Source organism: Stenotrophomonas sp. TD3 (assembly GCF_001939825.1).
Classification (GTDB): Bacteria; Pseudomonadota; Gammaproteobacteria; order Xanthomonadales; family Xanthomonadaceae; genus Stenotrophomonas.
Window position 1 is genome coordinate 3293232 of sequence record NZ_MOYM01000001.1, and the last position, 114073, is coordinate 3407304.

Here is a 114073-nt window from a genome sequence, read left to right on the forward strand (position 1 = left end):
CGCAGCCGCCGAAGCCGGGCAGCCTGTCCGCGCGCTGGCTGGCCAAGCGCCAGCAGTGGGCCGACCGCTATCCGGCGCTGGCCAACCTGATCGCACCGCCGCAGCATGGGCACGACCACGATCCCTACCAGCGCCCGTTCTACCGCAGCTTCCGGCGCTTCCTCGACGCCTGCCTGCGCCGCCGCTGGTGGGTGATCGCCGCGACCATCGCGCTGTTCGTGTTCTCGCTGATGATGTTCCGCTTCGTGCCGCAGCAGTTCTTCCCGGACTCGACCCGGCCGGAACTGATGGTGGACATCGAGCTGGCCGAGGGGGCGTCGCTGCGCTCGACCCAGGCCCAGGCCGAGAAGCTGGAGAAGCTGCTGTCCAGCCGCGAGGGCATCGCCAACTACGTGTCCTACGTGGGCACCGGTTCGCCGCGCTTCTACCTGCCGCTGGACCAGCAGCTGCCGGCGACCAACTTCGCCCAGTTCGTGGTGCTGGCCAAGGACATCAAATCGCGCGAAAGCACCCGTGACTGGCTGCTGCACGAGGTGATCCCGAAGTTCCCGGACGTGCAGATGCGCGTGACCCGCCTGGAGAACGGCCCGCCGGTCGGTTATCCGGTGCAGATGCGCATCTCCGGCGAGCACATCGAGAAGGTGCAGGCGATCGCGCGCCAGGTCGAGGCCAAGGTGCGTGAGAACCCGCACGTGATGAACGTCAACCTGGACTGGAGCGAGCCGAGCAAGGTGGTGCGGCTGGTGATCGACCAGGAGCGTGCCCGCGCGCTGGGCGTGAGCAGTGCCCAGGTCAGCCAGTTCCTGGCCAGTTCGCTGGCCGGCCAGTCGGTGAGCGTGTATCGCGAAGGCAACCGCCAGATCGAGATGCTGCTGCGTGGACCGGCCGATGAACGCAACCAGCTGGAGCTGCTGTCCAGCCTGTCGATGCCGACCGCCAACGGCGGCAGCATCACGCTGTCGCAGGTGGCGACGATGGAGTACGGCTTCGAGGACGGCATCATCTGGCATCGCAACCGGTTGCCGACCGTGACCGTGCGCGCCGACATCAGCGATGGCATGCAGGCGCTGGACGTGGTGCACCAGATCGTGCCCACACTGGATGGCATCCGTGCCGAGCTGCCCAGCGGCTACCTGCTGGAAACCGGCGGCACCGTGGAGGATTCGGCGCGTGGCCAGAACTCGATCAAGGCCGGCATGCCGCTGTTCCTGGTGGTGGTGGCGACGCTGCTGATGCTGCAGCTGCGCAGCTTCTCGCGTGCAGCGATGGTGCTGGTGACCGCGCCGCTGGGCATCATCGGTGCGACCCTGTTCCTGCTGCTGTTCCGCGCGCCGTTCGGCTTCGTCGCGCTGCTGGGCACGATCGCACTGGCCGGCATGATCATGCGCAACTCGGTGATCCTGATCGACCAGATCCAGCAGGACATCGATGCCGGGCATGACCGCTGGCATTCGATCATCGATGCCACCGTGCGCCGTTTCCGCCCGATCGTGCTGACCGCGCTGGCGGCCGTGCTGGCGATGATTCCGCTGTCGCGCAGTGCGTTCTACGGCTCGATGGCGATCTCGATCATGGGTGGCCTGATCGTGGGCACGGTGCTGACCCTGGTGTTCCTGCCGGCGCTGTACGCGGCATGGTTCCGGGTCAAGCCGGATGAATCCGGGGCGTGATGTCCCGGGTTCTGCGGCCGGGGTCGGATCCCTTTCCCGCTGGGAAAGGGCTCTGACCCCATCCACGTTGTGCACATCCACGCATGGCGTGGATCTACCGCGGTGGGCCTGGTGGGTGCCAACCTTGGTTGGCACTGATGCGTGCATCCACGCATGGCGTGGATCTACTGATCTGCGCGGCGTGCATCCACGCATGGCGTGGATCTACTGCAGCTGCAGGCCGCTCCGCAGCACTGGCAGCAGCCATTCAATGAACACCTGCACGCGCTGTGCGCGGTGTTGCCGATGCGGCTGCAGCAGGGTCACCGGCAGCGGTTGCGCCACGTGCTGTGGCATCACTTCCACCAGCGCACCGGATTGCAGTTCGGCCTGCACGTCGTAGCGCGGAATCTGCAGCAGGCCGAGCCCCGCCACGCAGCACGCGATCGAGGCCTCGGCGCTGTTCACCCGTACCCAGCCGGGCATCGGCAGCGTGCGCAGCTGGCCACCGTCCTGCCATTCCCACGGTTCCACCCGCGCCGTGGTCGGCGATGCATAGTTCACCGCGCGGTGCTGCTGCAGGTCGGCAGGATGCTGCGGTACGCCGTGCTCGCGAAGGTAGGCCGGCGCGGCGACGTTGACGAAGTCGAGCTGTCCCAACATGCGGGCCACCAGGCTGGAATCACCCAGTTGGCCGACCCGCAGCACCGCATCACAGCCGTCTTCGATCAGGTTCACCGCACGGTCGGTCATGCCCAGGTCCACTTCAACCTGCGGATGGCGCGCGAAGAAGTCGGGCAGCGCCGGGGCGAGGACGCGGCGGCCGATGCGGCTGGGCACATCGATCTTCAGCAGGCCCACCGGCTGCGCGTCGTCCTGCCGGAACAACGACTCGGCGTCTTCAACTTCGGCGATCAGGCGTAGGCAGCGGGCATGGAACACGTCGCCGTCGTGGGTGGTGGAGACCCGCCGGGTCGAGCGCTGCAGCAGGCGGGTGCCGAGCCGCTGCTCCAGCTCGGCTACTGCCGCGGAAACGGTGGAGCGGGGCAGGCCGAGCTGGTCGGCGGCGCGGGTGAAGCTGGCGCATTCCACCACCCGGGTGAAGATGCGGAAGCGATCGATCCGGTCCATTGTTCGCCTGCTCTGGAAAGTTAAGTCAATGTGGCGGGCTTTATCCGCATTTTCTGCACGATATCGTCGTCAGGGCAGGGTTGCCACCCCGGGCAGCCCCCTCCTGAGACAGACGCCATGACCGACCATTCCCTCAAGGGCAAGACCGTGCTGATCGCCGGTGGCGCCAAGAACCTGGGCGGCCTGCTGGCCCGCGACTTCGCCAGCCAGGGCGCCAAAGCCATCGTCATCCACTACAACAGCGCCGCCACCCAGGCCGATGCAGAGGCGACCGTCGCCGCCGTGCAGGCCGCCGGCAGCACGGCCGTTGCCTTGCAGGGTGACCTGACCTCGGCCGCAGCGATGGAGCGTCTGTTCGCCGATGCCGTGGCAGCGGTCGGCCGTCCCGACATCGCCATCAACACGGTCGGCAAGGTACTGAAGAAGCCGCTGCTGGACATCAGCGAAGCGGAGTACGACGAAATGAGTGCGGTCAACGCCAAGGCTGCCTTCTTCTTCCTGAAGGAGGCCGGCCACCACGTCAACGACGGTGGCCGCATCTGCACCCTGGTCACCTCATTGCTGGGCGCGTTCACGCCGTTCTATTCCAGCTACGCCGGCACCAAGGCCCCGGTCGAGCACTTCACCCGCGCGGCGTCGAAGGAGTTCGGTGAGCGTGGCATCTCGGTGAACGCGATCGGCCCGGGTCCGATGGACACGCCGTTCTTCTATCCGGCCGAGAGTGCTGATGCGCAGGCGTATCACAAGACCGCGGCGGCGCTATCGGCGTTCACTCGCACTGGCCTGACCGACATCGCCGACATCGTGCCGTGGATCCGTTTCCTGGTCACCGATGGCTGGTGGATGACTGGCCAGACCATCCTGGTCAATGGTGGCTACACCACCAAGTAACGCAGCCACGCAGGGCGTGGCCGCGAGGTCCCTGTAGAGTCGAGCCATGCTCGACTCAGGCAACAGCAGTCGAGCATGGCTCGACTCTACAAGTGTTGCCGGATAGGTCAGCCCAGCTTCGCCAGCACCGCATCCGTGGCGGCGGCGGTACTCACCGCCTGGCCCTTGGCGGCCAGATCGGCAGTGAACACGCCATCGTCCAGCACGGCGTGCACCGCAGCTTCCACCGCAGCGGCTTCCGCTTCCAGCCCCAGCGAATGGCGCAGCAGCATCGCCGCGCTGAAGATCGTCGCGTACGGATTGGCGATGCCCTTGCCGGCGATGTCCGGGGCCGAACCATGGATCGGTTCGTAGATGCCGACCGCACCGGGTTCGCCCAGAGAGGCCGAGGGCAGCAGGCCCAGCGAGCCGGCCAGCATCGACGCCTCATCGGTGAGGATGTCGCCGAACATGTTCTCGGTGACGATCACGTCGTACTCACGCGGCTTGGCCAGCAGGTGCATCGCCATCGAATCGACCAGCTGGTGTTCCAGTGCTACCTCCGGGAACTCCTCGCGGCCGATGCGTGCCGCCACGTCACGCCACAGGCGCGAGGTTTCCAGCACGTTGGCCTTGTCCACCGAGGTGACCTTGCCGCGGCGCTGTTGCGCCAGCCGGAACGCACTGCGCAGCACGCGCTCGATCTCGGCCACGGTGTAGCGGCACAGGTCGCTGGCGCTGTCGGCATCGCGGGTCTTGTCGCCGAAGTAGATGCCGCCGGTCAGTTCACGCACCACTACGAAGTCCACCCCCTGCAGCAACTCGGCCTTGATCGGCGAGGCGTGCAGGGCGGCTTCATGGGTACGCACCGGGCGCAGGTTGGCATACAGGCCCAGCGCCTTGCGGATCGCCAGCAGGCCCTGCTCTGGGCGCACCTTGGCGTTCGGATCGGACCACTTCGGGCCGCCGACCGCGCCCAGCAGCACCGCATTTGCGGCCTGGCAGGCCGCCAGGGTCGACGCCGGCAGCGGTTCGCCGTGGCGGTCGATGGCGATGCCGCCGATATCGTGCTCGCTGAAGGTGAAGGTGTGGTTGAAGCGTTCGGCGACCGCCTTCAGGACGGCAACCGCGGCGGCGGCGACTTCCGGGCCGATGCCATCACCGGGCAGGACAACAATTTCAGCGTGCATGCTCACTCTCGTAGCGTTCGATTTCAGGGACACGGCCCAACAGATACCCCAACTGGTCGACACCTTCCAGCAGGCAGGTCTGCGAGAAGCCATCCAGCGGGAAGGAATAGACGCGGCCGTCAGGCGTGCGCAGTTCGCGCGTGGCCACGTCGATGGTCAGCTCGTCGTCCGGGAGCTGCATCAGCGCCTGCACGTCGGCCTCGTCCAGCACGATCGGCAGCAGGCCGTTCTTCAGCGCGTTGCCGCGGAAGATGTCGGCGATCTCGCTGCTGACGATGGCGCGCAGGCCCAGGTCGGTCAGCGCCCATGGGGCATGCTCGCGCGAGGAACCGCAGCCGAAGTTGCGGCCCGCCAGCAGGATGCTGCGGCCGGCGTTGTGGGGCTGGTTGAAGGCGAAGTCGGCCACCGGTGCGCCATCGGCCTGCCAGCGCCAGTCATTGAACGCGTTGCGGCCGAGGCCGGCGCGCTCGGTGGTGGAGAGGAACCGCGCCGGAATGATCTGGTCGGTGTCGATGTTGGTCTGGCGCAGCACCACGCTGGCCGAGGTCAGGGTACGAAAGCCGGCCATCACGCCACCTCCTGTGCGAACAGTTCGCGGGTATCGGCAACGTGCCCGTTCACCGCGGCCCACGCCGCGCTCATCGGCGAGGCCAGCAGCGTGCGTGAACCGGGGCCCTGGCGGCCCTCGAAGTTGCGGTTGCTGGTACTCACGGCCAGCTGGCCGGGCGCGACCAGATCGCCGTTCATGGCGATGCACATCGAGCAGCCCGGCTCGCGCCACTCGGCACCGGCCGCGCGCACGATCTCGTCGATGCCTTCGGCCTCCGCCTCGCGCTTGACGATCTCCGAGCCCGGCACCACCAGCATGCGTACCCGGTCAGCGACGCGACGGCCGCGCAGCACCTGCGCCACTTCGCGCATGTCGCTCAGGCGGCCATTGGTGCACGAACCGACGAACACCACGTCCACCGGCGTACCCGCCAGCGCCCTGCCGGCCTGGAAGTGCATGTAGTCCAGGCCCTTCTGTGCGGCGGCATCGTTGGCCGCCGGAATCGGCGCATCCACTGCGATGGCGGTGCCCGGATGGGTGCCCCAGGTCAGGGTCGGGCGGATATCAGCGGCGTCGATGTGCACTTCGCTGTCGAAGCGCGCGCCGTCATCGCTGCGCAGCTGCTGCCAGCGGGCCACGGCGGCGTCGAAGTCGGCGCCCTTGGGACCACGCGGGGTCGCGGCGACGAAATCGAAGGTGACCTGGTCCGGCGCCACCATGCCGGCGCGTGCGCCGGCCTCGATCGACATGTTGCACAGGGTCATGCGCTGTTCCATGTCCATCGCTTCGATGGTGCTGCCACGGAATTCGATCACGTGGCCGGTGCCACCGTTGACGCCGATCACGCCGATGATGTGCAGGACCACGTCCTTGGCGCCGACGCCCGGCGCCAGTGAGCCATCGACGGTGATGGCGAACGTCTTCGCCTTGCGCTGCAGCAGGCACTGCGTGGCCAGCACGTGGCCGACTTCGCTGGTGCCGATGCCGAACGCCAGCGAGCCGAACGCACCATGGGTGGAGGTGTGGCTGTCGCCACAGACGATGGTCATGCCGGGTTGGGTGAAGCCCTGTTCCGGCGCGATCACGTGGACGATGCCGCGGTTTTCCGAAGCCATGTCGAACAGCTCGATGCCGTGCTCGGCGCAGTTGCGTGCCAGCGTGGCGACCTGTGCCTCGGAGGCGGCGCTGGCATAGGGCAGCGTGCCGTCCGCGGCGGCCGGCAGGGTCGGCGTGGAGTGGTCCATCGTCGCCTTGGTGCGGTCCGGCCGGCGCGGCGACAGGCCGCGTTCGCGCAGTTCGGTGAACGCCTGCGGCGAGGTCACCTCGTGGATCAGGTGCAGGTCGATGTACAGCACGGCGGGCGCGCTGTCGGATTCAGGGACAACCACGTGGGCGTCCCACAGTTTGTCGTACAGGGTGCGGGGTGCGGAGGTCATGCGTGTGCCTGGCAGAAGTACGAAGTTGCGGACATCAGGAAAGATAACGAATGGATCATGTCAGCGGCGACGGGCAAGTACCCGCAGCCGCACGTAGTCGGCCAGCGGCTGGCCAGCAGCATTGCGCGGCAGATCGGCCAGCAGTGCGGTGGCGGCCTCGCGCACCGTGGCGCGTGCCTCGGCCGGCAGGTCGTCCAGCAGCGGTGCGGCGAACACCCGCAGCCAGCCGGCCACACCGGTCGGCAGTGCAGTCGGGCGCGGCGTGCACTCGATCAGCTGCACCTGGAAGCCATGCTGGCGCAGGCGGTCGGCGTAGGCATCGGCAGTGGGGAAGTACCACTGGAAGGCGCTGGCACCATGGCCGTGGGCCACGCGCGCGGCCTGCACCGCCGCGATGATCGTGGCCACGTTGCCGTGGCCGCCGAACTCGGCGACGAAGCGGCCGCCGGGACGCAGGGCGCGGCGCACGCCTTCCAGCACGCGGTCCGGGGTGGCCATCCAATGCAGTGCCGCGTTGCTGAACACCGCATCGAACTCAGCGTTGAAGGTCAGCGCGTGGCCATCCATCACCTGCGCATCGACACCGCGCGCACGCGCGGCGATCACCAGTTCCGGCGACGCATCCACGCCGTGGATGCGTGCGCCGCTGAGCGCCAGCTCGGTGCTGAGCACGCCATCGCCACAGCCAAGGTCGAGGATGCGTTCACCGGCGCGCGGGTCGAGCAGGCGCGAGACCGCGCCGCCGAGCAGCGGCACGAAGCCGGCGTCGATCGCATAGTCCTGGGCGTTCCACTGCTGGCCAGCGGCGCTGGCCGGGGTGGGGGTGTCGAAGGCGCTCATGTCGGGTTCCTCAGGCGGTGGCAGGGGTGGGAACGTCGGTGCTGCTGTGGGTGGTGGCCTGGCGCTGGCGCAGCAGGCGGTTGGCCACATCCAGCCAGGCCAGCGCGGAGGCTTCGATGATGTCCTTGCTGGTGCCGGTGCCGTCGTACTCCACGCCCTCGTGGCGCACGCTCAGATTGGCTTCGCCGCGCGCATCGGCGCCGATGCCGACGCTGTGCACGTGGTAGCTGTCCAGCATCAGCTGCACGCCGGTGGCAGCCGACAGTGCGCCGAACAGCGCATCGACCGGGCCGTCGCCTTGCGCGGTCTCGGCCACGCGGTTGCCGTCCGGGTCGGACAGTTCGACCAGTGCATTGGCGCGGCTGCCGACGTCGCTGATGGTCATCGAGGCCAGGCGATAGCCCTGCGCGTTGGAGCCGCCCTGCATCAAGGTTTGCAGGTCGGCATCGGTGACCACGCGCTGCTGTTCGCACAGGCCCTTGAACTGCTCGAACACCAGCTTCAGTTCGTCTTCGTCCAGCCAGAAGCCCAGTGCGCGCAGGCGTGCTTCGACGGCGGCGCGGCCACTGTGGCGGCCCAACACCATCTGCGAATCTTCCCAGCCCACGTCTTCCGGACGCATGATTTCGTAGGTGCCGCGATGGCGCAGCATGCCGTGCTGGTGGATGCCCGATTCGTGGGCGAAGGCATTGGCACCGACGATGGCCTTGTTGCGCTGTACCGGCATGCCGACCAGGCGCTGCAGCAGCTGCGAGGTGCCGACGATGCGCGGGGTGTTGATCGAGCTGTCCTGCTCGTAGAAGGCCTGGCGCACCTTCAGCACCATCGCGATCTCTTCCAGCGAACAGTTGCCGGCGCGCTCGCCGATGCCGTTGACGGTGCACTCGACCTGGCGTGCACCGCCTTCGATGGCGGCCAGCGAGTTGGCCACCGCCAGGCCCAGGTCGTTGTGGCAGTGCGCGCTGAAGATCACATTGGCGGCATTCGGCACGTCGGCGACGCCGGCGATGACCTGCTGGAACATCGCGCGGATCTCTTCCGGCGTGGTGAAGCCGACGGTGTCGGGCAGGTTGATGGTGGTGGCGCCGGCAGCGATGGCCACGCGCGAAACTTCAATCAGGTAATCCAGCTCGGTGCGGGTGGCGTCCTCGGCCGAGAACTCGACATCGTCGATGTAGGAGCGGGCCAGCGAGACGTGCTTGCGTACCGACTCCAGTACCTGCTCGCGGGTCATCCGCAGCTTGTGCTCGCGGTGCAGCGGGCTGGTCGACAGGAACACGTGCAGGCGCGGGTTGGCTGCGGCCTCCAGGGCACGTGCGGAGGTCTCGATGTCGGTCTGCAGGCAGCGCGACAGCACCGCCAGGCTCAGGCTCGGGCGGCGCAGTTCGCGGCCGATCAGTGCCATCGCCTCACGGTCGGACTGCGAGCTGGCCGGGAAGCCGGTCTCGATGATGTCCACGCCCAGTTCGTCCAGCGCACGCGCCATCACCAGCTTCTGCGGCGGGCTCATGCTGCAGCCGGGGGACTGCTCGCCGTCACGCAGGGTGGTGTCGAAGATGCGGATGCGCGGGGTGGTAATTCGTTCGATGGTGGTCACAGGGAAATCTCCTCGACAGCGGGTGCGACGGCTTGCAGGGGGGAAGGGGAAGACGTGGGGGATGCGGGAGCGCTGGCCTTGGCCGGCGAGCGCGGGGTTTCACTGCGCCGTCGCCGCGGTTTGCGTGGCGGGCGCGGACGGATGTCGGTGAGCAGGCCGGCCAGGACACCGGCATCGATGTTGCCGCCGGAGACCACCGCGCACTTGCGGCGGCCGGCGACGCGGCGGCCGGCCGCCAGCGCCAACGCACCCGCGCCCTCGGCGATGATGTGTTCCTCCAGCGCCAGCCGGACCAGGGTTTCGCGCAGTTCTGCCTCGCGCACGATCACCACATCGTCCAGCAGCGAGGTGCACAGGCGGCGGGTCAGGAAGCCGGGAATCTTCACCCGGACGCCATCGGCCAGCGAGGCGATGGGGGCGATCTCGCGCACGTCGCCACGGATCGCACGCGCCATCGAATCCACGCCCTCCACCTGCGCGCCGACCACGCGCACGCCCTGTGATTTCAGTGCCAATGCAACGCCGGAGGCCAGACCGCCGCCGCCGATCGGCACGATCACCACGTCCGGCGCGTGTGCGGCCAGCTCGATGCCGACCGTGCCCTGGCCGGCGATCACATCGGCATCGTCGAACGCGGACAGGAAGCGGTAGCCGTGGCGTTGTGCCAGTTCAACCGCGAAGGCGTAGGCCTCGTCATAGCTGGTGCCGTGCTGGCGCACGGTCGCGCCCCAGTGGGCGACGCCGGCGATCTTGGTGGCGGGCGCGCCATGCGGCATCACGGTGATGGCCGGCACGTCCAGGCGGTAGGCCGCCCACGCCACGCCCTGGGCATGGTTGCCGGCCGAGGCGCAGATCACCGGCCGCGTATCGCCGCGCTCGCGGCCGGCCAGCAGCGCGTTCAACGCGCCGCGCACTTTGTAGGACCCGGTGCGCTGCAGGTTCTCCAGCTTCAGCCAGGTGCCGAAGCGCTCGGCATGGTGCAGCGGGGTAGGCGGCAGGAAGCGGCGCAGTCGGGCCTGCGCCGCCAGTACGTCGGCGACGCTTACGTCGCCGACATCGCTTTCCTGGCTGGTGTCAGCGGCCGGCATGGGCCACCAGCGGGGTGCAGGCGACCGCCGCATGCGGGCACGGGCGGCGAAGAAGACGCCCCCGTACCGGCACCGTGGTCACTACGGTACGGGTGTTCATACGGATGCTCCTTCCACGGCGGTGACCTGCACGGACACGCAGTCGTAGATCTTCTCGATCTGCCGGCACAGCGTTTCCGCCGGGCGCTGGCCATCCACCACCAGCTGCAGGTGCCAGCGGCCATCGTCGGCGGCCACCGGCGCACCGCTGATCGCACGCGGTGCGAAGCCACGGCGTTCGGCCATGCCGATCACGCGCAGCAGCGCGCCTTCGGCCGGGTGCAGCACCAGGTCAAGCCGGTATTGCATTGGGGGTCTCCTGGCGGGCATGGGCAGGGTTGCTTTCCAGCATCGTGCTGTTGGCGGTGTTCGGCGGCACCAGCGGCCACACGTTGGCGCGTGCATCGATGGCCACGTGCAGCAGCGCGGGACCGGGCTCGGCCAGCAGCGCGGCCAGCCCACCCTCGACGTCATCGCGTGCATCGATGCGGGTCGCGGCAATGCCGAACACCTGCGCCAGCGCCACGAAGTCCGGGTTGTCGGACAGGTCGATCTCGCTGTAACGCTCGGCGAAGAACAGCTCCTGCCACTGCCGCACCATGCCCAGCGAACTGTTGTCCAGCAGCACGATCTTCACCGGCAGGCGGCAACGCGCGATGGTCGCCAGCTCCTGCACGTTCATCATGAAGCTGCCGTCGCCGGACACCAGCACCACGGTGCGATCGGGGCAGGCGAACTGCGCACCCATCGCTGCCGGCAGGCCGAAGCCCATGGTGCCCAGCGCGCCACTGGTCAGGTGGTTGCGCGGGTGGTTGAAGCGGCAGTGCTGCGCCACCCACATCTGGTGCTGGCCGACATCGCAGGCGATCACCGCATCGGCCGGTGCCAGCTCGCTCAGGCGCTTCAGCAGCGCCGGGGCGTAGATGTGCTGGCCCGGTGCGTCGTAGCGCGCTGCGAAACGATCGCGATGCTGTGCACAGCGCTTGCGCCATGCGTCCTGGTGGGCCTTGGGGGAGGGGAAGGCCGCACGCAGGGCGCGGATGGCGTGGCCGACATTGCCGGGTACGGCGACATCGGCGCTGCGCAGCTTGGAGATCTCGTAAGCGTCGGCATCGATGTGGACGACACGGGCGAACGGTGCGAACTCGGCCAGCTTGCCGGTGGCGCGGTCGTCGAAGCGAGCACCCAGCACCAGCAGCAGGTCGCTTTCCTGCACCGCCATGTTGGCCGCGCGGGTGCCGTGCATGCCCAGCATGCCCAGCGACTGCGGGTGGTTGGCCGGCAGCGCGCCCAGCCCGCGCAGGGTCATCACGGTGGGGATGGCGCTGGCCTCGACGAAATCGCGCAGGTCCTGCACCGCATCGCCCAGCGCGATGCCGCCACCGGCGTAGACCACCGGCTTTTCGGCGGCCGCCAGTGCGGCGATGGCCTCGGTGATGGCGGCCTCGGCCGGCGACGGCGGCGGTTCGACGCTGCTCGGCACGTGCGCCGGCAGATGACTGGCATCGGCCAGCTGCACGTCCTTGGGCAGGTCGATCAGCACTGGGCCGGGCCGGCCCTCGCGGGCGATGCGGAACGCATCGGCAACCACGCGCGGCAGGTCGTCGACGCTGCGCACCAGCCAGCTGTGCTTGACGATCGGCAGGGTCAGGCCGAACACATCCAGTTCCTGGAAGGCGTCAGTGCCCAGCAGCGGCGTGGCGACCTGGCCGGTGATGCAGACCATCGGCACCGAATCCAGCATCGCGTCGGCGATGCCGGTGACCAGGTTGGAGGCGCCCGGGCCGGAGGTGGCCACGCAGACGCCCACCTGGTTGCTGGCGCGGGCAAAGCCATTGGCGGCCAGTGCCGCGCCCTGCTCATGGCGCACCAGGACGTGCTTCAGCGACGAATCCACCAGCGCGTCGTAGAACGGCATGATGGTGCCGCCGGGATAGCCGAACAGCGTGTGGACGCCCTCGGCCTCCAGCGCCTGGGTCAGCCAGCGCGCGCCGTTGGGCGGCGCGCTGCGATGTGTGGAAGAGTTCATGGGGGAACCTTGCAAAGCGGGTGGGGGAGGCCGCGCGGTTACGCGGCCTGTCCTTGCAACCAGACCATCTTGGCGCGCAGTTCCTTGCCCACCTTTTCGATCGGGTGCTCCAGGTCGGCCTGCTTGAACCTGTTGTAGTTCGGCAGGCCCGCTTCGTACTCGGCCACCCAGTTCTTGGTGAAGGTGCCGTCCTGGATGTCCTTCAGCACTTCCTTCATGCGCGCCTTGGTGCCGGCGTCGATCACGCGCGGGCCGCTGACGTAGTCGCCGTACTGCGCGGTCTCGGAGATGAACTCCAACATGCGCGAGATGCCGCCTTCATAGAACAGGTCGACGATCAGCTTCAGTTCGTGCAGCACTTCGTAATAGGCGATCTCCGGCTGGTAGCCAGCTTCGACCAGGGTCTCGAAACCGGCCTGCACCAGCGCCGAGGCACCGCCGCACAGCACCGCCTGCTCGCCGAACAGATCGGTCTCGGTCTCTTCCTTGAAGGTGGTCTGGATCAGGTTGGCGCGGGCGCCGCCGAGGCCGGCCGCATAGGCTAGGGCGTACTCGGCCGCCTTGCCGCTCTTGTCCTGGTAGACCGCCCAGATGCAGGGCACGCCACGGCCGATTTCATACTCGCGGCGCACCAGCGCGCCGGGGCCCTTGGGTGCGACCAGCACGACATCCAGGTCCTCGCGCGGCTTGATCATGTCGAAGTGCACGTTCAGGCCGTGCGCGAACAACAGCACCGCACCCTGTTTCATGTTCGCGGCCAGCACGTCGTCGTAGAGCTTCTTCTGCACCATGTCCGGGGTCAGCACGGCGACCAGGTCGGCATCCTTCACCGCGTCGGCCGGTGCTTTCACGGTGAAGCCATCGGCCTGTGCCTTGACCTCGGTCGGGCCACCCGGACGCAGGCCTACCACCACGTCGAAGCCGGATTCGCGCAGGTTCAGTGCGTGGGCGCGGCCCTGGCTGCCGTAGCCGATGACGGCGATCTTGGTCTGGGGCAGGTCGTTGGTGCTCATGGGGGAGGTTCCTTGCGGTGGGAAGAAAAAAGAACGGCCGGTCGTCGAGGTGACGTGCCGGCCGGTCAGGGGAAGGCGGTGGAGGAGGCGCCGCGCATCGCACAGGCACAGCCACCACGAGGCATCGTGGTGGTGTGGGTCCGGGTTTTGCGTTGGGCGATGTGCATGGTGGTTGCGTCTGAAACCAGGTCCTGAAATGAAAAAACCCGCACCGGGGCGGGTGCGGGTTTTTGAAGAGTTCCGGTGTGTTTGTTGCTTACACGCTGGCTCGTCCCGCACCTGTTGGTTGGGTAATAAGTACGAGCACAAGAATCGAACGCAGCGAGGCGGCGCCGGTGTCGGCGGCTTCGATGTGGGTTCGCGGTGGCGTGTTGTGATGCAACATGTGATCGAGAGAAACACAGCCGTTTTGGTGATGTCAACCCTCGCGACGGAATTTTTATAGGTTTCCGCTGCATCCAGCGCAATCGCTTGTGGCACAAGGATGGTTGCCGCTGAAAGTGTTTCGGTGAACCCGAATTCACTCCTTTCAGCGCGTTTTTTGCGCGGAATCCGGCGGGTTTTCGCCTTGGCGGGTGCGGACCTTCCGCACCCACCCCAGGATCAACGTCCATGACCTCTGCCCGATACCGCATGAAGGCCGCAGCGGCGAAGATCGAGGGACCACCCTTCCATCGGAACCCGACCGTGTCCCGACGCCTTGCCCGTTCCCTGCTGGCCGCTGCACTACTGGCCGCTGTGCCTGCACTGTCTTCTGCCGCCGACCGCATCACCGGCCACACCTTTGCCACCCGTTCGGAGGTGATCGCCCCGCATGCGATGGCCGCCACCTCGCAGCCGCTGGCCACCCAGATCGCGCTGGACGTGATGAAGGGCGGGGGCTCGGCGGTGGACGCGGCGATTGCCGCCAATGCCGCGCTTGGCCTGATGGAGCCCACCGGCAACGGCATCGGCGGCGACCTGTTCGCCATCGTCTGGGACCCGAAGACGCAGAAGCTCTATGGCTACAACGGTTCGGGCCGTTCGCCGAAGTCGTTGACCCTGGCCGAGTTCCAGCGCCGTGGCCTGAAGGACATCCCGGCGACCGGCCCGCTGCCGGTCTCCGTGCCCGGCGCAGTCGACGGCTGGTTCGCGCTGCACGAACGCTTCGGCCGCAAGCCGATGGCCGACAACCTGGCGCCGGCCATCCGTTACGCCCGCGAGGGCCATCCGGTAGCCGAGGTGATCGCCTACTACTGGGACCGCTCGGTGCCCAAGCTGTCGCAGTACCCGGGTTTCAAGGAACAGTTCACGATCAACGGCCACGCCCCGCGCAAGGGCGAGATGTGGAAGAACCCGAACCTGGCCAGCACGCTGCAGAAGATCGCCGATGGCGGGCGCGACGCCTTCTACAAGGGCGACATCGCCCGCACCATCGGCGACTACTTCAAGGCCAACGGTGGCTACCTGAGCTACCAGGACATGGCCGACCACCACGGTGAGTGGGTCGAGCCGGTCAGCAGCAACTACCGTGGCTACGACGTGTGGGAACTGCCGCCGAACAGCCAGGGCATCGCCGCGCTGCAGATCCTCAACGTGCTGGAAGGCTACGACTTCTCGAAGATCCCGTTTGGTTCACCGGAGCATGTGCACCTGTTCGTTGAAGCGAAGAAGCTGGCCTTCGCCGACCGTGCGCGCTTCTATGCCGACATGGCATTCCAGCCGGCGCCGGTGCAGAAACTGATCTCCAAGGAGTACGCCGCGCAGCGCCGCGCGCTGATCTCGATGGACAAGGCGTTGAAGGAAGTGCAGCCGGGCACGCCGAAGCAACTGGAAGAGGGCGACACCATCTACATGACCGTGGCCGACGCCGACGGCATGATGGTGTCGCTGATCCAGTCCAATTACCGCGGCATGGGCAGCGGCATGGCGCCTCCGGGGCTGGGCTTCATCCTGCAGGATCGTGGCGAGATGTTCGTGCTGCAGAAGAATCATCCCAACGGCTATGCACCGGGCAAGCGCCCGTTCCAGACGATCATCCCGGCGTTCATCACCAAGGGCGGCAAGCCGTACGCCAGCTTCGGCGTGATGGGCGGCGCGATGCAGCCGCAGGGCCACGCGCAGATCGTGATGAACCTGGTGGATTTCGGGATGAACCTGCAGGAAGCCGGAGATGCACCGCGCATCCAGCACGAAGGCTCGACCGAACCGACCGGGCAGGCCACGGCGATGACCGATGGCGGCGAAGTGAATCTGGAAACCGGGTTCCCGTACGAGACGGTGCGTGCGCTGATGCGCAAGGGGCATCGCATCGTGTTCGCCGATGGCCCGTATGGCGGGTACCAGGCGATCATGCGTGATCCCGAGACCGGGGTTTACTACGGCGCTTCGGAGAGCCGCAAGGATGGGCAGGCGGCGGGCTACTGAGGTTTCCCGGCCACCGGGCTGAGCCCCCTCTGCGGTGGGGGTCAGAAGCCGGCTTGCGTGATTGGACCGGGCGGGTGGGCTGGTCGGGGGACGCCGCAAGTACGTCCCTGTAGGCTTGGCCGCGGCATCCATGCCGCGGACACCCCCGCCCAGCCCACCCGCCCGGCCCCTGACAGTTTCCTGCGGCCGCCACCGCAGGAAGAAAAAAAAGAAGATCAAGAGCAAAGGCAACGGCAACAGCCGCGCGCTTTGGGTTGGGGTCGGATCCGTTTTCGAAGGAAAACGGATCCGACCCCTTCGTGTTTTCCGATACACCTCATCCACGCATGGCGTGAAAAACCCACCGTCACCGGGAAACTGTCGGGGGTGGGTCGATGTGGGCTGGCAGGACCGTTGGCGCCATGGATGGCGCCATCGAGCCCCCATGGACGGGTTTACGGCGTGTCCTGCCAACCCACACCGCCCCGCCCAACCAGCAGAAACCCAGAGCCGCTTTGGCTCCTGCACTTGCACTTGCACTTGCCTGAAAAAACACTTGCACTTGCCTGAAAAAAGCGGTGCAGCCGCAGGCTGCAAAACACCCTCAATCCTGATCGTGCGTGCGTGCGGCCTCCGCCTGGGTCTCTTCCTGTGCCGCCATCTCGCGCGCGATCCACGCATCGATCATGTGCCGCTGGCGCTGCGCCTGCCGCCGCTCGCGGGTGTACTCCTGGTCCAGCACCCGGTACAGCGACACCATCACCAGCACCATCAGCAGCGCGAATGGCAACGCCGCAATCGTGATCATGCCTTGCAGTGCATCCAGACCACCGGCCAGCAGCAACGCCGCTGCGATCAACGCCACCGCGATGCCCCAGGCCAGCTTGCGCTTCAACGGAGGATCGCCTGCTTCGTCAGTGGACATGCTGGCCAGCACCAGCACAGCCGAGTCGGCCGAGGTCACGAAGAAGATCATCAGCAGTACCAGTGCGATGCACGACAGCAGCAGTGGCAGCGGCATGCCGTCGAACAGCGTGAACAGCACCGTCTCGTAGCCATTGCCCAGCGCCTGCACCAGGTCGGCATGGCCGAAGATCTGCGCCCACAGCGCGGTGCCGCCGAATACCGCGAACCAGAAGAAGCCCAGCAGTGTTGGCGCGAGCACTACGCCGATAACGAACTCGCGCACGCTGCGGCCGCGCGAGATGCGTGCGATGAACGACCCCACGAACGGTGCCCACGAGATCCACCAGGCCCAGTAGAAGATCGTCCAGTCCGCCACCCAGGTGCTGCCGGAGAACGGTGACATGCGCAGGCTCATCGTCACCAGCTGGTTGAGGTAGGACCCCAGCGTGGTGGTGAACGTATCGAAGATGAAGCCGGTCGGCCCCAGCACCAGCAGGATGGCTGCCAGCAGGGCAGCCAATGCCAGGTTGAAGTTGGACAGCCACTTCACACCTCGCTCCACGCCACTGGCGGTGGATGCCATGTACAGCACGAAGGCGACCGCAATGATGGTCATCTGCACTGCGACGGTCGCCTGCACGCCGAACACGCGCTCGATGCCGGCGGCGATCTGGATGGTGCCGAAGCCCAGCGTAGTCGCGACACCGATCGCGGTGGCGACCACTGCAGCGATGTTGACCACCCGACCGATCCAGCCGCGATGGTGGCGGCCGATGATCGGCTGCAGCATGTCGCTGACCAGGCCGCGGCCGTTGCGGTTGAATTGGAACCAGGCCATCGCCAGGCCGATCAGCGCATAGATGGCCCATGGGTGCAGGCCCCAGTGGAAGAATGCATAGCGCATCGAGGCGCGTGCCGCATCCAGGCTCTGCGGAGCAAGCCCTTCCGGTGGCTTGCTGAAGTGCGAGATGGGCTCGGCGGCGCCCCAGAACACCAGGCCGATACCCATGCCGGCGGCGAACAGCATCGACATCCAGCTGGCCCGCGAGAACTCGGGCTCGGCGTCTTCGCCACCGATGCGCAGGTTGCCGAAGCGGCCGAAGGCCAGGTACATCAGGAACACCAGGGCCAGGAACACCACCAGCAGGTACAGCCAGCCGACGCTGCGGATGACTTCTGCCAGCATCGACTGCACCACGGCATTGAAGGGGCCCGGTGCAATACCGGCAAGCAGCACCAGCAGCAGAACCAGTGCGATGGAAACGCGAAACACCATGAAGGAGCTTCTCCGATCAAGGGATTGAGGGGAGCGAGCAGAGCTTGCAGCGAAGGGCCGGTGGCATGCAGCGCGAACCGGGCAGAGGCCGCGAAGGCGGCGAAGGACGCATCGGTCGCTGGAACGCGACGGATGTGCACGTTACTGAACGCGATGTCACGGTTCTGTTAATACAGAAACCGCGGATCCACGCGATGCGCGGCTGCAACCGCCATGAGCTGCAGTGCTTTCTATGCTCTAATGCACGCCAAGAAGCGGGGGTACCGCGGCCATGTGGCCACGGTTGAGACAGTCCCTTGGAACCTGATCCGGCTCATACCGGCGTAGGGAAGCTTTGCAGTGCAGCCGTGCCCGGACTCCGCCCAAGGACCGTCCGCGCGCGGGCGCAGTGCGCCGCCGCTTCGTCCCTGACCTTCCTGGACGATGCCCGATGAACGCACAGCTCTCCGCCCTGCAGCAACAGGCCCAGCAACTCTCCGAATCCGTGACCCGGCCGATTCCCGGTTCGCGCAAGATCCACGTACCCGGTTCGCGTCCGGATCTGCAGGTGCCGATGCGCGAGATCGCATTGACCCGCACGCCGACGTTGTTCGGCGGCGAAGAGAATGCACCGGTCACGGTCTACGACACGTCGGGCCCCTACACCGATCCGGATGTGCGTATCGATCTCTCGGCAGGCCTGCTGGCGCTGCGTCGTGGCTGGGTGGAAGAGCGCGGCGATATCGAGCAGCTCGACGGCCTGAGTTCATCGTTCGGCCGCGACCGCGAGCATGATCCGAAACTCGATGCCGTGCGTTTCCCTGCGCGCAGCCTGCCGCGCCGTGCACGTGCAGGCGCCAACGTCACCCAGATGCACTACGCGCGCCGCGGCATCATCACGCCGGAAATGGAATTCGTCGCCATCCGCGAGAACCAGCGGCTGGAAGCGATCCGCGATGCCGGCCTGCTGCAGCAGCACCCGGGCGAGGCGTTCGGGGCTTCGATCCAGAAGATCATCACGCCCGAGTTCGTGCGCGAGGAAATCGCGCGCGGCCGCGCGGTGTTGCCCAACAACATCAACCATCCGGAAAGCGAGCCGATGATCATCGGCCGCAATTTCCTGACCAAGATCAATGCCAACATCGGCAACAGCGCCGTGTCCTCGGGCATTGCCGAGGAAGTGGAGAAGCTGGTGTGGGCGATCCGCTGGGGCGGTGACACGGTGATGGACCTGTCCACCGGCAAGCACATCCACGAAACCCGCGAATGGATCATCCGCAATTCGCCAGTGGCGATCGGTACCGTCCCGATCTACCAGGCGCTGGAGAAGGTCGATGGCCGTGCCGAAGCACTCACCTGGGAGATCTTCCGCGACACGCTGATCGAGCAGGCCGAACAGGGCGTGGACTACTTCACCATTCACGCCGGCGTGCTGCTGCGCTATGTGCCGCTCACCGCCAAGCGGGTCACCGGCATCGTCAGCCGCGGTGGCTCGATCATGGCCAAGTGGTGCCTGGCGCACCACAAGGAGAACTTCCTCTACACGCACTTCGAAGAGATCTGCGAGATCATGAAGGCCTACGACGTGACCTTCTCGCTGGGTGACGGCCTGCGCCCGGGCTGCATCGCCGATGCCAACGACGCGGCGCAGTTCGGTGAGCTGGAGACGCTGGGTGAGCTGACGAAGATCGCCTGGAAGCATGATGTGCAGACCATGATCGAAGGTCCCGGCCACGTGCCGATGCAGCTGATCAAGGAGAACATGGACAAGCAGCTGCGCGAATGCGGCGAAGCGCCGTTCTATACGCTGGGGCCGCTGACCACCGATATCGCACCGGGCTACGACCACATCACCAGCGCGATCGGTGCGGCGATGATCGGTTGGTTCGGCACGGCGATGCTCTGCTACGTGACGCCGAAGGAGCACCTCGGCCTGCCCAATCGCCAGGACGTGCGCGACGGCATCATGGCCTACCGCATCGCCGCGCATGCGGCCGACCTGGCCAAGGGCCATCCGGGTGCGCAGGTGCGCGACAACGCGCTGAGCAAGGCGCGCTTCGAGTTCCGCTGGGAAGACCAGTTCCACCTTGGCCTGGATCCGGAGAAGGCCAAGGAGTTCCATGACGAGACGCTGCCGAAGGATGCGCACAAGCTGGCGCACTTCTGCTCGATGTGCGGCCCGCACTTCTGTTCGATGAAGATCACCCAGGACGTGCGTGACTACGCCGAGGCTGGCATGAAGGAGAAGTCGGAAGAGTTCCGCGCCGCCGGCGCCGAGGTCTACCGCCAGGGCTGATGCGGAAACGGGAGTGCCGGCCAACGGCCGGCACGACCGTTCATCACGCCGTGCCCGGCTATGCTGCGTCCATCGCCCAGGGGAAAGGACGCCATGCCCGTTGCCATGACCACCCGTTGGCTGGCCATCGCCCGCCGTCATCCTTCGGCCTGGTTGCTGGGCGCGCAGCTGCTGGCGGTGCTGCTGTATCCCGCGCTGGATGACACCGCTGCGGGCCGCGCCGCACTGGGCATGTTCGGCATGGCGGTACTCGGCCTGGCGCTGTGGGTGGTCCAGCGCAGCCCGCTGGGCACCTGGCTGGCGCTGTTGCTGGCCATTCCTTCGGTGGTGTTCTCGTTGGCAGGCGCATTGCTCGACCGCACCGCATTGTTGACCACCGCGCAATTGCTGGAGAGCCTGCTGTACTTCTATACGGCCGGCGCCCTGATCGCCTACATGCTCCAGGACCACAAGGTCACCCGCGACGAACTGTTCGCCGCAGGCGCAACCTTCACCCTGCTGGCGTGGGCTTTCGCCTTCGCGTTCGCGGTGTGCCAGCAGTGGTATCCGGGCAGTTTCCAGGGCACCGGCGGGGGTGCTCAGCGCAGTTGGATGGAGCTGCTTTATCTCAGCTTCAGCTTGCTGTCTGGAGTAGGCTTGAGTGACGTCGTACCCCTGCATCCACAGGCACGCGCATTGGTCATGCTGGAGCAGTTTTCCGGCGTGATGTACGTGGCTTTGGTGGTTTCGCGACTGGTCGGATTGACCATGCTGCGGCGCATGTGAAAATGAACGCCAGATAAAAATTTCGCGCCCAAGAGGGCGCGAATGGTGTCGCGAATTATGTGAATGCGTCGGCGAGAGAGAGCCTGATGTCGACCACGCGATAGGCGAGGTAACTTGCATAGGCTAGTATTCGCGCGCTCGATTGTTTTTGCGGTATGCGCCGATGCTTTGTGCGGAGTCTGGCTTTTCGCTGTTCCCAGGACGGGACCGTAACGAAGGCAAACACTGCCCGGGACCTGTCTCTACTGTGTAGCAGAAAATGAACAGCAGCGAAATCCAGCCCCCCGTATCCGATCGGATACGGATAGGAGAGTGCATCGTCACTCTGTCCTCGCGCGAGGTCGAGGTCGTCGGTGCGCGTCGCCCGCGCCGGCTGACGCCGAAGGCGTTGGGCGTGCTGCGCGTGCTGCTGCGGCAGCCGGGCCGCGTTGTCACCCGCGACGAGTTGTTCGCCGAGGTGTGGCCGGACACGCTGCCGACCAACGATGTGCTGACCCAGGCCGTCACCCAGTTGCGCAAGGCGTTCAGCAACGACGACGACAACGGCCAGGCCTACATCGAAACCATCGCCAAGACCGGCTATCGGCTTCTGGTCCCGGTACAGGCGCTGGACGATGCGGAGCCATCGGCTGCGGGCTTGCCTGACGACGAAGGCGTGGAAGTGCAGCCGGTACCCGCCGACGCCGCGGTGCTGCCCGCGCGCGCGCAGGAATCGCGCCGCCGCTGGCGCCATGTCCGCCGCCGCGTGCTGCTGGCGCTGGGCGTGTTGATGCTGGCCACGCTGCTGGTGATGACCACGCTGCTGCTGCGCCGCGCGCCGACCAGCAGCTCGCCGGTGGAGGCCGCCGTGGAGAACGGCACGCGGGTGATCGGCAGCCCACAGCGTCCCTATCGGTTGATCACCGCGACCAGCGGCTTTGAAACCTATCCCACGCTGTCACCGGATGGTTCGCTGGTGGCCTATGAAGGCGCCAACGAAGACGGCAACGGCGGTGGTGCGATCAAGGTGCAGACCTCCGGCAACGCGCCGGCACGCCAGTTGCTGGTGCCGCCGGCCGGTGCCGTCGATCGATTCCCGAACTGGTCGCCGGATGGTCGTGAGATCGCCTTCGCACGGTTCTCTGCTGACGGTGGCTGCCAGGTGCTGATCGCCAGCGCTACCGGTGGCGCACTGCGCCAGGCCACGCGCTGCGATGGCACCGAGCTGCTCAGCTTCGACTGGACACCCGATGGTCGTGGCCTGGTGTTCGGCAGCATGGTCGGGCGCTACGCCCACCGTGGCATCCGCGTGCTGGACCTGGCCAGTGGCGAATGGCGCGCGCTGGCCTACGGCGTCGACCAGGATGACTTCGACTACGCACCGCGTTATTCGCCCGACGGGCAATGGCTGGTGTTCGTGCGCAACCCGCAGCTGGGCGATCTGTGGCGGGTGCCGGCCGCGGGCGGTACGCCCGAGCAGTTGACCAACGAGGCGGCAGAGCTGCGCGGCTGGGCCTGGCTGGACGATGGCCGCACCATCGTGTTCGGCCGCCGCGTCGACAGCGAGGCGCGGCTCTATTACCTGGACGTCGAGCGGCACACGCTGCGCGATGCCGGCCTGGATGATGCGCAGTGGCCCGCCGTGTCGCGACGTGGTGGCATGCTGGCCTTCGTCCACCGGCGCGCGCAGTTCGGCGTGTTCAAGGTGCCGATGCAGGGCAACGGCGCGCCCGAGCGCCTGTTTGCCTCCAGTGGCCGCGATGGGCAGCCGATGGCAGCGCCGGATGGCCGCCAGCTGGTCTTCACCTCGGATCGCTCCGGCAGCTTCGCCCTGTGGTGGGCGGACATGCAGCGGCCGGATTCGCTGCGCCCCATCGAAGGGCTGCGGCCGGAAGCGCGACAGGCACCGGACTGGTCCGCCGACAGCCGTCAGCTGCTCGTGGTCGGCCGCGACGCGCACGGGCGCACGGTGGTCTACGAGATCGCGCCACGCGATGAACGCCTGCAACCTTTGCCGATCCCGGCCGAACAGCCGCTGCAGGCGCTGTATGGCGCGTCGCCGGAGCAGTTGTTTGTGGTCGAACGCGATGCCGACCAGCGCACCCGGTTGAGCCTGTTCGACCGCAGCACCCAGCCCTGGCGCCGGTTGGCCAGCATCGATGGGGTGTCGCAGGCGCGCTTCGACCGCAGCAGTGGCCGCGTGTTGTTCACCCGCCTGGCCGCCGGTGGCCTGTGGTCGGCCGATGCCGCGTTGTCGTCGGGCAGCGTGCAGCAGATCAGCGACGACCGGCCCAGCCGCTGGCGATACCGGGCCTGGACCGTGGCCGGCAACAGCGGCATCGGTTACCTCGGCACCTCGACCACGTGTGGCACCACCTTGGTGCGCATCCTGCCCGGCCGCGAGGAGCCGGAACGCTGCCTGGACGCCGAACGGCTCAGCGCCGGCAACGGACTCAGCGCCAGCGCTGACGGACATGACCTGTTCGTGGCGATGGCGGTCAGCGATGGTGCCGACATCGGCGTGATGCGGTTGCCCGAACGCCCACCCGCGCTGTTCCCGGCGTTCTCCAAGTTGTTGTTGTTCAAGGGAAATGGGCCTTCGTAATTTCTTCGTCGGGATCTCGTCGCGAATTCGTGGCGATCTCGTCGGACTTTCCTGACGCGGTACCGCCTGATTAGGCAAAACGGAGTCCTGTACTAGGCAAATCCGTGGTGCCCCCATGCGTCAACTCTCGCTGGCCGATCGCGGCCAAACCGTCTCCCTGGACCGGTCGCTCGACGATGTCGCGCCGACCTGCCTGGGCGTGGCCCGACTGGGCAGCCTGCAGACCGCCGGCTCCAGCTTCACCGTCTGGATGCAGGTGCGTGGCAGTTCGTGGGTGGAGGCCAAGGAAGGGCGCTTCCGCCTGCGCCAGGGCGAGTGGATCGCCTTCGAGAAGGAATCGCGGCCGCTGGTGCAGGCCGGTCGCAACGGGCTGTGCGTCGGCCTGAACCTGAACGTCGAAGCGCTTCGCGTGCTGACCGAGATGGCCGACTGCGGCCTGTATGCCGGTCGTGGCCGCATGAACCGCAGTGACGCCCGCGTGGCGCTGCGCCTGTGGCGCGATGCGCTGGCCAGCGGCCAGCCGGCACAGGCCCTGCGTCCGCTGCTGCTGCACCTGGCTGGCCTGCAGCGTGGCCTGGCCGACAACGTGCAGCGCTGCCCGGGCCGTTCGCGCAGCCGCAAGCGCCAGGTGTTCGGCCGCATGCAGCGTGCGCGCCTCTATCTGGAAGGCAACAGTCACCGTGTGGTCCGCATCGGCGAACTGGCCGAGCTGACCAACTTCTCCAGCTGGTACCTCTCCAAGACCTTCCAGAGCCTGTACGAGGAAAGCCCGCAGTCGCTTTCGGCACGACTGCGCCTCGAACGCGCTGCTGACCTGCTGCGCGACACCGACATGATGGTGGGCGAAGTCGCCGCCGCCAGTGGCTTCGACAACTGCTGCAGCTTCGCGCGTGCGTTCCGCGCCCGCTACGGCCAGTCCGCATCGCGCTTCAGGGAGAACGGCGGCTTGCTCCCGCCACAATCCGCAAAGTCTCCGGTTGGTTCGCGCAAATACAGCGCTGCAACGCAATCGTAACGTGCTGGGGTGTTTTAACACGCTGCTAACACGTACCTTGGAGAGATAGATGAACGTTCGTAATCCCGCAGTGCGGTTCGGCTTGCTGCCGGCCGGCATTGCGCTGGCGCTGGCGCCGGCCTTTGCTTCGGCTCAGGAAGCAAAGGGCACCACCGACCTGGACCGCATTTCGGTCACCGGCTCGCGCATCCGCGGCGCCTCGGTGGAGACCCAGCAGCCGATCCTGACGATGACCCGCGAATCCCTGGAAAAGCAGGGCTTCTCGAGCGTCGCCGACGTGCTGAACAACCTGACCTCGGCCGGCTCCCCGGCCATCTCGCGCTCGGAATCGCTGGCTTCGGGCGAGAACGTGGGCGGCTACTACGTCGACATCCGCAACCTGGGCGCCCAGCGCACCCTGGTGCTGATGAACGGCAAGCGCCTGGGCGCAACCACCGCCGGTTACCAGGATCTCAGCCAGATCCCGATGTCGGCCGTTGAGCGCATCGAGATCCTGAAGGACGGCGCGTCCTCGATCTACGGTTCCGACGCCATCGCCGGCGTGGTCAACGTGATCACCCGCAAGAACTTCGACGGCGGCGAAGCCAATGTCTACGTCGGCCAGTACGGCAAGGGCGACGGCGACACCGAAACCTATTCGATGACCCTCGGTGCCCGCGGCGAGCGCGGCAGCCTGACCCTGTCGGCCGAGTACTCGAAGCAGGATCCGGTGTGGGCCAAGGACCGCTGGTACAGCCGTGACGGCTCGCTGGGTCCGAACTCGACCTCGGCCACCTGGAGCCCGATCAGCCAGAACGGCAGCTGGTGCAACCCGACCCAGGTCGATTGCAGCGACTCCAAGAAGGCTGTCTGGAAGACCCTGAACGCCGGCGGCAACCCGAAGAACCCGAATGACTACCACGTCATTACGGCGGACGAGTTCGCCAACTCCAACGAGCAGATGACCCTGCTCACCGGTGTGAAGCGCAAGTCGGTCTACATCAACGGCACCTACGACTTCACCGACTCGATCAGCCTGAACACCGACGTGCTCTACAACGAGCGCCAGACGTTCCAGCAGATCGCCGGCTATCCGTTCCAGTCGAACTCCTTCGGCACCCCGCTGGAGGGCTCGAGCGCCTTCAACCCGGTCGGCCAGGACGTCAACTTCCGCCGTCGCCTGTGGGAAGTGCCGCGTACCACTGACAGCCAGCTGAAGACCCTGCGCTTCGCTCCGACCCTGACCGGCTTCTTCGAGCTGGGCGGCAAGACCTTCGACTGGGATGTCGGCGCGCTGTGGAACCGCAACGAGTCGATCAAGACCAACCGCGGTGACATGAGCCTGATCGCTGCAGGCCAGGCCCTGGGCCCGTCGTTCATCGATGCCGGCGGCGTTGCCCGCTGCGGTACCGCTGCCAAGCCGATCCTGGGCGATTGCCGCCCGTGGAACCCGCTGCTGCCGTACGGCGTTGATGGCCAGGGTTCGCTGGCGAACCAGGAGCTGCAGGACTTCCTGTTCCCGACCTTCACCACCCGTGGCGTCACCAAGACCACCAGCTTCACCGCCAACCTGTCGGGCGCCATCGTGACCCTGCCGGCCGGCGACCTGGGCTTCGCCCTGGGTGTCGAGCACCGCAAGGAAGAAGGCAGCTATGTGCCGGACGCCTTCGCGCAGTCGGGCCAGTCCACCGGTCTGGGCCAGAAGCCGACCCGCGGCCAGTACGATCTGAACGAGGTCTACCTCGAACTGAACGTGCCGCTGCTGGCCGACATGGCCTTCGCCAAGGAACTGACCCTGAACGTTGCCAGCCGTTACTCGGACTACAGCAACTTCGGTGGCACCACCAACAGCAAGTTCGGCCTGACCTGGCGTCCGCTGGATGAACTGCTGGTCCGCGGCACCTACGCCCAGGGCTTCCGTGCTCCGACCATCAGCGACCTGTACGGTGGCCTGAGCTCGAGCTTCGAGTCGTACATCGATCCGTGCGGCGTGAAGGCTCCGGGCAGTGTTGCCGGCAATGCCGCGTGCACCGCCGGTGGCGCTCCGGCCAACTACGTGCAGCTGGGCCAGGGCAACCTGCCCTGCTCGACCCTGCCGTGCCAGTCGGGTGACCAGTTCGTCTCGGGTGCCAACCCGAACCTGAAGCCGGAAACCTCCAAGAGCACCACCTTCGGTCTGGTGTGGAGCCCGCGTTGGGTGCAGGGCCTGGACCTGTCGCTGGATTGGTACAAGTACGAAATCAGCGACATGATCATCGCTGACAGCGTCGACCGCATCCTGCGTGACTGCTACGTGCTGGGTAATGCCGCGCGTTGCTCGAGCGTGACCCGTGCGGCTGACGGCCACGTCAGTGCGATCACCTACGGCACCGCCAACCTCGGCAAGATGAAGACCGAAGGTTACGACCTGGGCGTCAAGTACCGCCTGCCGGAACTGGCCATCGGTCAGTTCAGCATCGACTGGCAGACCAGCTACACCGCCAAGTACGACGAAGCCGGCCAGAACAGCGCGGGTGACAACATCATGATCGGCCGCGTCGGCGAGCCGGGCCTGTTCCGCGTGCGTTCGAACCTGGGTGTCAACTGGCAGTACGGCGATTTCGGTGTGAACTACACCGCGCGCTACTACTCGGGCATGAAGGAAAGCTGCATCTCGCTGGCTGACGGCTGGTGCGATGCTCCGAACCACATGGCCAACGGTGAGACCGATCCGCTGCGTCACACCGGTTCCAACACCTTCCACGACCTGCAGGTCAGCTGGAAGGCACCGTGGGATGCGACGATCGCCCTGGGCGCGAACAACGTGTTCGACCACAAGGGTCCGCTGCAGTACTCGGCTCCGAACTCGGCGTTCGCCTACTACGGCGGCTTCGACGTGGGTCGCTTCCTGTACATGAAGTACACCCAGCGCTTCTGATCCATCGAAGTGCGGTAGCAACAGAAGGGGGCGGACCGAAAGGTCCGCCCTCTTTTTTTGTAGGGGAATTCCGGAAACTGTTGGAAGGTGAGCGCAGTCACGGTCCCGTCGTGTCGTAATCAACACAGTCAGGAGGTCCACTACCGGACGCTTGCATGTGGAGAGGGATATGAAGAACACGTTGTTGCGCCAGGCATCTGCCGCTGCATTGATCTATGCAACGCTGGTGGGCGCGGTGTTCGCGCAGGGTCTCGGGGTCTGTGGTGGGGGACTCTATTGCGAAGAGTTCCGCCAGCAGTGCCTGGCCAGTGGCAAGTCAGCGGTCATCTGCGAGTCGCAGTACCGTCGTTGCGTGCAGGACGCCTGCGGTACCCGCTGACGTAGAAAGGGCGCACCTTGCGGGTGCGCCCCCTGTCATCCGGACATCATGCAACGCGCTCAGGCGTCGCTGGGCACCAGACCCATCAGTGCATTGGCGTGCTCGCGCCATTGCGGCAGTTTGTTCAGCACGCCTGCGCGCTGCAGGTAGTCCTCGTCCACCGGATCGCCATTGACCAGCGCCAGCGCCACGTGCACCGCGCCGGTCACCCAGAAGCTGCGGGTGTTGGCGCGCTGTGGCTGCAGGTGGAATGCCACCGCTTCGATGATCGGCATCGGCAGGCCCCACAGGCCCAGCAGGTAGGCGCCGGCCTCGGCATGGCCGGGGCGGGTGTCACCTACCAGCGAAGGCTCGCTGCGCTCGTTGCGCACACCTGGCAGCAGCAGGCCGATGTCGGCCAGCAGCGCAGCGGTCGCTCCCAGTTCGGCACTGGATTCGGGCAGCAGGCGTGCGGCCAGCCGCGATGCCAGCAGTGCGCGCTGTTGCAGCGAGTTGCGCTCGGCGGCCGACAGCGTCGGTGCGGAGAACACTTCGCTGGCCAGCACCAGGTCACGCAGCGTGGCCAGGCCCAGCCGGGTCACTGCGGTGCGCAGGTCCGCAATGGTGCGGCCCTGGCTGAAGAAGGCCGAGTTCGACAGTTGCAGTACCTTGGCCGCGATCGCCGGATCGGCGGCGACCAGCTTGGCTACGTCGGCACTGTCGGCGTCGTCGTCATGTTCCAGGGCCTGGGTCAGGCTCAGGTACAGGTGCGGCGGCGAGGGGAGTTTCTCGATCCGGCCGATGGCATCGCGCAGACGCGGGCTGTCCAGCACTTCGCGCAGTTCTTCCAGGCTGGTCAGCGCCTCCAGCAGCACTTCCGGTGCCAGCGGCAGCGGCAGGAAGCGGTGGGCGACACCGATCAGGCGCGCCGGCGGCGGCCGGTTGCCATGCTGTGCATCGACCAGCGCGATGCGGATGGTCTCCGGGCGCAAGGTCCGGATCTGCCCCAGCAGCGTGGTGGCATTGAGATCTGGCAATTGCGGGCAGACGATCACCGCGTCCACGCCCTGCGTGGCCACCGCGGTCATCGCGGCCTGGCCATCGGTGGCGGTCAACGGCTGCCAGTCTTCCCCAAGATCGGCAATGAATTCGGTCAGCTCGGCCGGCAGGCTGGCTGCATCCCCAACAAGCAGAATACGCACGACACATTCCCCTGGCTGTCTCGACGATGGATGTCGATGACGTGTGAAGTGACGCAATTTACCTAATACGGCAGCAAGAGTGATGTGCCGTCGTCATGAAACGTGACCCGCATCGCTCCGGCAGGGTACCGCCGGAGCGATGCGGTTCAGGCTCAGGCCTTGCTGTCGAGATGGCGCTGGTGCGCCTCGATCAGGATCTGCTTGGCCTCAGCGGCGCCGCCCCAACCGTCCAGCTTGACCCACTTGCCCTTCTCCAGGTCCTTGTAGTGCTCGAAGAAGTGGCCGATGCGCTCCAGCCAGTGGCTCGAGACCTGGGCGATGTCTTCGACGTGGGCGTAGCCGCTGAAGATCTTCGAGACCGGCACGGCCAGGATCTTCTCGTCGCTGCCCGCCTCATCGCTCATCTTCAGCACGCCGACCGGGCGGCAGCGCACGACCGAGCCCGGCACCAGCGGCAGCGGCAGCACCACCAGCACGTCGGCCGGATCGCCGTCGCCACACAGGGTGCTCGGCACGTAGCCGTAGTTGCACGGGTAGCGCATCGGGGTGGAGAGGATGCGGTCGACGAAGATCGCGCCGGTTTCCTTGTCCACTTCGTACTTCACCGGCTCCGAGTCCTTCGGGATCTCGATGATGACGTTGATTTCTTCCGGCGGGTTCTTGCCGGGCGAGACGAGTTCCAGACCCATGGTGTGCTCCAGGTGGGGGATGTAGACGGATAGCTCACCATTTTATGCCTTTGCCGGGCGCTGTGCAGGGTAGGGCAGGGCCGACCTGCGCGCTCGGCCCTGGCGGAGGGGCCAGGGCGGGGTTCCCCGATGGGTTCGACCGGGTCCCCTCGGCAGGCTGGAGATCCATACCAAGGAGCCTTGCCATGAACTGGAACCGCTTGGGCTGTTGTGCCCTGTTGCTGCTGGCACCCCTGCCCGCGCTCGCGCGCGGGGCGCATGTCAACCTGATCGACTACCCCAGCGACGAGACCGGATGGGAAAGGGCCTTTGCGCTGGAGGACGCGGTCGCCGGTGAATTCGCCGCGTTGTGTGCCGACACCTTCTGTGAAGGTGACTACAGCAATTACCGGGTGATGGAGTTCCGCTGTGCCGTGCTGACCCATCGGGGCACCGTGCAGCGCTGCGTCCTGGTGGTGGCGGCCAGCGAACTGGCAGTACAGCCCGATACGGGACAGGTGCAGGTCGACAACGGCAGCTGGGTCTGCCCGGTCGAATTGCAGCCCGGCGTGCCCGTCGAGGCGTTCTATGCCTCACTGGAAGCGCCGGGCGGCCTGGTCGCGCCTCTGCCCGGGCTTGACCACGGCATCTTTGATGGGCTGCCTGAATGCCTGCGCACGCAGGGGAGGGTGGGCTGATGGGCAGCTTCCGTAGATGCTGGCTGTTGTGCGGCGTGCTGTCTGTCGGCCTGCCGTACGCCGGTGCCGCGCAGGCTGCGCCTGCGTTCGTCGATGCGCGCGATTACTCCGGCCCGGGTGGCGGCCACGAGCGTTTCCTCGCTGCCGAGCGGCAACTGGTGCGTGGCTTCGATGAGGTGTGTGGCGATACCTTCTGCGAGGGGCAGTACATCAATCTGTGGGCCATGCGCCTGCGCTGTTCCGTGGAACAGGCCACGGGCGTGGTTGTTCAGTGTGTGTGGACCTTCGCCGGCAGCGACACCTGGGTAAAGCCCAGCGGCCTGATCACGGTCAACCGCGGACGCTATGCCTGCATGCTCCCGCTGGCAACCGGGACACGCCTGGAAACCCTGCTGCAGGTGTGGGAAATGGGGGATGGGTTCGACGCATTGCACGCGCCACTGCCCGGCACGACAGGCAATACCTACGATGCACTGGTTGATTGCCTGTAGGTCTGGTAATTAATGCAAACGTGACTGATTCGCATTAACGGAGTAGCATGCGCGGCGCCCCCGTCTGTCGTATCGGCTCCGCGCATGTCCTCCAATGCCGTCACCCTCACCGAACTGCTGATCCGCGAGCGGCCAGCGCTGCTGCGTCGGGTGCAACGGATACTGGGAGGCGACAACGGCGCCGAAGATGTGATCCAGGCGGTCTGGTTCAAGGCCCGTGGGGTCGATGACAGTCAGGCCATCGACAATCCGCGCGCCTATCTGTATCGGCTGGCCGCCAACCTGGCCACCGACCATGGCCGCGAGTCGACCCGCCGCAACCGGCTGCTGGCCGACCACTACCTGTGGGGGCCGGACGAGGTGATCTCCACCGAGGAGCAGGCCATGGCGCAGCACGAGCTGCAACGGGTACTCGACGCGGCCGGCCATCTGCCGGAGCCGACCCGCACCATCTTCCGGCTCAACCGCCTGCAGGGCCTGACCCAGGCCGAGATCGCACGTCGCCTCGGGGTATCGGTGACCACCGTCGAGAATCATGTGCGCTCCGCGCTGCAGCGCCTGGCCTGGGCGCGCAGCGGTCGATGATCGCGCCGCCTTGGGGATGGCCTTCGCGCAAACGTCTTGATCACTGGACCGTGGATGCGGTCTAGTTCCCCCGCCCGCGCTTGAATGCGCCTGTCCGCCAGCCGATGAGCCCGCCGAACATGCTGCCCGCCGCCAATGACGATGCCCTGGCCGAGCAGGCCCGGGGCTGGATCGCGTGGCTGGCCTCGGGCGACATCAGCGATGCGCGCATGCAGGCGTTCGAATTCTGGCTGCAACAGCCGGGGCACCGCCGGGCCTTCGAACACGAGCGCGCGCTGTGGCGCAGCGTCGGGCCGCGTGTACAGGCCGCGACCGTCGATCGCCGACGCCCGCGCCGACTGCGTTGGGCGATGGCTGCGGCGGCAACGCTGGCGATGCTGGTGGCATGGCCAGAGGCGTGGCTGCGCCTGCAGTCCGATCATCGCAGCACGCACCAGGTGCAGAACGTGCTGCTGCCTGATGGCAGTCGCGCGGTGCTGGATGCGGACAGTGCGATTGCCGTGCACTTCACTGCCAACGCCCGCGAGGTGGAGCTGCTGCGCGGGCGCGCCTGGTTCGAAGTCAGCCCGGATGCACAGCGGCGTTTCAGCGTGCGCGCCGGCAATGGCCTGGTCGAAGACATCTCGACGGCCTTCACCGTCGCACGTGGCGACGACAGGGTGGAAACCCAGGTCGGGCAGGGCAGGGTACGCGTGGCCAGCCCGGCCGATGGTGGCTGGACCTACCTGCAACAGGGGCAGCGTGCGGCCTACGCTGAACACAGCGGAGTCACCCGACTGGCTGACGTGGCGGCCGACAGCGTCGGCGCCTGGCGTCAGGGTGAACTACTGCTGGAGCAGGCCCGTGTGGCCGACGCGGTGCAGTGGGTGGGGCGCTATCGCGCGGGGCCGACCTTCGTGCGCGGCGATCTGTCACGGTTGCCAGCGGTCAGTGCGGCGTTGCGCATCGACCGCCCGGAACAGGCGCTGGATGCGCTGGCCGCGACGGCCGGATTGCAGGTGACCCGGCTGCCGCTCGGTGTCGCCATCGTCCATCGGTAGATCGACGCCATTCCCCCTGTGCCGACCAACGGTCGGCACCCACCACTGAAACCAGCCGAGCAACGGTCGGCACCCAGCACTGCAAGCAGCCGACCAACGTTCGGCACCCACCGCTACAACCGGCCGAGCAACCGTCGGCACCTGCCGCGGCTGCAAATTCCCTTGGGGTTGCCACGCTTTCATCCGTCTTACTCCGCGAACGTACCCGCCGCCGCCACGTACGTCGCCGTGTCCGCCCGTGTTGCGGATGACGCCGCGTTCGCGGCACCGATTACCTGACAGGTTCCCCCATGTTCGACTCCCATCGTCCGGGCCGCGCGCTGCGCCCGTCCCGCCTGTGCATCGCGTTGCTCGCGGCCGGCCTGGCCAGTGCTGCGCCGTCCGTACTGGCGCAGAGCGCCAGCGGCGACCACGCTGCCGTGCAACGCTTCGATATTCCGGCGCAACCGCTGGATGACGCGCTGCGCAGCTACATGCGCCAGTCCGGCGTGCAGGTGGTGTACCCCGCATCGCTGGCGCGTGGCGTAACCTCGCGCGCGGTCAGCGGCAGCCTGTCGGCCAACGAGGCGTTGCAGCACCTGCTGCAGGGCAGTGGCCTGGCCGTGCGCCGGGTGAGCGCCGATGCGGTCACTCTGGAGGCCGCAACACCGGTGCAGGCCGACAGCGGCGTGATCGTCACCGATACGCTGAGCGTGGCCGGAGATCGCGTCGACAGTGGTGCGACCAGTGATGAAGCGCGCCTGCTCGACAGCTACCGCAGCGTGGGCTCCACCACCACGCTCAACCGCACGCACCTGGAGCGTTTCCGTGGTACCTCCAACGGCGACATCGTCAAGGGCGTGGCCGGTGTCACCGCCGGTGATCCGCGCGTGGGCAACGGCTTCGACGTCAACATCCGTGGCATCCAGGGCCAGGGCCGCGTGCCGGTGATCATCGACGGTGGCCAGTCCAGCATGGACACCTACCGAGGCTACGCAGGCCAGTCACAGCGCACCTACCTCGACCCGGACCTGATCTCCAGCCTGACCATCACCAAGGGCCCGAGCCTGCAGGCCAATGCCTCCGGCGGCATCGGCGGCGTGGTCGAGATGGAAACGCTGAAGATCGGTGACGTGCTGCGCGAGGGCCGCGACTTCGGCGTGCGCGTGCGCGGTGGCCTGGCCAATGGCAGCGCCAACAACCTGCCGTCCTACAGTGCCGCGCCGCGTACCGATCGCGGTGCTACCGGCAGCCAGTTCTTCAACGTGGCCGCTGCGGGACACTGGGACCGCTTCGATCTGGTCGCCGCCTACGCCTACCGCGACAACGGCAACTATTTCTCCGGCCGCCATGGCTACGACGATTTCCCGCAGGACCGACGCACGCTGGCACCGCTGAATCCGCCGCGTACCGAGGTGTTCAATACCTCGTCGCGCTCGAAGTCGGCGCTGCTCAAGGGCACCTGGCGCATCGACGACGCGCAGACGCTGGAGGCCGGTTACCGTCGCTATGAAGGCACCGCCGGCGAGATCATGGCCTCGCAGATCATCCGCGTGGATCGTGACCGCATTCCGCAATGGGATCCGGGCCATGTCGACATGGACAGCTACAGCCTGCGCTACCGCTTCAACCCGGACAGCGAGCTGATCGACCTGCGCGTCAATGCCGCGTACACCGACACCGACAGCGTGATGTACAACAGCCTGACCGGCATCACGCCGTGGTATTTCGACCGCCGCACCGAGTGGTATGACGCGCCCAGCTTCAGCGGTGACCCCGGCTACAAGGATGCCTACCGCAATCCGCTGCGGCAGAAGCGCTTCGGCCTGGATGCCAGCAACACGTCCAGGTTCGATACCCGTGCCGGTGCGTTCACCCTCGACTACGGCCTGTCCTACAGCGACGAAGACATCGCGCCGGGTAGCTCGGGGCCGGTCATGCACGACGACCTGGTCAACAACCGTTTCCTGCGCAACGCCGAGCGCAAGGAATACAGCGCCGTGGCATCGCTGAAGTGGCAGCCCGACGAGCATTGGGAACTGCTGGCCGGTGGTCGCTGGAACCGCGTGGATGTGCATGACCGCAACCGCCTGGCCACGCCCGATGCCTATGAAGTGCAGGGCCAGTACCGCTACACCGAACTGCTCAACGGCAACCCGGCGCTGCCGTCGTGGCGGGCAAAGCGCATCGCGCTGCTGAACTGGTACCCGGATGCCAACGGCAACTTCACCCAGGCCTCGCTGCTGGCCTCGCCATACAAGAAGGGCACGGTGGGCGACATCGCCGGCTGGAACTTCTACGACGCCGGCAAGGCGCAGGACCTGGAAGTGCCGGTCAGCTGGAGCTGGTCGCAGCCGATCCGGCGCCGCGACAGCGCGTTCTCGCCGACCGCCAGCGTGGCCTACCGCTTCAACGAAGACACCATGGTCTACGTGAAGTACGCCGAAGGCACCAAGCTGCCGAGCCTGTTCGAGACCACGCTGGGCCTGTTCACCGCCGCCAAACCGGTGGGCGAGCTGAAGCCGGAGCGCGCGCGCAGCTGGGAAATCGGCGCCAGCACCATCCGCTATGACCTGTTCACTGCAGGCGACCGCCTGGCGCTGAAGCTGGCGTACTTCGATACCCGCATCGACGACCTGATCACCCGTGACTACCGCACGCTGTCGGCCGGCCTGATCCGCAACGTTGACCAGTTCAAGGTCTCGGGCATGGAGTTCCAGTCCAGCTATGACAGCGGCAAGGTGTTTGCCGATCTGTCCGCGCACTACTACTTCAAGGCCAAGACCTGCGCGCCGGACATCGCCGCCGAGCGCCGCGCCTATGGGGCGCAGCGCAAGAATGGCGAGCTGGCCAACACGCCCAACTGCGTGGACGGAGGCTTCGAGGGTTCGTACACCAATACCCAGAACCCGCCGCGCTACATGGTCAACCTGACCCTGGGCTCGCGCCTGTTCGACGAGCGCCTGACCTTCGGCACCCGCGTGGTCCACAACGCCGGTCCGATCAGCAAGCTGGACAAGGACTGGAACGTGGGCTTGTCGGCGATCCAGCAGCTGTACCGGTCGAACACACTGGTCGACCTGTTCGCCAGCTGGAGCTTCAACGACCAGCTGTCGGTGGAAGCGGGCGTGGACAACCTGACCGACCGTTACTACCTGGACCCGCTGGCCCTGGGCGTGATGCCGGCCCCGGGCCGCACCGCGCGGTTGGCGTTGACCTGGAAGTACTGATCGATCGCGGATGAGCGGTGGGGTCGGATCCCTTTCCTGCGGAAAGGGCTCTGACCCCAGCGAGCCTGCTTAGCCCGCTTACAGCCCGGTCGCCGCCTTCACCGCATCTTCGTGCAGCGACTCGTTCAGCTCATCAACCACTGTGCTCCACGCCGCATCGGCCTGCAGTGATTCGGACAGGAACTGGCGCTGGGCATCGTTCCAGTACGGTGCCTCGACTACTTCCACATCGGTGGCCAGCTGGTGCTCGCGGATGAAGCGGGCGATGCCCTCGGCGCTGGCGTCCAGGCCCAGCTGCAGGAACAGGTTGGTCATGCGCGGTTCGGTGGTGATCATCGTCGGTTCCTGCGGAAAGAAGGGATGCGCCATTATCGGTGCACACGGGCTTGGGGAAAGCCCCGTGGCGAACGTCTACAGCACGACGACCCCCTTGGCATCCCCCATGAACGCACACATCGCCCCTGAAGACAGCCGCAGCCTGCGGCTCAAGGCCGCCACCCGCGACAGCCATGGCGCGCTGGACAAGCGCATCATGGCCGGCGACATCTTCGCCGACCGCAGCAACTTCGCCCGTTTCCTGCGCGTGCAGTACCGCTTCCATCGCAGCATCGATGCGCTGTATGCCAACCCTGCGCTGGATGCACTGCTGCCGGACCTGGGCGAGCGCCGCCGCCTGACCCAGGTCGCGCGCGACCTGCAGGACCTGGAGCAGACCCTGCCGGGGGCCGACATCGAGGCGTTGCCGTCCGATCTGGAGTTGCCCGCTGCGTTGGGATGGCTGTATGTGGCTGAAGGCTCCAACCTGGGCGGCACCATTCTGTACAAGATGGCCGCCAAGCTCGGCCTGGATCGTGATTTCGGCGCCCGCCACCTGGCCGCGCACCCCGATGGCGCCGCGCGCCACTGGCGTGAGTTCACCGCCGCGCTGGACGCGGTACCGCTGAGTGCCGAGCAGGAGCAGCAGGTGATCGACGCGGCCGACGCCGCGTTCCGCAGCGTGCACGGCCACGTCGAAGTGGAATTCGCCTGATGCACGCCTCCCGCCTATCGGCGCAACGCTGATGCGCTGGCTCTGGTTCGTGCTGGGCTGGCTGATGGTCGGCCTCGGGGTGATCGGCGCGCTGCTGCCGGTGATGCCGACCACCATCTTCCTGATCCTGGCCGTGGGCTGCTTCGCGCGCAGTTCGCCGAAGTTCGAGCAGCGCCTGCTGGCGCACCCGCGCTATGGCCCGTCGCTGCGGCTGTGGCGCGAGCAGGGCGCGGTCTCGCGCAAGGGCAAGGCATTCGCCAGCGCAGGCATGGCGGTGGGCTTCGCGCTGTTCTGCTGGGGCGCGCACCCCTCGTGGCGCCTGCTGCTGGGCGTGGGCCTGTTCTTCGCGGTCAGCGCCGGCTACGTGCTCAGCCGCCCGGCACCGCGGCTGGAGCCCAATCCGGTCGTGGAAGTGGATGACGCCAATGATCCGCGCGCGGCCCGTCGTCGCGCCGCGACCCCTGATGCTGATGGAAACCGAGACGATGCTGCCTGCTGACCTGGCACCCGTGGCTGCTCCTGCACTGACCCCGTGGGGCATGTACCTGGCCGCCGACGTGGTGGTGAAGACGGTGATGATCGCGCTGGCACTTGCCTCGCTGGCCACCTGGACCGTGCTGCTGGCCAAGGGCTGGGAGCTGGCCCGGCAGAGCCGGCAGCTGCGTGCAGCGCGCGCGCTGTTGCTGCAGGCGCCGAGCCTGCCCGGCGGGAGCGTGGAGACCAGCCTGCAGCAGGGCACCGCACTCGCCATGCTGGACGCGGCGCGAACCGAGCTGCGCCTGTCGCAGGAGCTGGACAGCCGCGATGGCACCAAGGAACGCGTTGCCTCGCGCCTGGACCGCATCGAACTGGAAACCGCGCGCGTGCAGCGACGTGGTATCGGCGTGCTGGCCAGCATCGGCGCCGTGGCGCCGTTCGTCGGCCTGTTCGGCACGGTGTGGGGCATCATGAACAGTTTCATCGGCATCGCCCACAGCAACACCACCAACCTGGCGGTGGTCGCGCCCGGCATCGCCGAGGCCCTGCTGGCGACCGCGCTGGGCCTGGTCGCGGCGATTCCCGCGGTACTGGTCTACAACCACTTCAGCCGCGTGCTGGCTGGCCTGCGTGGGCTGCTCGGCGATCTGTCGGCGGCCGTGCAGCAGCTGGTCTCGCGTGATCTCGATCGCACCGCTCCGCGTACCGCGGCAACACCGCTGCGCGCGGTGCAGTGAGGCACGACGATGGCGATCAGGACCGCGTCCGACCGTGACGATGCACCGGAAGAAGCGCACGAGATCAACGTCACGCCCTTCATCGACGTGATGCTGGTACTGCTGATCATCTTCATGGTGGCCGCACCGCTGGCCACCGTGTCGGTGCCGGTCCAGCTGCCGGCCAGCAGTGCCAGCGCCACGCCGCCGGAACAGGCGCCGGTGTACGTGACCGTGCAGGCCGATCTGTCGGTGCGCGTTGGCGAGCAGCCGGTGGCGCGCGAGGGACTGGCTGCCGCATTGAAGGCCGCCACCCACGACGACACCGCACAACGCATTTTCCTGCGTGCCGATACCCGTGTGCCCTACGGCGAACTGATGGCCACGCTGGATGCGCTGCGTGCGGCGGGCTACCTGAAGGTGGCGTTGGTCGGCCTGGAGCAGGGCGCACGATGAGTGGACTGCGGCGCTGGGCGACCAGCCTGGTGATCGTGCTGCTGGTGCATGCGCTGTTGATCGGCGCGGCCTGCTGGTGGGCGGCCCGTGCGCCAGCACTGGCTGCAACGGCGCCGCCCGCGGCACTCATGCTGGAACTGGCGCCGATGGCACAGGCACCGCCGGTGCCGCCGCGCGAGGTCGCGACCGGGCCGCTGCAGCAGCAACAGCAGCGGCAGGCGCCGACGCCAGCCGTGCGTGAGCAACCCAAGGCGCCGGTGCAGCCGCAGGGTGACCTGCCACCGCCGCGTACACCGGAGCCGACGCCCTCGCCGGATACCGCCGAGGCCAATGTCGCGCAGACCAGCGCACCGCCGCAGGTCGCTGCTGACGCGGCCGCACGCTACACCGCACCGCAGACCACGGCCGGCGAGCGCAGTCGTGCCGAGGCGACCTGGGAAGGACGCCTGCTCGGGCACCTGCAGAAGCACCGGCGCTATCCGCGCCAGGCCGAGCGGCTGCGCCAGCAGGGCGTGGTCTACGTGCGCTTTGCCGTGGCCCGCGATGGCGCCGTCTCCGCACTGACGCTGGGCCGCAGCAGTGGCTTCGCGCTGCTCGACCAGGAGACGCTGGACACCGTGCAGCGGGCAAGCCCGGTACCGGCGCCGCCGGCCGAAGTGGCCGGCGACCCGGTGGAAGTGATGGTGCCGGTGTCGTTCTTCCTGCGTGGGCGTTGACCAGCCGTGGGGTCGGATCCCTTTCCGGAGGAAAGGGCTCTGACCCCATCGGGCATCTCATCCACGCATGGCGTGGATCTACAGCAGCGGCACCAGCAGCAGCGCCACGATGTTGATGATCTTGATCAGCGGATTGATCGCCGGACCGGCGGTGTCCTTGTAGGGGTCACCGACGGTATCGCCGGTCACTGCCGCCTTGTGTGCCTCGCTGCCCTTGCCGCCGAAGTGGCCATCCTCGATGTACTTCTTGGCGTTGTCCCAGGCACCGCCACCAGTGGTCATCGAGATGGCCACGAACAGGCCGGTCACAATGGTGCCGATCAGCAGCCCGCCCAGTGCCCGCGGCCCCAGCAGCAGGCCGACCACCACCGGCACCGCCACCGGCAGCAATGACGGCACGATCATTTCGCGGATCGCCGAGCGGGTCAGCATGTCCACCGCTCTGTCGTACTGCGGCTTGCCGGTGCCCTGCATGATGCCGGGGATCTCGCGGAACTGGCGGCGAACCTCTTCCACCACCGCACCGGCGGCGCGGCCGACCGCTTCCATCGCCATCGCACCGAACAGGTACGGAATCAGGCCGCCGATCAGCAGGCCGATGATCACCGTGTGGTCGCTGAGGTCGAAGCGGAATTCCTGCCCCGGATGTGCTGCCTGCAGGTTGTGGGTGTAGTCGGCGAACAGCACCAGTGCGGCCAGCGCCGCTGATCCGATCGCGTAACCCTTGGTCACCGCCTTGGTGGTGTTGCCCACCGCATCCAGCGGATCGGTGATGTCGCGGATCTCCGAGGGCAGCTCGGCCATCTCGGCGATGCCACCGGCGTTGTCAGTGATCGGTCCATAGGCATCGAGGGCGACGATCATGCCTGCCATCGACAGCATCGCGGTGGCGGCAATGGCGATGCCGTACAGGCCGCCGAGCGCAAACGCGCCCCAGATGGCCGCACACACCGCCACCACCGGCAGTGCGGTGGACTTCATCGAGATGCCGAGGCCGGCGATGATGTTGGTGCCGTGGCCGGTGGTCGAGGCCTGCGCCACGTGCTGCACCGGCTTGTACTGGGTGCCGGTGTAGTACTCGGTGATCCACACGATCAGGCCGGTCAGCACCAGCCCGATCAATGCGCAGCCATACAGCGCCATCGGCCCATGCACGTTGTCACTCATCAACCCGGTGGTGATCGGGTAGAACGCAATCGCGGCCAGCACGCCGGAGACGATCACGCCCTTGTACAGCGCGCCCATGATCGAACCGCCGGGCTTCACCTTGACGAACAGTGCGCCGATGATCGAAGCGATGATCGATACGCCGCCCAGCACCAGCGGATACAGCACTGCATTGGCGCCGGCCTCGGCCAGCATCAGGCTGCCCAGCAGCATGGTGGCGATCACGGTCACCGCATAGGTCTCGAACAGGTCGGCGGCCATGCCGGCGCAGTCGCCCACGTTGTCACCGACGTTGTCGGCGATCACCGCCGGGTTGCGCGGGTCGTCCTCGGGAATCCCGGCCTCGACCTTGCCGACCAGATCGGCACCGACGTCGGCACCCTTGGTGAAGATGCCGCCGCCCAGGCGCGCGAAGATCGAGATCAGCGACGAACCGAACGCCAACCCGACCAGCGCGTGCAGTGCCTGTTCCATTGGCAGCCCCATGCGCAGCAGCAGTGCGTAGTAGCCGGCCACGCCCAGCAGGCCCAGCCCGACCACCAGCATGCCGGTGATCGCACCGCCGCGGAACGCCACGTCCATTGCTGCGCTGATGCCGTTGCGCGCGGCCTCGGCAGTGCGCACGTTGGCGCGTACCGACACGTTCATGCCGATGTAGCCGGCGGCGCCGGACAGTACCGCGCCGACCGCGAAGCCGATCGCGGTGTACCAGCTGAGGAACACACCGACCAGCACGAACAGCACCACGCCGGCGATGCCGATGGTCAGGTACTGGCGGTTGAGGTAGGCGCGCGCACCTTCCTGGATCGCGGTGGCGATCGCAACCATGCGCTCATTGCCGGTGGGTTGGCGCAGGATCCAGCGCGCCGAGACGATTCCGAACAGGATCGCGAGAATGGCGCAGCCCAGCGCCAGTGACAGCCCGTGACGTTCCAGCATTAGACCCCTCCGCAGAATGGATGTAGGCATCCAGTGGCGATGAACGGCACCACGAGGGGGACGACGGGCTGCAGCCTGGAACCAACCCGTACCGACCTTGGTGGTCGTCCGACGTATGGCGGTGTTCAGCATTCCCTGGTGCCCGCAGTATGCGTGCACCTGCGCCCGGATGGTAGCGCCGGGCCGTGCCTGGCGAGCGCAGTGGCTGCTCGATGGATGCGCCTTTGCACCCCGTTAAGCCAGTCTCTGCAAGCCTGCGCGGAGTCCTGAAGGAGATCCTCCATGCGCCTGTCCCTGTTGATGCTCGCCGCCCTGGTCCCGGCCGTGCCGGCACTCGCCGCGGAAACCCCGGAGCTGCAGCGTGCCGTGGGCGCACCCCAGGCGGTGGGCGCGGTGCATACGCTGCGTCAGATCCCCGAGGCCTGCGCGCGCCTGGAAGGTGCGTTCACCGGCGATGCCGCCGCGCCGTACCGCTTCTCCGCCGTGCGTACCAGCGAGCAGTGCCAGCCACGTGCGCGCTTCGTCGACTACACCAAGGCACAGCCGAGTGCCGACAAGGGCTGGAAGCTCAACGATGTGATCCGCGTGCCCAACGCCGCGTGCCCGGCGCAGCAGGCGGTGGTGCGGGTGTGGCGCCTGCCGTCGAGCAACAAGGTCGAGCTGGATGGGCAGGGCCAATCGCGCATCTACCTGGAGGAGGCGAAGAAGCAGGCGGCGGCCGGCAAGATTCCGCAGGTGACGATGTTCGCCGCGCAGCTGCAGATGGAAGGCAAGGCCTGCAATTGAAGTCGCGTGGGCGGTGCACCCGCGCCGCCATCCTCGGGTAGTGCCGGCCGCTGGCCGGCAACCCCGCCATCATCACTCCGCCAGCATTGCCCCGCGCGCCACCAGCAGCTCGCGCAATGCCCTGCGATGGCAGTGCGCTTCATCCTCGCAGTAGCAGCCCACGCTGATGTCACTGTGCTTCGACATCGCGGCCAGAAGGTCCAGCGCGTGGGCGGCATCGGGCGCCTTCATCTCGGCCTTGTAGTGGCGGAAGAAGGCATTCCAGTCGGCGGCGGTCTTCGCTTCATGCGCCCGCTTCACCAGCTCCGCGCTGGGTGACAGGGTCGGAAACCAGACGTCGTACCAGTCCTGCCGGGCGAACTCGCTGCGTGGCACGCCGCGCGGCGGGCGCCGGACGGTGCCGATGCGTAGTCCCTCGCCGGGTTGGCGCGGCGTACCCAGTCGAACAACACGCAGAGCCATGATGATCTCCAGGCGGGGCATCCATCATCCTGTGATGCACGTGCGCCAGGCGTGAACCGCTGTGGAAACGAAAAGGCCCGGGCGCCTGCGCACCCGGGCCTTTTCCATGCCTGCAGCGATCAGTTGCCGCGGCAGTCCTTCAGCCACAACACACGACCGATCTGGTCGTAGCTGTTGACCACGCCGGTCAGCGTGACCTTCTCGCGCGGGCGCAGGGCCAGCGCATACGCGGCCTGGTTGGCTGCGAACGAGCAGGAAATGGCCACGCGCTCAAAGTCGATGCTGCCATCGCTGGGCAGGTCGAAGCTGGTGTTGTAGGTGCCGCCACTGCGCAGCACGGTGGTGACGCGACCGGTGATGGCGTAGGTCTTGCCCTTGTAGCGTGGCTCGATCGCGGCCGGGTTGTCCTTGTTCTGGTTGCGCAGCTGGAAGCCGAAACGGTCGGCGGCAATGGTCACCACCGACGCCTGCGGAGTAGCCTTGGCTGCCTGTTCGCCAGCCTTGCCCGGCTTGATCTGGTTGAGCAGCTTGCACATTTCTTCGCGCACGCCGTCGGCGGGGGCGATGGCGCCCTTGTTGACCTTCACCACCATGCCGACGGTGCCCTGGCCGCCTTCGGAGGTGGCGCTGATGATCATCGGAATCGGCTTGTGGGCCATGGATTCCGGTTCTTCGATCAGCATCGAGCCGCCTTCCACGTCCTCGCTGAGGACGTCCATGTTGGCGTTCTTGGCGATCACCCGCATCTGGCCGATGGCGCTGGCCACGGTCAGGTCCGGGTGGGTGACCGACGAGGTGAAGGTCGTGCCGACGAAGGGATTGCCCTTCTTCTGGAAGTTGCTTTCGCAGGTCGCAGCGAAGGCCGGCGCGGCAGCACCGCACAACAGCGCGGCGATCAGGATCGGGTGCTTCATGGTTACAGTCCTTGTGAAATGGCAGCACAAGCCCGGGCCTTATAGGCCGGGCGGCGTCGAATCTGGCTTGCGGCGGCCCCTTTGCCCCGGGCCGGAGCCCGATTGTGGGGTGCTTCGGCGGTCGCCGCAATGCGCCCTGTGCTCCACACAGGGCGCAGGTGCACCTCAGCCTTCGAAGGCCGGCAGCTTCTGCTTCACCGCCACGTTCTTCAGTGTCACGTACTTCGGCAGGCCATCGGCGCCATAGGGAAGCGGCGCCTCGCCCTTGATCAGCGGCGACAGGTAGGCGCGTGCCTTGGCGGTGATGCCGAAGCCATCGCGGCGGATGAAGCCGGCCGGCATCTTCTTCTCGTGGTTGGCGATCTTCGACAGTGGCGCAGCTTCGATCTTCCAGCGATACGGCGCATCGCTGCTGCGCACGATCACCGGCATCACGCCGTTCTGGCCTTTCAGCGCCAGCTGCACGGCGGCCTTGCCGACTGCCTGCGCCTGCTCCCAGTCAGTCTTGCTGGCCAGGTGGCGGGCCGAACGCTGCAGGTAGTCGGGCAGCGCCCAGTGCACCTTCAGGCCCAGCTGGTCCTTGACCCGTGCAGCAAGGTGCGCGGCCACGCCGCCCAGCTGCGAGTGACCGAACGAGTCCTTGCCGCCGCCTGCGTCGGCGACGAAGCGGCCATCGGCGGTGGCGATGCCTTCCGACGCCACCACCACGCAGTAGCCGACACGCTCGACCACCGCCTTTACCTTGGCCAGGAATGCGGCCTCGTCGTAGGCGCGCTCGGGCAGCAGGATGATGTGCGGCGCTTCGTCATCATCGTTGCCAGCCAGGCCGGCGGCCGCGGCCAGCCAGCCGGCGTGGCGGCCCATCGCCTCGTAGATGAAGACGCGGGTGGAGGTCTCGGCCATCGCCGCGACGTCCAGCGCCGCCTCGCGCACCGAGACCGCGGTGTATTTGGCCGCCGAGCCGAAGCCGGGGCAGGTGTCGGTCACCGCCAGGTCGTTGTCGATGGTCTTGGGCACGCCGATGCAGGTCAGGTCGTAGCCGGAGGCCTTGGCCAGCTGCGAGACCTTCAGCGCGGTATCGGCCGAGTCGTTGCCACCGTTGTAGAGGAACCAGCGCACGTCGTGTGCGCGCAGCACCTCCAGCAGGCGGTCGTAGCGGGCGCGGTCGGCGTCCAGTGATTTCAGCTTGACCCGGCACGAGCCGAAGGCACCGCCCGGGGTATGGGCGAGGGCGCGGATCGCGGCGGCGCTCTCCTTGCTGGTGTCGATCAGCTCTTCGCGCAGGGCGCCGAGGATGCCGTTGCGGGCGGCCAGGACCTTGATGCCCTTGGCCCGGGCCTGCTCGATCACCGCTGCCGCCGTGGCATTGATGACGGCGGTGACACCGCCGGACTGGGCATAAAGGAGAGTACCGTTGCGCATGCTTCTACCTGCTCGGGGGAGGGGACATTGCAGGGACATTACCCGGATGCGGTAAAGTGGCGCTATTGCGGTGCAGCGATACCGGACCGTCCGGGACGCGAACCTTCTTTGTTTTCAACACGTTGGAGTCAGGTCAATGCGATTGGTTCTGTTGGGACCGCCCGGTTCGGGCAAGGGGACACAGGCGACGCGCCTGAAGGAAAAGCTGGGGATCGCCCACATTTCGACCGGTGACATGCTGCGCGCGGAAATCGCCGCCGGCACGGAGCTGGGCAAGCAGGCCAAGACGGTGATGGATGCCGGCAACCTGGTGTCGGACGACATCCTGCTGGGCATGCTGGAGTCGCGCCTGACCCAGGCTGATGTCGCCAAGGGCTTCATCCTCGATGGCTACCCGCGCAATGTGGCCCAGGCCAATGCGATGGACGGCCTGCTGGCCAAGATCGGCCAACCGCTGGATGCCGTGGTGCAGCTGGACGTGGCCACCGAGCTGCTGGTCGACCGCATCGCCGGTCGTGCCAAGGAGCAGGGCCGCGCCGATGACAATCCGGAAGCGGTGCGCCAGCGCCTGCAGGTCTACAACGACCAGACCGCCCCGGTGGTCGATTTCTACGCCGGCCGTGGCACCCTGGCCCGCGTCGATGGCGTCGGTGAGCTGGACGAGATCGAAGCCCGCATCCTGGCGGCGATCAAGGCCTGATCCGGCTGGGCCGGAGCGAACTGCCGGCTCCTCGGGCGCAAAAAAACACAGGCCTGGTCCGCGAGGATCAGGCCTGTGTCGTTTGATAGGCGCCAGCGAAGGGCTTGCTCAGGGCCCCGCAGCATGAGCTCCCTTGGGGATGGCCTCTTGGGGAGTAGGACCGGTTCGGGTACTGCGGCTGGCAGTTCGAATTGTGTCCGGGTTCACAGAACATCGCTATCGGGAATTCCCTGACAGCTGATTGGAGTTTTCTCACATCCCGTGTAGGGGTTGTCTTACCCGGGATCGGACATTGGCCCTATACAGCCGTCATCGGTCACAATCCTCGGTCATGAGCAGCGTACATATCCTTGCAATCGCCGGTACCTTCATGGGCGGCGTGGCCGCCCTGGCGCGGGAACTGGGCCACTCGGTCAGCGGCAGCGACCAGGCCATCTACCCACCGATGTCGACCCAGCTCGAACAGCTGGGCATCACCCTGGACCAGGGCTACCGTGCCGACAGCGTGCCGGCCGGCACCGACGAGGTGGTGATCGGCAACGCGCTGTCGCGCGGCAATGCCGCGGTCGAGGCCGTGCTCGACGCCGGCCAGCGCTACATTTCCGGCGCCCAGTGGCTGTCCGAGCAGGTGCTGCCGGGCCGCGACACGCTGGCCGTGGCCGGCACCCACGGCAAGACCACCACCACCACCATCCTTACCTGGCTGCTGGAAAGCGCCGGGCGATCGCCGGGCTTCCTGATCGGCGGCGTCGCCGAGGATTTCGGTGTCTCCGCCCGCGTGGGCCAGGGCCGCGAGTTCGTGGTCGAGGCCGATGAGTACGACACTGCCTTCTTCGACAAGCGCAGCAAGTTCGTGCACTACCGGCCGCTGGTGGCCATCCTCAACAATCTTGAATACGACCACGCCGACATCTTCCCGGACGTGGCGGCGATCCAGCGCCAGTTCCATCACCTGGTGCGGACGGTGCCGGCGCGTGGCCGCCTGATCGTCAACGGCGAGGATCAGCATCTGGCCGAAGTGCTGGCGATGGGCTGCTGGACCCCGGTCGAGCGTTTCGGATTCGATCCGTCGCTGGAGTGGCATGCCGAGCTGCTGGCTGCCGATGGCAGTGCGTTCCGCGTGCACCATCGTGGGCAGGCGCTGGGCGACGTGCAGTGGTCGCTGCTGGGACGCCACAACGTGCTCAACGGCCTGGCTGCGCTGGCCGCTGCGCATGCCGTGGGCGTGGCGCCGGCCGAGGTGATCCCGGCGCTGGCGCGTTTCCGCAGCGTCAAGCGCCGCATGGAAGTGATCGGCAGCCATGACGGCATCACCGTCTACGACGATTTCGCCCATCACCCGACCGCAATTGCCACCACGCTGGAAGGCCTGCGTGCCAAGGTGGGCGATGCGCGCATCGTGGTCGCGATGGAACCGCGCAGCAACTCGATGCGGCTGGGCGCACATGCGCAGGCGCTGGCACCGTCGCTGGCGCTGGCCGATGAAGTGGTGTTCCTGCATCGTCCGGAACTGGCCTGGGATGCCGCTGCGGTGATCGCCGCGGTGCGCGGTGAGGCGCACGCGGTGCCGGACACCGATGCATTGCTGGCGCAACTGCAGACCAGCGCACGCCCTGGCGACCATGTGGTGTTCATGTCCAATGGTGGCTTCGACGGCGCGCCGCGCCGCTTCCTCGCCGCGCTGCAGGCCCGATGAGCGTCGACAGCCTGCTGCCGCTGTTTCCGCTGCACACCACCCTGGTACCGGGTGCGGCGGTGGGCCTGCGCGTATTCGAGCGGCGCTATCTGGACCTGGTCCGCGACAGCGGCCGCAGTGGTGAGGGGTTTGGTGTCTGCCTGATCCTCGATGGCGAGGAAGTCGGCGCACCGGCGACACCGGCGGCCTATGGCGTGCAGGTACGCATCGAAGACTTCGATGTCGGCGCTGATGGCGTGCTGCAGCTGCGCCTGCGCGGAACCCGCCGTTTCCACGTCGAGCGTACCCGCGTGCGCGACAACGGCCTGGTGGTGGCCGACGTGCGCTGGTGCGAGGAAGACCCCGACGACGAACTGCGGCCGCAGCACGCGCTGCTGGCCACGGTGCTGGGGCACATCATCGAACAGGCCGGCGAGGCCTATGCGCCGTCCAACCCGGCGTTGCTGGACCAGGCCAGCTGGGTCGGCTGGCGGCTGGCCGAGCTGTTGCCGCTGAGCGAGCAGCAGCGCCTGCAGCTGCTGCAGATGGACGACCCGCACCAGCGCCTGCAGCAGTTGCTGGGCTGGATGCCGTAGCAGCCTACCTTGGGTGGGTGTGCACCTTGGTGCACACGCTGGGGCATGCGTGGAATCCCATCCACGCATGGCGTGGATCTACTGTAGAGCCGAGCCTGTGCTCGGCTCTACAGTGAGTGATCGCGCACCGGTGCCGGTCAGGGCGTGGTGGTCTTCAACCGCAGCACCGGCAGCCCGGTTTCGCTGTGCACATCCTCGCGCTGCGGCAGGTCCTGCACGGCGTCCTTCACCGCGTTCAGCGCCGGGTCGACGCCACGCAGCGGGTGCCACATGCCGATCCATTCGAAATGACGCTCGTAGCGCAGGGTCTGCGCGCTGCCCAGCCATAGTGGCGTGCTGCCCGGTTGCAGCTGGGCCGGCGCCGGCCACAGGCGCAACACGTAGCGCTCATCCGGCTGCGCACCCTGGCGCACCATCAGCAGCGCTTCCACCCGTGTTTCCAGCGTGGCCGGTAGCACCGGCAGTTCGTCGGCACCGGTGTTCTTGTCCAGCATCAGCAGCGCCTCCTGCCAGCCGGCCTGTTCCTGCCGCTTCCAGCCGCGTGCTTCCAGCTGCGCCTGCAGCGGCGCCAGCGGGCCCGCCACCTGCACGTCCAGCGGCCAGCGCTGGTCGTCGTCGAACTCGTTGCGGCGCGCCGGCAGCTTCGCCCAGTCGTGCTGCCACCAGGCCTGCATGTCCATCGCCTGCGGGGCCGGCAGGGTCGGCTCGAAGCGTTCCAGCTTCACCGGAATATGGCGCGGTGCGTACCACATCGCGGCGACGGCGAAGACGCCGTAGAACAGCCAGGCCACCGGCTTCACCCAGAACGAGCGGTTGAAGCGGCGGCGGTAGGCGATGCCCAGCACCAGCAGCCAGAACGTGCCGAACAGCATGCCGCCGATCACATCGCTCAGCCAATGTGCGCCCAGGTACAGGCGCGAGAAGCCGATCAGGCTGACCACGATGCCCGATACCAGGTACGGCCAGACGCGGGTGCGGCCCGGCATCTCGCGGGCGATCAGCACTGCGAAGAAGCCGAAGGTGATGGTGGCCATGGTCACCGACACCGACGGGAAGCCGAAGCCACTGCTGGCATCGACCGGTCGCACCACATCCACGGTGGCGCCGAGCAGCATGGTCAATGCCAGGCCGAAGGCGAGGGCGGCCAGCCAGTGCGCGGCCGCCATCCAGCGCCGGCGCCAGATCAGGTAGCCCATCGCCGCCGCGGTGGCCGGCAGCAGTACCTGCCAGGCGCCCAGTGACGCCAGCGCGGCCATCGGGTAATCGGCCAGCGGGTTGCGCAGCGCAAGCATGGCCTGGTGCACCAGCAGGTCGATCGCCAGCGGTTCACCATGCGCGACCACCACGGTGAGCAGCGCGAACCAGCCCCAGCCCAGCACCAGCAGCATCAGCGCCAGCATCGCCAGCGGCACCGACTCACGTCGCTTCGGGTCCAGCACACCGACGGTATAGCGGCCCAGCGTCGGGTGGCGGTTGGACCAGTCGAGCAGGCGCGCCAGCCAGTTGTCCATGCGTGCGGCCGACCAGCGGTAGCCGTACAGCACGATCGCCCAGACCAGGCCGAGGATCACCGCCAGCAGGCCGACCACCACGACCAGTCGCCCGGCCACCGCAGCCACCGCGTCGTAGGCCTCGCCAAGCACCCAGCCCGGTGCCAGGAACAGCACCGCCCACGAAATGCTGGCGATACCACTGGCCTGCATGTAGCGGCTGGCGGGCATCTTCATCATGCCGGCGATGGCCGGCACGAACGGGCGGATGGCGCCCACGTAGCGTGCAATCAGGATGCTCTTGAAGGCATTGCGGCGGAACAGGTTCTCGCCGCGGTCGAGCAGCTGCGGGTAGCGGCTGAACGGCCACACGCCACGCAGGCGATCGCCCCAGCGGCGGCCGATCCAGTAGCTGATGCCATCACCGGCGAACGCACCCAGCGCCGCCGCCGCCACCGCATACGGCCCGGAGATCTGGCCCAGGCCGATGAACACGCCCACTGCGAACAACAGCGGCAGGGCCGGCACGATGGCACCGAGAATGATCACCGCATCGCAGAAGGCGATGAGGAAGATAACGGCACCCGCCAGCACGGGGTGAGCGGCAATCCACGCGAGGGTGGCGTCGATCCATGAAGAGTCCATTGCCCGATTATAGGGGCGTGAAGGTGACTGGTTCCCAGCCGCTTCGTGACCGTTTGCAACGGGCGCCATCGCCTAGAATGGGCACATGCCGCATTCGCCAGACACGCCCTCGCACGCCCTGAAGGCCGACAGCTTCGGTCGCATCCTCCTTGTGGAGGGGCCTGCCGGCCCCTTCGTACGCCGTGATCTGGGCGCCACGCCGCTGTGGTTGCGGCTGCCGGCCTGGTGGCTGGCCCGCCGCGAAGCACGCGCGCTGCGCCACATCCACGGCATGGCCGATGTGCCGCAGCTGCTGGCGTGGGATGGCCGTCATCTCGACCGCAGCTTCATGGCCGGCGATGCCATGTACCAGCGTCCGCCACGCGGCGACCTGGCCTGGTTCCGTTCGGCACGGCGGCTGCTGCAGCAGCTGCATCGCAATGGCGTGGCCCACAACGATCTGGCCAAGGAAGCCAACTGGCTGGTCACCGACGATGGCCGCCCGGCATTGATCGACTTCCAGCTGGCGGTGATCGGCAACCCGCGCTCGCGCTGGATGCGCCTGCTGGCCCGCGAGGACCTGCGCCATCTCCTCAAGCACAAGCGCATGTACTGCCGCGAGTCGCTCACCCCGGTGGAAAAGCGCGTGCTCAAGCGCACCTCGTGGGTGCGCGAACTGTGGTTCGCCACCGGCAAGCCGGTCTACCGCTTCGTCACCCGCCGCATCCTGCATTGGGAAGACAACGAAGGGCAGGGGCCGAAGCCGTGAGCCCTGCGCAGGTGGTGAGCGGCCCGCCGAGCGCGGGCAGCGTCCTGCGCCCACAGCTGGCCGGCGCCGACTTCGTGCACGCCTGCCAGGCGACGACCCGTCGCGATGGGCGCTCGGCCTTGCAGGCCTATCGCGACATGGCGGCGTCCATTCCCGGCTGGTTCGATGGGCTGATGGCGCTGCGCAATCGCGGCATGCGCCTGCTCGGCATGAAGCACCTGGGCTCGTTGCGTGCGGTGCAGGACATCGCGCAGCCGTGTCCGGGGCAACGGCTGGGCATCTTCACCCTGCAGTCGCTGGACGATGATGCCATCGTGCTGGAAGACGACGACCGCCACCTGCGTGTGCAGCTGGCCCTGCAGTGGCAGGGTGACGTGCTGGAAGTGGCGACGGTGGTGCATACGCACAACGCGTTCGGGTGCGTGTACATGCTGCCGGTTGCCCCCGTGCATCGGCTGATCGTGCCGCGTCTGCTGGAGAAGCAGGTGCAGGCGTACCGGTAGATCCACGCCATGCGTGGATGCATCAAGCAATTCAATGGTCGCGTGCAAGTGCCAGATGATTGCCGTTGAAGACCCCTTCCATCTGTTCGCAGCGCTCGCCTGGAATCGGGAACGAGAGAGTCGCATGGAAGCAACGTCGCGCCGTCCTGGCGCGGCTACGCATGCGGACGCGAGGGGGAAATTGTGAAGCGAGTTGCTGCTTGGCAGTGCCGTGTTGCTACGGCACTGGCGCTGTGCGTGGTCGCAGGTTCGGTCTCGGCAGTCGAGCCCTACCAGGAATACCGCAAGCTCATTGAGTCCGCTCAGAACCTGACGGCGCTGAAGGATGATCTTTTCGGCGAGAGCGTCAGCCTCTACAACGGCAAGACTGAGTTTGCCGTCACCGATGTCAGCCTGCCAGGCAACAACGCGGAGCTATGAGCGGCGGGGTCGGAGGGGCGTTGATCGGTGCCATTGGTCGAGGGACAGTTACAGTGGGTGGAGCTGTCGCGATTCAAGCGGTGACCAATGCCTTCACGGGAGCGGGCAGTGTTCTTGCTCAGAATGCCTATGAAGGAAAGCCCACGTCCGGTGCGGAGCTTGCGTCAGCGACGGCGGGTAGTGTCGGTGGCGGTCTAGTTGCGGGCGGAATTTGTGTGGCTGCTGGTGATTTTGCGGGAGCTGCGGCCAAAGGGAATCTACAAAGGATGGTCGCCTCCTCTGCACCCGGGGTGCCAAATATGGCCCATGCGACCGCGTCAACTGCAGCAGCTATTCCGAAGCAGAGCTTGGGGCAGGCCACCATGTCACAGACCGCCCAGGCATCAGCTCAGATGGCGACTGGGGCAGCACAAAAGGAACTGGAGAAAAAGAAGTGAAGACATCAACACGTTCTTTGTTGGTTTATGAGATAGGAGGGGGGCTGTTCTTTGCGCTGATCTACGTCATCCTTGACTACAGAGGAATTGGCAACGCGGCCCGAATTGCTCTTTACCCATTTCTTGTGTTTCAAGCCTTTCTACTGTTGTCATATTTTGTAGATGCCTGGAAGGGTGGATGGCGTCGCTGAGTTAGAATGCTGGCAAAATAACGGAAATGAGCAACCCAATGCGTACCGTTTCCAGCGTCGAACGAGCGTTGATTGAAGCTGTGGCAGTTCGTCTGCCTGCGGCCTCTGCTTCGCAGCTTCAAGTCGACCTGGCTTCCGCAACCGCCGTGGAAATGGGTCTTGGTGGAGCTCGGGTGGGATTCGTCATTTCCGGATATGAGCGTCCGCCGTACCAAGGCCAGCACGCGTATCCCGTCGAGCTGCAGATGCACGACGCAGATGGTGCTGAACTCACGCCGATTCTTCATGCGGACGCAAGTGGCCGCCTGCTGGAGCTGGAGATCATCCGTTGGGATGGTGCCGAGCTGATATCTCCGCAGATCGAGAGCCTGGTCTGCTATGCATGAGGTGGCGAAGAAGAATTCTGGTGACGACAAGGGCAATGTGCGGAATGCCTGCCTTGAAGAGCCACTGGACGTCGCGGAAGCGCTTGCGATGTACCAGCGCTTGAAGCTTGAACGAAGCGATGCGGCGTTCGTCGCCGACTTCATGGTGTTCTGTTGGCAGGCCGTTGATCCCGGGCGCGTCGCCGCATTGGACTTACCTGGGGACGTTGTGGATGCGTGCGCTGATCAGCTATCCCTGTTGATGCGGATGGTTGACCAGCAGGATCAGCAGTGCGGGGCACCAGCTTTCTGGAAGCGCTACATCGAGTGGGCGGACTACGCCATCGATTTCCCGCTCGATGAACGCAAGCGGTTCATTTGTGAGGCACCTGGCTACCTGGAGCCGGCATTTTCTGTATTCGTGGCCACTGGCGGCGCGGAGATGAGGTCTGAGGCGATGGAGCTCCTGGCCGAGTACTCCGGGTCTGGCAAAGCGCGGGCTGCCTATGTCAGATCGGTGATCGAGAGTCGGCTCAGCTCTGAAGGGTCATATGGTCATCAACCCGTCGGTGGCTGATGGGTGCCAAATGGGTCTGCCCATCACAAGGGAAAGTGGTCGATGTGCAACGGTCTGAATAGTGCAGGCGGTGTCGACCTGCTGTGTTCCCCGTTTCGTAGAAAGCTCGCGACATCCAGACCAGGGACAATCCGCAAGAGCATCATTGAGGTGATGTATGTGGTATTCTGCGCATGCCATTTTTTACTATGAATGCGAAGGGCAGGACTCGTTTCTTGTCCATGAAAACGTCTATCTCCTCAGTGCGGATAGCGAAGAGCAAGCTCTCGACAATGCGAAAGCGCTTGCCTCTGAGTATGAGGATCTGAGCGGCCGCCTGATGGGTGAAGACGGTAGACCGTCCCTCTATCGATTCGCAGGAATCCGCAAGCTGATATCAGTAGAGACTGATGAGGACACTGCCGAGGGACGCCTGCACTCCGGTGTGGAGGTCACGTACTCCGTCATGGCGGTGGATACGTTGGATCAGGTGAGACGTCTTGCCCGTGGTGATGGCGTGGAAGTGCTATACCAGGAGTAGAAACCTAGAGCCGAGCATGGCTCGGCTCTACAGACGCCGGTGACCTTAGGGAGTCGCCGGCACCACCTGCTGGCCGATGAAGTTGCGCTTGGCGTCGAAGTCGTAGGCGATCTGCAGTTGGCCCACATCCGGGCAGGCGTGGCAGTCGCGTAGCGGCGTGCGGTACAGCAGGCGGATGCCGCCGCCCTCCAACGGTGTAGCTCCGGCCGACTGCGCAGGCGCGAACGGCGTGGCCTGCGGGTTGGCCTTCAGCAGCTCCTGCACGGCCGGGTTTGCACGCAGGGTGTCGTCCAATTGCACGGCATCCACATCAATGCGCTTGCCGCTGGCGTCGACCAGGCGGGTGCCTTCGTTGGTGTTGGCGCGGAACGGGTATTCGACCGTGGCTACGCCAAGGCCTTCGTTCTCGTGCCAGGCGGTCACATAGGCCAGCTCGCCGCCGGTGGACAACTGTTCGGCGGCGGTGATCGCATCGGCGCTGGCGCCACCGGCGCGCATCGCATCGCGCAGGCACTCGCGGGTGGCCGCATTCTCGCCCTGGCGGCAGGCGTTGAGGTCGCCATCCCACACCACTGCCTCGCTCCAGCGCAGCTTGCCGTCGGCGGCGGCCTTCTCTGCGCTCGGCGCGTCACCGGCAGGCGGCTCCTTGCCGGGTTCCGGCGAACGGCCCTGGCAGGCGGTCAGCAGGGCAAGCCCCAGGGCAGGCAGCAGCAGGCGGGAACGGCGCATGGCGTGGACCTCGTGCGTTGACTGGAGGTCCGAGTATCGTCAAGGCCGGGTGAACTCCGCGTCGGCGCGGCATACTAGCGGCTCATTGCATACGCTGGAGTGTGGAACGTGGGCAGTCTGCAGGGCAAAACCCTTTTCATCACCGGTGCCTCGCGCGGCATCGGCCTGGCCATCGCACTGCGCGCTGCGCGCGACGGGGCCAACGTGGCGATCGCGGCCAAGTCGTCGGTGCCGAATCCGAAGCTGCCGGGCACCATCCACACCGCGGCCGAGGCCGTTACCGCCGCCGGTGGCCAAGGGCTGGCGCTGAAGTGCGACATCCGCGAGGAGGAGCAGGTACAGGCCGCAGTTGCGGCCACGGTCGATACCTTCGGTGGCATCGACATCCTGATCAACAACGCCAGCGCGATCTGGCTGCGCGGCACGCTGGACACGCCGATGAAGCGCTTCGACCTGATGCAGCAGGTCAATTCGCGTGGCAGCTTCCTGTGTGCGCAGGCCTGCCTGCCGTACCTGCTGCAGGCGCCGAACCCGCACATCCTCACCTTGGCGCCGCCGCCGAGCCTGGAGCCGAAGTGGTGGGGCGCGCATACCGGCTACACGCTGGCGAAGATGGGCATGAGCTTCGTCACCCTCGGCCTGGCCGCGGAATTCGGCCCGCAGGGGGTGGCGGTGAACGCGCTGTGGCCGCGCACGGTGATCGCCACGGATGCGATCAACATGATTCCGGGCGTGGATGCGGCTGGCTGCCGTACGCCGCAGATCATGGCCGACGCCGCGCACGCGGTGCTGGTGCGTGAAGCGGCCGGCTTCCACGGCCAGTTCCTGATCGACGATGAAGTGCTGGCGCAGGCGGGCGTCACCGATCTTTCGGGCTATGCGGTGGATCCGTCGCGACCGTTGCTGCCGGATCTGTTCCTGGATTGAGCCAGGGGATCCACGCAGGGTGTGGCTCTACTGAAACCGCACTGATTCTGTCGTAATCGGGCGCGCGGATTGCGACATGGCGTCTCCCCGGCCCCGGCCTGACAGGCTCTGGGGCCCAGGGAGTGCAGAGAATCTGGCACGGGGTGAGGATGGGGGCTTTTCTGCTACTGGAAGGATTCGTCTTGACCCTCACCGCACGCTCCGCCCCGATCGTCCTGCTTGCCGCGCTCGCAGGTCTCGCCGGTTGCAAGCCGTCGACCGCAGTGTCTGCTGCGGACCCAGGCTTGGAAAAGATCAACGCCTACATCGAGTGCTACAACGGCGTCGAACAGCCCATCCACGAAGGCTTCCAGACCTACACGGGCTGGATGAAGGACCCCAAGGCGGGGCCGACCGGCAAGGAAGCGCAGCCGCGCTCACCCGGCAAGGTGTTGTCGCACCGCGTCGAGTACTGCGGCCAGCCGCTGACCGATGCGCTGGCAAAGACGCCTGCTACCTCGCTGGATGCGCCCGCGCGGCAGTACCAGCAGGCGTTCCAGGCACTGAACACCCTGGTCGAGCGCGCTGATGGCTATTTCACCCGCGAAGATTATCGTCGCGATGGTGGTGAAGGGATGCGGAGCCAGCATGCCCCGCTGATGCAGGCCTATGCTGAGTTCTTCAAGGCCAGCGAAGCGATGGATGCGGCGCTGGAAAAGAACGAGAACGATCGTCGCGCCGCGCAGCTGAAGCAGATCGAGGAACGCGAGGGCCGCTCGCTGGCGTATTACCATCTGCGCCTTGTCGGTGACGGCAAGCAGCTGGCGATGGCGTTCCAGGGCGACGCACCGGATGTGGCGGCATTGCGCGGCCAGCTGGCCGACTATCAGGCGCTGGTGACGGAAATCCAGAATGGTGGTGTCGGCAAGGACGACCCGATGTGGGGCCATGTGCAGCGCTCGGCGGACAAGCTGGTACGCACGGCCGGGCGCGGTCTCGAGCGCCTGGAGCAGGGCAAGCCGATCACCGCCGATGCGCTGGCGGCCGAGCGCAAGGCATCGGGCAGCTGGCTCACCACCGATCCTGAGGGGGCGCAGTCGACGATTCTGGATGCCTACAACGACCTGGTGACCACCAGCAACCGCATGCGTTGAGGAGGATCCACGCATGGCGTGGATCTACCGAGGGGCGCGCCGGGCCATGCCCGGCGCGCACCCTGTTGTTTCGGTAGTGCCGGCCGCTGGCCGGCATGACCCTCAATCAATGGCTGAACGCATCCGGTAGCTCACCCCCGCACTTGCGGCAGTGGCGCGCATCCGGTTCATGCCCTTCCAGCCCGCAGTGCGGGCAGCCGCGGGCATCGCGGCGCGCGGCCAGCTCGGCTTCACGCATGGTGCTGGCCAGTTCGGCGGTGTAGATGCCGGTGGGCACGGCGATGATGCTGTAGCCGATCAGGATCAGCACCGACGTGACGAAGCGGCCGAGCACGGTCTGCGGCACGATGTCGCCGAAGCCGACCGTGGCCATGGTCACCACTGCCCAGTACATGCTGGCCGGGATGTTGGTGAAGCCGTGTTCGGGGCCCTCGATCACGTACATCAGCGCACCGGCGATGATGGTGATGGTGATCACCGTGAACAGGAACACCAGCACCTTGCGCCGGCTGCGCCACAGCGACGTCATCAACACGCCGCTTTCCTCGATGTAGCGGGTCAGCTTGAGGATGCGGAACACGCGCAGGATGCGCAGCGCGCGCACCACCAGCAGGCTCTGCGCGCCGGGGATGAACATCGACAGGTAGGCGGGCAGGATCGACAGCAGGTCGATGATGCCCCAGATGCTCACCGCGTAACGCAGCGGGCGCTTGACCACCGCCAGCCGCAGCAGGTACTCGGCGGTGAAGATGATCGTGAAGCCCCATTCCAGGATGTACAGGCCGGTGGACCATTCGGCATGCAGGTGCTGCACGCTGTCGATCATCACCACCAGGATGCTGGCGATGATCGCCACCACCAGGATCAGGTCGAAATTGCGCGAGGGCCGCGAGTCGTGGCGGTAGATGATGTCGAACCACCGGCGGCGCCAGCCGGTCTCGGTGGCGGGGTTCAGCTGGGGGGCAGAAAACGGTCGCATGGGCGCATTGTGCCGCAGGGGTTCCGGCGCGAGAATGGGGATTCCTGAACCCTGCCGACTGCCATGACCGCCGCTACCGATCCGCTGATCTCCCTTTCGCACTACTACCTGCCGGTCTACAAGCCCCGCCAGGTGGTACTGGAGCGAGGCCAGGGCGCCCGCGTGTGGGACAGCCAGGGCCGTGAGTTCATCGACCTGGCCGCCGGCATCGCCGTGTGTGGCCTGGGCCACAACGATCCGGACCTGGTGGCCGCACTGGTCGAGCAGGCCGGCAAGCTCTGGCACACCAGCAACGTGTTCTACAGCGCGCCGCCGCTTCACCTGGCCGAGGAGCTGGTGAAGGCCAGCCGCTTCGCCGAGCGCGTGTTCCTGTGCAATTCCGGCGCCGAAGCCAACGAAGTGGCGATCAAGATGGTCCGCAAGTGGGCCTCCAGCCAGGGTCGCCCGGCCGACAAGCGGGTGATCATCACCTTCCGTGGCAGCTTCCACGGCCGCACCATGGGCGCGGTGACCGCTACCGCCCAGCCGAAGTACCAGGAGGGCTACGAGCCGCTGCCCGGTGGCTTCCGCTACATCGATTTCAACGATGAGGTGCAGCTGGAAACCGCGATGGCCGCCGGCGACGTGGCGGCGGTGATGCTGGAGCCGATCCAGGGCGAGGGCGGGGTGATGCCGGCCAAGTCCGGCTTCCTCAAGCGCGTGCGCGAACTGTGCGACCAGCACAACGCACTGCTGGTGCTGGACGAGATCCAGGCCGGCATGGGCCGCACCGGCACGCTGTTCGCGCACTGGCAGGACGATGTGGTGCCGGACATGGTCACCCTGGCCAAGGCACTCGGTGGCGGCTTCCCGATCGGCGCGATGCTGGCCGGCCCGAAGGTGGCCGAGACCATGCAGTTCGGCGCGCACGGCACCACCTTCGGCGGCAACCCGCTGGCCGCTGCGGTGGCCCGCGTGGCACTGCGCAAGCTGGCCTCGGCGGAGATCGCCGCCAACGTCAGCCGCCAGTCGAAGGCGCTGCGCGATGGCTTCGCCCGCATCAATGACGAGTTCGGTGTGTTCAGCGACGTGCGTGGCCGCGGCCTGATGCTGGGCGCGGTGCTGAGCAAGGACTTCGCTGGCCAGGCCGGTGCGATCCTCGACCATGCCGCCGAGCAGGGCCTGCTGACCCTGCAGGCCGGCCCGGACGTGCTGCGCTTCGTGCCGTCGCTGAACATCACCGACGAAGAAGTGGCCGAAGGCCTGAAGCGCCTGCGCGTGGCAATTGCCGCGTTCATCGCCGCGCGCTGACACCGGCAGCGATAGCTGTAGAGCCGAGCCCATGCTCGGCTCATCGCAGTGTCAGGCAACAGCAGCCGAGCATGGGCTCGGCTCTACAGTGGTTCACGCAATCTGGTAACGCTTCAACACCTTGCCCAACCCCCGGCCATCGCGCACGGTTTCCGCGTGCAGGCCGGCAGCGCGCGCGCCACGCACATTGGCGAACAGATCATCGACGAACAGCGTGTGCGAAGGCGCCACGCCGAGTGCGTCGAGCGTGCGCTGGAAGACCTCCGGTGCGGGTTTGCGCAGGCCGAAATCGGCGCTGCAGAACACGCGACCCTGCAGGGCAGGGAACAGTTCCGGCAGCAGGGTGGGCAGCGCCTGCGCCATCAGCGCGCCATTGTTGGTCAGTACCGCCAGTGGCAGCTGCAGGGCCTGCAGTCGCTGCAGCATCGCGTACTGCGGATGGCTGGCGGCCTGGCGTGCGGCGATCCAGCTGGGTACATCGACGGTCCTGCCCAGCAACGCTCCCAGCCGCGCCAGGTAGGCCGGTCCGTCCAGCGTGCCGTTGTCATGCGCCGCTTCCAGTCCGCTGTCATACAGCGCCGCCTGCACCGCCGCAGCAGGAACCTCCAGCGCCTGCGCCAGGTGCAGCACGCGCTGCGCGCGCTGGTACTGCACCAGCACGCCATCCACATCCAGCAGCAACAGATCGATCCGCATCGGACGAGCATGCCATTGCAGTGAGTGCGCGGGAAACCCTGGAGTTGGCATGCGACAGACGGTCGCAGACGGCGCCACAGGGGCCTGCCTAGAATGGCGCTTGAATCCGCAGGAGATGCAACGATGAAGGCTTGGATGGTGGCAGTGGGACTGGGTGCGCTGATGCTGGCGCCGTCGGCGATGGCACGGGTGTGTGCGGTGAGCATCGACAGCACCGACCAGATGAGCTTCAGCAGCCGCGAGATCAAGGTCGCCGCCGATTGCAGTGCGGTGGACCTGACCCTGCGCCACACCGGCAAGCTGGCCGCCACCGCGATGGGCCACAACTGGGTGCTGACCCGCACCGCCGATTACCAGCCGGTGGCGATGGCGGGCATGCGCATGACCTTGGCCGACAGCTACCTGCCGAAGGCCGACAAGCGTGTGCTGGCACACACCAAGGTGATCGGCGGCGGCGAGACCACGCGCGTGCGCTTCTCCACCCAGGGCCTGCAGAAGGGGGGGGATTACACCTTCTTCTGTTCGTTCCCCGGCCACTTCGCGATGATGAAGGGCAAATTCGTCTTCGGTTGATGCCGTCTGTAGAGTCGAGCCATGCTCGACTGCTCTGTGCCAACCAAGGTTGGCACCTACCAGATGCGGCAGTGCCAACCAAGGTTGGCACCTACCAGAGCGGGCTCAGCCCTTGGCGGCCTTGAATGCCACGCGTGCAGCGGCGAGGGTGGCCTCGATCACGGCATCGTCGTGCGCGCTGGACAGGAAGCCGGCCTCGTACGCCGACGGCGCCAGGAACACGCCCTGGTCCAGCATCGCGTGGAAGAAGCGGTTGAACGCCGGGATGTCACAGGCGGTGGCCTGCGCATAGGTCTCCACCTTCTCACTGGTGAAGAACAGGCCGAACATCGCGCCCACGCGGGTGGTGGTCACGGCCACGCCGGCTTCGGCAGCGGCCGCTTCCAGGCCGGCACACAGGCGCGCGGTGCGCTCGGCCAGGTCGGCGTGGAAACCCGGTTGCTGGATCAGCTCCAGCATCGCCAGGCCAGCAGCCATTGCCACCGGGTTGCCGCTCAGCGTGCCGGCCTGGTAGATCGGGCCGGCCGGCGCGATCTGCTGCATCAGTTCGCGACGACCGCCGTAGGCACCCACCGGCATGCCGCCGCCGATGATCTTGCCGAAGGTGGTCAGGTCCGGGGTGATGCCGTAGTGCGCCTGCGCACCGCCGAGGGCGACGCGGAAGCCGGTCATCACTTCGTCGAAGATCAGCAGCGCGCCGTGCTTCGTGCACAGTTCGCGCAGGTGCTGCAGGTAGCCCTCGCGCGGCGGGATGCAGTTGGCGTTGCCGACCACCGGCTCGATGATCAGGCCGGCGATATCGTCACCCTGCTGCTCGAACAGGGCGGTGGCCGCTTCGAAGTCGTTGTAGGGCAGGGTCAGGGTCAGTTCGCTCAGGCCAGCCGGCACGCCCGGCGAGGTCGGCACGCCCAGGGTCAGCATGCCGCTGCCGGCCTTGACCAGGAACGAGTCGCCATGGCCGTGGTAGCAGCCTTCGAACTTCACGATGCGGTTGCGGCCGGTGGCACCACGCGCCAGGCGGATCGCCGACAGCGTGGCCTCGGTGCCGGAGTTGACCATGCGCACCATCTCGCACGACGGCACCAGGCAGGTGATGGTCTCGGCCATGGTCACTTCGGCCGCGCACGGCGCGCCAAAGGACAGGCCGTTGTCGATCGCCTTCTTCACCGCCTGGCGCACGGCCGGGTGGTTGTGGCCGACGATCATCGGGCCCCAGGAACCGACGTAGTCGATATAGCGGTTGCCGTCGACGTCATACAGGTAGGCGCCGTCGGCGCGCTCGACGAAGAACGGTTCGCCACCGACCGACTTGAACGCGCGTACCGGCGAATTGACGCCGCCCGGCAGCAGCTGCTGGGCGCGGGAGAACAGGGCGTGGGACTGGTCGTGGTTCATGCGGATTTCCTGGGCGTTACGCGAACTGGGCGAGGTAGGCGCGCTGGACCGCAACCGGGTCTTCGGCGGCGAACACGCTGCTGACCACGGCGACCAGATCGGCGCCGGCGTCGATGATGGGACCGACATTGTCCGGCGTCAGGCCGCCGATCGCCACCCGCGGCACGCCCAGTGCGGCGCTTTGCCGCAGCAGGTCGGTATGGGCGCGGCTGGTGGTGATCTTGGTGGTGGTCGGGAAGAACGCGCCGAAGGCCACGTAGCTGGCGCCGGCGGCCACGGCCCTCTCGGCATTGGCCAGCTGGTCATAGCAGGAGGCGCCGATGATGGCCTCGGGGCCGAGCAGGGCGCGCGCGCTGGGGATGTCCCCGTCGGTGCCGCCCAGATGCACGCCGGCCGCACCCACCGCCCTGGCCAGTGCCGGGTTGTCGTTGACGATCAACGGCACGCCGTGTTCCGCGCACAGCGCCCGCAGCGCGGTGGCCTGCTCCCGCCGCAGCGCGTCGCTGGCGGTCTTGTTGCGGTACTGCAGCCAGGTGGCACCCGCGGCCAGCAGCGGCGCGGTACGGGCCAGCAGGCGTGCGGTATCGGGCTCGTCCGGGGTGATCAGGTAGACGCCGCGGGGCGCCGGGGAAGCAGAAGTCATCGATGGCTACCGGTGAGTGGACCGCGATGGGACAATGGCGGCCCGTGAATCCAGCACTGATTATCCGATGAGCGATGCCACCCCCACCACCTTGCGCACCTGGATGTGCGTGGTCTGCGGCTTCCTTTACAGCGAGGCGGAAGGCTTGCCGGAGGAGGGCATCGCGCCGGGGACGCGCTGGGAGGACATTCCCGAGACCTGGACCTGCCCGGACTGTGGCGTGACCAAGGCCGATTTCGAGATGGTCGAGGTCGATTGATCGCAATGGCCGCCGGGCATGGCCCGGCGCTAGCGGTGGGTGCGGACCGTTGGGGTGGGTGCGGACCGTTGGTCCGCACACCTGACAGAATCAATGCAGCCGTGGCATCGGCCCGCCGAGGTCGATCAGCTTCTCGCGCAGCCACTGCGCATCGCTGGCTTCCGGGTTGCGCTTCAGGTACTGCCCCAGATCGTGGCGGGCACCGGCCAGGTACTCCAGCTGCAGGTAGGCCAGCCCGCGGTCACGCAGCGCATCGTCCTGCTCCGGGGCCAGCTTCAGCAGGCGGTCGGCACTGCGCGCGGCGCGGTCCCATTCGCCGGCCTCGGCATACACGCCGTGCAGGTTGCGCAGCATGCGCATCAGGATCGCGCGCGCGGGCGCCGGGTCGAGGATCTGCGCCAGCACCTGGTCGTCGGGCATCTGCCCGCCCAGGTGTGACTTGGCGCGTTCGCGCAGTTCGTCCACGTCCAGCGGGCGACCACCATTGAACGGGTCCATCACCAGGACGCCGTCGTCCACCGGCAGGCGTACCAGGAAGTGGCCGGGGAAGGACACGCCGTCGAGCGGAATGCCCAGCCGGCGCGCGACTTCCATCTGCACCAGTGCCAGCGAGATCGGGTTGCCCAGGCGACGCTCGAATACCTGGTTGAGGTAGCTGTTGCGCGGGTCGTAGTACTCGTCGTGATCGCCGCTGTAGCCCAGCTCGTCGAACAGGTGGCGGTTGATCGCCGCCATCTTCAACGGGCTGTTGTCGATGCTCTCCACTTCCGAGCGGAGGTGGTCGACGTGGCTCTGGATCAGCGCGTCGTAGGTGGACGGCTGCAGATCGGGGTATTCATCGCGCGCGATCAGCAGCGCGGTCGGCAACAGTGGCAGCGCCTCGTCTTCGAGGTCGGCCAGTGCATCCCAGTCGGGGAGTGTGATCCGGTCCTGCATGGTCACAGACTGGCGTCATTCGCAGGCGGTTTCAAGCGGTGCCGCGTGAAAAATTCAGGGGTCAGATCCCTTTCGCGTGCGAAAGGGATCTGACCCCTGCAGGGTTGCCGGCCAGCGGCCGGCACTGCCGCGGGCAGAGCCCTTGTTACTCGATGCCCGGGCCGAAGGTCAGCTGGGTGCCGTCCTTCAGCTGCAGCTTCTCGGCCTGGCCGGCGTTGAGCTCCAGCACGTACCGCGCCGGGCCACCGCTGGGATAGGGCGGGCACATGTCGCCGGCCGAGCACGGCGGGACGTCGCGCTGCTGGCTGACCAGCCTGCGCTGGCTGTCGAAGTACAGGATGTCCAGCGCGATCTTGGTGTTCTTCATCCAGTACGCCTGCATTTCTTCGCGGTCGTGGATGAACAGCATGCCGTGGTCGGCCGACATCTGGTCGCGGAACATCAGCCCGCGCGCGCGGGTTTCATCGTTGGTGGCCAGCTCCACCTGGTAGCGGGCACCATCCAGCTCGACCCAATGGCGGGCCGCGTCGGTGGCACAGCCGGCCAGGGCCAGCAGCGGAAGCATCAGCAGCGAACGCAACAGCGACATCGTCAGGCTCCTTCGTAAGGGTCAGAGCACGACCGGCGGCTCGCCGCCGACGATCACCACATCGGCGCGACGGCGCGCGAACAGGCCGACGCAGACCACGCCCGGCAGCTGGTTGAGCTCGCGCTCCAGCTTTTCCGGATCGGTGATCTGCAGGTTGTGGATGTCCAGAATCTGGTTGCCGTTGTCGGTGACCACGCCTTCGCGCCAGGTTGGCTGGCCGCCGGTCATGTCGCGGATCTGGCGGGCGGCCAGGCTGCGCGCCATCGGGATCACTTCCACCGGCAGCGGGAACTTGCCCAGCACCGGCACCTGCTTGCTCGGGTCGACGATGCAGATGAAGCGCTCACTGGCCTCGGCGATGATCTTCTCGCGGGTCAGCGCGGCGCCGCCGCCCTTGATCAGGCACTTGTTGGCATCGCACTCATCGGCGCCGTCCACGTACAGCGACAGGTTGCCGCTGTGGTTCAGCTCGATCACCTCGATGCCGTGCTGCTTCAGGCGCGCGGTGCTCTGCTCGGAGCTGGACACGGCGCCCTTGATGCGGTGCTGGATGCGGGCCAGGGCATCGATGAAATAGGCCACGGTGGAACCGGTGCCGACACCGACGATCATGCCGTCTTCGACGTATTCGATGGCTTTCTCGGCGGCCAGGCGCTTGGCTTCGGACATGGGAGAACTCTCAGGCAGGGATCAGGATTTCTTTTCCAGCGACAGCAGCAGCTTCCACTGCGCGGCGGTCACCGGGAACACCGACAGGCGGTTGCCCTTGGCAACCAGCGGGAAGCCTTCGCCCAGTTCCTCGGCGTGCAGCTTGATCTCGTCCAGCGCGATCACCTGCTTCAGCTTGCGGTCGAAGGCCACGTCCACCAGCATCCAGCGCGGGTTCTCGCGCGTGCTCTTGGGGTCGTAGTAGTCGGATTTTGGATCGAACTGGGTGTCGTCCGGATAGGCCGTGCTGGCCACCGTGGCCAGGCCGACGATGCCGGGCACCTTGGTATTGGAGTGGTAGAACAGGATGCCGTCGCCCACCTGCATGCCATCGCGCATGAAGTTGCGCGCCTGGTAGTTGCGCACCCCGTTCCAGGGTTCGACCTTGACCTTGGCCAGGTCATCGATGGAGAAGGCGTCCGGTTCGGACTTCATCAGCCAATAGCGCTTGCGGGCGGTCATGCGTTCACGGGGGCAGCGGAGGGGAACAGGGTGCCGTCTTCGGTGCAGATCGCATCCACCGGCACGTCCCACGACGCCGCCGGCAAGGACTCGACCTGCTGCACCGCGAATGCAGCACCGACCAGCCAGGGCGGCGCCGGCCGGTCGTGGCGGAAGGCGAAGCTGCGATCATACCAGCCGCCCCCCATGCCCAGCCGCCGGCACTGTGTGTCGAAGCCCACCAGCGGGGTCACCACCAGCGCCATCTGCGCCGGTTCCAGGGTGTCTTCCACGGCCACGTCCGGCTCGGGAATGCCGTAGCGGTTGCTGGTCAATGCTTGCCCCGGCCGCCACGGTGCGAAGCGCAGCACGTCGCCGGCCAGTACCGGCAGGCAGTAGGTGAGTCCTTCGGGCAGCTGCAGTTGCCAGCGATGCAGGGCGATTTCGCCATCCAGCGCCCAGTAGCCGGCCACGGTGCCTTCGCGCGGGGCGAACGGCAGGGCCAGCAGGGCATCGGCAAGCGATTCGGCGGCGGCGATGCGCTCACCGGCGGAAAGGTCGCGGCGGCGTTGCCGCAGGTCGTGGCGCAGGGCCTGGCGCGGGTCGGTCATGGCAGCGTGCGGCAAGGATCAGCCGCCATTGTGCCGGAAAGAACAAGGGCGACGCCCGAAGACGCCGCCCTTGCTGGAATATTGCATTCTCCGCAATGTCGATGCATGCGAAACGACCTTGAACCCGGGGGCTCAAGTGGGAACGCTGGAGAACCATCGGGCTTCCCGCTACAAGGCGGACCTGCACTCCCGGCGCTGTCGCGCTCCCGGTGTCGTTCTTAAGGGACAAGGCGAATGTTTGCACATGCCGTCGAGTACCGCAGAGAACGCGTGGCCATTATAGCCAGCGCGCAGGATCTGGATAGGCCGTTCGTCGGCAACAGTCCGTGCCAATTCAGATACGCGAAAAGGGGACGGAGGGAATTAAGGCGTTTCCGGCACGGAAGGGGCGAATGCGCCTTGATTCCCTCCGTCCCCTTTTTCTACGCGCCGCCGTCGATCGCGCGGTCCAGGCGCCGGTTCAGGTCGGCCAGCGTCTGCTGCAGGGCCACGGCCTGGCGGGCGTTCTCGTCGCGCAGCAGCTGCAGTTCGTGGGCCAGGTTCAGTGCGGCCAGCACGGCGACGCGGTCGACGGCGGCCATGCGGTTGCTGCCGCGGATTTCGCGCATGCGTGCATCGAGCAGGCGCGCGGCGGCCATCAGGCTGTCGCGTTCATCGCCGCCGACACCCACGGTGTATTCACGATCGAGGATGCGGACACTGACCGGTTCGGCGCTCATGTGTGCTGCTCCAGGGATTTGAGCCGGCTGATCATTGCTTCCACCCGCGAGCGTGCCTGCTCGTTCTTGGCCAGCAGCGTGGAACGCTCGGCCACCAGCTGTTCCTGCTGGTGGCGCAGGCTGCGGTTCTCCTCGGCCAGGCGCTGGTTGCGTTCAAGCAACGCTTCCACGCGGGCGGCGAAGTCCTGCAGCTGGGCAAGGGGATCGGCGGGTTCCATGCGGGCACGATAGGCAAGCCGGGTAAGGGCGGTCAAGCGTTGTCGCAGCAAGGCCTGACGGCCGCAGAGAGGATGCCGTGGGGTTGCTACACTACGGGGTCTCACGGGCGCGCGCGTGCGCGCCCCGGGTTTCCTTTCCGAACGAGCCGCACGATGACCGAACTTCCCTCCGTCGACGACGTTACCCGCGCCAGCCAGGAACTGGGCCTGGGCGCCACCGCTGCCGAGCTGCACGGCGCGCTGTGTGGCTGGCTGGCCGCCGGTGGCGCCCCCGGCAACGACTGGCCGGCGCGCGTGCTGGCCGACGACAACCTGCCTCCGGTGGCCGCCGACAGCGTGCTGGGGCAGCTGCTGCAGGCGACCATCAAGCAGCTGGAAGACCGCGACTTCGCCTTCGAACTGCTGTTGACCGACGGCGACGACGTGTCCGCGCAGGCCGATGCCATGTTCAGCTGGACCCGCTCGTTCCTGGGCGGCTTCGGCCTGGGCAGCGGCGGCCGCCGCCCGACCCTGTCCGAAGAGGGCGAAGAAGCGCTGACCGACATGGCCAGCCTGGCCCGTGCCTCCAGCGAGGATTTCGAGGCTGGCGGCGATGACGATGACGAAGCCCTGTCGGAGATCGAGGAATTCATCCGCGTGGCGGTGCTGCTGCTGCACGGTGACGTGGTGCTGGCCTCGCGCCATCGGCAGCGCCTGAACTGATGGACATCAAGCAGCGCACCGGCATCGCGGCCGGCGAGTACAAGCGTCGGCGCCGCCAGCTGATGGACATGGCCGGCGAGGACGCGATCCTGGTGCTGCCGGCCGCCGCCGAGAAGGTGCGCAGCCTCGATACCCATTACCCGTTCCGGCAGGATTCGGACTTCCAGTACCTGAGCGGCTTCCCGGAGCCGGAAGCAGTGCTGGTGCTGATCCCGGGGCGACGCCACGGCGAGGCCATCCTGTTCTGCCGCGAGCGCGATGCCGAGCGTGAGGCCTGGGACGGCAGCCGCGCCGGCCAGGAAGGCGCGGTGGCGCAGTACGGCATGGACGATGCGTACCCGATCGACGATCTGGACGACATCCTGCCGGGCCTGCTGGAAGGGCGTTCGCGCGTCTACTACCACTTCGGCCGCGACGCCGATTTCGACCTGAAGCTGATCGGCTGGGTCAACCGTGTTCGCTCGCAGGTGCGCCACGGCGCGCAGCCGCCGCATGAGTTCCTGGAGCTGGGCCACCTGCTGCACGAGCAGCGCCTGTTCAAGTCCGGTGCCGAAGTGGCGCTGATGCACCACGCCGCGCAGATCAGCGTGCGCGCACATCTGGTGGCGATGAAAGCGGCGAAGGCCGGCATCCACGAATACGAACTGCAGGCCGAACTGGAACGCGTGTTCCGCGCCAACGATGCCGTGCCGGCCTACTGCAGCATCGTCGGTGCGGGCCGCAACGGCTGCATCCTGCATTACCGCGACAACAACGCACGTTCGCGTGACGGCGAGCTGGTGCTGATCGATGCCGGCGCAGAATATCGCGGCTATGCCAGCGACATCACCCGCACCTTCCCGGTGAATGGCCGCTTCAGTGCCGAGCAGCGCGCGCTGCACGACCTGGTCGGCGATGCGCAGGCTGCGGCGCTGGCCCAGGCCAAGCCGGGCGTGCCGTACGAGGCCGGCCACCTGGCGGCGGTGCAGACCCTGACCGAGGGCCTGCTGCGGCTGGGCCTGCTGAAGGGCACGCTGGAAAAGAACCTGTCCGAAGGCCTGTACCAGCGTTTCTACCGGCACAAGACCGGGCACTGGATCGGGCTGGACGTGCATGACGTGGGCGATTACCGCCTGGCGGGCGATTCGCGCCTGCTGGAGCCGGGCATGGCGTTCACCATCGAGCCGGGGCTGTATGTCGGCGTGGACGATACGACGGTGGAACCGCGCTGGCGCGGAATCGGTATCCGCACCGAAGACGATGTGCTGATCACCGATGACGGCCATCGTGTGCTGACCGAAGGCCTGGCGCGCAGCGCCGACGAGATCGAAGCGGTGATGGCGGGGTAAGGGGCTTCGGCAGGGCTTGCAGCCCTGCACCTGCAGAGGCAACAGCTGGAGCAACAGCGACAGCAACAGCGACAGCAACAGCAACAGCAACAGCGGGCTATCCGTGGGATGGCGGGGCACTGTGGGTGTGCGGGGACGCCGTAAACCCCGCTCCGCGGTCCGGCCCAGCCGCTGGCGGCTGTGCGTTCGGGCGCTTGCGAAGCAGTGCTTCGCAAGCAAAGCGCCCTCACCCATGGGGGCTTGGTCGCGGCATCCATGCCGCTCACACCCCGCAAACCCACAGTGCCCCGCCTTCGACAGGTTCACGCGGCTGTTGGTGGGTGCCGACCGTTGGTCGGCACATCTGTCAGATATCGAATGAATCATCCACGCATGGCGTGGATCTACTGGCCACTGCGGCCGTTGGAACGGGCGGCTGTTGGTAGGTGTCGACCTTGGTCGACACAGAGCGAGCGCAGCAAGCGACCCGCTTTTTCTTTTCTTTTCTCTTTTCCGTGGTTGGACGCGCGCAGGAAACTGTCAAAGGTGGGGCGGGTGGGCCATGCAGGGGCGTTGGCGCCATGGATGGCGCCATCGAGCTTACAGGGACGTACTTGCAGCGTCCCCTGCATGGCCCACCCGCCCCGCCAAGCGCGGCTTTTGCTCCAAGCGCCCAACCACGAGGGGCTCAGCCGTTCGCCGCCGCAAACTCCGGTCGCGTCAGGTTGTCCGCTTGGCCCTCGGTGCACAGCACTTCGTCTTCGATGCGGATGCCGCCATACGGACGGAAGAAGTCCACGCGGTCCCAGTTGATCGCATCGCCATGGCCGGCGTCCTTCACTTCGTTCAACAACATGTCGATGAAGTACAGGCCCGGTTCGATGGTCACCACCATGCCCGGTTCCAGCACGCGGGTCAGGCGCAGGTACGGGTGGCCCGCCGGGCGCTCGATGCGGCCGCCTTCGTCGCTGGCCGCGAAGCCGGCCACGTCGTGCACCTGCAGGCCGATCAGGTGACCGATGCCGTGCGGGAAGAACGCGGCGCTGACGCCGGTCTCCACTGCGGTCTGCGGCGACACCTTGATCACGCCGAAGTCCTTCAGCACGCCCATCAGCGAAAGATGCGCGTCCACGTGCAGCTGCTTGTAGTCGAAGCCCGGGCGCACCGCTGCGCACATCTGCTGCTGGGCGGCGTCGACGGCGGCGATCATCGCAGCGAATTCGTCGTGGCCATTCGCAGCGTAGGTACGGGTGATGTCGCTGGCATAGCCGTGCGCGCTGGCGCCGGCATCGATCAGGAAGCTGCGCAGCGGCTGCGGTGCCTTGCGGCCCAGCTCGGTGTAATGCAGCACGGCGGCATGTTCATTCAGTGCCACGATGTTGCCGTAGGGCAGCTCGTTGGCGTCCTGGCCCACCGCCTGGCAGTACGCCATGTGGATGCTGAACTCGTCGGCGCCGTTGCGGAACGCGGCTTCGGCGGCGCGGTGGCCGCGCACGCCCAGCACCTGCGCCTGGCGCATCAGCGCGATTTCATACGGCGTCTTGCTGCCGCGGTGCCATTCCAGGTAATTCACCACCGCTGCCGGGTTGTTGGGCACGTAGTTGCCCAGCGCGCTCTGCGGCTCGCCGAGAATCGCGCAGCGCGACGGATCGGCCGGCAGCAGGGCCAGCGCGTCTTCGGGCTTGCGGATGATGTGGATGTCGAAGTGCTCCACCCACCAGCCGCTCGGCGCATCCGGCACCACGTGCCAGTAGTCGAAGGGCTGGTGGAAGATCACCGCCGGGCGCTTGCCGGGGGTGAACACGATCCAGCTGTTGGGCACCCGGGTCAGCGGCAGCCAGGCCTTGAACTGCGGATTGACCGCATACGGGTAGTCGCGATCGTCGAACACCTGGTAGTGCAGGGTGCCGCTGGGCACCACCAGGTGATCGAAGCCGCCGCGGGCCAGCGCCTGTTCGGCACGTCGGCACAGCACGGCCAGGTGGTCGGGATACAGGGCGCCGGGGTCTTGCTGGATCATTGCGGTGGCTCGACACGGAAAACGGCCCTAGATTCTGCCGCATACCGGGAAAAACCGCTGTGCTGGAACCGGCACTCAGACCGTCGAAACCGGTCCCTCGTCGCTGTCTTCGCCTACCCACTGGCGCAGCAGCTGCCGATGTTCGCGTGACAGGGTGAGGAAACGGAAGCCGGTCCAGCTCTGGCCCGGCGCATGCGCCGGTTCACTCCACAGCAGGTGCACGCCCACGTCGATGGCCTCGTGGCGGCCGTCGCCCATCGGCAGCGGGAAGCGGAACTGGTACAGCGCGTCCTCGCGCAGCGGCGTGCTGGCCAGCATCAGCATGCCGGTCTCGGAGACATTGCCAAGCCGGCCCACCACGCTCTCGCGCATCTGGTCGGTCACCGGCACCAGGTCCGAGACCTGGCGGCGCGGTGCGCGGCGGGTGTCCTGCGGCGGTTGCGTGTTCAAACGGAGGTCTCCCTGGAACGGCCGCCGGCCAGCGCACGCAGTGCACCGAGGCTGGCCTGCCATGCGCGATCGACCAGCCGGCCCTTGTCTTCGGTGACCAGCTGCGCGCGTCCGGCGCTGATCTGCCGGGCGAGCGTGTCGAGGTCGGTATCGGCGATCTTCTGCCCGCGCGGATTGACGAACAGGGCGTGGCCGGTCAGCAGGCTGTACCAGGACAGGCGCTGGCGGCGCAGGCTGCCATCTCCGGTGTCGATGTCGAACCAGCTGCCGAAGGGCAGGGTGGCCAGCTGCTGGTAGGCGGCCTCTTCGGCGCTGCTGCGCGGCGCCAGCGACGCAGGGCCGCTGCCACTGGCGGCATGCTCGCCCAGCCGTGCACGCGCCTTCAGCCGCGCGCTGAGTTCAGTGCGCGAGGTGCTTTCGTCCTCGCCACCGGGCGTGGCCAGGCGACGGGCAACGGCGGCGGCTTCCTCGGCGTGATAGCCGACCTGCACCAGCGCGGATTCGACATCGCTGGCCAGCGAGGCATCGGTACCGCCGGGGGCATCGACGGCCTGCGCGGTCACCGCAGCGATGCGCTCGGTCTGATGGAGGCGCTCCTGCCATTGCGGTGAATCGTCGCCGTGGCGCAGGCGGGTGAGGGTGAGTGCATCGGCCCAGGCCTGGCGCAGCAGCGTCTGCACGAAGCGCGGCGGTTCCTGTGCGTCGCAGCACTGGTCGATCTGTGCATTGGCCTGGCGACGCGCCAGTTCCAGCCGTTCCTTGCCACGCGCGGCCTCGACATGGCGGCGCTCGGCCAGCTCGGCGCGATGGGCCGCCGCGCGCTGGTGCTGCTGCACGTCTTCGTTGGCGGTGGCGAAGGCTTCGGGCGAGCGCGCATCCTGGCCGAGAAGGCCCTGCACGCTCTGCGCCATGCGCTGCAGCAGCTGGGGGTCCACATCATCGTCGCCCAGCCAGTTGGCGCCGACTTCGGCAATCTGGTTGAGCAGTTCGCGTGCAGGGTGTTCGTCGCGCACGAAGAAGCCGGGGTCGGCCATCGCCGCGCGCGCCAGCGGTACCTGCAGGCGCGCCAGCAGGGCGGCCGGCACCGGGTCGGGGCGCTGCTGTTGCTGCACCTGCTGCATCAGCATGCGCAGCAGGTCGAGGTTGTCGCGGTCGTGGCTGCCCAACTGGGCCTGCGCGCCGTGCTCGCTGCGCAGCTGGGCGACCACCGCAGCCTGCAGGTCGGCGACGCCGGTGGCCGCGCTGGACTGGGCCTGCAGCCGCGCGAGGACCGCATCGACGGCCGCACTGGGCACGGCAGCGGCATCCGCGGGGGGCGCCGTGGCGTGGCGCGCCTGTTGCAGCAGTTCATGCAGCGCACTGCCGGTGGACGTGGTCACGCCCGGGGCTGCGGCACCCGGGGCGACCGCATCGTTGAAGGCGTCCTGCACCAGGTTCGACCAGGAACCGGCGGGAGCGGAGCCGTTCCAGCCGGTCAACGGGGCAGCGGCACGCTTGGCAGGCTGGGTTGCGCGGCCGCCCCCCACCGACTGGGTGATGATCCGCCGGGTGCTCGACGAGCGCGCCAGGTACGGGGTGTAGACCAGCCCCGGCAGCACGCCGTGCTGGGCCAGCAGCGCATTGGCGCGGTCCAGTACATCGCCCAGGCGTTCCAGCACCTGCCGCTCGAAGCTGCGGTACAGCGCAAGCTGCACCTCCACGCCGAGTGCGTCCTGTTCGGCGATCCGGCGCACCATCGCGCACAGGGCCTGCGGTGCCAGTGGCAGGGTGTCGGCCTCGAAGGCTGGCGCCGCCGCGAGCACGCCCAGGCGCTGGCCCAGCAGGTTCAGCGTGTTGGTCGAGCGCAGCGTCTCGCGCCGGATCATTTCGGTCAGCAGCAGGTCGCGATCAACCTCATGCTCATCGACCAGCGACAGGCCGAGCATGCCCGGTAGCGGCGGCGGCGACGCATGGGCCGCAGTGGCGGTGGACGGCGCGCGCAGGCCCACCAGCGCCTCGGCCACGGCATCGAGCATGCGGTCGGCGAAGTGGCCGGCGAAGGCGTGCAGCTGGCCACGCTGGGCCATCAGGTCCGCCTGCTGCATCGGATTGCGTGCGCGGTCGGCGTCGTGCAGCAGCGTCTGCTCCAGCGCTTCGACGGTCAAGATCAGGGGCGCGGCCAGCGTTTGCCGGCACAGGCCGATCAACGCACCCAGCAGCTCACGCACCCGCGGTGGCAGGTCGCTGGCGGCCAGGCGGGCTTTGTCGGCAGAGGTGATGGAAAAGACAGCTGACATCGGCGAGCGGTACCCGGATTCCCGCGGATCGATCTTGTGAATCTACCGTGTCGGCCGCGGTCAGCGCTACTTTAGGGTGAATGCGCGTGCAGTTCGTCCGGTCATGCCCGGCGGATGAACGGTAGTGCCGTCCGCTGGCCGGCAGCGCTGTCTTTACCGGCTTGCCGGCCAGCGGCCGGCACTACCCTCTGTCACGCGAGCATCAATCTTCCAGGAACAGGCTCACCACATCGTTGGTGAACCGGCGGCCCAGCTCGGTCGGCTGCACATGCCCATCCGTCACGTCCAGCCAGCCGCGCTGCACGGCCTCGGCCAGCGGTGCGTCCAGCACGCTGCGCGGCAGCCCTGTGCGCGACTCGAAATCGCGCAGGCCGAAACCTTCGTGCAGGCGCAGCAGGTTGAGCATGTACTCGAACGGCAGGCGCTCGGGCGCGATCACATCGTCGCCACCGAACGAGGCCGGCGTGCCGGCGCTGTCCAGGTAGGCCTGCGGATGCTTCAGCTTCCAGCGGCGCAGCACGTGTTCCTCGGCGCCCGAGCTGATCTTGCCGTGCGCGCCGGCACCGATGCCCAGGTAATCGCCGAAACGCCAGTAGTTCAGGTTGTGCGCGCTCTGCCGGCCGGGGCGCGCGTAGGCGCTGACCTCGTACTGGCCGAAGCCGGCCTGTGCCAGCAGTGCCTGGCAGTGTTCCTGCATGTCCCAGGCGTTGTCTTCATCGGGAATGCCCTGCGGCGGCCGCGCGAAGAACACCGTGTTCGGCTCCAGGGTCAGCTGGTAGTGCGAGATGTGCGCAGGCTGCAGCGCGAGCGCACGTTCCAGATCGGCCTCGGCACCGGCCAGGGTCTGTTCCGGCAGCGCGTACATCAGGTCGATGTTGAAGTTGTCGTAGCCCGCGTCCTGCGCCATCTTCACCGCGCGCTCGGCTTCGCCACTGTCGTGGATGCGGCCCAGGCGCTTGAGCATGGCGTCGTCGAAACTCTGGATGCCGAAACTGAGGCGGTTCACACCGGCCGCGCGGTAGCGGTCGAAGCGGCCATGCTCGGCGGTGCCCGGGTTGGTTTCCAGGGTGATTTCGGCGTTAGGTGCGAAGCGCAGGCGCGCACTGGCCTGCTGCAGGAAGCGGTCGATCGCTTCCGGCGGGAACAGGCTGGGCGTTCCGCCACCGAAGAACACGCTGTGCACCACCCGGCCCCAGACCAGCGGCAGGTCCTGGTCCAGGTCGCGCAGCAGTGCGTCGATGTAGGCATCGAACGGCAGCTCGCCCTTGGCCTGGTGCGAATTGAAATCGCAGTACGGGCATTTGCGCACGCACCACGGCAGATGCACGTACAACGACAGCGGTGGTTGCACCAGCCGCGGCGGGCTGTCGTGGTCAGCGGAGCAGGCTTCGCCGGGCAGGTGGTTGCAGTGGTCGTGGGCGTGCGGCATGGGCTTCATCGGTAGTGCCGGCCGCTGGCCGGCTTCCCTGGTTCGATCGGGTGGCGTCAGTACAGCGTCGCCAGCTGCTGCTTGAGCTGCTGCAGGGCAATGGCACGGTGGCTGATGGCGTTCTTCAGTGCCGGCTCCATTTCCGCGGCGGTCAGGCCGTGGGTGGTGTCCAGGAACACCGGGTTGTAGCCAAAACCATGGGTGCCACGCAGTTCGCGGATGATCTGCCCTTCCCAGCGGCCTTCGCAGATCAGCGGCTGCGGGTCGGTGGCGTGGCGCAGCAGCACGATCACCGCATAGAAGCGGGCGCTACGCTGGCCATCTGGGATGTCGGCCATCGCCTCCAGCAGTTTGGCGTTGTTGGCCGCGGCGTTGGTCGGGTGGCCGGCATAGCGCGCGCTGTACAGGCCCGGCGCACCGCCAAGGGCATCGACGATCAGGCCCGAATCATCGGCCAGCGCCGGCAGGCCGGTCGCTTCGCAGGCTGCGCGTGCCTTCAGCAGCGCGTTCTCGACGAAGGTCAGGCCGGTCTCTTCCACATCGCCCAGGCCCAGCTCGGCAGCTGAAGTGATCTGCAGCGGCAGGTCGGCGAGGATCTCCTGCATCTCCATCAGCTTGCCGGCGTTGTGGCTGGCCAGTACCAGTTTCTTCATTGGCGGGGCTCCAGCAGGTCCCAGGTGTTGCCATACAGATCGCGGAACACCGCAACCGTTGCATAGAGTTCTTCGCGCGGCGCTTCCAGGAACTCGACCCCGGCGGCCAGCATCGCCGCGTGGTCGCGGTGGAAGTCATCGGTGTTGAGGAAGAAGGCGACGCGGCCACCGGTCTGGTTGCCGATACGGCTGCGCTGTTCCTCGTTGCTGGCGCGGGCCAGCAACAGGGCGGCGGCGCTGCCGTCGGTCGGGCCGACCACCACCCAGCGCTTGCTGCCCTGGTCGATGTCTTCCAACAGGGCGAAGCCGAGCTTGCCGGTGTACCAGGCAATGGCTTCGTCGTAGTCGGCCACCACCAGGGTGGTCAGGGCGATGCGGCGGTTCATGCCGACAGCGCCGCCTGCTGTGCGGCCAGCAGTTCGCCTACGCCCTTTTCGGCCAGGCCCAGCAGCGCGTCCAGTTCATCGCGGCGGAAGGCGTGGCCTTCGGCGGTGCCCTGCAGCTCGATGAAGCCACCACCGTCGTTCATCACCACGTTCATGTCGGTGTCGCAGTCGCTGTCTTCGGCGTAGTCCAGGTCCAGCACCGGAGTGCCGCGGTACACGCCCACCGACACGGCGGCCACTGCGCCCAGGATCGGGTTGCGCTTGATGTCGCCACGCTTCATCAGCACGTTCACCGCATCGACCAGGGCCACGTAGGCGCCGGTGATGGCGGCGGTGCGGGTGCCACCGTCGGCCTGCAGCACGTCGCAGTCGAGGGTGATGGTGCGCTCGCCCAGCGCGTTGCGGTCCACGCAGGCACGCAGGCTGCGGCCGATCAGGCGCTGGATCTCCAGCGTGCGGCCGCCCTGCTTGCCACGGGCCGCTTCGCGGTCGCTGCGGGTGTGGGTGGCGCGCGGCAGCATGCCGTACTCGGCGGTCACCCAGCCTTCACCCTTGCCGCGCAGGAAGCCCGGCACGCGGTTCTCGACGCTGGCGGTGCACAGCACACGGGTTTCACCGAAGCACACCAGCACCGAACCTTCGGCGTGGCGGGTGAAGCCGCGTTGGATGACGACCGGGCGGAGCTGGTCGGGCTGGCGGCCGCTGGGGCGGGAATCGGACATGGTGCGGGTTCCGTAATGGCAAGGGAGTACGCCGCCACGCCCGCAGCCTTCACGGGGCGGGCAAGGGGGCTCTGGTGAGGGCGCTAGGGTACCATTCCCCCTTTGCACGCACCGGACACAATCCATGATTCGAAGCATGACCGCCTATGCCGGCGGCGAGCGGGTCACCCCGTGGGGCACGCTGGGCTGCGAGCTGCGCTCGGTCAATCACCGCTTCCTGGAGGTCGGCACCCGCCTGCCCGAGGAACTGCGGGCGCTCGAACCGCAGCTGCGCGAGCGCATCGCCGCGCGCCTGAGCCGCGGCAAGCTGGATCTGGTGATGCGCCTGCGCGCGCCGGAAGCGGCCGCCAACCTGCAGGTCGACGAGGCCCTGCTGGGCCAGCTGGGGCGCCTGGCGCACCGCCTGACCTCCGATTTCCCCAATCTGCAGGTCAGCTTCACCGATCTGCTGCAGCTGCCGGGCGTGACCCGCGGCGAGGCGACCGACGCCGCCGCCCTGCAGGTCGAGGCACTGGCCTTGTTGGACCAGGTGCTGGACGGCTTCGTCGAGGCCCGTGAGCGTGAAGGCGGCAAGTTGTCGGCCGCCATCAGCGAGCGCGTGGACGGCATCGAACGCATCGCCACCGAAGTCCGCACGCTGATTCCGGCCATTCGCGACGGCCAGCGCGCCAAGCTGGCCGCACGCCTGGCTGACCTGCCGCACCCGGTCGATCCCGGCCGCGCCGAGCAGGAGCTGGTGCTGTGGCTGCAGAAGCTGGACGTGGATGAAGAACTGGACCGTCTTGGCAGCCATATCGTCGAGATCCGCCGCGTGCTCAAGCAGCGCGAGCCGGTCGGCCGTCGCCTGGACTTCCTGCTGCAGGAGTTCAACCGCGAAGCCAACACGCTGGGCTCGAAGTCGGTGGACAGCCGTACGTCCAATGCCGCGGTGGAGCTGAAGGTGCTGATCGACCAGATCCGCGAACAGGTGCAGAACATCGAGTGATGTTCTGCGCAATCGCCTGGGAGGATCAAAGTCCTTCCAGGTAGTCCCCGGCAATCGCGACGCAGTGGTCGAAGCCTGGCGTGTAGTCCAGCGTGTCGATGGCCTTGAACGCAATCTTCAATGTCGGATGGGGATTGCGTATCTGATCAAGAAACGTTGATCGATGGCGCACCAGTGCGTCTGCGGCGGCCGCCAGCGCGTCCGGCTCGCGTTCGATGACCAGCGCAAGATCGAACAGGTCTCGGGCCGTTGTTCGATGCCCGCGATGGAACATTTTCTTGGCGATGATTTCCGCCGACGTTTCCACGCGTATGCGCTGCCCATCGATCGTCCATTCCTCCCAGGCGTCATCGAGAAGATTGGGAGCTGCGACGAAATCCACCTCGCCTTCCTCGAACTGCAGCTTGACCCAGGCGCTGGGATCCTCGCTGTAGTCGCCGGTAAGGCTCGCGGCCACATCGCTCAAGCGGGGAGTGACGAAGCCCAGGTACTGGGGGTTCGGCACGAAGATGTCGATGTCCTTGCTGAGCCGGTGCCGATGTCGAAACATCAGTACCGTTCCGCCGCCCAACGTCCAGAACGGATCGGTGATGCCGCCGTGGCGCCGGATCTCTCCGATGAGGACAAGCGCCCGGGGCAGCAGCGCCTGCCAGGCGCCGGCAGGCAATTCGCGGTTCACATCCACAGGTCCTTGCGATGGGCAGAAAGTGTGTTGGCCATCTTCGCCACGTTGCGCCAGATGCGCCGTGGTGGCATCTGCGCGCCGATTGCAGCTTCCTCGACCGCCATCACCATCATGGCGGGAGGGGCCTCATCCAGCAGGTGCGCTATCTGCGCCGCATAGGTCGCGGGAACCTCCCCGCTGACCAGCACGCGGGCCAACTCACCGGCCGTCAGTTCGCTCGCGTAGCTCACGTTCGCGGTTCGTGCGGCCATTTTCAGGCCTTGCTTGCGCAGCCGGTTTTCGGTGGTGGGTATCGGAGCATCCAGACCGAGCACGGCCATCAACTGTCCCACGCGATTGACGCCCAGGTCACTCAGGGTGCCACCTTCCAGGCCGACCACGGTCTGCCGGGAAAGGCCGCTGAGATGAGCCAGTTGGCCTTGCGACAGGCCAAGTTCCTCACGGCGGGCACGAACCGCCTTGCCGATGTCGATCAGGTTCATGGGCTGAGTGTCCAATATTTTGGACATAAATCAAGTATCCGGGGGCGACGTGTTGGCAAACCTTCACGTCTCAAACCACGCTGACGCCCGGTGCGCCTTCGCCCAATCGCCCCACCACGGCCGCCTGGCCGAACCCCGCGTCGTGGAAGCAGGCCAGCACCGCATCCACCGCTTCCGGGGCGCACGACACCAGCAGGCCACCGCTGGTCTGCGGGTCGGTCAGCAGCGGCTGCCAGTGTGCCGGCAACCCATCGGCGAAGCACACCTCGGCGCCATAGGAAGCCCAGTTGCGGCTGGAGGCGCCGGTCACGCAGCCACGCTGCAGCAGGGGCAGCGTCTGCGGCAGCAGCGGGATCTGCGCGCTGTCCACTTCGGCGGCAACGCCACTGGCGCGGCACACTTCCAGCAGGTGGCCGAGCAGGCCGAAGCCGGTGACGTCGGTCATGGCGTGTACGCCGTCCAGCGCGGCCAGGGGTATACCCACGGTGTTCAGGCGGGTGGTTGACTCGATCATTTGCCTGTAGCCCTCGGCATCCAGCACCTCCTTCTTCAGCGCCGACGAATACACGCCCACGCCCAACGGCTTGCCCAGCACCAGTACATCGCCGCCGCGCGCATCGGCATTGCGCTTGAGTCGTTGCGGGTCGAGCACACCGATCGCGGCCAGGCCATAGATGGGCTCCACCGAATCGATGCTGTGGCCCCCGGCGACCACGATGCCGGCATCGGCGCAGGCGCGTTCGCCGCCCTGCAGGATGCCGCGGATGGTGTCCTGCGGCAGCGTGTTGATCGGCATGCCGACGATGGCCAGTGCGAACAGCGGGCGCGCGCCCATCGCATACAGGTCCGACAGCGCGTTGGTGGCGGCAATGCGGCCGAAGTCGAACGGATCGTCGACGATCGGCATGAAGAAGTCGGTGGTGGCGACGATCGCCTGCCGGTCATCGAGGCGATACACCGCCGCGTCGTCGCTGGTCTCACGGCCGACCAGCAGCTCAGCCGGTGCCGGAAGCGCTGGAGCGCCGCGCAGCAGTTCGGACAGCACGCCCGGGGCGATCTTGCAGCCGCAGCCGCCACCGTGGGCCAGCGAGGTCAGTCGTTGCGGGGCATCGGCCGTTGAAGGAGCGGGGGACTGCGCGTGCGTGGCCATGCCGACATCTCCTGCGGAAACACGAATGGCGGAAGGCAGCAGGAGTCGAACCTACCAGGGAACGATCGACGCCCCCTACTGGGTTTGAAGCCCAGCCGCATGCCCGGATGCGCATGCCTTCCGAAAGTACGGCGGTACCGGTGGGCTCAGTCGCGGGCTGCGTTCCACTGCAGGTCGCCGCGCGGCCGATGCTGGTCACCGACGCGTCGAGTGTAGCCAACGCGATTGAAGAACTCCAAGATCTGGATGCTGCGTTTGCGGCCCAGGCCGATGGCATCGCGGAAGGCCGCCGCATCCACCGTGCCGGTGGCCTGTGACAGCTGCGCGACGATCGCGGCCAGCTCGGCGATGCGGGCCGGTGCATAGAACAGGTCCGGTACCACCTGGAACAGATCGCCACGCGCGGCGGCCCGGCGCAGGACCGCGCGGATATCCTCCTCGGCCAGGCCGATATCGGCGGCCAGGGTGCGCACCCACGGCGGATCGAAACCACCGGCGTGCAGCTGCGGCAGCACACGTTCCAGCAGAAGACGTTCGCGCTCCGGTGGTGCATGGTTGTGACCGCGCAGGCGCCACCAGGAGCCCATGCGCTGCAGCGTGCCATCGGCCAGCAGGTCCTGCAGGAGGGCATTCCAGAGGCCCGCTGCAAGCGAGGGCAGGGTACTGCGCTGCAGACGGCCGCTGTCGACACCGGGTTCGTCCGGGCGTCGCTCGTGCCAGCCGCGCAGCGAGGCGATCACCTGCTCGCGCAATGCCTGCCAGTGCGAGGCGAGGATGATCACCGTGTCATCGCGGGTGACGATACGCTGTGCGTCCGCAGGCAGGTCGATCTGGTCGGCGGCGCGCCGGCAGTAGCGCTGCAACGCGGCCATGGCAATGCCGAAGGGCGCCTGCTGCAACAGCGGGCCGATTCCCGCACCCGCGGCCAGCTGCTCCAGCGCCCCAAGCCATGCGAGCCGTGCCGGGCTGCGCCGGCGCCGCTGTGGCGGGTCCGGGTCGAGCACGATGCCACCGCCCAGCGTGTGGGTCGCGGCTGAATCACGGGCGATGAAGCGGTCACCACACATCGCACAGACCGGCGCCTCGAACACCAGCTGCACCAGCTGCCCATTGCCGTGATCGTCGTCCTCCAGCAGCACCACATGGGCCTGCCGATGCATCGTGCCCCAATGGATGTGCAGCGGCGCCCAGTCGCGCAACGGTGTGGCCAGCGCGGAAAGCCTCAGCCGCACGTCGATGCGTGGGGTCGCCAGCAGGGCGCGTGGGTCGGCGATCCAGTCACCACGGCGGATGTCGTCACGGCCGATGGCCGCCAGGTTCAACGCGCAGCGCTGCCCGGCCATGGCGTGTTCGGTGGCCTGGTTCTGCGCGTGGATGCTGCGCACGCGTACGTCGGTGGCGGCGGGCATCAGCTGCAGGTGGTCGCCAACCGTGGCGACACCGCCATGCACCGCGCCGGTCACCAGCGTGCCGTGGCCGGCCAGCGAGAACACGCGGTCCACCGGCATGCGGAACAGCTCGCTGCGCAGCGCGGCCCGGTGCGCGTTGGCATCCCCTGCGGCCCATGCATGCAGGTGGGCGCGCAATGCGTTGATGCCGGCATCATCGGGTGAGGTGCTGTTGCAGGCGAATACAGGGGAATCCTGCAGCGGCGTTCCGGCCAGCAGAGCGGTGATCTCGATCTCGACCCGGGCGACGCGCGCTGCGTCCACGCGGTCGATCTTGGTCAGGGCGACCGCACCGCGATCCACGCCCAGCAACTGCAGGATCGCCAGATGCTCGCGGGTCTGCGGCATCACGCCGTCGTCGGCGGCGACGACCAGCAGGGCGACATCGACGCCGGTGGCGCCGGCCACCATCGTGTGCACGAAGCGCTCATGGCCCGGCACGTCGACGAAACCCAGCGTCGCAGAAGCATCCGCGCCCGTGCCTTCCACCGGAACATAGGCGTAACCCAGCTCGATGGAGATGCCGCGCGCGCGTTCTTCCTGCAGGCGGTCGGTCTCGATGCCGGTCAGTGCCCGCACCAGGCTCGTCTTGCCATGGTCGATATGCCCGGCGGTGCCGACGATCATGCCTGCAGCGTGCTCCATTGGGCGAGGAAGTCCGCTTCGTCGGCCGATTCCAGGCAGCGCAGGTCCAGCCACAGCGCGTCATCGGCGATGCGCCCCAGCACGGGTCGCGGCAGCTGACGCAAGTGTTTTGCCAGGCGGCCCAGTCCGCCACGGCGCGCGCTGGTAATGCGCAGCCCGGCACTGGCCAGCTGCGCCTGTGGCTGTGCACCGCTGCCGATCTGGCTGTGCATCGATGCCCGTTCAAGACCGTAGTCGGCGGCGAGCGCGGAACGCATCGGCTGCAACAGGCGCTGGGCCTGCACATCCATGTCCTCCTGCATGCGCGACAGGGTGCGCAGGGTCGGCAGCCGTTGCGCCAGCAGCTCCGGTTCGCGGTACAGGGCCAGCACCGCTTCCAGCGCGGCCAGGCCCATCTTGTCCATGCGCAGCGCGCGCTTGAGCGGGTTGCGGTTGATCCGTGCGATCAGGTCGGCACGACCGGCGATGATGCCGGCCTGAGGCCCGCCCAGCAGCTTGTCGCCACTGAATGAGACCAGGTCGGCGCCGGCCGCCAGTGTTTCCTGCACGGTCGGCTCGTGTGGCAGGCCGAATGCCGCCAGGTCGCAGAGGCTGCCGCTGCCCAGGTCCACCACCAGCGGCAGGCTGTGCTCGTGCGCGATGGCGGCCATTGCCGCCGTGTCGACCTTGGCGGTGAAGCCGGTGATCGCGTAGTTGCTGGCATGCACTTCCATCAGCAGCGCAGTGCGGGTGCCGATGGCGTGGGCGAAGTCGGCCGGGTGGGTGCGGTTGGTGGTGCCCACTTCCAGCAGCCGCGCGCCGGCACTGCGCATCACATCGGGAATACGGAAGGCACCGCCGATCTCCACCAGTTCGCCGCGCGACACCACCACCTCGCGACGGTTGGCCAGGCTGTTGAGCAGCAGCAGGACCGCCGCCGCATTGTTGTTGACCACGGTAGCGGCTTCAGCCCCGGTCAGCTCGCAGATCAATGCCTGCACCCGCGCATCGCGGTCGCCGCGGCGGCCGCGGGTGAGATCGAATTCCAGGTCAACCGGTGCGGTCATCGCGCGGGTGACGGCGTGCACGGCGGCATCGGGCAGCAATGCGCGGCCGAGGTTGGTGTGCAGCACGGTGCCGGTCAGGTTGAACATCGGTTGCAGGTCCAGCCGTGCATCGGCGGTGAGTGCGGCGTCGAGCGCCGCGACCAGTGCCGGGCCTTCAATGGCCTGGTGCAACTGCTCGGCCGAGAGCTGCGCGGCACTGATGCGTTCACGCAGCGCCTGCAGATGTACGCGCAACAACTGGGTGATGCGGCTGCGGCCGTGGCCCTCGATCAGTGCTGCCAAGGCAGGCAGGCGCAGCAACCGGTCCAGCGAGGGCAGGGCTGACACCGATGCCGGGGTGGGGGGCGTGGCTGTCATCGCCTCACTCGCCGTCGGACTGCCACAGCAGCGGATTCTGGCTGGCGCGTGCATACCCTTCCTCGCCCAGCAGCAGGTCCAGCGCCAGCGTGCCGAGGTCGTCGGCCACCGGTTCCAGTGACGGGTCTTTTTCCAGGTACAGGATCTTGCGGTAGCTGTGGCAGTGGTCGCAGGTTTCGGCACGTACCGCGCTCTCGCGCACGGCCTGACCGGTATCGCCGTCGGCATCCGCCAGCGCGCGGTAGGCGATGTCCTTGCCGGCCGCACCACACTGGCTGCACTGCACGCGCACGTAGTGCCACTGGCAGGCGCACAGCGAGCACGACAGGTAGCGGTAGGAGGCATAGGGCGGACGGGCCTGCACCACGCTGGTCACCGGCAGGGTGCCGCACAGGGGGCACAGCCCCGGCGCATCGGCCAGCGGCCTCAGCTCGGTGGGGCGGAAGCTGGCTGCGAGCACGGCCCAGTACACCTGCAATGCATTCATCACCAGCAGTGCAGCGACTGCGTCGACCGCGGGCGCGTCATCGCGTTCCAGCACGGCGTGGGCCTGTGCATCCAACCAGGCATCCTCGGCGGCGGCGACGCGCAGCAGTTCCTGCCGCGTTTCCGCCGGCAGCCCAGCCTCGTCGGCGCAGTGCCGGCACAGCGTGCGCAGCCAGTCGCGCCAGCGTCCATCCAGCTGAAGTGTGTTGGCCGGCCGCAACGGCATGCCGGCGCTGGCGGCCGCGCTGGACTGCTGCGCGCGCGCCTGCGCCTGAAGGTCCTCGCGCTGCTGCGGTGTCAGATCCTCCAGCAGCGCCTGCTGTGCATCGGCCAGCGCCGCCAGCAGCTGCAGGTAACCGCCGATGGCACTGTGCCCCGCCAGACTACGCAGCCGGTCCGCACGTGCGGCGAACAGCGACTCGATATCGGGCAGGATGATGCGCGGAACATCGCGCGAGGCCAGCGTCTCGATCTCACCGGGTTCAAGGATGCGTTGCGCCATGCAGGGCCAGCCAGAAGAACCAGCCTCCATCCTCGCCGTTGTCAGCGCTGGCGTCCAGCGTGTTCCAGGCAAAGCAGTCGAGCATGGCTCGACTCTACAAAAACCGGATTCCGTTGTTGCCGTGTTCATCGTGTCGACCAAGGTCGACACCCACCAACAGCACCGGGGAACTGTCGAAGGCGGGGCACTGTGGGTTTGCGGGGTGTCCGCGGCATGGATGCCGCGGCCAAGCCCCCAGGGACGGGTTCACGGCGCCCCCGCAAATCCACAGTGCCCCGCCATCCCACGGATAGCCGCTGTTGCTGTTGCCTTGGCTTGAGGCGGGTGCAGGGCCGCAGGCCCTGCCGCTACCCCTGTTCCCGCCGCCCGCGCAGGATGTCCCGGAACCACTGCCGGTGATGCTTGTACGCCCACCCGTAGGTCACCTTGCCCTGGGTCATCGCCCGCACCGAACCCTTGATCCAGATCGCCGCATAGATGTGCACCACGATCGCGCACACCAGCACCCAGCCGAACAGCGCATGGGCGAGCACCGAAAAGCGGATCAGCCCGATCGGGAAGAGGTGGCTGAAGTACTGCCGCCAGATCACGAAGCCGGTCAGCAGCAGCGCCGACAGGCAACCGATGATGGCCCAGAACAGCAGCTTCTGGCCGGCATTGAAACGGCCCACCTGCGGCAGCTTTTCGTCCTCGTTGCGCAGCACATCGCGCATGCCGCGCATCCACGCGCGGTCGTCCGCGCTGAGGAAGTTGTCACGCCACATCCGCAGCGCCAACAGTGCAAAGCCGATCACCATGGCCAAGCCGATGAACGGATGCAGGATGCGCGTCCACGGGCCGCCACCGAACAGCTGCGTCAACGGGAACAGGGCAGGGTGGAACAGCGCCAGCCCGGACAGCGCGGTCAGCACGAAGCAGATCGCCACGATCCAATGGTTGATACGGGTCGGCGCACGGTAGCGGATGATCTCGCGGGGGCGCGGGGCGCGGCTCATGACCGGTCCTCCTCGATCTTCTCGGCCTCATGCTCGGCGTGTTCTTCTTCTTCCTCGTCCACCGTGTTGCGGCCGATGCCGATGTAGTGCAGGAAGCCGGCGAATGCCGTAGCGGCAATCGCCAGCACACCCAGCGGCTTGGCCACGCCCTTCCAGACCTCGACCATCGGGCTGATGCGCGGGTCCTTGGGCAGGTCGGCGTACAGCTCCGGCTTGTCCACATGCTGCAGCACGTACATCACGTGGGTGCCGCCAACGCCCTGCGGGTCGTACAGGCCAGCATTCTCGTAGCCGCGCGATTTCAGGTCTTCCACGCGTCCGGCCGCGTGCTCGGTCATCGCCTGCTTGCTGCCGAAGGTGATCGCACCGGTCGGGCAGGTTTTCACGCAGGCCGGTTCCTGGCCTACCGCCACCCGGTCCGAACACAGCGTGCACTTGTAGGCCTTGTGGTCCTTCTTGGAGATGCGCGGCACGTCGAACGGGCAACCGGTCACGCAGTAGCCGCAGCCGATGCAGTTCTCTTCCTGGAAGTCGACGATGCCGTTGGCATACTGGATGATCGCGCCCGGCGACGGGCAGGCCTTCAGGCAGCCCGGATCGCTGCAGTGCATGCAGCCTTCCTTGCGGATCAGCCACTCCAGTTTGCCTTTCTCGTCCTCGTACTCGCGGAACTTCATCACCGTCCACGACTGTTCGCTCAGGTCGGGCGGGTTGTCATAGCTGCCGACGCAGCTGCCGACCTCGTCGCGCAGGTCGTTCCACTCCATGCAGGCGACCTGGCAGGCCTTGCAGCCGATGCACTTGCTCACATCGATCAGCTTGGCGACCTGACCGGTGTGCGCACCACGCGCCTCCGGCGAGGGCGTGGTGGTGGCCGAGCGGCGGATGATGTCCAGGGATTGCAGTGACATGGCGTGTCTCCTACACCTTCTCGACCTTGACCAGGATGCACTTCGATTCGGGCGTCTGCGAGTTGCCGTCACCGATGGCGTTGGTCAGCGTATTGGCGATGTATCCGGGCTTGGCTGCACCGAGGAAGCCCCAGTGGATCGGCACGCCCACCTGGTGCACGGTCCGGCCATCGATCTGCAGGGCCTTGATGCGCTTGGTCACCATGGCCACCGCTTCGATGTGGCCGCGCTTGGAACTGACCCGCACACGGCTGCCGTTGTTGATGCCCAGCTCGTCGGCCAACGCCGCGCCGATCTCGACGAACTGCTCGGGCTGGATGATGGCGTTCAACTTGCCGTGCTTGGTCCAGAAGTGGAAATGCTCGGTCAGGCGGTAGGTGGTGGCCACATGCGGGAACTCGTCCGGCGAGCCGATCTGTGCGCGATCGCTGGCGAACACGCGTGCCGCCGGGTTGTTCAGCGTCAGTGCCTGCCCCGGGCTGAGCGGGTTGCTGCGCAGCGGGGTATCGAACGGTTCGTAATGCTCCGGGAACGGGCCCTCGGCCATGCCGGCCTTGGCGAAGAAGCGGGCGATGCCTTCCGGGTTCATGATGAACGGGCCCATGCCGCCGGCGGGATCTTCGTCGGCCTTGAAGTCCGGCACGTCCACGTTGCCCCAGTTCTTGCCGTTCCAGGCCAGCAGCGTGCGGCGCGGGTCGAACGGTTTGCCGGCCACGTCGCACGACGCGCGGTTGTACATCACGCGCCGGTTGGCCGGCCACGCCCAGGCCCAGCCCAGCGTGTTGCCGATGCCGGTGGGGTCGCTGTTGTCACGCCGCGCCATCATGTTGCCGGTCGGGCCCCAGGCGCCGATGTAGATCCAGCAGCCGGATGACGTGCTGCCGTCGTCGCGCAGGTCGCCGAACGCGGCCAGCTGCTCGCCGGCCTTGCGCACCAGTTTGGTCGGGTCCTTCGGATCGAACACGTCGGCCAGCGCCTTGCCGTTGTATTCCATCGCCAGTTCTTCCGGCGTCGGCAGTTCCGGGTTGGAATACTTCCAGGCCAGGTCGCGCACCGGCTCCCACCACGCACCACCGTCCTTCTCGTACATCGCTTTGATGCGATGGAACAGCTCGGACATGATCTCGATGTCGCTGCGCGCCTCGCCCGGCGGATTGGCCCCCTTCCAGTGCCACTGCAGCCAGCGCGAGGAGTTCACCACCGCGCCGTTCTCCTCGGCGAAGGAGGTGGTCGGCAGGCGGAATACTTCGGTCTGGATCGTGCTCGGGTCGACGTCGTTCAGTGCGCCATGGTTCTGCCAGAAGGCAATCGTTTCGGTTTCCAGCGGGTCCATGCTGATCATGAATTTCAGCTTGGAGAACGCACTGATCAGCTTGCCCTTGTTCGGCGCCGAGGCCAGCGGATTGAAGCCCTGGCAGATGTAGCCGTGGATCTTGCCCTCGTTCATCAGTTCGTACGCCTGCAGCATGTCGTACGGCTTGTCGAGCTTGGGCAGGTGGTCGAAGCACCAGTTGTTGTCCGCGGTGGCGGCGTCGCCCCACCACGACTTCATCAGGCTGACGTGGAACTTCGGGTAGTTCTGCCAGAACGACATCTGGTTGGCGCGCAGCGGCTTCTGCGTGCGCTTGGCGATGTAGGCGTCGTAGTCCTGCTCGTCCTGCTTCGGCAACGTCAGGTAGCCGGGCAGCAGGTCCGACATCAGGCCGATGTCGGTCAGGCCCTGGATGTTGGAATGCCCGCGCAGGGCGTTCATGCCACCACCGGCCACGCCGATGTTGCCCAGCAGCAGCTGCACCATGGTGCCGGCACGCACGTTCTGCGCACCGATCGAGTGCTGCGTCCAGCCCAGCGCGTACAGGATGGTCATCGCCTTGTCCTTGCCGGCGGTGGACGCGATCATCTCCCACACCTGGCGGATGCTGTCGGCCGGCGTGCCGCAGATGCGTTCGACCATCTCCACGGTGTAGCGCGCGTAGTGCTGCTTGAGCAGGGTGTAGACGCAGCGCGGGTCCTTCAGCGTCGGGTCGCTGCGCACGAAGCCATCGTCACCGTACGCGTAGTCCCAGCTGGAACGGTCGTAGCTGCGCTTCTCTTCGTTGTAGCCCGAATACAGGCCGTCCTTGAAGGCGAATTCGTCCTTCACCAGGAACGACATGTCGGTGTAGTTCAGCACGTACTCGTGCTGGATGCGGTCCTCGGTCAACAGGTAGTTGATCAGGCCGCCCAGGAACACGATGTCGGTGCCGGTACGGATCGGCGCGTACACGTCGGCCACCGCGGCCGAGCGGTTGAAGCGCGGATCGACCACGATCAGCCGGGCCTTGTTGTGTGCCTTGGCCTCGGTCACCCATTTGAACCCGCACGGGTGTGCCTCGGCGGCATTGCCACCCATGATCAGGATCAGGTCGGCATTCTTGATGTCGACCCAGTGATTCGTCATCGCACCACGGCCTAGCGTCGGGGCAAGACCTGCCACCGTCGGGCCGTGTCAGACACGTGCCTGGTTGTCGAATGCCAACATGCCAAGGGAGCGGACGACCTTGTGGGTCAGCACCGCGGTTTCATTGCTGGTGGCCGAGGCGGCCAGCATGCCGGTGGTCAGCCAGCGGTTGACCGTCTGCCCGGCCTCGTTCTTCTGCACGAAGTTGGCATCGCGGTCTTCCTTCATCAGCCGCGCGATGCGGTCCAGCGCATCGTCCCAGCTCAGCCGCTTCCACTCGTTCGAGCCCGGTGCGCGGTACTCGGGGTAGAGCAGGCGCGACTTGCTGTGGATGATGTCGGCCAGGCCGGCACCCTTCGGGCACAGCGTGCCGCGGTTGACCGGGTGGTCCGGGTCGCCCTCGATGTGGAAGATGCTCGGCTCGGCGTTCTTGGCACCGTCGCCGAGGCTGTACATCAGGATGCCGCAGGCCACCGAACAGTACGTACAGGTGTTGCGGGTCTCGGTCGCGCGGGTCAGCTTGTACTGCCTGACCTCCGCGAGCGCGATGCCGGGCGCGAAGCCCATCAATGCCAGGCTGGAGCCGACCAGGGTTGTCCCGGTCACTTTCAGGAACTGGCGGCGGCTCATCGATGGCATGCCGTTCTCCTGGGATGGCGGGGAGGCGCAGGCCTCCGGGCTGTCGTTGGGTACGGCCCGGTTATAGCACAGGCCCCCGGATGCTCATGTGGCACAAGGCCCGGCGCCTGCCGGACGGGCGCGCAACGGGGCCGCTCTGGTAAAGTTGCGTGCCCGCCCCCCGGGGAAGCGTCTGCCGGGCCTGGTTCCAGGATGTTCCGCGCAGCCCCCGCCGTCCTGGCGCGATCCTCCGCGCCGGATCTGGAACATCGAGGAAAAATTTTGCGAAATCAACCCGTTGGATCCCGCGCATGAGCGCCCCGTCGAAGCCGTCGGACGCCGTTGCGCGCGGCACGCTGTACATCGTTGCCGCCCCCTCCGGTGCCGGCAAGAGCAGCATCGTCAATGCCACCCTGGCGCGTGACCCGCAGATCGCCCTGTCGATCTCCTTCACATCGCGCGCGATGCGCCCGGGTGAGGTGAACGGCCAGCACTACCATTTCGTTTCTGCGGAGAAGTTCGAGGAAATGATCGCCGCCGGCGACTTCTTCGAGCATGCCTGGGTGCACGGCGACTGGAAGGGCACCGCCCGCCAGTCGGTGGAGCCGCAGCTGGCCGCCGGCCAGGACGTGCTGCTGGAGATCGACTGGCAGGGCGCGCAGCAGGTGCGCCAGCTGGTGCCGGGCACGGTCACCGTGTTCATCCTGCCGCCGTCCAAGCAGGCCCTGCAGGACCGCATGCGCAAGCGCGGCCAGGACAGCGAGGCGGTCATCGCCCAGCGCCTGGGCGCCGCCCGCGATGAAATGCTGCACTTCAACGAGTTCGACTACGTCATCGTCAACGAGGTGTTCGACACCGCCGTGGACGAACTGTGCGCCATCTTTACCGCCAGCCGCCTGCGCCGGGAGGCCCAGAAGGTCCGCCACGCCGGCCTGATCCAGGCCCTGCTGACCCCTGATCCGGGCGCAACTGACTGATTCCAAAAGAATCGGGTAGGGGTTGGCTTGATTTTGTCCAGCCCCTGCCAGTACACTCCGTCCCCTTTCCCTCATTCGACTGAGCGGCCGACCGGTCGCCGGGAGCCCGTATGGCCCGCATCACCGTAGAAGATTGCCTGGAAGTCGTTAACAACCGTTTCGAACTGGTCATGATGGCTTCCAAGCGTGCCCGCCAGCTCGCCAACGGCGTGCAGGCCACGCTGGACAACAGCGAGACCGAGGACAAGCCGACCGTGCTGGCGCTGCGCGAAATCGCTGCCCGCAAGATCGACAACGCGCTGATCGACGAAGTCGAGAAGGCCGAGCGTGAGCGCGCCGAGCGCGAAGCGCTGGAGTGGGCCGCCGCGGAAGTGGTCGCCGACGAAGACATGTCCAAGAACGACGATTGATCGCATCGATCAACGTAATCGTTGGATGTGCCGAACAGGCCGCCCCGTGCGGGCTGTTTCGCATTCAGGATTTGCCGTAAACGTCGCGCTGGAATAGGCTGCGGGCATGAACCCAGGCCCCACTGCCAAGGTCGCCGCAGCCCCCACTGCCGCCGTACCCGACTACGTCCTCCAGCTTGAACGCGCCGCCCATTACCTGCCGCCGGAACAGCTGCCGCTGTTGCGCCGTGCCTGGGAAGTCGGAGCCGCCGCACACGCTGGGCAGACGCGCAAGTCGGGCGAGCCCTATATCACCCATCCGGTGGCCGTGGCCCAGGTGCTGGCCGAGCTCGGCCTGGACGTGGAAGCGCTGATCGCCGCGATCCTGCACGACACCATCGAAGACACCCCGCTGACCCGCGAGGCGCTGGCCGCCGAGTTCGGCGAAGCCGTGGCCGAACTGGTCGACGGCGTCACCAAGCTGGACAAGCTGAAGTTCCGCGACCGCCAGGAAGCGGCCGCCGAGAGCTTCCGCAAGATGCTGCTGGCGATGTCGCGCGACCTGCGCGTGATCATGATCAAGCTGGCCGACCGCCTGCACAACATGCGTACGCTGGGCGCGCAGAGCCGCGAAGCGCGCGGCCGCATCGCCCGCGAAACGCTGGAGATCTACGCGCCCATTGCCCAGCGCCTGGGCATGAGCCTGGTCAAGAGCGAGCTGCAGAACCTCGGTTTCAAGGCGCTGTACCCGTGGCGCCACGCCATCATCGAAAAACACATCCGCAGCCAGCCGGTGGTGCGCCGCGAAGCGATGGCGCAGGTGGAAGTGCAGTTGTCGCAGCGCCTGGCCAAGGAGGGGATCGAGCATCGGCTGATCAGCCGCATCAAGACCCCGTGGAGCATCTACAACAAGATGCGCGACGAGAACAAATCCTTCGACCAGGTGATGGATGTGTTCGGCTTCCGCCTGGTCGTGCGCAGCGTGCCCAGCTGCTACCACGCGCTGGGCTCCGTGCACGCTACCTTCAAGCCGCTGGATGGCCGCTTCCGCGATTTCATCGCCATTCCCAAGGCCAACGGTTACCAGTCGTTGCACACGGTGCTGTTCGGGCCGTATGGCTCGCCGATCGAAGTGCAGATCCGTACCGAGGAAATGGACCTGATCGCCGAACGCGGCGTGGCCGCGCACTGGACCTACAAGTTCGGTGGCGATTCGCCCAACAGCGCGCAGAGCCGCGCCCACGCCTGGATCGTCGAGCTGATCGACTCGCAGCGCGCCGCCGGTTCCTCGCTGGAGTTCCTCGACAACGTCAAGGTCGACCTGTTCCCGGACGAGGTCTACCTGTTCACCCCGAAGGGCAAGATCCTGGCCCTGCCGCGCAACTCCACCGCGCTGGACTTCGCCTACGCCGTGCACACCGACGTCGGCAACATGGCGGTGGCTTCGCGCGTGGACAAGAAACTGGTGCCACTGCGCACCAAGCTGGTGTCGGGCCAGTCGGTGGAGATCATCACCGCGCGCTCGGCCACGCCGAAACCGCAGTGGCTGGAATTCGTGGTCACCAGCAAGGCACGCACCGCCATCCGCCACCAGCTCAAGCAGCTGGAGCACGAAGACGCCGTGCAGCTGGGCCACCGCATGCTCGACCGTGCGCTGGAAGCGATGGATTCGTCGCTGGAGCGGCTGCCGAAGGGGCGCCTGGATGCGTTCCTGGCCGAACACCGCTTCCCGCGCCTGGAGGCACTGCTGGCCGAGGTCGCACTGGGCAACTGGATGCCGACCCAGGCCGCGCAGGCGCTGATGGCCTACGCCGAACTGCGGGGCGGCCCGCATTCGCGCCACCATTCGCAGGAAAAGATCCTGATCAACGGCAGCGAGCGTGGCGTGGTCACTTTCGCCGGCTGCTGCCAGCCGATTCCCGGCGACGAGATCATGGGCTACCACACCGCCGGCAAGGGCATCGTGGTGCACCGCATGGACTGCCCGAACCTGGCCGAGCTGCGCAAGTCGCCCGAGCGCTGGGTGCCGATCGGCTGGGACACCACCGTCTCCGGCGACTACGACACCTCGCTGGTGGTGGAGGTGGAGAACGGCACCGGCGTGCTGGCGCAGCTGGCCGCCGCCATCGCACAGAGCCATTCCAATATCGAGCGCGTGGACTACCTGGACCGCGATTTCAACGCCGCCGTGCTGGCGTTCAACATCCAGGTACGCGACCGCAACCACCTGGCCGAAGTGATGCGCCGCCTGCGCCGCCTGTCGGTCGTGCAGTCGGTACGCCGCCAGTAGATCCTGCGCGCACCCGGTAGTGCCGGCCGCTGGCCGGCACCTTCGCGGTGCTTCCGACGTTCATGGGGTTGCCGGCCAGCGGCCGGCACTACCGAAGCGGCGAGGTAGACCCACGCCATGCGTGGATGCAGCCCCACCCGGTACAATCACCGCTCTGTTTTCCCCCAAGCACCGGAGCGACCCATGTCCCGCCAGATCATCAACACCGAAAAGGCCCCCGCCGCCATCGGCCCGTACTCGCAGGCCGTGCGCGCCGGCAATACCGTGTATTTCTCCGGCCAGATTCCGCTCGACCCGGCCACCGGCGACATCGTCGGCGCTGGCGACGTCGAAGCACAGGCCCGTCGCGCCTTCGACAACCTCAAGGCCGTGGCCGAAGCCGCCGGCGGCTCGCTGGACAAGGTCGTGCGCCTGGGCCTGTACCTGACCGACCTGGGCGAGTTCGCCAAGGTCAACGCGGTCATGCAGGACTACTTCCAGGCCCCGTACCCGGCCCGTTCCACCATCGAAGTCTCCGGCCTGCCGAAGGGCGCCAACTTCGAGGTCGACGCGGTGATGGTCATCGACTGACCGCCACGTGGCACGCAAGGCGGCGGTCACCCCGGTCCTGTCACCGTCCGGCGAAGCATCCCTGGCGATGCTTGCGGGCGTGGGCCCGGCCGTGGCCGCCAAACTGCAGGCGCGTGGCCTGGCCACCCTGCAGGATCTCTGGCTTCATCTGCCGCTGCGCTATGAAGACCGGACCCGGCTGACCCGCATCGAAGACCTGCGCAACGGCGTGCCGGCGCAGGTGGAAGGGCGGGTGGTCGCGGTCGAGCGCGGCATGCGCTACCGGCCGATGCTGAAGGTCGCCGTGGAGGATGAAGGGCAGGGCACCCTGGTGCTGCGCTTCTTCCATTTCCGCCAGCAGCAGGTCGGCCAGTTCGCGGTCGGCAACCGGTTGCGCTGCTTCGGCACCCCCAAACCCGGCCATCTCGGCCTGGAAATCGTCCATCCCAGCTATCAGGTGCTGGGCCGCAACGACGATCCCGAACTCGGCGACCGCCTCGACCCGGTGTATCCCACCGTCGAAGGCGTTGGCCCGATGACGATGCGCAAGCTGATCGGCCAGGCCCTGGATCGCCTGCCCGAGGAAAGCACGCTGGAACTGCTGCCCAGCGGTTGGCTGGATGGCCTCGGCCTGCCGTCGCTGCGCAGCGCGTTGCTGACCGTGCACCGGCCGCCGCCGGATGCCGATCTGGCCGCCTTGGCCGCCGGCACCCATCCGGCGCAGCGTCGCCTGGCGATGGAAGAACTGCTGGCGCATCACCTCAGCCTGCGTCGCCAACGCATTGCCTTGCAGGCACACCATGCACCGCTGCTGGCCGGTTCCGGCAAGCTGGCCAAGGCGCTGCTGAAGCAGCTGCCCTTTGCGCTGACCGGTGCGCAGGCGCGGGTGTTCAAGCAGATCCGCGAAGACCTTGCGCGCCCCAGCCCGATGTTGCGGCTGGTACAGGGCGACGTCGGCTCCGGCAAGACCGTGGTCGCCGCGCTGGCCGCCATGCTGGCGGTGGAGCAGGGCAAGCAGGTCGCGTTGGCCGCGCCCACCGAGCTGCTGGCCGAACAGCATCTCAACAACCTGCGCGGCTGGCTGGAACCGCTCGGCGTGCGCATCGCCTGGCTGGCCGGCAAGGTCACCGGCAAGGCGCGCGCCAAGGTGATGGAACAGGTCGCCAACGGCGAAGCGCAGGTGGTGGTCGGCACCCACGCGCTGATGCAGGAAGCGGTGGTGTTCCAGGATCTGGCCCTGGCCATCGTCGATGAGCAGCACCGCTTCGGCGTGCACCAGCGTCTGGCCCTGCGCGACAAGGGCGCGGGCGGCAACAGCGTGCCGCACCAGCTGGTGATGACCGCCACGCCGATTCCGCGCACGCTGGCGATGTCCGAGTACGCGGACCTGGATGTGTCGGCCATCGACGAACTGCCGCCGGGACGCACGCCGGTGCAGACCGTCGCCCTCAACAATGACCGTCGCCCGGAACTGATCGAGCGCATCGCGCTGGCCTGCGAGGAAGGGCGGCAGGTGTACTGGGTGTGCACGCTCATCGAGGAAAGCGAAGAACTGGATGCCACCCCGGCGCAGGCCACCTACGAATCGCTGCAGGCACTGCTGCCCGGCGTGCGCGTCGGGTTGGTGCATGGCCGTCTGAAGGCCGCCGAGAAGCTGGCGACGATGGTGGCGTTCAAGGCCGGTGAGATCGACCTGCTGGTGGCGACCACCGTGATTGAAGTGGGCGTGGACGTACCGAATGCCTCGCTGATGGTGATCGAGAACGCCGAACGCCTCGGCCTGGCGCAGCTGCACCAGCTGCGTGGCCGCGTGGGCCGTGGTTCGGCCGTGTCGCGCTGCGTGCTGCTGTACCAGGCACCGCTCTCGCAGATGGCGCGCGAGCGCCTGCAGACCATGCGCGAAACCAACGATGGTTTCGTCATCGCCGAGAAGGATCTGGAACTGCGTGGCCCCGGCGAACTGCTCGGCACCCGCCAGACCGGCCTGGCCGGTTTTCGCATCGCCGACCTCGCCCGCGATGCTGGCCTGCTGCCTGGCGTGCATGACCTGGCCGAGCGGCTGCTGGACCAGCAGCCCGCGTTGGCTGATCGCGTGGTGCAGCGCTGGATCGGCACCGCCGTGCGTTACGCCTCGGCGTGAGTGGTGGGGTCAGACCCCTTTGCACAGCAAAGGGCTCCGACCCCATCCCCGGGACGCGCATCCACGCATGGCGTGGATCTACTGTAGAGCCGTGCTCGGCAGCCGTTCGCGCTGCGCGCGTGAGTCGAGCGTGGCTCGACTCTACAGACATCGCTTTCGATCATCTCGTGGATATGTCGACCAAGGTCGACATCTGCCAGAGCAGGATGCCGTTCCGACAGATCGCGGTGTCTGTCGACGGCGGGGTGGGTCCGGTTGCGGGGGTGTCCGCGGCATGGATGCCGCGGCCAAGCCCCCAGGGACGGGTTTACGGCGTCCCCCGCAACCGGACCCACCCCGCCATCCCCCAGAAAACCAGCTTCTGACGTTGCTGTTGCTGTTGCCGTTGCTCCTGCCTCTGCGGGTGCAGGGCGCAGCCCTGCCGAACCTCCCCCCTCCCGTACTTGCATCGGTCATCATCCCGGTCCACACTTCGTTGCCGATCTGAAGACGGCAACGATGACCCACAAGATCCCCCTGTTGATCGACACCGACCCCGGTGTGGACGACGCCCTGGCCCTGCTGATGGCCTTTGCCGATGAACGGCATGACGTGGTCGCCCTGACCATCGCCGCCGGCAATGTCGGCCTGCAGTACACCGTCCGCAACGCCCTCAAGCTCTGCGACATCGTCGGCCGCACCGACGTGCCGGTGTTTGCCGGAAGCCCGGATCCGCTGCTGCATCCCTCCGTTGACGCCGCCCACGTGCATGGCCGCGACGGCTACGGCGACGTGGACCTGCCGCCGCCGAGCCGCCAGGCCGAAGCCGAGCATGCTGCGCTGGCCATCCTGCGCCTGTCGCACGCGCATGCCGGCGAACTGATGCTGGTGATGCTTGGCCCGCTGACCAACCTGGCGCTGGCACTGAAGCTGGACCCGACCCTGCCCCAGCGCATCAAGCGCATCGTGGTGATGGGCGGCGCGGTCACCTGCCACGGCAACATCACCCCGGCGGCCGAATTCAACATCGCCTTCGATCCGGAAGCGGCGCATGTGGTGTTCACCTCGTTCAAGCACCTGCTGGTGTCGGACTGGGAGGCCACCGTCGCCCATGGCCTGCCGCTGGAGGAAGCCGAGAAGTGGCTGCAGGCCGACTCCGATCGTGCCCGCTTCTACGAGCTGATCTCGCGCAAGACCCGTGGCCTGTCCGAAGACAGCAAGGGCGGCCGCTGGTACACCGCCGACGCGGTCGCCATGGCCTGGGCGCTGAACCCGGAAGGGCAGCTGCAGGTCGAATCGCGGCCGCTGAACGTGGAGCTGAACGGAACGTTCAGCCGCGGCGCCACCATCGTCGACTGGAACCGCCAGACCGGCCAGCCGGACAACTGCGATCTGCTGATGGCCTACGACCAGCAGCGTTTCGAGGCCCTGGTGCGCCAGGCCCTGGGCGCGGACTGAAGCCGATTGACCGGCACCGGTTGCCCCGGGCGGCAACCGGTGCTTATAATGCCGCTCTTGACCACCAGCCCATTTACGGTGTGAGCCCATGAAGGCCGATATCCATCCGAACTACCGCGACGTCGTCTTCCATGACGTCACCTCCGATTTCAAGATCCTGACCCGCTCGACCATGGCGACGAAGGAAACCATCAAGTGGGAAGACGGCAACGACTACCCGCTGGTGAAGGTTGAAATTTCCTCTGCTTCGCACCCGTTCTACACGGGCAAGCACAAGGTCATCGACACCTCGGGCCGTATCGACAAGTTCCAGAAGCGCTACGCGCGCTGATCTGTCGATCCAGCTTCGAACCGACGGCCGCGCTCTGCGCGGCCGTTTGTTTTTCCCCAACGCCAACCCAACGGGCGTTTGGATGGACGGAACGCTGCGTTCGTGTGACAACGCTTTTGCCGATCCGGGCCGCTTGCTGGCCGGGTTCTGGCCGCCTGCCGTCTACGACTTCTGTCTAGCGCCGGGCAAATGCTGCTGTGCGATAATGGCGTGATCCCCGGCACAGGCCGAGGACGTCATTCACGTGCCTGACCAATGCGCTTGGGCAGGCGCCTTCCCATGAAGGAGCGCACACAGTGTCCGATCTTGATCAGGTCACGCTCAACGCCGGCGATAAGTCCGTCGTTCTGCCCGTCATCAAACCCACCCTTGGCAACGACTGCGTCGACATCGCGAAGCTGACCAAGGAAACGGGGTATTTCACCTACGATTCCGGCTTCACCGCGACGGCCAGCTGCAAGTCCGCCATCACCTACATCGACGGCGACAAGGGCGTGCTGCTGTACCGCGGCTACCCGATCGAACAGTTGTCGGAAAAGTCGAGCTACGTCGAAGTGGCCTATCTGCTGATCAACGGCGAGCGCCCGAGCGCCGAGCAGCTGAAGGCCTTCACCGATGAGCTGACCGCCGAAGCCAACGTCGATGATTCGATCAACACGCTGATCGGCAGCTTCGCCAAGGATGCCCACCCGATGGCCATCCTGGCAGCCGCGATCGCGCAGCTGTCGGCCATCTACCACGACTCGCTGGACCTGTCCGACGCCGAACAGCGCCGCCAGGCCGCCGTGCGCCTGATCGCCAAGGTGCCGACCCTGTCGGCGCTGATCTACCGCCACGGCAAGGGCCTGCCAGCCAACAAGCCGGACACCTCGCTGGACTACGTCAGCCGCTTCCTGAAGCAGACCTTCGAGTCGGCTGACGGCCAGTACGATCTGAACCCGGACGTGGTCAAGGCGCTGGACCTGCTGTTCATCCTGCACGCAGACCACGAGCAGAACGCCTCGACCTCGACCGTGCGCCTGGTCGGCTCGACCGGTGCCAACCCGTACGCGTCGGTCGCCGCTGGCGTCACCGCGCTGTGGGGTCCGGCCCACGGCGGTGCCAACGAAGCCGTGCTGAAGATGCTGGAAGAGATCGGCAGCGCCGACAACGTCGAGTCCGCCGTGGTCAAGGCCAAGGACAAGACCTCCGGCTTCCGCCTGATGGGCTTCGGCCACCGCGTCTACAAGAACTTCGACCCGCGCGCCAAGGTCATCGGCGAGATGACCAGCAAGGTGCTCAAGCAGCTGGGCGTGCAGGATCCGCTGCTGGACGTGGCCGTGAAGCTGGAACAGGCCGCGCTGCAGGACGAGTACTTCGTCGCCCGCAAGCTGTACCCGAACGTCGATTTCTACAGCGGCATCATCTACAAGGCGCTGCAGATCCCGACCGAAATGTTCACCGTCATGTTCGCCCTGGGCCGTACCTCCGGCTGGGTGTCGCATTGGCTGGAACAGCAGGTTGACCCGGAAATGAAGATCGGCCGTCCGCGCCAGGTCTACACCGGCAGCGACGTGCGCGACTACCAGGGCTGATCGCCCGCGTAGGTTGTGCCGAGAACGCCCCGCATCCGCGGGGCGTTTTTTTGTGCCCCGATCGCGCTCGACGGTTGGTGGCTGCGGACCGTCGACGGTTGGTGGGTGCGGACCGTTGGTCCGCACGGCAACCAATCATCCATCCGGCACTACACCTCCGAATACCGGCTCGGCGAACACCCCAGCACACGCCGGAATGCCGCAGAAAATGCGCTCGGGCTCGCATATCCCAGGTCCAGTGCCACGCGTGTCACTGCCTGCCCCTGGCCCAGCCGTTCGATGGCCGCCAGCAGGCACACCTGCTGCCGCCACTCGGCGAAACTCACTCCGGTATCCGTGCGGAACGTCCGCGTGAACGTACGCCGGCTCATGCCTGCATCCGCAGCCACCTCATCAAGCCCGATGGCGAGCGAGGGCGCATCGAACAGCGCCCGGCAGACGCGCGCGAGGCGTGCATCGGCAGGCAAAGGCGCATGCAGGGAAAGCATCGGCATCGACGCGATCTCCGCTACCAGCAGCTGCATCAGCTTGCCTGCACGCCCGTCCTCGTCGTACAGCGCAGGCAGGTCCACTGCACCCTCCAGCAGCTGCCGCAGTAGAGGTGAAACGGCATAGACATGGCACTGTGCCGGCATCGCCACCGCAGCGGCGGCCTCGATGGAAAGGAATGCGTTGAGCATCGTCACCGGCCCTCGCATCGTCATCTCGTGGGCCAGTCCGGCGGGTACCCAGCAGGCGCGCCCTGGCGGCACCAGCCAGCGCCCCTGCGGTGTCGTCACGCTGATGGTCCCGCGCGCGGCGAAGGCGAACTGACCGCGTCGATGGGCATGCCGGGGAAACGTGGACGCGGCCGCGTAGTCGTTCGAGGTGACCACAACATCGCGCGGCAGGTCTTCGTAGGGATCGAGCAGCGAATTGCGCATGGCCCGGATTCTATAGCGGTTGACCCACCATCGACGGCGGGCCGCGCCTGCGCTGCCTAGCATCAGTACACCTTCTGACTGTGGCAGTTCTTCATGGCCAACACTTTTCATCGCGTGGGGCAGGGGCCTCACTTCGTCCTGGTCCTGCATGGCTGGTTCGGCGACGCGCATGCGTTCGAACCGATCGAACCGTGGCTGTCGCGCGATCACTTCAGCTACGTCTTCATGGACTGCCGTGGCTACGGAGGCATGCGCGATGCGACGGGTCAGTTCAGCATCGACGAGATGGCACATGATGCGTTGGCGCTCGCCGATGCACTGCGGATCGACACCTTCAGCGTGGTGGGGCATTCCATGGGAGGCATGGCGATCGAGCGCATTGCCGTGCTCGCGCCACAGCGTGTGCGATCCATGCTGGCCATCGCGCCCGTTCCCTGCGGCGGCATTGCCTATGACGCGCCCACGCGGCGCCTGTTGGAGAGTGCCGCCGACAGCCTCGCCAACCGCCGGACCATCATTGATCGCAGCACCGGCGGACGACTGCCCGCGGCCTGGTTGGACTGGAAGGCTGGGTACTCGATGGAACGCTCCGCGCCCGGCGCGTTTGCTGCCTATCTTTCCGCGTGGGCAGATACGGATTTCAGCAGCGAGATCATCGGCGACCATCGGTTGAAGGTCGTGGTCGGCGGAAATGATCCCACCTTCAATCGTTCGCTGATGGAGAAGACCTACCTGTGCCGCTATCGCTACGCAACGCTGGAGGTCATCGAAAGTGCAGGGCACTACCCGATGAATGAGACGCCCTTGGCGTTGGTGGCGGCCATGGAGTCCTTCCTGTTGTCATTGCCCGGGAGGTAGCGTCGACCGTCAGTCGAATCGCGCGCGCAGCGCGGTAATTCGGGCACAGGCAGAAGAGCAGTCGACTAACAGTCGACTCTACAAAGGCAAAGCAATGAGGTTTGTTGAATTCAACGGATGAGGAAAATTGCATAACCCCATCCAGTAGATCCATGCCGTGCGTGGATGACCCACTGTAGAGTCGAGCCATGCTCGACTCGCACGTATGGCGCGAACAGCAGTCGAGCGCGGCTCGACTCTACAAACACTATGCAATGAGGTTTATTGCATTCAAGCAGTGAGGGAGTTTGCATAACTCTCAAACATTGAGCGCCTTCAAGGATTCTCCTTAACGTTCAACGTTTTAGGAAAGCTTGAATGGCCTGCATGGCAATGGATTCCTAACATTCTCTCCGTCGCCCGCACCCATCCCCGCGGGCGGCGCTTCCCTCCCTTTTCTCCTTGGGGAGGGGAGCTTTCAAATTCCCCCCCTTGTCCGAGAGAGACAACCCATGCACGCCATTATCAAGAAGGCCGCGCTCGCTGCAGCGCTGGCCACCGCTTCGCTGTCCGCGCACGCGCTGGAAACCAAGATCACCGTCTACGCCGACGTCGACCCGACCCTCGCGCTGCTGCTCGACGACGGCACCCCGTTGCCGGACACCGTGCAGATGACCCACGATCCGCTGCGCGGGCTGCTGCCGTCCACGCAGCAGGTGCGCATCCACTCCAATGACGAAACCGCGGACATCGAAGTTCGCCTCGGCCACGATCCGGTGCTACTCAATGGCGCCACGCGTGTGCCGCTGGCCGTCAGCCTGAATACCGACGCGCTGACCACCGCGGTCACCGAATTCAAGGCCGCTGATCTGTTCAACGGTGCCAGCTCGACGCCGGGTGCGTCCATTTCGATGCCGCTCACCATCGCCCAGGCCGGTACCGGCGGGCCGCTTACCGTACAGGGCCGCTACGAAGGCATGGTCTACATCATCATGAACCAGAAGCCCTGATTCAGGGCTTCCCCGCGCCGGCCCCGCATTCCGGGCCGGCCGCTTCTGCAGCGGTACCCCCATGACCCCACACGCCCCCGCCGTTACCCGGCTGGCGGTCGCGCTCGCCCTGGCAATGGCTGCTCCCTCGATAGCGGCCCACGGCGTCCCCGCTGGCTTTGAGGATCTGGTCGACGGCCAGACCGAACAACTCGACATCCAGCTGTTCGGCCGCTCGGCCGGGCTGTCACCGGTGCGCGTGACCCTGGAGCACGTGCAGCTGGAAGATCCCGCGCGCGTGCTGCAGGCGCTGGACCTGCCTGCGGAAGCACAGGCGGCATTGCTGCCGGCACTGTCGCAACCCCTGCCGCGCAACAGCCACCTGGCCTGCCGCTTTGGTGGCGCCACGGCCGGCTGCGGCTATCTCGATCCACCCGAAGACCCCGCAGCTGTGCGCGCGCTGTACGACGAAGGCGAGGGCGCCGTGCGCCTGTTCGTAGCGCGGCAGTGGATTCCCGGCGAGCCGGCCGCCGAGCGCTACCACAAGGTCACGGCCAACGCGGAAAACGCCTTCCTGCACCAGCAGACGCTCAATGTCAGCGGTGGTCGTGACCACCAGGCGCTGTCCGCGCGCGGTGTGGGCACGCTGGGCCTGTTCGATCGCGGCCACCTGTCCGCCGACTGGTACTACACCCAGCAGCGTTACCGCAGCCGAAGCGACGACGACTTCCAGTTCGACAACGTCTACTACCGCCATGACCTGGGGCAGGCGCACTACCTGCAGGCCGGGCGCATGGACCGCCGCAACCTGTCCAGCCCGCAGGGTGGCACTTTCAGCTTCAGCATGTTGCCGCTGGACCGTTTCCAGGGCGCGCGCGTGGGCACCACCCAGGCCTACGTGGACACCGATGCCGCCGTGCAGGCCACGCCGCTGACGGTGCTGCTGGCGCGCGACGCACGCGTCGATGTGTTCGACGGCGAGCGACTGCTGCAGACCTTCTACCTGCAGGCTGGCATCAACCAGATCGACACCCGCAATTTCCCGTTCGGCAACTACCTGGTGCGCATGCGCATCTACGAGGACGGTGTGCTGGTGCGCACCGAGGAGGCGCCATTCGACAAGGGCGGCGACTGGAGCAACAGCCAGTGGCAGTGGTTCGTGCAGGGCGGCCGCCGCAACGAGCGCCGCAGCGACCGCTTCGATGGCGAACGCGTGACGATGGCCGGCCTGCGCGTGCCGCTGGGCCGCGACGCCGCGCTTACCGCCGGTGTCGCCAACCTCGGCGGACACAGCTACGGCGAGCTGCGCGTGGACCTGCGCCGCGTGCTGGCCACGCATGAGATGCGCGCCACGCTCAGCGGCATGCGTGGCAGCGATGGTAGCAATGGCCAGCAGCATCAGCTGTCGTACCGGCGCAAGGCGTCGTGGAATCTCTACCAGCAGCGCATGCGCGGCAAGGCTTGCCAGTTCGAGGCCGATGCGCGCGACCAGCTGGGCTGCACCAACTCACTCAGCGGCTCGGTGTCGCTGCCGCTGGCCGGTGGCAACGCCTACGTGGGCTACGCCCGGCGCCAGACCTGGCGCACCGGCTGGCATCAGCCTGGATTCGAGCAGGATCCGTTCTTCGGCCTGGAGCCATTGCTGCCGCCCGGCCCGCTGGAGCCGCGCCGCGAGCCGGTGCTGAGCCGCACCTGGCAGGCCAGCTTCAGCCGCAGCCATCGCTGGCAGGACTTCAGCGTGTCCACGCGCGTCGGCCTGTGGCAGCAACGCAGCACCGACAGCGTGCGCGGCAGCAACGAGCGTGACCGCGGCATCTACTTCAACCTCAGCCTGACCCGCCTGCAGCGCAATCATGACAGCAGTGGCCAGCGCCGCTACGCCGTGGATGTACGCCAGCCCCAGCATCAGCGCCCGGCCATCGATTACAGCGTGGGCCAGAGCCTGCGCCAGGAGCGGGATACGCACTATCGGGAGCTGAACGCCGAACTGCGCGCCAACAACAATGACCGCTACAGCGCCTCGCTGAGTGGCCAGCTGCAGAACGGCATTGGCAACACCACTGCCAGCATTGCGCACTATCAGCAGCGCGGGCGCGGCGAGATGGGCTACAGCGGCAGCCACAGTTCCGGTTTCGCGCTGGGCCGTCGTGGCTTCTACTGGAGCGGCGCCAACGGCGCCGAGGCCGGTCTGGCCGTGCAGGTGGACGGTTCCGACGACGTCGACTTGCGCGGCGTAGCCGCCGAACTGCAGGTGGGCGGGCTGCGCCGACAGCGTCTGCAGATCGGCGAGCGTCGGCTGCTGCCGTTGTCGTCGTACCAGTCGCATCGTGCCGAAGTTCAGGATGCCAGCACGCTGGACAGCATCGCCGCCATCCGCGTGACCGGCGTGGGCGGCGCACGGCCGATGTTCCTACCCCCCGGCAAGCTGATGCGCATGCCGGTGCCGATCGAAGTGACCTACACCTTCATCGGCAGCGCCAAGGACCTTGGCGGCGCGCCGCTGGGCGGCGCCCGCATCCTCAACGCGCCGGTGCCCGGCACCAGCGCGAACGGCAGCTTCGTTGCCGATTTCCCGCGTCGCGAAACAACGCTGTACCTGCTGCAGGGCGACCGCCTGCTGCATTGCCCGCTGCAGGTGCGCGAGCGCCGCCAGGTGGTGCTGCTGGTCGGCGCCGTGCTCTGCGAGCCGCTGGCCGTGGCCCAGCTGCCGCCTGAGATCCGCCAGCAGGCCCGCGTCACCCGCCTGCTGCAGGAACGCGCGTTGATTGCCGCCACGCCCCAGACCGCTGCTGCAGGAGGTACGCCATGAGCCGGCGTTGGATGTGTGTGTTGATGCTGGTGTGTGCGCTGGTGCTGGTGGTGCCACGGGCGTGGGCGCAGTGGCCGCCGGAGACGCATCCGACGGACCAGAGCCGGGACATCGTGATGAGCTGGGATCGCTCGGCGGTGCCGGGTGATGTGGAGCTGTGGGCGCCGCGCACGGTGCTGGGGTTCAGTCACGATCTGGCGATGAAGTATGGGCAGATCCATGTGGTTTGTGGGTCTGCTTCTGATAGTGAGTTTGGGCGGTGTCCGACGGAAAGCGAGCTGAGCGTGTCCGGGGGAACAACAGAGATTGCGTTGCGTCTCGTTGACCTGAGGACTGGCCTGCAAACGGAGATTCGTGCGGTGGGAAGCCTGCAGCGGGTTATGTCGGGTGTTCGCTGCAATATCGATTACTGGGACAGTCAGAAGCGCATTCTGAATGAAGCGTTCTGGTACCAATGTGCATCGGACGAACCAGTCGGCACAGGTGCTGCTCTGATTGTTCCGGCATCTGAGCTTGCGAGGCTCGTGGCCGGCCGCTGGAAGGCCACGATGCGCCTGAACATCAAAGCCGATCCGAGCTTGGCTCCCGTCGCCACAGCCACTTTCAACTTCGACTTCACTGTCACCGACTACGACGCGATCTCGATCTACTTCCCCGGCTTCGATGGCATCTCACCGCTGGTCAACATGGACCTGCGCTACGACCCCATCCGCAAGATGGTCGGCGGTTACAAGGAAGTGGACATGTGCCTGTACGACGGCGTGGGCTCGCAGAGCGAGTTCCTCGGCGTCACCGTGCGCGACAGTGGTCCACGACCACCACCAGGGCGTGACTACGCAGTCTGGCACGGGGATGGCGGCAGCGATGACACCCAGCGCCTGGACTACCAGGTCGGCCTGAAATACGGCGGAAACCTGCTGGCCATGAAACACGGCGAGGAACAGCTGCTGCGCGGTATCGACAGCGCGCAGCTGCGCCTGGTGATGCTGCCGGGCATCAATCAACCCGTGTACTGCGTGCCCACGCCGCTGGTGCTGGAAACGCCGCCTACGCCCATCGCCAGCAAGCGGCCCGGTCTCTACGACGGCGAGCTGACGGTAGAGCTGCGCGTGCCGACCGCCAAACCCTGATCCCCACGGAGCCCCATCATGAAGAAGCTGCTGTTCTGTCTGCTGCCGTTGAGCGCGCTGCTGGCCCCGCCGGTACATGCCAACCTCTCGATCCATCCAATGCGTGCGGCCGTCGATGGCAAGCGCGGTACGCAAATCCGCGTCTACTCGCACTCCACCCAGCCGCAGTACGTGCAGGCACGCCTGCTGCGCATCTCGAATCCCGCGCAGGTTGGCGAGGAAGAGGTGGAAATGGAGGCGGCCGATGCCGCGGTCGCCATTACCCCCGGGAAGTTCGCACTGAGTGGCGGAGGCAATCGCCTGATCCGGGTGATTCCACTACGCAGCGTGGAGAAGGAAGTGGCCTACCGCATCTACTTCGAGGGTGTCAGGGGACCAGACGGGACCCTGCTTGAGGGTGACGAGCAGGCGGCACAGGCCAACGTCGGCGTCAGCCTGGTCTGGGGCGCGCTGGTGAACGTGCTGCCCACCAACGGCAGCGTGGATCTGCAACTGCAGGGCGACACCCTGCGCAACGTGGGGACCTTGCGAGTCGGCATCACAGGGCTGGCCGAATGCAGCGCCAGTGGTGCCTGTACGACCCACGACTTTGCCAAAAGCCTGTACCCGGACGCGGAGCTGAAGCTGCCGTTCCAGCCTCAACCGGGCAATACCGTGCAGCTGCATTACCGCCTGTCCAAGGACGGCTACCGCGAGCACACAACCACCCTGGCGCCGAGCGCCTGAACGTTCTGGCCCTGCGTCATGCGCAGGGCCTCATTTCCGATGTCCTGTTAAGGAGAGAAAGCATGAACCGTATCTATCGCCGAATCTGGAGTGCCGCCCGACAGTGCTGGGTAGTTGCCAGTGAAGTTGCCACCGCTCGAGGCAAGGCGTCGAGCGCCTCCGCGCGAAAGCTGTCAGGCGTACTCCTCCTCACCGCATGTACCAGCACCGCGAGCGCAAAGTCCGAAGTTCCTGCCAGTAGCGACCTGACCGACGAGGATGTCGTTACTGTGCTTGAGTCTGTAGCCGAAGCACCGGCGTCATTCCAACCATTTGGCCTGGTCCCGCTGGCCAGCCCCATCCAGATAGGTGATGCGGCGGTGGCGACCGGACTGGATGCCATTGCGATTGGTTATTCGGCTCATGCATTTGGCGATCAGGCCGCAGCGTTCGGGCACAGGGCAGTGGCCTCGGAGATGGGGGCGCTTGCGTTGGGAGACCGTGCATTCGCGCGAAGTGGTTTTTCCGCGGCAATCGGCAGTAATGCTCAAACGTCAGGAGCGTGGTCCATCGCGGCTGGTGCGAGCTCGCGGGCATCACTGAGTGGTTCCGCATTCGGGGTAAGCGCGGCGGCTTGGGGAGACTACTCGGTCGCTCTGGGCCGAAGTGCGAGCGCCTACAGCGAACGGGCGATTGCCATTGGCTACGGCGCCCGGACGCTGGACAGCGCGGCGGGTGTTTCCCGAATTGCCATTGGTGACAGCTCATCGGCAGGTACCGATGGGTGGACCGGAGCAACCTCCATTGGTGGATCTGCTAAAGCTTCCCACGACAGCGTAGCGATCGGCTATGAGGCAAGCACGACTGCGTCTGGTGCGGTGGCGCTGGGACGCGGGTCGATTGCAGACGAGGCAGGAACAGTCTCGGTTGGCACGGCGACATCCCAGCGTCGTATCGTGAATATTGCTGATGGCAGGTTGAATGCCACCAGCTCCGATGCGGTTACCGGCAGGCAGCTCAATACCACCAACAGCAATGTCACGGCCGCGCGCTCCGTCGCCGACGCCGCAAAGACCAATTCTGACAGCGCGCTGGCAAAGGCCAATACGCTTTCGGGTCTCCTGAGCGAGACATCTGCTTCGGGGAACGTCCGGTTGGGCGCATCCAACAGTGGCACCATCCTGGACGTGCGGAACAGCGCCAGCGCCAACCGCAGGATCACGGGTGTTGCGGACGCAACATTGTCTTCAACCAGCACCGATGCGGTGACTGGCCGGCAGCTCAACACCACCAACAGCAATGTCAGCACCGCGATGAGCGATGCCAGTTCCGCCAGGTCCACAGCGAACACCGCGCTGACGCAGGTGGGCACGCTCAACGGACTGCTGAATCAGGTCAGTGCCAGCGGCAATGTTCGCGTGGGTGAGAAGAACAGTGGCTCCGTGCTGGATGTGCGCAATAGTGCAAATGCGAACCGGAAGCTGACCGGCGTGGCCGATGGCGTGGTCAGCACCAGCAGCGACGAGGCCGTCAATGGCAGGCAGCTCAATGCCACCAATGACAGGGTGACGACGGTGGAGGGTGTGGCCAGGTCTGCGGGCGCAGACGCTGCCGCGGCGAAGACCGATGCAGCCAAAGCGTTGACCGAGACGGCGGCGCTGGGCTGGCTGGTGGCGCAGGTTTCTGCGTCCGGCGATGTGCGCCTGGGCGGGAAGAATAGCGGTGCGACGTTGGATGTGCGCAACAGCGCCAATGCCAATCGGAAGATCACTGGTGTGGCAGATGGAATCTTGAGTGCCAGCAGTGCTGAGGCTGTGTCTGGTAGTCAGCTCTATTCAACCAATTCACGCGTCTCAGATCTTGAGGATCTTGCGCAGTTTGTGAGTATCGGCTCTGCGCCCTTCAGTGAACGCGCCGAAGCAGGTGTGGCAGGCGTTGCAGTGGGGAATTCAGCAAAGACGGGACTGGAGGGGGGAACTGCGGTAGGCACATTTGCGGAGGCGATGGGCAAGAACTCCACCGCAATTGGCAGAGCGGCGACTGTCTCTGTGGATTCCGAAAATGGATTCGCAATGGGAGTCGGTGCACAGGTCGGTGGAGGCGCGGGCGGTGCGAATGAAGGCGTCGCGATTGGTGCTGGCGCAAGAGTTGGAAGCGGGGCTCACGGCTCGCTGGCACTTGGAAATAGTTCCCTAGCAGATGAAGAAGGAGTTGCGTCATTTGGGGGTGTGGGCATGCAGCGCCGCCTTGTAAACATCGCCCGAGGCACCGCCGACCACAACGCCACCATCGTCTCCCAGCTCAAGGACTCCCTCGCCACCCTCGGCGGTGGAGCAAGCGTAGACGCCAGCGGCAACATCATCGCGCCGACCTACACGGTGCAGGGTGGAACGCAGAACACCGTCGAGGACGCGCTGATGGCTCTCGATGGCGCTGTCATCACCGCAGGCCGTCGCGCGGACAAGGTGGAAGGTCAGCTCAGCTCGATCTTCCAGGATTCACCGTCGGTCCGTGCCGATGGCATGAACCAGATCGCGCTGAATGGAGTGAATGGCATGGTGCTGACCAACTTGGCTGACGGCCGAGTGGCGCCAGGAAGCCGCGATGCCGTCAACGGTGGCCAGCTGCATTCGATGCAGCAGCAGCTCAACGGCCGCATGGATGGGCTGGAGCAGCGCATCGACGATCAGCCGCAGGCCCGCGCCATGGCCGCAGCGTCCACGCCTTCGCCGTCCACCGAAGAGATCGCGCCGGCGCCGGAAACCAGCGGCTCGGCGCAGATCGCCTCTACCGGTGAAGGTGACAAGCCCACGCCGCAACCGAAGTCGAAGCAGGACGACACGCCCAAGCCGCAGGTCGACACCGCCGAGCTGGAGAAGATGCTGGCCCGTGCCAACGAGTACACCGATGGTGCGATCAGCAATTTCGAACGCCGCCTGGACAAGATGGACAAGCGCTTCAACCGCATGGCGGCAATGAGCAGCGCACAGAGTGCGATGGCGATGAACACCGCTGGCCTGGCCACCTACAACCGCCTGGGTGCGGGCGTCGGCTACAGCGAGGGTGAGTCGGCGATGGCGGTGGGCTACCAGCGTGTGCTGAACGAGAAGGGTTCGGCCACCTTCAGCCTCAATGGGGCGTTCACCAACAGCGGTGAGCGCAGCATGGGCGTGGGTGTGGGCATCGGCTGGTAAGCGATGGAGCCCTGGCGTGACGCGCGTAATCCACCCCGTCGCGCCGGGGTCCTTGCCGAGGAGATGGCCATGTACCGATGGGTGAGTCGATTCATCAGCTACCGCACGTTCTATCTGTGGCGGGCGCGGTACTTCTACTACACCCGGAATCTGGACAGCTGGGTCCTGTTCACCCTGTTGTGCCTGACCGGCATGGTGCTGGTGCTCTGGTACCACTGGCGGGTGGTGAGCGTGCCGCCGCCGCGCGTGCACCCGGAGGTGGCAGCGCTGCGCGTGGAGAACATCACCGGCGAGGCGATCCATCGCATCGTGCTGGTGCAGCATGGCGGCACCACGCCCGGCGAGCCGTTCACCACGCCGGAAGAGGTCCGGGCCGGTACGCTGCGCACGATACGGGTACGGGAGCTGCTGGACAGTGCGATGGTGTGGCAGCTGAAAGCCCATATGCTGGCCGACATGGCGGCGTACATCGAGGCCACGGGAAGCTGCTTCCCATACCCGTGCTGGCAGCTGAAGCATCGGCTGTCACTGCTCCGCGCAGCGCAGGCGGAAAACACGGCCATCAACGAGGCGCTGGCGCCGGTGCTGGAGGTGCCGCTGGACAGGATGCCCAACCTCAACGGGGGTGAGCGCGCGCGGATACAGACGGCCTGGTCCGACGCGTTCGGCGACGTCTACAACCAGACCTGGCTGTTGGCTGATCTGCAGGACATGCACGCCCGGATGATGGTGGAGTATCCACGGCGCGCGGGTGCGCCGTGGCTGGCACGCCTGCTGACCGGCGATGCCAAGGAGCCGCATGAGCTCCGGTAGGCAGGGTGAGCGCGCTTACATGTAGAGTCGAGCCATGCTCGACTGCTCTTCGGTCAGGTATCCGGACGCCTGAAGCACCGTGCGGACCAACGGTCCGCACCTACCAAAGGCAAGAGCCATGCTCGACTGCTCTTCGGTCAGGCGTACGGACGCCTGAAGCACCGTGCGGACCAACGGTCCGCACCCACCAATACCGGCGCTACCGTCACCCGCCGATATACGCGGTGATCTCCGCCTCGGCCAACACCTGCCGCAACTGCGCCACCGACGCGCGCCGCATCGGCTTCTCATCCACCGGTGACAGCGGCGCCTGGCGCAGGGCGTCGTACGGCAGCACGGCCAGGTCGAAGGTCAGCTCCTCGGCGCTGAACACCCACACCGGTACATCCAGGCAGCGTTCGCGGTCCATTCGCAACCGGCGCGTCCGCGATTCGGCGGGAATGCCGTGCTCGTCCAGGAAGCGGTGCACGGCTTCCGGGTCGTCGCTGTGCAGGTGCAGCTGTACGGGGCTGTTGGCATCGGCGGTACCCTCCAGCACCGGGCCGGCCAGCCGTGGGGCGAAGCCATGCAGGAACTCCAGCGCGCGCATCGCGGCCTCGCGTCGGCGCTGCAGTTCGTTGCCGTGCTGGGGCCCGGAGAACAGCCGCTGGTATTCGCGCAGGGCGTCTTCGATCTCGGTGTTGCGGGGCAGGGAGGCATCATCGTGGATGCCGAGCCGGCTTGCGGCCTTCAACTTGGCCTGGTGGTAGTCGCGGATGCCGCCTTCGGCCATCAGGCGGGCGGCTTCGTGGGCGAGGCGGTGACGCCGCTCGCGGGTCTGGCTGGCAGCATGCTGGCGGGCGCGGTGCATGCGATGACTCCCTGTTGCGACCTGGCTACAGACTAGCGCACGGATGTGACATCTGCGTGGGTATGGCGCGGAGATGCCAACCAACGGTTGGCACCCACCAACGCTTTGGTAGGTGCCGACCGTTGGTCGGCACGAGGCGCCAACCAAGGTTGGCCTCTACCTAGAGCCGCATTGGTGCCAACCAACGGTTGGCACCCACCGACGCTTTGGTAGGTGCCGACCGTTGGTCGGCACGAGGCGTCAACCAGGGTTGGCCTCTACCAGGGCAGCACCGGTGCCAACCAACGGTTGGCACCCACCAACGCTTTGGTAGGTGCCGACCTTGGTCGGCACGAGGCGCCGACCAAGGTTGGCCTCTCCCAGAGCGGCATTGGTGCCAACCAACGGTTGGCACCCATCAAACCGTTCCTCAGAAGATATCGAACGCGGCGGCGTCGGCCTGCGGCGTATTGAGGTTCAGGTCGTAGTCGGTCAGGCGGTCCATGTCTTCCACCTTCACCCACTCGGTCGCGCCGTTGAGGGTGGCCTGGACCATGCCGCTGGGCGGGTCGTTCTGCGCGATCGGGGTGTCCTTCAGCGCGGTGCGCATGTAGTCGATCCAGATCGGCAGGGCGGCCTTGCCACCGTATTCGCGGTAGCCCAGCGAGCGGAAGTCGTCGCGGCCCACCCACACGGTGGTCACGTACGGGCCACCGAAGCCGGAGAACCAGGCGTCGCGGTGGTCGTTGGTGGAGCCGGTCTTGCCGCCCACGTCCTCGCGGCCGAGCACCTTGGCCTGCACGCCGGTACCGCGCTGGACCACGTCGCGCATCATCGACACCAGCTGGTAGGCGGTGCGGGCATCGATCGCGCGCGGGGCGGTGCGGGCATCCGGGTTGGCCGGTGCCGCCGGGGTTTCGACCTTGGCTTCGGCCTTGGCTGCGGCGGCCGGGTCCACCTTCGGGGCCGGAGCGCCGAAGTTGAAGCCGTCCACCACCTGGTTGACCGGTTGGTCGCTGCTGCCGGCGCAGTCGCGGCAGGCCAGCGCCGGGTTTTCCTTGAACACCAGGTTGCCGTCGCGGTCATTGACCTGGTCGATCAGCCAGGTGTCCACGCGCGAGCCGCCGTTGGCGAACACGGCGTAGCCACGCGCCACCGACAGCGGGGTCAGCGAGGCGGTGCCCAGCGACATCGACAGGTTCGGTGGCAGCTCCGATTCGGCAAAGCCAAACTCGCTGATGTACTTGCGCGCGTAGTCCACGCCCATGCCATCGAGCAGGCGCACCGAGACCAGGTTGCGCGACTGCACCAGCGCCTCACGCAGGCGCATCGGGCCGCGGAAGCCGCCGCCGTCGTTCTGCGGGGCCCAGGTCTTGCCGCGGCGGTCGCGGAACACGACCGGGGCGTCCAGCACGATCGAGGCCGGGTTGTAGCCCTTGTCGAAGGCGGCCGCGTAGACGAACGGCTTGAAGCTCGAACCCGGCTGGCGGCGGGCCTGGGTGGCGCGGTTGAACTTGTTGCCGGAGAAGCTGAAGCCACCCACCAGCGCTTTCAGCGCACCGCTGTGGGCATCCAGCGAGACCAGCGCGGACTGGCCGCGCGGGATCTGGTCCAGCAGCCACTCACCTTCCTTGGCCCCGGCGCGCACACGCACGATGTCGCCGCGCTGCACCAGCTTGCCCGGGGTCTTGTTGGTCCACTTGGCGGCACCGGCCGGCAGCACGATCTCGGTACGGTTGGCGAGCACCACGGTAGCGCTGCCGTCGGCACCGGTGCTGGCGACGATCGCCGGCAGCAGGCCGGCCTGGCCGAACATGCCGCGCAGGTGCTCGGCCAGGGCGGCGGTATCGTCGCCGGCGCCCAGCTGCACCTGCTTCTCCACGCCGTGCCAGCCGTGGCGGTGGTCGTACAGCAGCAGGCCATCGCGGATGGCAAGGTTGGCGGCGGTCTGCAGGGTGGAGTCGATGGTGGTGGTGACGTGATAGCCCTTGTTGACCACGTCGCCGCCGAAGCGGGCGATCATTTCCTGGCGCACCAGCTCGGCCACGTAGGGCGCATCGACCTGCACCGGCGGCTCATGCGCGGTGGCGTGCATCGGCACGGCCTTGGCCGCGTCGGCCTCGGCCTGGCTGACGAACTTCAGGTCGGCCATGCGCTGCAGCACGTAGTTGTCGCGGCGCTGGCGGGCACGTTCCGGATTGGAGATCGGGTTGCCCGACGAGGGGAACTTGGGGATGCCGGCCAGCGAGGCCATCTCGTCCAGGTCCAGCTCGTTCAGCTTCTTGCCGTAATAGAACTCGGCGGCAGCGGCCACGCCGTAGGCGCGGTTGCCGAAGAAACTCTTGTTCAGGTACAGCTCGAAGATCTCGTCCTTGCTCAGCTCGGACTCGATCTTCCGCGCGAGCAGGATCTCGGCCAGCTTGCGGGTGTAGCTGTACTCGGAGCTGAGGAAGAACTGGCGGGCGACCTGCTGGGTGATGGTGGAACCACCCGGCACGCGCTTGTCGTTGGTGGTGGCCAGCAGCCACACCGCGCGGCCGATACCCATGTAGTCCACACCGCCATGCTCGTAGAAGCGGGCATCCTCGGTGGCCAGGAACGCCTGTTTCAGCTTCTCGGGCACGTCCTTCATGGTGATCGGGGTACGCCGGGTCTCGCCGAACACCGCCATCAGCTTGCCGTCGGCAGCATAGACGTACATCGGCTCCTGCATTTCCACGTCGCGCAGGGTCTGCACGTCGGGAAGCTTGGAGGAAACGGCATAGTACAGACCGCCCACGGCGGCCGCGCCGATCAGCGCCAGGACCAGGACAATCAGGAAGATCCAGCGCAGCCAGCGGCGGAGTCGAGTCATCGGGTTCAGATTCCGATTGCGAATT

Annotated in this window: 103 protein-coding genes, 1 tRNA gene, 1 other RNA gene and 1 riboswitch (1 of these 106 running past the window's edge); of the genes, 53 read left to right on the forward strand and 52 right to left on the reverse strand. The window is 66.8% G+C overall.

Features of this window, described 5'->3' with window-relative positions:
* Positions 1 to 1670, forward strand: the 3' portion of a protein-coding gene (locus tag BKE09_RS15325; protein WP_075676297.1) for an efflux RND transporter permease subunit. It extends 1492 nt beyond the left edge of the window; 1670 of the gene's 3162 nt are visible here — the last part of the coding sequence; its start codon lies beyond the left edge, outside the window; it ends in the stop codon at positions 1668 to 1670.
* A 204-nt stretch (positions 1671 to 1874) separates the two neighbouring features.
* On the opposite strand, the gene BKE09_RS15330 is transcribed toward BKE09_RS15325, so the two are convergent.
* Positions 1875 to 2780 carry a LysR family transcriptional regulator gene (locus BKE09_RS15330; RefSeq protein WP_075676298.1) on the reverse strand — a complete coding sequence of 302 codons (906 nt, stop codon included), beginning with the start codon at positions 2778 to 2780 and terminating at the stop codon, positions 1875 to 1877.
* Positions 2781 to 2897: 117 nt separating this feature from the next.
* On the opposite strand from BKE09_RS15330, the gene BKE09_RS15335 reads away from it, so the two are divergent.
* On the forward strand, positions 2898 to 3671 hold the full coding sequence (locus BKE09_RS15335) for an SDR family oxidoreductase (RefSeq protein ID WP_075676299.1): 774 nt from the start codon (positions 2898 to 2900) through the stop codon (positions 3669 to 3671).
* Between the two features lie 107 nt (positions 3672 to 3778).
* Here the strand turns inward: BKE09_RS15335 and leuB are convergent, their stop codons facing one another.
* The 9 genes from leuB to ilvC all read right to left on the reverse strand — a co-directional run bounded on the left by leuB (position 3779) and on the right by ilvC (position 13432).
* On the reverse strand, positions 3779 to 4840 hold the full coding sequence (gene leuB / locus BKE09_RS15340; RefSeq protein ID WP_075676300.1) for a 3-isopropylmalate dehydrogenase: 1062 nt from the start codon (positions 4838 to 4840) through the stop codon (positions 3779 to 3781).
* Complete coding sequence (gene leuD / locus BKE09_RS15345; RefSeq protein ID WP_075676301.1) at positions 4830 to 5408, reverse strand: 3-isopropylmalate dehydratase small subunit; 579 nt, start codon at positions 5406 to 5408, stop codon at positions 4830 to 4832. Before leuD ends, leuB begins: the two co-directional genes overlap by 11 nt.
* Positions 5408 to 6826 carry a 3-isopropylmalate dehydratase large subunit gene (leuC, locus tag BKE09_RS15350; RefSeq protein ID WP_014038408.1) on the reverse strand — a complete coding sequence of 473 codons (1419 nt, stop codon included), beginning with the start codon at positions 6824 to 6826 and terminating at the stop codon, positions 5408 to 5410. The genes leuD and leuC overlap by 1 nt, the downstream gene beginning before the upstream one ends.
* A 60-nt stretch (positions 6827 to 6886) precedes the next feature.
* Positions 6887 to 7666, reverse strand: a complete 780-nt coding sequence (locus tag BKE09_RS15355; protein ID WP_014038407.1) for a class I SAM-dependent methyltransferase — start codon at positions 7664 to 7666, stop codon at positions 6887 to 6889.
* Positions 7667 to 7676: 10 nt separating this feature from the next.
* Positions 7677 to 9263, reverse strand: coding sequence for a 2-isopropylmalate synthase (locus BKE09_RS15360; protein ID WP_075676302.1), 1587 nt, complete (start codon positions 9261 to 9263; stop codon positions 7677 to 7679).
* Positions 9260 to 10351 (reverse strand): threonine dehydratase, encoded by a 1092-nt coding sequence (locus BKE09_RS15365; protein ID WP_075676303.1) that lies wholly within the window; start codon positions 10349 to 10351, stop codon positions 9260 to 9262. Before BKE09_RS15365 ends, BKE09_RS15360 begins: the two co-directional genes overlap by 4 nt.
* A gap of 96 nt (positions 10352 to 10447) precedes the next feature.
* Positions 10448 to 10699: an ACT domain-containing protein gene (locus tag BKE09_RS15370; RefSeq protein ID WP_014038403.1), complete on the reverse strand. Its 252-nt coding sequence runs from the start codon at positions 10697 to 10699 to the stop codon at positions 10448 to 10450.
* Entirely contained in the window at positions 10683 to 12419 is a 1737-nt protein-coding gene (gene ilvG / locus BKE09_RS15375) for an acetolactate synthase 2 catalytic subunit (protein WP_075676304.1), read from the reverse strand. The genes BKE09_RS15370 and ilvG overlap by 17 nt, the downstream gene beginning before the upstream one ends.
* A 38-nt stretch (positions 12420 to 12457) precedes the next feature.
* Entirely contained in the window at positions 12458 to 13432 is a 975-nt protein-coding gene (gene ilvC, locus BKE09_RS15380; protein WP_014038401.1) for a ketol-acid reductoisomerase, read from the reverse strand.
* A 612-nt stretch (positions 13433 to 14044) separates the two neighbouring features.
* Here ilvC and ggt point away from each other — a divergent pair.
* Positions 14045 to 15838: a gamma-glutamyltransferase gene (ggt, locus tag BKE09_RS15385; RefSeq protein ID WP_240502919.1), complete on the forward strand. Its 1794-nt coding sequence runs from the start codon at positions 14045 to 14047 to the stop codon at positions 15836 to 15838.
* 583 nt (positions 15839 to 16421) lie between these two features.
* Here ggt and BKE09_RS15390 read toward each other — a convergent pair.
* Positions 16422 to 17999, reverse strand: a complete 1578-nt coding sequence (locus BKE09_RS15390; RefSeq protein WP_075676305.1) for a BCCT family transporter — start codon at positions 17997 to 17999, stop codon at positions 16422 to 16424.
* Between the two features lie 246 nt (positions 18000 to 18245).
* A riboswitch (TPP riboswitch) is annotated at positions 18246 to 18347 on the forward strand.
* A gap of 82 nt (positions 18348 to 18429) precedes the next feature.
* Between BKE09_RS15390 and thiC the strand changes: the two genes are divergently transcribed.
* The 6 genes from thiC (at position 18430) to BKE09_RS15420 (ending at position 27913) form a co-directional block, all read left to right on the forward strand.
* Positions 18430 to 20274, forward strand: a complete 1845-nt coding sequence (gene thiC / locus BKE09_RS15395; protein WP_075676306.1) for a phosphomethylpyrimidine synthase ThiC — start codon at positions 18430 to 18432, stop codon at positions 20272 to 20274.
* Positions 20275 to 20367: 93 nt separating this feature from the next.
* Positions 20368 to 21039: an ion channel gene (locus BKE09_RS15400; protein WP_014038397.1), complete on the forward strand. Its 672-nt coding sequence runs from the start codon at positions 20368 to 20370 to the stop codon at positions 21037 to 21039.
* A gap of 259 nt (positions 21040 to 21298) precedes the next feature.
* On the forward strand, positions 21299 to 23623 hold the full coding sequence (locus tag BKE09_RS15405; protein ID WP_075676307.1) for a winged helix-turn-helix domain-containing protein: 2325 nt from the start codon (positions 21299 to 21301) through the stop codon (positions 23621 to 23623).
* 115 nt (positions 23624 to 23738) lie between these two features.
* Positions 23739 to 24638 carry a helix-turn-helix transcriptional regulator gene (locus BKE09_RS15410; RefSeq protein WP_049446610.1) on the forward strand — a complete coding sequence of 300 codons (900 nt, stop codon included), beginning with the start codon at positions 23739 to 23741 and terminating at the stop codon, positions 24636 to 24638.
* Between the two features lie 49 nt (positions 24639 to 24687).
* Positions 24688 to 27534: a TonB-dependent receptor gene (locus BKE09_RS15415; protein ID WP_075676308.1), complete on the forward strand. Its 2847-nt coding sequence runs from the start codon at positions 24688 to 24690 to the stop codon at positions 27532 to 27534.
* A gap of 169 nt (positions 27535 to 27703) precedes the next feature.
* The gene (locus BKE09_RS15420) at positions 27704 to 27913 is read left to right on the forward strand and encodes a hypothetical protein (RefSeq protein WP_014038393.1); all 210 of its coding nucleotides are present in this window, start codon (positions 27704 to 27706) and stop codon (positions 27911 to 27913) included.
* 59 nt (positions 27914 to 27972) lie between these two features.
* On the opposite strand, the gene BKE09_RS15425 is transcribed toward BKE09_RS15420, so the two are convergent.
* Together BKE09_RS15425 and ppa are read right to left on the reverse strand one after the other, a co-directional pair.
* Entirely contained in the window at positions 27973 to 29094 is a 1122-nt protein-coding gene (locus tag BKE09_RS15425; RefSeq protein WP_075676309.1) for an HDOD domain-containing protein, read from the reverse strand.
* A 152-nt stretch (positions 29095 to 29246) separates the two neighbouring features.
* Positions 29247 to 29783 (reverse strand): inorganic diphosphatase, encoded by a 537-nt coding sequence (gene ppa / locus BKE09_RS15430; RefSeq protein ID WP_005410935.1) that lies wholly within the window; start codon positions 29781 to 29783, stop codon positions 29247 to 29249.
* 185 nt (positions 29784 to 29968) lie between these two features.
* Between ppa and BKE09_RS15435 the strand changes: the two genes are divergently transcribed.
* From BKE09_RS15435 to BKE09_RS15455, 5 genes are all read left to right on the forward strand, one after another.
* Positions 29969 to 30460 (forward strand): hypothetical protein, encoded by a 492-nt coding sequence (locus BKE09_RS15435; protein WP_075676310.1) that lies wholly within the window; start codon positions 29969 to 29971, stop codon positions 30458 to 30460.
* On the forward strand, positions 30460 to 30951 hold the full coding sequence (locus BKE09_RS15440) for a hypothetical protein (RefSeq protein WP_075676311.1): 492 nt from the start codon (positions 30460 to 30462) through the stop codon (positions 30949 to 30951). Before BKE09_RS15435 ends, BKE09_RS15440 begins: the two co-directional genes overlap by 1 nt.
* Positions 30952 to 31035: 84 nt before the next feature.
* Positions 31036 to 31536, forward strand: coding sequence for an RNA polymerase sigma factor (locus tag BKE09_RS15445; RefSeq protein ID WP_075676312.1), 501 nt, complete (start codon positions 31036 to 31038; stop codon positions 31534 to 31536).
* A gap of 104 nt (positions 31537 to 31640) precedes the next feature.
* A complete protein-coding gene (locus tag BKE09_RS15450; RefSeq protein WP_075676313.1) occupies positions 31641 to 32576 on the forward strand; it encodes a FecR domain-containing protein in 936 nt (311 codons plus the stop codon).
* Positions 32577 to 32866: 290 nt separating this feature from the next.
* A complete protein-coding gene (locus tag BKE09_RS15455; protein WP_075676314.1) occupies positions 32867 to 35785 on the forward strand; it encodes a TonB-dependent receptor in 2919 nt (972 codons plus the stop codon).
* Positions 35786 to 35863: 78 nt separating this feature from the next.
* Here BKE09_RS15455 and BKE09_RS15460 read toward each other — a convergent pair whose 3' ends face one another.
* Positions 35864 to 36121 (reverse strand): DUF2789 domain-containing protein, encoded by a 258-nt coding sequence (locus tag BKE09_RS15460; protein WP_010483993.1) that lies wholly within the window; start codon positions 36119 to 36121, stop codon positions 35864 to 35866.
* 106 nt (positions 36122 to 36227) lie between these two features.
* Here BKE09_RS15460 and BKE09_RS15465 point away from each other — a divergent pair, with 106 nt between their 5' ends.
* From BKE09_RS15465 to BKE09_RS15485, 5 genes are read left to right on the forward strand one after another with little or no spacing between them, the layout of a single operon-like run.
* Positions 36228 to 36815: a biliverdin-producing heme oxygenase gene (locus BKE09_RS15465; RefSeq protein ID WP_075676315.1), complete on the forward strand. Its 588-nt coding sequence runs from the start codon at positions 36228 to 36230 to the stop codon at positions 36813 to 36815.
* A gap of 31 nt (positions 36816 to 36846) precedes the next feature.
* Positions 36847 to 37314: a YbaN family protein gene (locus BKE09_RS15470; RefSeq protein ID WP_049446594.1), complete on the forward strand. Its 468-nt coding sequence runs from the start codon at positions 36847 to 36849 to the stop codon at positions 37312 to 37314.
* Entirely contained in the window at positions 37301 to 38029 is a 729-nt protein-coding gene (gene exbB / locus BKE09_RS15475; RefSeq protein ID WP_075676782.1) for a tonB-system energizer ExbB, read from the forward strand. The genes BKE09_RS15470 and exbB overlap by 14 nt, the downstream gene beginning before the upstream one ends.
* A gap of 9 nt (positions 38030 to 38038) precedes the next feature.
* Positions 38039 to 38464 carry a TonB system transport protein ExbD gene (exbD, locus tag BKE09_RS15480; RefSeq protein ID WP_075676316.1) on the forward strand — a complete coding sequence of 142 codons (426 nt, stop codon included), beginning with the start codon at positions 38039 to 38041 and terminating at the stop codon, positions 38462 to 38464.
* Positions 38461 to 39180, forward strand: a complete 720-nt coding sequence (locus BKE09_RS15485) for an energy transducer TonB (protein WP_075676317.1) — start codon at positions 38461 to 38463, stop codon at positions 39178 to 39180. Before exbD ends, BKE09_RS15485 begins: the two co-directional genes overlap by 4 nt.
* Positions 39181 to 39258: 78 nt before the next feature.
* On the opposite strand, the gene BKE09_RS15490 is transcribed toward BKE09_RS15485, so the two are convergent.
* On the reverse strand, positions 39259 to 41286 hold the full coding sequence (locus BKE09_RS15490) for a sodium-translocating pyrophosphatase (protein WP_075676318.1): 2028 nt from the start codon (positions 41284 to 41286) through the stop codon (positions 39259 to 39261).
* 282 nt (positions 41287 to 41568) lie between these two features.
* Here BKE09_RS15490 and BKE09_RS15495 point away from each other — a divergent pair, with 282 nt between their 5' ends.
* The gene (locus tag BKE09_RS15495; protein ID WP_075676319.1) at positions 41569 to 42072 is read left to right on the forward strand and encodes a hypothetical protein; all 504 of its coding nucleotides are present in this window, start codon (positions 41569 to 41571) and stop codon (positions 42070 to 42072) included.
* A gap of 72 nt (positions 42073 to 42144) precedes the next feature.
* On the opposite strand, the gene BKE09_RS15500 is transcribed toward BKE09_RS15495, so the two are convergent.
* From BKE09_RS15500 to BKE09_RS15510, 3 genes are all read right to left on the reverse strand, one after another.
* A complete protein-coding gene (locus BKE09_RS15500; RefSeq protein ID WP_075676784.1) occupies positions 42145 to 42534 on the reverse strand; it encodes a DUF488 family protein in 390 nt (129 codons plus the stop codon).
* 119 nt (positions 42535 to 42653) lie between these two features.
* Positions 42654 to 43448 (reverse strand): hypothetical protein, encoded by a 795-nt coding sequence (locus tag BKE09_RS15505; protein ID WP_075676320.1) that lies wholly within the window; start codon positions 43446 to 43448, stop codon positions 42654 to 42656.
* 165 nt (positions 43449 to 43613) lie between these two features.
* The gene (locus BKE09_RS15510; RefSeq protein WP_075676321.1) at positions 43614 to 44870 is read right to left on the reverse strand and encodes a 6-phosphofructokinase; all 1257 of its coding nucleotides are present in this window, start codon (positions 44868 to 44870) and stop codon (positions 43614 to 43616) included.
* Between the two features lie 136 nt (positions 44871 to 45006).
* On the opposite strand from BKE09_RS15510, the gene BKE09_RS15515 reads away from it, so the two are divergent.
* The 3 genes from BKE09_RS15515 to BKE09_RS15525 all read left to right on the forward strand — a co-directional run bounded on the left by BKE09_RS15515 (position 45007) and on the right by BKE09_RS15525 (position 47841).
* Positions 45007 to 45570: an adenylate kinase gene (locus BKE09_RS15515; RefSeq protein ID WP_014038375.1), complete on the forward strand. Its 564-nt coding sequence runs from the start codon at positions 45007 to 45009 to the stop codon at positions 45568 to 45570.
* A 331-nt stretch (positions 45571 to 45901) separates the two neighbouring features.
* Positions 45902 to 47266: a UDP-N-acetylmuramate:L-alanyl-gamma-D-glutamyl-meso-diaminopimelate ligase gene (gene mpl / locus BKE09_RS15520; protein WP_075676322.1), complete on the forward strand. Its 1365-nt coding sequence runs from the start codon at positions 45902 to 45904 to the stop codon at positions 47264 to 47266.
* On the forward strand, positions 47263 to 47841 hold the full coding sequence (locus BKE09_RS15525; protein WP_075676323.1) for an LON peptidase substrate-binding domain-containing protein: 579 nt from the start codon (positions 47263 to 47265) through the stop codon (positions 47839 to 47841). Before mpl ends, BKE09_RS15525 begins: the two co-directional genes overlap by 4 nt.
* Positions 47842 to 47978: 137 nt before the next feature.
* On the opposite strand, the gene BKE09_RS15530 is transcribed toward BKE09_RS15525, so the two are convergent.
* Entirely contained in the window at positions 47979 to 49976 is a 1998-nt protein-coding gene (locus tag BKE09_RS15530) for a bifunctional DedA family/phosphatase PAP2 family protein (protein WP_075676324.1), read from the reverse strand.
* 85 nt (positions 49977 to 50061) lie between these two features.
* On the opposite strand from BKE09_RS15530, the gene BKE09_RS15535 reads away from it, so the two are divergent.
* The 7 genes from BKE09_RS15535 to BKE09_RS15560 all read left to right on the forward strand — a co-directional run bounded on the left by BKE09_RS15535 (position 50062) and on the right by BKE09_RS15560 (position 53737).
* Positions 50062 to 50724 carry a serine/threonine-protein kinase gene (locus BKE09_RS15535; RefSeq protein ID WP_014038371.1) on the forward strand — a complete coding sequence of 221 codons (663 nt, stop codon included), beginning with the start codon at positions 50062 to 50064 and terminating at the stop codon, positions 50722 to 50724.
* Positions 50721 to 51227 carry a DUF2867 domain-containing protein gene (locus BKE09_RS15540; protein ID WP_075676325.1) on the forward strand — a complete coding sequence of 169 codons (507 nt, stop codon included), beginning with the start codon at positions 50721 to 50723 and terminating at the stop codon, positions 51225 to 51227. Before BKE09_RS15535 ends, BKE09_RS15540 begins: the two co-directional genes overlap by 4 nt.
* 183 nt (positions 51228 to 51410) lie before the next feature.
* Complete coding sequence (locus BKE09_RS15545) at positions 51411 to 51647, forward strand: hypothetical protein (protein WP_139319663.1); 237 nt, start codon at positions 51411 to 51413, stop codon at positions 51645 to 51647.
* An 80-nt stretch (positions 51648 to 51727) separates the two neighbouring features.
* Positions 51728 to 52084: a hypothetical protein gene (locus BKE09_RS23540; RefSeq protein WP_170871754.1), complete on the forward strand. Its 357-nt coding sequence runs from the start codon at positions 51728 to 51730 to the stop codon at positions 52082 to 52084.
* Positions 52085 to 52313: 229 nt separating this feature from the next.
* Positions 52314 to 52661, forward strand: coding sequence for a hypothetical protein (locus BKE09_RS15550; protein WP_075676327.1), 348 nt, complete (start codon positions 52314 to 52316; stop codon positions 52659 to 52661).
* A gap of 1 nt (position 52662) precedes the next feature.
* Positions 52663 to 53217 carry a hypothetical protein gene (locus BKE09_RS15555; protein ID WP_075676328.1) on the forward strand — a complete coding sequence of 185 codons (555 nt, stop codon included), beginning with the start codon at positions 52663 to 52665 and terminating at the stop codon, positions 53215 to 53217.
* 157 nt (positions 53218 to 53374) lie between these two features.
* Positions 53375 to 53737, forward strand: coding sequence for a DUF4288 domain-containing protein (locus BKE09_RS15560; protein WP_075676329.1), 363 nt, complete (start codon positions 53375 to 53377; stop codon positions 53735 to 53737).
* A gap of 45 nt (positions 53738 to 53782) precedes the next feature.
* Here the strand turns inward: BKE09_RS15560 and BKE09_RS15565 are convergent, their stop codons facing one another.
* A complete protein-coding gene (locus tag BKE09_RS15565) occupies positions 53783 to 54466 on the reverse strand; it encodes a hypothetical protein (RefSeq protein WP_075676330.1) in 684 nt (227 codons plus the stop codon).
* 108 nt (positions 54467 to 54574) lie between these two features.
* On the opposite strand from BKE09_RS15565, the gene BKE09_RS15570 reads away from it, so the two are divergent.
* Positions 54575 to 55393: an NAD(P)-dependent oxidoreductase gene (locus BKE09_RS15570; protein WP_014038366.1), complete on the forward strand. Its 819-nt coding sequence runs from the start codon at positions 54575 to 54577 to the stop codon at positions 55391 to 55393.
* Between the two features lie 149 nt (positions 55394 to 55542).
* Complete coding sequence (locus BKE09_RS15575; protein ID WP_075676331.1) at positions 55543 to 56526, forward strand: YiiG family protein; 984 nt, start codon at positions 55543 to 55545, stop codon at positions 56524 to 56526.
* A gap of 106 nt (positions 56527 to 56632) precedes the next feature.
* On the opposite strand, the gene BKE09_RS15580 is transcribed toward BKE09_RS15575, so the two are convergent.
* Positions 56633 to 57505, reverse strand: coding sequence for an ion transporter (locus tag BKE09_RS15580; RefSeq protein WP_075676332.1), 873 nt, complete (start codon positions 57503 to 57505; stop codon positions 56633 to 56635).
* 63 nt (positions 57506 to 57568) lie between these two features.
* On the opposite strand from BKE09_RS15580, the gene BKE09_RS15585 reads away from it, so the two are divergent.
* Positions 57569 to 58795 carry an acetylornithine transaminase gene (locus BKE09_RS15585; RefSeq protein ID WP_075676333.1) on the forward strand — a complete coding sequence of 409 codons (1227 nt, stop codon included), beginning with the start codon at positions 57569 to 57571 and terminating at the stop codon, positions 58793 to 58795.
* Positions 58796 to 58888: 93 nt separating this feature from the next.
* Here BKE09_RS15585 and BKE09_RS15590 read toward each other — a convergent pair whose 3' ends face one another.
* Complete coding sequence (locus tag BKE09_RS15590) at positions 58889 to 59491, reverse strand: HAD-IA family hydrolase (RefSeq protein ID WP_075676334.1); 603 nt, start codon at positions 59489 to 59491, stop codon at positions 58889 to 58891.
* Positions 59492 to 59614: 123 nt separating this feature from the next.
* Here BKE09_RS15590 and azu point away from each other — a divergent pair, with 123 nt between their 5' ends.
* Positions 59615 to 60064 carry an azurin gene (gene azu / locus BKE09_RS15595; RefSeq protein WP_075676335.1) on the forward strand — a complete coding sequence of 150 codons (450 nt, stop codon included), beginning with the start codon at positions 59615 to 59617 and terminating at the stop codon, positions 60062 to 60064.
* A 105-nt stretch (positions 60065 to 60169) separates the two neighbouring features.
* Here the strand turns inward: azu and hemL are convergent, their stop codons facing one another.
* Both hemL and thiE read right to left on the reverse strand, forming a co-directional pair.
* The gene (gene hemL, locus BKE09_RS15600) at positions 60170 to 61459 is read right to left on the reverse strand and encodes a glutamate-1-semialdehyde 2,1-aminomutase (RefSeq protein ID WP_075676336.1); all 1290 of its coding nucleotides are present in this window, start codon (positions 61457 to 61459) and stop codon (positions 60170 to 60172) included.
* Between the two features lie 16 nt (positions 61460 to 61475).
* Positions 61476 to 62102: a thiamine phosphate synthase gene (thiE, locus tag BKE09_RS15605; RefSeq protein WP_075676337.1), complete on the reverse strand. Its 627-nt coding sequence runs from the start codon at positions 62100 to 62102 to the stop codon at positions 61476 to 61478.
* Positions 62103 to 62136: 34 nt separating this feature from the next.
* Between thiE and BKE09_RS15610 the strand changes: the two genes are divergently transcribed.
* Positions 62137 to 62361, forward strand: coding sequence for a rubredoxin (locus tag BKE09_RS15610; RefSeq protein WP_083663102.1), 225 nt, complete (start codon positions 62137 to 62139; stop codon positions 62359 to 62361).
* Between the two features lie 90 nt (positions 62362 to 62451).
* Here BKE09_RS15610 and BKE09_RS15615 read toward each other — a convergent pair whose 3' ends face one another.
* The 8 genes from BKE09_RS15615 to BKE09_RS15650 all read right to left on the reverse strand — a co-directional run bounded on the left by BKE09_RS15615 (position 62452) and on the right by BKE09_RS15650 (position 66583).
* Positions 62452 to 63297, reverse strand: coding sequence for a SirB1 family protein (locus BKE09_RS15615; RefSeq protein ID WP_024957828.1), 846 nt, complete (start codon positions 63295 to 63297; stop codon positions 62452 to 62454).
* Between the two features lie 145 nt (positions 63298 to 63442).
* A complete protein-coding gene (locus tag BKE09_RS15620) occupies positions 63443 to 63886 on the reverse strand; it encodes a DUF192 domain-containing protein (protein WP_075676338.1) in 444 nt (147 codons plus the stop codon).
* 21 nt (positions 63887 to 63907) lie between these two features.
* Entirely contained in the window at positions 63908 to 64555 is a 648-nt protein-coding gene (gene rpiA / locus BKE09_RS15625) for a ribose-5-phosphate isomerase RpiA (protein WP_075676339.1), read from the reverse strand.
* Positions 64556 to 64576: 21 nt separating this feature from the next.
* Entirely contained in the window at positions 64577 to 65056 is a 480-nt protein-coding gene (locus tag BKE09_RS15630) for an EVE domain-containing protein (protein WP_014648290.1), read from the reverse strand.
* Positions 65053 to 65646, reverse strand: coding sequence for a 5-formyltetrahydrofolate cyclo-ligase (locus BKE09_RS15635; RefSeq protein ID WP_075676340.1), 594 nt, complete (start codon positions 65644 to 65646; stop codon positions 65053 to 65055). The genes BKE09_RS15630 and BKE09_RS15635 overlap by 4 nt, the downstream gene beginning before the upstream one ends.
* Positions 65647 to 65729: 83 nt before the next feature.
* A non-coding RNA gene (ssrS, locus tag BKE09_RS15640) (6S RNA) lies at positions 65730 to 65915 on the reverse strand.
* A gap of 153 nt (positions 65916 to 66068) precedes the next feature.
* Positions 66069 to 66365 (reverse strand): cell division protein ZapA, encoded by a 297-nt coding sequence (locus BKE09_RS15645; protein WP_006467013.1) that lies wholly within the window; start codon positions 66363 to 66365, stop codon positions 66069 to 66071.
* Positions 66362 to 66583: a TIGR02449 family protein gene (locus BKE09_RS15650; protein WP_005410898.1), complete on the reverse strand. Its 222-nt coding sequence runs from the start codon at positions 66581 to 66583 to the stop codon at positions 66362 to 66364. Before BKE09_RS15650 ends, BKE09_RS15645 begins: the two co-directional genes overlap by 4 nt.
* A gap of 153 nt (positions 66584 to 66736) precedes the next feature.
* Between BKE09_RS15650 and BKE09_RS15655 the strand changes: the two genes are divergently transcribed.
* Positions 66737 to 67285 (forward strand): YecA family protein, encoded by a 549-nt coding sequence (locus BKE09_RS15655; protein ID WP_014648288.1) that lies wholly within the window; start codon positions 66737 to 66739, stop codon positions 67283 to 67285.
* Between the two features lie 5 nt (positions 67286 to 67290).
* The gene (locus BKE09_RS15660) at positions 67291 to 68613 is read left to right on the forward strand and encodes an aminopeptidase P N-terminal domain-containing protein (protein WP_139319679.1); all 1323 of its coding nucleotides are present in this window, start codon (positions 67291 to 67293) and stop codon (positions 68611 to 68613) included.
* Between the two features lie 667 nt (positions 68614 to 69280).
* Here the strand turns inward: BKE09_RS15660 and pepQ are convergent.
* The 7 genes from pepQ to rph form a co-directional block, all read right to left on the reverse strand.
* The gene (gene pepQ, locus BKE09_RS15665) at positions 69281 to 70612 is read right to left on the reverse strand and encodes a Xaa-Pro dipeptidase (RefSeq protein WP_075676342.1); all 1332 of its coding nucleotides are present in this window, start codon (positions 70610 to 70612) and stop codon (positions 69281 to 69283) included.
* Between the two features lie 75 nt (positions 70613 to 70687).
* On the reverse strand, positions 70688 to 71062 hold the full coding sequence (locus BKE09_RS15670) for a PilZ domain-containing protein (protein WP_075676343.1): 375 nt from the start codon (positions 71060 to 71062) through the stop codon (positions 70688 to 70690).
* A complete protein-coding gene (locus tag BKE09_RS15675) occupies positions 71059 to 73338 on the reverse strand; it encodes a DUF1631 family protein (protein ID WP_075676344.1) in 2280 nt (759 codons plus the stop codon). The genes BKE09_RS15670 and BKE09_RS15675 overlap by 4 nt, the downstream gene beginning before the upstream one ends.
* 202 nt (positions 73339 to 73540) lie before the next feature.
* The gene (hemW, locus tag BKE09_RS15680; RefSeq protein WP_075676786.1) at positions 73541 to 74767 is read right to left on the reverse strand and encodes a radical SAM family heme chaperone HemW; all 1227 of its coding nucleotides are present in this window, start codon (positions 74765 to 74767) and stop codon (positions 73541 to 73543) included.
* 56 nt (positions 74768 to 74823) lie between these two features.
* On the reverse strand, positions 74824 to 75420 hold the full coding sequence (rdgB, locus tag BKE09_RS15685) for an RdgB/HAM1 family non-canonical purine NTP pyrophosphatase (protein ID WP_075676345.1): 597 nt from the start codon (positions 75418 to 75420) through the stop codon (positions 74824 to 74826).
* Positions 75417 to 75806: a VOC family protein gene (locus BKE09_RS15690; RefSeq protein ID WP_075676346.1), complete on the reverse strand. Its 390-nt coding sequence runs from the start codon at positions 75804 to 75806 to the stop codon at positions 75417 to 75419. Before BKE09_RS15690 ends, rdgB begins: the two co-directional genes overlap by 4 nt.
* A complete protein-coding gene (gene rph / locus BKE09_RS15695; RefSeq protein WP_005410889.1) occupies positions 75803 to 76528 on the reverse strand; it encodes a ribonuclease PH in 726 nt (241 codons plus the stop codon). The genes BKE09_RS15690 and rph overlap by 4 nt, the downstream gene beginning before the upstream one ends.
* 124 nt (positions 76529 to 76652) lie before the next feature.
* Between rph and BKE09_RS15700 the strand changes: the two genes are divergently transcribed.
* A complete protein-coding gene (locus BKE09_RS15700; protein WP_019661992.1) occupies positions 76653 to 77513 on the forward strand; it encodes a YicC/YloC family endoribonuclease in 861 nt (286 codons plus the stop codon).
* A gap of 25 nt (positions 77514 to 77538) precedes the next feature.
* On the opposite strand, the gene BKE09_RS15705 is transcribed toward BKE09_RS15700, so the two are convergent.
* The 10 genes from BKE09_RS15705 to fdnG form a co-directional block, all read right to left on the reverse strand.
* Complete coding sequence (locus BKE09_RS15705) at positions 77539 to 78192, reverse strand: nucleotidyl transferase AbiEii/AbiGii toxin family protein (protein WP_075676347.1); 654 nt, start codon at positions 78190 to 78192, stop codon at positions 77539 to 77541.
* Complete coding sequence (locus tag BKE09_RS15710) at positions 78189 to 78680, reverse strand: helix-turn-helix domain-containing protein (protein ID WP_075676348.1); 492 nt, start codon at positions 78678 to 78680, stop codon at positions 78189 to 78191. Before BKE09_RS15710 ends, BKE09_RS15705 begins: the two co-directional genes overlap by 4 nt.
* A gap of 70 nt (positions 78681 to 78750) precedes the next feature.
* Positions 78751 to 79830 carry a selenide, water dikinase SelD gene (gene selD, locus BKE09_RS15715; RefSeq protein ID WP_075676349.1) on the reverse strand — a complete coding sequence of 360 codons (1080 nt, stop codon included), beginning with the start codon at positions 79828 to 79830 and terminating at the stop codon, positions 78751 to 78753.
* 26 nt (positions 79831 to 79856) lie between these two features.
* Positions 79857 to 79952, reverse strand: a tRNA-Sec gene (locus tag BKE09_RS15720).
* 24 nt (positions 79953 to 79976) lie between these two features.
* Positions 79977 to 81905: a selenocysteine-specific translation elongation factor gene (gene selB / locus BKE09_RS15725; RefSeq protein WP_075676788.1), complete on the reverse strand. Its 1929-nt coding sequence runs from the start codon at positions 81903 to 81905 to the stop codon at positions 79977 to 79979.
* Positions 81902 to 83326: an L-seryl-tRNA(Sec) selenium transferase gene (selA, locus tag BKE09_RS15730; protein ID WP_075676350.1), complete on the reverse strand. Its 1425-nt coding sequence runs from the start codon at positions 83324 to 83326 to the stop codon at positions 81902 to 81904. Before selA ends, selB begins: the two co-directional genes overlap by 4 nt.
* Before the next feature lie 4 nt (positions 83327 to 83330).
* A complete protein-coding gene (gene fdhE, locus BKE09_RS15735) occupies positions 83331 to 84314 on the reverse strand; it encodes a formate dehydrogenase accessory protein FdhE (protein ID WP_075676351.1) in 984 nt (327 codons plus the stop codon).
* Between the two features lie 347 nt (positions 84315 to 84661).
* Positions 84662 to 85309, reverse strand: a complete 648-nt coding sequence (locus BKE09_RS15740; RefSeq protein ID WP_075676352.1) for a formate dehydrogenase subunit gamma — start codon at positions 85307 to 85309, stop codon at positions 84662 to 84664.
* Positions 85306 to 86220 (reverse strand): formate dehydrogenase subunit beta, encoded by a 915-nt coding sequence (gene fdxH, locus BKE09_RS15745; protein ID WP_075676353.1) that lies wholly within the window; start codon positions 86218 to 86220, stop codon positions 85306 to 85308. Before fdxH ends, BKE09_RS15740 begins: the two co-directional genes overlap by 4 nt.
* Before the next feature lie 10 nt (positions 86221 to 86230).
* Entirely contained in the window at positions 86231 to 89299 is a 3069-nt protein-coding gene (fdnG, locus tag BKE09_RS15750; protein ID WP_139319665.1) for a formate dehydrogenase-N subunit alpha, read from the reverse strand.
* Positions 89300 to 89589: 290 nt separating this feature from the next.
* On the opposite strand from fdnG, the gene gmk reads away from it, so the two are divergent.
* The 8 genes from gmk (at position 89590) to BKE09_RS15800 (ending at position 98965) form a co-directional block, all read left to right on the forward strand.
* A complete protein-coding gene (gmk, locus tag BKE09_RS15760; RefSeq protein WP_014038334.1) occupies positions 89590 to 90255 on the forward strand; it encodes a guanylate kinase in 666 nt (221 codons plus the stop codon).
* 110 nt (positions 90256 to 90365) lie between these two features.
* Positions 90366 to 90665, forward strand: a complete 300-nt coding sequence (gene rpoZ, locus BKE09_RS15765) for a DNA-directed RNA polymerase subunit omega (RefSeq protein ID WP_005410877.1) — start codon at positions 90366 to 90368, stop codon at positions 90663 to 90665.
* A gap of 106 nt (positions 90666 to 90771) precedes the next feature.
* Complete coding sequence (locus BKE09_RS15770) at positions 90772 to 92934, forward strand: bifunctional (p)ppGpp synthetase/guanosine-3',5'-bis(diphosphate) 3'-pyrophosphohydrolase (RefSeq protein ID WP_075676355.1); 2163 nt, start codon at positions 90772 to 90774, stop codon at positions 92932 to 92934.
* 183 nt (positions 92935 to 93117) lie between these two features.
* On the forward strand, positions 93118 to 93504 hold the full coding sequence (locus BKE09_RS15775) for a RidA family protein (RefSeq protein ID WP_005410875.1): 387 nt from the start codon (positions 93118 to 93120) through the stop codon (positions 93502 to 93504).
* A 7-nt stretch (positions 93505 to 93511) separates the two neighbouring features.
* Positions 93512 to 95623 carry an ATP-dependent DNA helicase RecG gene (gene recG, locus BKE09_RS15780; protein WP_075676356.1) on the forward strand — a complete coding sequence of 704 codons (2112 nt, stop codon included), beginning with the start codon at positions 93512 to 93514 and terminating at the stop codon, positions 95621 to 95623.
* A 498-nt stretch (positions 95624 to 96121) separates the two neighbouring features.
* Entirely contained in the window at positions 96122 to 97060 is a 939-nt protein-coding gene (locus BKE09_RS15790) for a nucleoside hydrolase (protein ID WP_075676358.1), read from the forward strand.
* An 88-nt stretch (positions 97061 to 97148) separates the two neighbouring features.
* On the forward strand, positions 97149 to 97391 hold the full coding sequence (locus BKE09_RS15795; RefSeq protein ID WP_010484049.1) for a type B 50S ribosomal protein L31: 243 nt from the start codon (positions 97149 to 97151) through the stop codon (positions 97389 to 97391).
* A gap of 296 nt (positions 97392 to 97687) precedes the next feature.
* A complete protein-coding gene (locus BKE09_RS15800) occupies positions 97688 to 98965 on the forward strand; it encodes a citrate synthase (RefSeq protein ID WP_057496800.1) in 1278 nt (425 codons plus the stop codon).
* Positions 98966 to 99114: 149 nt separating this feature from the next.
* Here the strand turns inward: BKE09_RS15800 and BKE09_RS15805 are convergent, their stop codons facing one another.
* The gene (locus tag BKE09_RS15805) at positions 99115 to 99888 is read right to left on the reverse strand and encodes a helix-turn-helix transcriptional regulator (protein ID WP_075676359.1); all 774 of its coding nucleotides are present in this window, start codon (positions 99886 to 99888) and stop codon (positions 99115 to 99117) included.
* A gap of 93 nt (positions 99889 to 99981) precedes the next feature.
* Between BKE09_RS15805 and BKE09_RS15810 the strand changes: the two genes are divergently transcribed.
* From BKE09_RS15810 to BKE09_RS15840, 7 genes are all read left to right on the forward strand, one after another.
* Positions 99982 to 100746, forward strand: a complete 765-nt coding sequence (locus BKE09_RS15810; RefSeq protein WP_075676360.1) for an alpha/beta hydrolase — start codon at positions 99982 to 99984, stop codon at positions 100744 to 100746.
* 491 nt (positions 100747 to 101237) lie between these two features.
* On the forward strand, positions 101238 to 101735 hold the full coding sequence (locus BKE09_RS15815; RefSeq protein ID WP_075676361.1) for a CS1 type fimbrial major subunit: 498 nt from the start codon (positions 101238 to 101240) through the stop codon (positions 101733 to 101735).
* Between the two features lie 61 nt (positions 101736 to 101796).
* Positions 101797 to 104523 (forward strand): TcfC E-set like domain-containing protein, encoded by a 2727-nt coding sequence (locus BKE09_RS15820; protein ID WP_075676362.1) that lies wholly within the window; start codon positions 101797 to 101799, stop codon positions 104521 to 104523.
* Positions 104520 to 105653, forward strand: coding sequence for a CfaE/CblD family pilus tip adhesin (locus BKE09_RS15825; RefSeq protein WP_075676363.1), 1134 nt, complete (start codon positions 104520 to 104522; stop codon positions 105651 to 105653). The genes BKE09_RS15820 and BKE09_RS15825 overlap by 4 nt, the downstream gene beginning before the upstream one ends.
* A gap of 18 nt (positions 105654 to 105671) precedes the next feature.
* On the forward strand, positions 105672 to 106379 hold the full coding sequence (locus BKE09_RS15830) for a pilus assembly protein (RefSeq protein ID WP_075676364.1): 708 nt from the start codon (positions 105672 to 105674) through the stop codon (positions 106377 to 106379).
* A gap of 62 nt (positions 106380 to 106441) precedes the next feature.
* Positions 106442 to 109552: an ESPR-type extended signal peptide-containing protein gene (locus BKE09_RS15835; protein WP_075676365.1), complete on the forward strand. Its 3111-nt coding sequence runs from the start codon at positions 106442 to 106444 to the stop codon at positions 109550 to 109552.
* A 69-nt stretch (positions 109553 to 109621) separates the two neighbouring features.
* Positions 109622 to 110365: a hypothetical protein gene (locus BKE09_RS15840; protein WP_075676366.1), complete on the forward strand. Its 744-nt coding sequence runs from the start codon at positions 109622 to 109624 to the stop codon at positions 110363 to 110365.
* Positions 110366 to 110570: 205 nt separating this feature from the next.
* Here the strand turns inward: BKE09_RS15840 and BKE09_RS15845 are convergent, their stop codons facing one another.
* Together BKE09_RS15845 and BKE09_RS15850 are read right to left on the reverse strand one after the other, a co-directional pair.
* A complete protein-coding gene (locus tag BKE09_RS15845; RefSeq protein WP_075676367.1) occupies positions 110571 to 111215 on the reverse strand; it encodes a hypothetical protein in 645 nt (214 codons plus the stop codon).
* A gap of 409 nt (positions 111216 to 111624) precedes the next feature.
* Positions 111625 to 114048, reverse strand: a complete 2424-nt coding sequence (locus tag BKE09_RS15850; protein WP_075676368.1) for a penicillin-binding protein 1A — start codon at positions 114046 to 114048, stop codon at positions 111625 to 111627.
* Between the last annotated feature and the right edge of the window lie 25 nt (positions 114049 to 114073).

Bases quoted from the DNA above. Each gene is read 5' to 3' on its own strand.
- BKE09_RS15330 (WP_075676298.1), bottom strand. From the start codon at position 2,780: ATGGACCGGATCGATCGCTTCCGCATCTTCACCCGGGTGGTGGAATGC.
- BKE09_RS15335 (WP_075676299.1), top strand. From the start codon at position 2,898: ATGACCGACCATTCCCTCAAGGGCAAGACCGTGCTGATCGCCGGTGGC.
- leuB (WP_075676300.1), bottom strand. From the start codon at position 4,840: ATGCACGCTGAAATTGTTGTCCTGCCCGGTGATGGCATCGGCCCGGAA.
- leuD (WP_075676301.1), bottom strand. From the start codon at position 5,408: ATGGCCGGCTTTCGTACCCTGACCTCGGCCAGCGTGGTGCTGCGCCAG.
- leuC (WP_014038408.1), bottom strand. From the start codon at position 6,826: ATGACCTCCGCACCCCGCACCCTGTACGACAAACTGTGGGACGCCCAC.
- BKE09_RS15355 (WP_014038407.1), bottom strand. From the start codon at position 7,666: ATGAGCGCCTTCGACACCCCCACCCCGGCCAGCGCCGCTGGCCAGCAG.
- BKE09_RS15365 (WP_075676303.1), bottom strand. From the start codon at position 10,351: ATGCCGGCCGCTGACACCAGCCAGGAAAGCGATGTCGGCGACGTAAGC.
- BKE09_RS15370 (WP_014038403.1), bottom strand. From the start codon at position 10,699: ATGCAATACCGGCTTGACCTGGTGCTGCACCCGGCCGAAGGCGCGCTG.
- ilvG (WP_075676304.1), bottom strand. From the start codon at position 12,419: ATGAACTCTTCCACACATCGCAGCGCGCCGCCCAACGGCGCGCGCTGG.
- ilvC (WP_014038401.1), bottom strand. From the start codon at position 13,432: ATGAGCACCAACGACCTGCCCCAGACCAAGATCGCCGTCATCGGCTAC.
- ggt (WP_240502919.1), top strand. From the start codon at position 14,045: ATGACCTCTGCCCGATACCGCATGAAGGCCGCAGCGGCGAAGATCGAG.
- BKE09_RS15390 (WP_075676305.1), bottom strand. From the start codon at position 17,999: ATGGTGTTTCGCGTTTCCATCGCACTGGTTCTGCTGCTGGTGCTGCTT.
- thiC (WP_075676306.1), top strand. From the start codon at position 18,430: ATGAACGCACAGCTCTCCGCCCTGCAGCAACAGGCCCAGCAACTCTCC.
- BKE09_RS15400 (WP_014038397.1), top strand. From the start codon at position 20,368: ATGCCCGTTGCCATGACCACCCGTTGGCTGGCCATCGCCCGCCGTCAT.
- BKE09_RS15405 (WP_075676307.1), top strand. From the start codon at position 21,299: ATGAACAGCAGCGAAATCCAGCCCCCCGTATCCGATCGGATACGGATA.
- BKE09_RS15410 (WP_049446610.1), top strand. From the start codon at position 23,739: ATGCGTCAACTCTCGCTGGCCGATCGCGGCCAAACCGTCTCCCTGGAC.
- BKE09_RS15415 (WP_075676308.1), top strand. From the start codon at position 24,688: ATGAACGTTCGTAATCCCGCAGTGCGGTTCGGCTTGCTGCCGGCCGGC.
- BKE09_RS15420 (WP_014038393.1), top strand. From the start codon at position 27,704: ATGAAGAACACGTTGTTGCGCCAGGCATCTGCCGCTGCATTGATCTAT.
- ppa (WP_005410935.1), bottom strand. From the start codon at position 29,783: ATGGGTCTGGAACTCGTCTCGCCCGGCAAGAACCCGCCGGAAGAAATC.
- BKE09_RS15435 (WP_075676310.1), top strand. From the start codon at position 29,969: ATGAACTGGAACCGCTTGGGCTGTTGTGCCCTGTTGCTGCTGGCACCC.
- BKE09_RS15440 (WP_075676311.1), top strand. From the start codon at position 30,460: ATGGGCAGCTTCCGTAGATGCTGGCTGTTGTGCGGCGTGCTGTCTGTC.
- BKE09_RS15445 (WP_075676312.1), top strand. From the start codon at position 31,036: ATGTCCTCCAATGCCGTCACCCTCACCGAACTGCTGATCCGCGAGCGG.
- BKE09_RS15450 (WP_075676313.1), top strand. From the start codon at position 31,641: ATGAGCCCGCCGAACATGCTGCCCGCCGCCAATGACGATGCCCTGGCC.
- BKE09_RS15455 (WP_075676314.1), top strand. From the start codon at position 32,867: ATGTTCGACTCCCATCGTCCGGGCCGCGCGCTGCGCCCGTCCCGCCTG.
- BKE09_RS15460 (WP_010483993.1), bottom strand. From the start codon at position 36,121: ATGATCACCACCGAACCGCGCATGACCAACCTGTTCCTGCAGCTGGGC.
- BKE09_RS15465 (WP_075676315.1), top strand. From the start codon at position 36,228: ATGAACGCACACATCGCCCCTGAAGACAGCCGCAGCCTGCGGCTCAAG.
- BKE09_RS15470 (WP_049446594.1), top strand. From the start codon at position 36,847: ATGCGCTGGCTCTGGTTCGTGCTGGGCTGGCTGATGGTCGGCCTCGGG.
- exbB (WP_075676782.1), top strand. From the start codon at position 37,301: ATGCTGCCTGCTGACCTGGCACCCGTGGCTGCTCCTGCACTGACCCCG.
- exbD (WP_075676316.1), top strand. From the start codon at position 38,039: ATGGCGATCAGGACCGCGTCCGACCGTGACGATGCACCGGAAGAAGCG.
- BKE09_RS15485 (WP_075676317.1), top strand. From the start codon at position 38,461: ATGAGTGGACTGCGGCGCTGGGCGACCAGCCTGGTGATCGTGCTGCTG.
- BKE09_RS15490 (WP_075676318.1), bottom strand. From the start codon at position 41,286: ATGCTGGAACGTCACGGGCTGTCACTGGCGCTGGGCTGCGCCATTCTC.
- BKE09_RS15495 (WP_075676319.1), top strand. From the start codon at position 41,569: ATGCGCCTGTCCCTGTTGATGCTCGCCGCCCTGGTCCCGGCCGTGCCG.
- BKE09_RS15500 (WP_075676784.1), bottom strand. From the start codon at position 42,534: ATGGCTCTGCGTGTTGTTCGACTGGGTACGCCGCGCCAACCCGGCGAG.
- BKE09_RS15505 (WP_075676320.1), bottom strand. From the start codon at position 43,448: ATGAAGCACCCGATCCTGATCGCCGCGCTGTTGTGCGGTGCTGCCGCG.
- BKE09_RS15510 (WP_075676321.1), bottom strand. From the start codon at position 44,870: ATGCGCAACGGTACTCTCCTTTATGCCCAGTCCGGCGGTGTCACCGCC.
- BKE09_RS15515 (WP_014038375.1), top strand. From the start codon at position 45,007: ATGCGATTGGTTCTGTTGGGACCGCCCGGTTCGGGCAAGGGGACACAG.
- mpl (WP_075676322.1), top strand. From the start codon at position 45,902: ATGAGCAGCGTACATATCCTTGCAATCGCCGGTACCTTCATGGGCGGC.
- BKE09_RS15525 (WP_075676323.1), top strand. From the start codon at position 47,263: ATGAGCGTCGACAGCCTGCTGCCGCTGTTTCCGCTGCACACCACCCTG.
- BKE09_RS15530 (WP_075676324.1), bottom strand. From the start codon at position 49,976: ATGGACTCTTCATGGATCGACGCCACCCTCGCGTGGATTGCCGCTCAC.
- BKE09_RS15535 (WP_014038371.1), top strand. From the start codon at position 50,062: ATGCCGCATTCGCCAGACACGCCCTCGCACGCCCTGAAGGCCGACAGC.
- BKE09_RS15550 (WP_075676327.1), top strand. From the start codon at position 52,314: ATGCGTACCGTTTCCAGCGTCGAACGAGCGTTGATTGAAGCTGTGGCA.
- BKE09_RS15560 (WP_075676329.1), top strand. From the start codon at position 53,375: ATGTGGTATTCTGCGCATGCCATTTTTTACTATGAATGCGAAGGGCAG.
- BKE09_RS15565 (WP_075676330.1), bottom strand. From the start codon at position 54,466: ATGCGCCGTTCCCGCCTGCTGCTGCCTGCCCTGGGGCTTGCCCTGCTG.
- BKE09_RS15575 (WP_075676331.1), top strand. From the start codon at position 55,543: ATGGGGGCTTTTCTGCTACTGGAAGGATTCGTCTTGACCCTCACCGCA.
- BKE09_RS15580 (WP_075676332.1), bottom strand. From the start codon at position 57,505: ATGCGACCGTTTTCTGCCCCCCAGCTGAACCCCGCCACCGAGACCGGC.
- BKE09_RS15585 (WP_075676333.1), top strand. From the start codon at position 57,569: ATGACCGCCGCTACCGATCCGCTGATCTCCCTTTCGCACTACTACCTG.
- BKE09_RS15590 (WP_075676334.1), bottom strand. From the start codon at position 59,491: ATGCGGATCGATCTGTTGCTGCTGGATGTGGATGGCGTGCTGGTGCAG.
- azu (WP_075676335.1), top strand. From the start codon at position 59,615: ATGAAGGCTTGGATGGTGGCAGTGGGACTGGGTGCGCTGATGCTGGCG.
- hemL (WP_075676336.1), bottom strand. From the start codon at position 61,459: ATGAACCACGACCAGTCCCACGCCCTGTTCTCCCGCGCCCAGCAGCTG.
- thiE (WP_075676337.1), bottom strand. From the start codon at position 62,102: ATGACTTCTGCTTCCCCGGCGCCCCGCGGCGTCTACCTGATCACCCCG.
- BKE09_RS15610 (WP_083663102.1), top strand. From the start codon at position 62,137: ATGGCGGCCCGTGAATCCAGCACTGATTATCCGATGAGCGATGCCACC.
- BKE09_RS15615 (WP_024957828.1), bottom strand. From the start codon at position 63,297: ATGCAGGACCGGATCACACTCCCCGACTGGGATGCACTGGCCGACCTC.
- BKE09_RS15620 (WP_075676338.1), bottom strand. From the start codon at position 63,886: ATGTCGCTGTTGCGTTCGCTGCTGATGCTTCCGCTGCTGGCCCTGGCC.
- rpiA (WP_075676339.1), bottom strand. From the start codon at position 64,555: ATGTCCGAAGCCAAGCGCCTGGCCGCCGAGAAAGCCATCGAATACGTC.
- BKE09_RS15630 (WP_014648290.1), bottom strand. From the start codon at position 65,056: ATGACCGCCCGCAAGCGCTATTGGCTGATGAAGTCCGAACCGGACGCC.
- BKE09_RS15635 (WP_075676340.1), bottom strand. From the start codon at position 65,646: ATGACCGACCCGCGCCAGGCCCTGCGCCACGACCTGCGGCAACGCCGC.
- BKE09_RS15645 (WP_006467013.1), bottom strand. From the start codon at position 66,365: ATGAGCGCCGAACCGGTCAGTGTCCGCATCCTCGATCGTGAATACACC.
- BKE09_RS15650 (WP_005410898.1), bottom strand. From the start codon at position 66,583: ATGGAACCCGCCGATCCCCTTGCCCAGCTGCAGGACTTCGCCGCCCGC.
- BKE09_RS15655 (WP_014648288.1), top strand. From the start codon at position 66,737: ATGACCGAACTTCCCTCCGTCGACGACGTTACCCGCGCCAGCCAGGAA.
- pepQ (WP_075676342.1), bottom strand. From the start codon at position 70,612: ATGATCCAGCAAGACCCCGGCGCCCTGTATCCCGACCACCTGGCCGTG.
- BKE09_RS15675 (WP_075676344.1), bottom strand. From the start codon at position 73,338: ATGTCAGCTGTCTTTTCCATCACCTCTGCCGACAAAGCCCGCCTGGCC.
- hemW (WP_075676786.1), bottom strand. From the start codon at position 74,767: ATGCCGCACGCCCACGACCACTGCAACCACCTGCCCGGCGAAGCCTGC.
- rdgB (WP_075676345.1), bottom strand. From the start codon at position 75,420: ATGAAGAAACTGGTACTGGCCAGCCACAACGCCGGCAAGCTGATGGAG.
- BKE09_RS15690 (WP_075676346.1), bottom strand. From the start codon at position 75,806: ATGAACCGCCGCATCGCCCTGACCACCCTGGTGGTGGCCGACTACGAC.
- rph (WP_005410889.1), bottom strand. From the start codon at position 76,528: ATGTCCGATTCCCGCCCCAGCGGCCGCCAGCCCGACCAGCTCCGCCCG.
- BKE09_RS15700 (WP_019661992.1), top strand. From the start codon at position 76,653: ATGATTCGAAGCATGACCGCCTATGCCGGCGGCGAGCGGGTCACCCCG.
- BKE09_RS15710 (WP_075676348.1), bottom strand. From the start codon at position 78,680: ATGAACCTGATCGACATCGGCAAGGCGGTTCGTGCCCGCCGTGAGGAA.
- selD (WP_075676349.1), bottom strand. From the start codon at position 79,830: ATGGCCACGCACGCGCAGTCCCCCGCTCCTTCAACGGCCGATGCCCCG.
- selB (WP_075676788.1), bottom strand. From the start codon at position 81,905: ATGATCGTCGGCACCGCCGGGCATATCGACCATGGCAAGACGAGCCTG.
- selA (WP_075676350.1), bottom strand. From the start codon at position 83,326: ATGACAGCCACGCCCCCCACCCCGGCATCGGTGTCAGCCCTGCCCTCG.
- fdhE (WP_075676351.1), bottom strand. From the start codon at position 84,314: ATGGCGCAACGCATCCTTGAACCCGGTGAGATCGAGACGCTGGCCTCG.
- BKE09_RS15740 (WP_075676352.1), bottom strand. From the start codon at position 85,309: ATGAGCCGCGCCCCGCGCCCCCGCGAGATCATCCGCTACCGTGCGCCG.
- fdxH (WP_075676353.1), bottom strand. From the start codon at position 86,220: ATGTCACTGCAATCCCTGGACATCATCCGCCGCTCGGCCACCACCACG.
- gmk (WP_014038334.1), top strand. From the start codon at position 89,590: ATGAGCGCCCCGTCGAAGCCGTCGGACGCCGTTGCGCGCGGCACGCTG.
- rpoZ (WP_005410877.1), top strand. From the start codon at position 90,366: ATGGCCCGCATCACCGTAGAAGATTGCCTGGAAGTCGTTAACAACCGT.
- BKE09_RS15770 (WP_075676355.1), top strand. From the start codon at position 90,772: ATGAACCCAGGCCCCACTGCCAAGGTCGCCGCAGCCCCCACTGCCGCC.
- BKE09_RS15775 (WP_005410875.1), top strand. From the start codon at position 93,118: ATGTCCCGCCAGATCATCAACACCGAAAAGGCCCCCGCCGCCATCGGC.
- BKE09_RS15790 (WP_075676358.1), top strand. From the start codon at position 96,122: ATGACCCACAAGATCCCCCTGTTGATCGACACCGACCCCGGTGTGGAC.
- BKE09_RS15795 (WP_010484049.1), top strand. From the start codon at position 97,149: ATGAAGGCCGATATCCATCCGAACTACCGCGACGTCGTCTTCCATGAC.
- BKE09_RS15805 (WP_075676359.1), bottom strand. From the start codon at position 99,888: ATGCGCAATTCGCTGCTCGATCCCTACGAAGACCTGCCGCGCGATGTT.
- BKE09_RS15810 (WP_075676360.1), top strand. From the start codon at position 99,982: ATGGCCAACACTTTTCATCGCGTGGGGCAGGGGCCTCACTTCGTCCTG.
- BKE09_RS15815 (WP_075676361.1), top strand. From the start codon at position 101,238: ATGCACGCCATTATCAAGAAGGCCGCGCTCGCTGCAGCGCTGGCCACC.
- BKE09_RS15820 (WP_075676362.1), top strand. From the start codon at position 101,797: ATGACCCCACACGCCCCCGCCGTTACCCGGCTGGCGGTCGCGCTCGCC.
- BKE09_RS15825 (WP_075676363.1), top strand. From the start codon at position 104,520: ATGAGCCGGCGTTGGATGTGTGTGTTGATGCTGGTGTGTGCGCTGGTG.
- BKE09_RS15830 (WP_075676364.1), top strand. From the start codon at position 105,672: ATGAAGAAGCTGCTGTTCTGTCTGCTGCCGTTGAGCGCGCTGCTGGCC.
- BKE09_RS15835 (WP_075676365.1), top strand. From the start codon at position 106,442: ATGAACCGTATCTATCGCCGAATCTGGAGTGCCGCCCGACAGTGCTGG.
- BKE09_RS15840 (WP_075676366.1), top strand. From the start codon at position 109,622: ATGTACCGATGGGTGAGTCGATTCATCAGCTACCGCACGTTCTATCTG.
- BKE09_RS15845 (WP_075676367.1), bottom strand. From the start codon at position 111,215: ATGCACCGCGCCCGCCAGCATGCTGCCAGCCAGACCCGCGAGCGGCGT.
- BKE09_RS15850 (WP_075676368.1), bottom strand. From the start codon at position 114,048: ATGACTCGACTCCGCCGCTGGCTGCGCTGGATCTTCCTGATTGTCCTG.